The organism is Uliginosibacterium silvisoli, assembly GCF_036017035.1.
Classification (GTDB): Bacteria; Pseudomonadota; Gammaproteobacteria; order Burkholderiales; family Rhodocyclaceae; genus Viridibacterium; species Viridibacterium silvisoli.
The window spans coordinates 443501-558260 of the sequence record NZ_JAYXHS010000003.1 but is presented as its reverse complement, the minus strand read 5'-3'; the positions used below and the strand labels follow the sequence as shown (position 1 = coordinate 558260).

Sequence of the window (114760 nt, the reverse complement as noted above, 5' to 3'; positions counted from 1 at the left end):
GCAGCAGGGTCTTGAGCGTGCGCTGACGCGCTATCTGGCCTCGCAACCCGAGCAGGCATTCGAGCAGATCGAATCCGCGCTCGTGCATCTGGCGTTCCGCCGTAACAACAGCAACCAGGTACGCAGCGCACAGGCGCTGGGTGTCACGCGCAACGTGATGCGCACACTCCTCAAGCGACATGGTCTGCTTGAGGACGGCAATATCGAAGATGAGAGCGGGGCCGACAGGTTGCTCGCGACCACTTCCGGCGCATAAGCGACCCCACGCCTCTCGATGCTACTGCGCTTGCACGTGACATCGAGAGGCGCGTCTTACACGCGGCGGGAACGTCGCACGGTCAAGGCAGAAATTAGAAGGCCCAGACCGACGAGTGCGAGCGAAGAGGGTTCTGGCACTTCGGCGGTGACCGCATTGAAGGCGAAGTCGGCGTAGTAGTACGAGATGCTGGGGCCGAATGCGTAGCCGATGCCGGTGATGTCGTAGACCGGCGCGCTTGGAAAAAAGCGCTTACATACCGGTAAAGGCCGTACAAGCCAACGGCGTCTTTCGCATTGCGCGACGAAGCTGGGAGTCGTCTTCCCGGAGGCTCAGGCCGCCGCAAGCCTTGGCAGGTTGGCTAGTGCCTGGCTCTTCACGTAGAAAGGCAGCCCCTGCACTGATGCAGGAGCTGCCAACGGAAGTGGAAACGACTTATCGGTTAATCGTGCCGGCGGACGTGAGGTCTTTCGTCGCGGAAGAGTTGCCAACCAGCACGGTGTAGCTACCTGCAGGGGTAACCCACGCGTTCGACGCCTTGTCCCACGCGCCAAGCGGATGGTTGCTGGCGGCCGGGTCGATCGTGACGGTTACGACTTGTTGTGCGCCCGGGTCGAGTTCGACTTTCGCAAAGCCGACGAGACGTTTCGGCGGTTGCGCCAAACGACCCGCATTGGCTGAACTGGGCATCTGCACGTAAACCTGGACCACCTCGGCGCCTTTCTTGCCACCCGTATTCGTCACCTTGACCGTGACGTCATACTTGCTGCCGTTTTGCGCGACCGACTGGTTGCTCAGGGCGAACGTCGTATAGGACAGGCCATAGCCGAACGGGAAAGCGACGCAGTCGTTTTGTCCATTCGTCACGGTACATCCGGCAGCAGGGACATAATTGGCGTCATACCAGCGATAGCCGATGTTCAGCCCTTCGCTGTAGCTGACCGTGGGCAGGCCCGCGACCATCGAGCCCGGGAACTGGCTTTCGGTGATGTAGTCCATGAAGCCCTTGCCGGCCCTTGGGAAAGTGACCGGGAGCTTGCCCGAGGGATTGACCTTGCCGAAGAGCAGGTCGGCGATGATGTTGCCGTCCTCCTGGCCCGGGAACCAGACTTCGAGAATCGAAGCCGGTCCATTGGCACCGATCAGGCTGTCGGGCACGGAGAAGCTGGCGTTGTCCTTCAGGACCAGCACCGTCCTGTCCTTGAGACTGGCATTGGCCGCCATGATGTTATCTATCATCGCCTGGGTACCGCTGCTACGAGCATTGACTTTCTTCGTCATGACGCCCGGGCCGCTGGCCGAATACCAGTCGAGTGTCATGCCGTCCTTTGGATGATAGAGCGGGTCGGAATCCCACCCTATGTTGGTCACCGCACAGGTCAGCACGAAGCCGCAAAAGGATTCCTGCGCCGAAGGAAAAGATGTCGTATAGCTGACTGTTCCCCGATCACCACCTTCCTCGGCGATCGTCCCCACCATGAAGATGATGGCCTTGTTGGCAGATTGGTTGATGTGGTTGGCTATCGCGTCGGCATAGGTCATCGGCACGCCATTGACCGAGGCCAGCGTGTTGCTGTCGTCCACCAGAATGAGCCGGACCTTGCTGGAGCCCACGCTGACGCCCAGCGCATTGGCAATGCCCGCAACTGGCGTGACGGTGTAGTTGGGTATGACATCGGAACTGCCGGCGGCAACCACCTTGCCGACGACAGCGCCGCCCATGACTGCTTGTTGGGCATAGGGCTGGGAGGACTTGCCGATGATCGTGACGTAGTCGGAGCTCCCCAGGGTCGAAGCCAGGGGCAGGAGGTTACCGCGGTTCTTCAGCAATACCGACGACTTGTTCCCGATGTCGCGGGCTTTTCCACCGCCTGCGACAAAGTTGATCGGAGTCTGCTTGATCGGGCGGTCCAGAATGCCCAGCTTGAACATCTGCGTGAAGCGGCGTTCAAGAGCCTGATTGATCAGTGCCCAGGTGATGCCACTGTTCGGATCGGCCAATGCGGCTTTCACTTTGTCTGGCGCCCAGAGGGCGGGGGCCGGCATCTCGTGGTCCATCCCCTTCGACAGTGCTTTGAGTGATCGGGTGGCCAGGAAGTCGGACTGGACGTAGCCGGTGAAGCCCCATTCGTCGCGCAGGATCTTGTTCTGCGTCTTGTCGTTTTCGCAGGCCTGCACACCATTCAGATAGTTGTAGGCGCACATGATCGAGCCGACCTTGGCATCCTTCACCGCCATTTCGAATGGCAACAGGTAAATTTCGCGCAGCGTCTGATCGTCGACGGTTGAGTAGGTCTTCTGGCGCATCGTCTCCTGCTCATTGGCGACGAAGTGCTTGGGCATGGCGATCAGGCCAGCCGCCTGGATGGCCTTGGACTCTTCGACGGCCATCGTGCCGGTGAGGAAAGGGTCTTCGCCAAAGTATTCGAAGTTACGGCCAAGGGTCGGAATCCGGGCCATGTTGACCCCCGGCGCCTCGAAGACGTCCAGCCCGAGATTGTTCATTTCGGTGGCGATGACGTCGCCATATTGCTTGGCAGTCGTCCGGTCGAAGGAGGCTGCCATGGCAATAGCGGAGGGAAGCGCCGTAGCCTGGGCAGAAGCCGCCGAGACCAGGGGCTGGGGATCACCGATCGGCGCGCAGTCGTTCTGCCCGACGCCCACTGGGCCGTTGGAGATGCGCAGGGTGCGAATCCCCAGTTCAGGGATGTCCTTCACATGGCGGCCGCCAAAACAGCTTGGCAGCTCGGGAACGACAGCATTGCCTGCTCCGGTGAGTTGATCGAGCTTTTGACTCTCCGTCATCGCCGCAATCAAAAGCTTGGCTCGATTTTTCGCGATCTCTTCTTTAGCCCCGTCGGTCGTTGCCGTGTTTTGCGCAGCAATGAGCTTCGGGTCAAACCAGGCAAGGCCGGTGTAGGGCGGTTCTACGGCGGGGCTCTCTCCGGTGCTACTTCCACCACCTCCGCCACCGCAAGCGACAAGACCAAATGAAAGTGCCACAGTGATCGCGGATGCGAGCGCCGTCCTACGGGAGTCATTTCTTTTTTTCATGTCAAACCATCCTTGGTTGGGCTCCCGGAAAACATCTCCAGGCCGTGCAGGACAGAGCGAGTGACTACAACCAACACTCAGCTTGTGTCCCGGCACGTGAATAGCGTGTGGAAATTGCGTGTAGCGAGTGCAGCGCTTCTGGCAGGGCAAGAAGGCTGTCGGTCCAGGCAATGAGATTTTTGGCTTCACCAATCGGGTGCGTCCAATGCCGTCTTCTGATGAACGCCATGCCGAGCGCTGATGGGGGTAAACACGGACAGATGCGCGTCAGTCAGCCTGAAGAGCATCCCGCCACCGTTGCGGCTAAACTTGTATGGTAGTTTTGCCTGTCATCGGAGGGCCTTGGCTTGGACATTCGCTCGCTCACCTATTTCATCGCCGTTGCAGAGGAGCAGAGCGTCGGGCGTGCGGCGGTGCGACTGCACATCACGCAGCCGGCGTTGACGCGCCAGATCCAGTTGCTGGAGGAAGATATCGGGCAGCAGCTCTTCAGGCGCACCACCTCTGGCGTGGAGATCACTGCGGCGGGCTCGGCCCTGTTGAATCACGCGCGCAATATCAAGATCGAGCTGGCACAAGCCAAGTTGGCGGCACGCCAGGCCGAGACACTCGCGTATCAGGAGTTGAACATCGGCGTTTATGGCTCGGCCATCTTCAGCATCGTGCCGCAGGTGCTCAAACGCTTCGCCGAGATTCATCCGCGGGTGAACTTCGTGTTGCACAACGCCCGCAAGGACCAGCAGGTGGAGTTGCTGCGCGAGGGCAAGATCCTCTTCGCCTTCGATCGCTTCCCACTGCAGGAGGCAGACCTGGCCTACGAGACGGTCTATCGGGAAACTTTGCAGGTGGCGCTACACAAGGACCACCCGCTGGCTGCACGCAGCGTCATCTACAAAGACGACCTCGAAGGCGAACCACAGATTGGCGCCAACTTTGACAGTGCCATGGCGGCTGGCCTGAACCAGGCGTATTGCTCGCAGGCCCACGCACGCCATCGCGCCGATGACATGCTGACCACGTTGGCGCTGGTCAGCAACGGTTTTGGCATTACCTTCGCACCACCCTCGATCAATGCACTGCAGATTCCCAATGTGGTGTTTCGTCCCTATGCGGACGGCCCGATGATCCCCTTCGACGTGCAGTGCATCTATCGGCATAGCGAGAGTTCGCCGCTGCTGCATGCGATGCTCGCCACGGTACGTGCGTTCTGCGCCGAGCAGCTGGCGAGCGCGGCCGCGGTTTCCGTGTGAGCGAATCGGCACAGGCGCGCACGCACCTGCCGTGGCGCGTGGTCCTCGGCTACGGCCTGGGAGACATGGCCAACAATTTCAGCTTCGCGCTGGGCCTGCTGTTCCTGCTGCACTACTACACCGACGTCGCCGGCATTCCTGCGGCTGCCGCGGGAACGCTGCTGGTCGTCGTACGCATCTATGACGCCTTCATGGATATCGCGGCAGGCCGCGTCATCGATCGTCATCGAGGCTTTGGCTACGAACGGCGGTGGGGTCGGCTGCGCCCATGGCTGCTGGTCGGCGCGCTGCCGGTGCTCGTGCTCAACGTGGCCGTGTTTTCGGTGCCTGCTGGCTGGAGCCCGACTGCGAAGCTCGTCTATGCCTACCTCAGCTACGGCCTGCTTGGCACTGCCTATGCATTCGTCAGCATTGCCTATGGCTCGCTGGCTGGTGTCATGACGCAGTCGCCACCAGCACGTGCGCGCCTGGGGGCGGTGCGTACATGGATGTCGAGCGTCACCTTCGCGCTGCTTGGTTTTGCCATAGCGGGCAGTCTGCGTAGTTTGCAAGGCGAGGCGCTGCAATCGCGACTGACGCTGCTGACTGTCGTGCTGGCCGGCGTCGGGCTGCTGCTCTATGCGTTGTGCTTCTTCAACACGAGTGAGGTGGTGCCGCGCAAGGCGGAGGCGCTACGCTGGCGCGACAGCCTGCCCGTGCTGCGCCAGAACCTGCCGCTGCAACGCCTGTGTCTGGTTACGCTGGCGGCTCTGGCGGCCAGTGGCTGTGGCAGCGCCAGCGGCATCTACTTCGCGCGCTACGTGTTGGGCAATGCGGGCCTGTTCTCGCCGATGATCCTGACCACCAGCCTCACTGGCATCGGTCTCGCCGTGCCTCTGGCGCCGCTGCTGGCCGCACGCCTGGGCAAAGTTCGCGCTTTCCAGCTCGGCATGCTGTTGGCGGCGCTAGGCCATGCCGTCCTGTGGTGGCTGCCGGCTGGACACTTCGGCGCCGTGCTGCTGTGCATGGCGATCGGCGCAGCCGGGGCCACGCTGGGCATGGTGCTGCTGTGGGCACTGGAGGCCGACACCGTGGAATACGGCGAATGGCGCAGTGGCCTGCGCCTGGAAGGCACCAACTACGCGCTGTTCCTGCTTACGCGCAAATGCGGGTTGGCACTGGGGGCCGCGTTGCCGGCCTTCATGATCGCCAGTAGCGGCTACGTGCCTAACCTCGCCACGCAGAGCGATATGGCGCGGCAGGCCATCGTGCTGGGCATGGCCCTGCTGCCAGCGCTGGGCTACGCCACAGCGGGCCTGCTGATGCTGCGCTATCCCTTGTCGGAGTCGCGCTACCTGGAAATGCTGGGTGAGCTTCGCCGGAGCCAGACTTGAACCGCCGTGCCCCGGATCGCCGGTACATGGAGGACGCCTCTGTGCCGACAACGGCTCGCTGAACTCCTGACGTCTTTCTTGGCCGCTGCAATCGGGGCACGTGGCCGTTTCTCTTGACGACCCTTTTCGCAAGACTTCAATCGTTGCCGCGTGGTTTCAATGTTCATGGAGACGGACCGTCGACGCATGCGGGTCATCACTGGCTTGACACGCGATAATTCGTACGTATGATTAAAACGATCGTTTGAATAAGGCGGCGGTTTCGCAACCGCGCCAGATTTCATCCTCAAGCCAGCCAGACCTCGTCGGAGACACAGTGTCAGCACCGCAAACTGAGCAGACCAATACGCCGGATACGGCGACGCGCATCCTCGATGCGTCGGAATGGCTGTTTGCCGAGCACGGTTTTGATGGCACTTCCATGCGCATGATCACCACGCGCGCCGCCGTCAATCTGGCTTCCGTGAACTATCACTTCGGCAGCAAGGAGGCACTGTTTCAGGCCGTCTTTCATCGGCGCTTGTCCGAGCTGAATCGTCAGCGGCTGGAGGCGATCAACCGCATGGAGGCTGAGTCCGGTGGGCCGCTCAAGCCCAGCCAGGTGCTCGACGGTTTCTTTGGCCCGGCGCTGGAAATGGCTGCGGATACCGAGCACGGCGGCCGCATCTTCATGCGCCTGCTCGGCCGCACCTACACAGAGCCGGCCGAGTTCATCCGTAATTTCATGGCTGTCGAGTACGCCGAGGTGGTCGGGCGTTACTCGGCGGCGCTCTATGCCGCGCTGCCGGACGTACCGAAGGCAGAAATCGCGTGGCGCCTGCATTTCATGATGGGAGCCGTCTCGTATGCCATTTCCGGCATCGATGCACTGGCGCTCGTCACCGGGCAGTTCGATGACGATCCTGCCCAGCTCAAGCCGCGTCTGACCGCCTTCCTGCTTGGCGGTCTGCGCGCACCCCTGCCGGAGAGCGCAAGCAGCAGCGCGCCGGCAGATGCAACAACAACGAGGAGACAAAAATGATCTGGATCATGATTCTGCTGCTGCCGGTGCTTGCACTGGCGCTGGCAGCCTGGCGGGCGCCACTCGTGGCGTGGATGGTGGCCGGCGTGGCGTGGCTGCTCGGCCTGAATGCATTGGGCGGCGTATCCAATACAGCGACCAGTACCGCGATCGTCGTGTGGCTGGCCGTGACGAGCCTGTTCGTGCTCAAGCCAGTACGTCGCGCCCTGATCAGCAAGCCGCTGTTCGGCGCTTACCGCAAGATCCTGCCGCCGATGTCGGATACCGAGCGCGTGGCGCTCGAAGCTGGCACGGTGTGGTGGGAAGGTCAGCTGTTCGGCGGCAAGCCGGACTGGAAAACCCTTTTGTCATACCCGAAGCCGAAGCTTTCGGCCGAGGAACAGTCCTTCCTCGATAACGAAGTCAATGAGCTGTGCCGTCTCGTCAGCGATTGGGATACGACCCACGTCTACAACGACCTGTCGCCTGAAGCCTGGCAGTACATCAAGGACAAGGGCTTCCTCGGCATGATCATTCCGAAGGAGTTCGGTGGCAAAGGCTTCTCCGCCTACATGCATTCGCAAGTGGTGATGAAGCTCTCGACACGCAGCTCGGCCAGCGCCGTGAGCGTGATGGTGCCGAATTCGCTCGGCCCGGCCGAATTGCTGCTCCACTACGGTACGGACGCACAGAAGGCGCACTACCTGCCGCGCCTTGCCAAGGGTCTTGAAGTGCCGGCCTTCGCGCTGACCAGTCCGCAAGCGGGCTCCGACGCAGCGGCGATCCCGGATTTCGGTGTCGTCTGCAAAGGCATGTACGAGGGTAAGGAAGTGCTCGGCATGCGTGTCACCTGGGACAAGCGCTACATCACGCTCGGCCCGATCTGCACGGTGCTGGGTCTCGCATTCCGCCTCTACGATCCGGACAAGTTGCTTGGTGCGACGGAAGACCTCGGCATCACCTGTGCGCTGGTGCCGAACACGCATCCCGGCGTGAATATCGGTCGCCGTCACTTCCCGCTCAACGCTGTCTTCCAGAACGGTCCGAACTGGGGCAAGGACGTGTTCATGCCGCTGGACTTCATCATCGGCGGCCCGGCGATGGCAGGGCAGGGCTGGCGTATGCTGATGGAATGTCTGGCCGCAGGTCGCTCGATCTCGCTGCCAGCATCCAACACCGGCATGATGAAACTCACCGCGCGTTCGGTCGGTGCCTATGCCCGCGTTCGCGCACAATTCAAGACGGCGATCGGCAAGTTCGAAGGTATCGAAGAGCCGCTGGCGCGCATCGGCGGCAATCTCTACATGGCCGACGCGGCACGCGTCATGACGGCAGGCTCGATCGATCTCGGCGAGAAGCCCTCGGTGGTCTCGGCTATCGTCAAGTTCCACGTCACCGAGCGCGGCCGCCAGGTCGTCAATGACGGCATGGACATCCTCGGCGGCAAGGGCATCTGCATGGGCCCGCAGAACTTCCTCGGCCGCGCCTACCAGCAGATTCCCGTCGGCATCACAGTCGAGGGCGCCAACATCCTGACGCGTTGCCTGATCATCTTCGGCCAAGGCGCCATCCGTTGCCATCCGTATGTGCTGAAGGAAATGCGTGCGGCGATGGACAGCGACACGGCGCGTGGCCTGAACGTTTTCGATGACGCGCTGTTCAGCCACATCGGTTTCTCGGTTTCGAACGCGGCACGCACCTTCCTGATGGGTATCACGGGTTCGCACTGGGTCGGCACGCCGGACGTGGCGTCAGAAACCCGTCGCTACTATCAACAGCTCACGCGCTTCTCCGCTGCGTTTGCCTTCATCGCCGACGTGTCGATGCTGACCATGGGGGGCGACCTCAAGCGCAAGGAGAAACTCTCGGCGCGACTCGGCGACATCCTGTCGTATCTCTATCTCTGCTCCGCCACGCTGAAGCGCTTCGAGGATGAAGGCCGTCAGGCTGCCGACGCGCCGCTGATGCACTGGGCGATGTGGGACGCCATGCACAAGACGCAGACGGCGCTCGAAGGCGTGATCTCCAACTTCCCGAACAAGCTGATTTCCATCTTCTTGCGTCGTCTGATCTTCCCGCTCGGTCGTCCGTATGTGGTGCCATCGGACAGCCTTGGCCACGAAGTCGCCAAGGTGCTCATCGAGCCTTCCGCTGCGCGCGATCGTCTGGTTGCAGGCGGCTATGTGCAGACTGGCGACGAAGAAGATCCGGTCGCCGTGCTGGAGCTGGCGCTCGATGCCACGATGAAGGCCGAGGCCATCGAAGCCAAGGTGCGGGCTGCGCAGAAGGCGAAGACGATCTCCGGTCGCGGCCAGGAAGCCCTGACGGCAGATGCGCTCGCCAAGGGCATCATCACCAGCGACGAGAAAGCCGCGCTGGAGCGTCGTGAGGCGCTGCGCCAGAAGGTCATCCGCGTCGATGATTTCCCGCAGGACTTCGGCATCGGTCAGACCGATGCGCATGTCCGTCCAAGCTCGGTGCTTGCCGCCGAAACGCGTGAGGCTGCCTGATGCTCATCCTGTTCGCTCAGCTACTGCTTGCAATGCTTCTGCTGACGGCGCTCTATCGGCGCGCGCTCGCATCGAGGCCCAAGCCACTGGATTCTCGCGTTCGCGGAGGAGAGTCCGCGTGACATTCAAACCCGTCTATATCGTCGATGGCGCGCGCACGCCTTTTCTCAAGGCGCGAAACGCACCCGGTCCGTTCGCCGCATCCGATCTGGCGACGGTTGCGGGCCGTGCCTTGCTCGCGCGTCAGCCGTTCTCTGCGGAACAGATCGACGAAGTCATTCTCGGCTGTGCATCGCCATCGCCGGACGAAGTGAACATCGGCCGTGTCGCAGCGCTGCGCATGGGTTGCGGCAACACGGTGCCGGGCTGGACGGTGATGCGAAATTGCGCGTCCGGCATGCAGGCGCTGGATTCGGCGATAGCCAATATCCAGTCGGGCCGCTCGAGCCTCGTGCTCGCCGGTGGTGTCGATGCGCTGTCGCGCGCACCGCTCTTGTTCTCCGATGCGATGGTGCGCTGGTTGTCCGGCTGGTATGCGGCGAAGACGTTTGGCCAGAAGCTGGCGGCGATCCGCAAGTTCAAGCTCGGCTACCTCGCGCCGGTCATCGGCATCGTCAAGGGCCTCACCGATCCGGTGGTGGGTTTGATGATGGGTCAGACGGCAGAGAACCTTGCGTGGCGTTTCAATATCAGCCGCGAAGAAATGGATGCCTTCTCGGTGCGCAGTCATCAGCGTGTGGCTGCAGCGCAGGACGCCGGCCACTTCGCGAAGGAGCTCGTGCCGCTGGTGGAAGAGAAAGGCGCCGTGCATGCGGCAGACGATGGTCTGCGGCGCGACTCCAGTCTGCCTAATCTCGCCAAGCTCAAACCTTTCTTCGATCGCAAGTACGGCAAGGTCACGCCAGGTAACAGCTCGCAGGTGACCGATGGTGCGACCTGGCTGGTGCTCGCTTCGGAAGAAGCGGTCAAGCAACATGGCCTGCAACCGATCGGTGTCATCAGCGACAGCCAGTGGGCGGGGCTCGCGCCCGAGCAGATGGGCCTCGGTCCGGTGCACGCGGCAACGCCGATATTGCAGCGTCATGGACTCGCGCTGAACGACCTGGATGCCTGGGAAATCAACGAGGCCTTCGCCGCGCAGGTGATGGGCTGTATCCGCGCCTGGGACGACGAAGCCTACTGCCGCGAACAACTCGGTCTCGAAGGCGTGATGGGCAAGCTCGACGAGAGCAAGCTGAACATCGACGGCGGCGCGATTGCGCAGGGCCACCCGGTCGGCGCAAGCGGCGCACGCATCGTGCTGCATCTTCTACACATCCTGCATCGCACCGGCGGCAAGAAAGGCATTGCCTCGATCTGCATCGGTGGCGGGCAGGGTGGTGCCATGCTGGTGGAGGCGCTATGAGCGCTACGACAATGAGTAACGTGCAACTCAAACACTGGCACATCCGCAGGGATGCCGACGGGATCGCATGGGTCAGCATCGACGTTGCAGACGCATCCACCAACACGCTTGGCAGCGCGGTGCTGATCGAATTCGGTCTGGTGCTTGATTCGCTGGAACGACTCCAGCCGAAGGGCATGGTCCTCATGTCAGGCAAGACGGCGGGCTACATCGCCGGCGCTGACCTCGAAGAGTACGCAAAGGTCGAGAGCGTCGAGGGCATCAAGGCCATCGTCGGCCGCAACTGGTCGCTGTTCAATCGTCTGGAAGCCGTGCCGTGGCCGACGCTGGCATTGATCCGCGGTCACTGCATGGGTGGCGGTCTCGAGATTTCGCTGGCCTGTCGCTACCGTATCGCGGTCGATGAGCCGGGCACGCGCATGGCGCTGCCCGAGGTGATGCTGGGCATCACGCCGGGTTGGGGTGGCATGCTGCGCCTGCCGCGCACGATAGGCCCGACCGCAGCGATGGACATGATGCTGACCGGCAAGCAGATCGACGCCAAGCGCGCGAAGAAGATGGGCCTGGTCGACGAGTGCGTGCCGCCACGCGTGATGGAGAACGCAGCGCGCATGCTGGTGCTGTCCGGTCAGCCACGCCATACGCCGGGCTTCGTGCAGGGTCTGCTCAACGGGCCGCTGAAATTCGTCGTGGCGAGCGGTGCGCGCAAGCAGGTAGCGAAGAAAGCGCGTCGCGACAACTATCCCGCACCGTACGCCATCATCGACACCTGGCAGCACTTCAATGGCAACTCGCTGGATGTGCCGCCAACGCATCCGGCTTCGCTCGAACATATCTTTGCACAGGGCACGGCACGTAACCTGGTGCGTGTGTTCTTCCTGCAGCAGCGCCTCAAGAGCCTTGGTAAAGGCGGCAGCTTTTCAGCGAAGCACGTACATGTCGTTGGCGCCGGTGTGATGGGCGGCGACATCGCTGCGTGGTGCGTCCTGCGCGGCCTCGTCGTGACTTTGCAGGACCAGAGCATCGAGCGCATTGCGCCGGCGATCAAGCGCGCGGCAGAGGGCTTCGGCAAGAAATATCGCGGTGACCGCAAGCAGGTGCGCTTTGCGATGGATCGTCTGATCGCCGACCCGCAAGGCAGTGGCGTAGCGCAGGCTGACGTCATCATCGAAGCCATCTTCGAGAACCTCGATGCCAAGCACGCGCTGTTCCGCGACCTCGAGGCGCGCGCCAAGCCCGGAGCAATTCTTGCGACCAACACGTCCAGCCTGAAACTGGAGGACATTGCGACCGTGCTGGCGAGACCCGAACGACTGGTCGGTATCCACTTCTTCAATCCGGTGGCGCAAATGCCACTCGTCGAGGTGGTGCAGGGCGAGCGCACGGACGCTGAGGTGCTGAGCCGTGCGATGGCTTTCGTGCATGGTCTCGACAAGTTGCCGCTGCCGGTGAAGAGCGCGCCGGGCTTCCTCGTCAACGCCGTGCTGGGCCCTTACCTGCTCGAAGCGATGCGCTGCGTGGATGCCGGCATGTCGCCGGAAACGATCGACGCCGCGATGCTTGCTTTCGGCATGCCGATGGGGCCGATCGAGCTGGCCGACACGGTCGGCCTCGACATTGCCATGGCCACCGGCAAGGCGCTGACGGGCGCCAGCGAGGTACCGCGTGCGCTGCAAGCGCTGGTCGATGCCGGCAAGCTCGGCCGCAAGACCGGCGAGGGTTTCTACGTATGGGCCGATGGTCGTCCGCGCAAGGACGGCGCGTCGGCGCCGGTTGTCGGCCTCGCCGAGCGCCTGCTCGAACCGCTCATCGCGGCAACGCGCCGTTGCGTTGATCTAGGGGTTGTGGCGGATGCGGAGCTTGCGGATGCGGGCGTAATCTTTGGTACCGGTTTCGCTCCCTGGACGGGCGGACCGATGAATCACTTCGCCCGCCGTGAAGGTCAATCATGAGCAAGAGAGGCAGGGCATTGCATGGCAAATAGTGTCAGCGGTCAAGGGCAGGATGTCGACGCAGACGGCGTGTGTCGCTTGCCGAATCACGAGCCAGTGTTGCGCGTGATTCCCATGCCAAAAGATCTGAACGCCTCTGGCGATGTCTTCGGCGGCTGGATCATGGCACATGTCGATCTGGCTGCGTCGATACCCGCCGTGCGCCGCGCCCGTGGTCGCGTCGTGACCGTTGCGGTTAACGCATTCGTTTTCAAGGAACCCGTCTTCAAGAGTGATCTCGTGAGCTTCTATGCGCACATCATTCGCGAAGGCACGACGTCGATGACTGTCGACGTCGAGGTGTATTCGGAGCGCGACCCGGCGGATCCGAAAGTGGTGAAAGTCACGGAGGCAACACTGACCTACGTGGCGATTGATGGACAAGGAAAAAAGCGGCCTCTGCCGCCAGTTTGAGACAGAAGTAACCCACCAAAGGAGAGCCAGAATGGCACAGGAAATGAAACCGAAAATGATTGTCCAGTCAGTGGTTACGGCCATTGCAATACTGGGTACCGGCTCGGTCGCCGCCTCGGGTTTCCAGTTGCTGGAACAAAACGCCAGCGGTCTGGGCAACGCCTACGCCGGCTCGGCGGCGGTCGCCGAGAATGCCAGCACGATCTACTACAACCCCGCTGGCATGACCAAGCTCAAGAAGGGCGGCTTGTCGCTAGGCGCGAACCTGATCCAGCCCAGTTACAAGTTCAAGAACGAAGGCTCGTCCAATGCCCCGGCTGCGACCGGCACTGACGGGGGCGACGCGGGCGGCCCGGCTATCTTGCCGAATACGTATGCCGCTGCAGCGGTGACCCAGGATCTCTATCTGGGGATCGGCATCGGTGCGCCGTTCGGCCTGAAGACAGAGTATTCGCCAGACTTCGCCGGGCGCTTCCAGTCGAGCAGTTTTGATATCGAGACGCTCAACGTCAATCCTTCGCTGGCCTATCGCATCACTGACAAGCTTTCGTTCGGTGTCGGCGCCAACTGGCAGAAGATGACTGCGGAATACAAGCGCAATGCGGCGGTGATCAATTCACTGACGCAGAACACGATGATCACGCTTGCTGCTGACAGCGAGGCATGGGGCTGGAATGCAGGTGCGCTGTTCGATGTCAGCTCGACGATGACGATGGGTCTTTCCTATCGCTCCAAGATCAAGCACAAGCTGACCGGCACGCTGACCTCCACCAGCCAGCTGGTCTCGCCAGACATCTCCGCCGACGCGTCGATCACCCTGCCGGATACCTGGGTCTACAGCATCAAGCAGCAACTCGGCGACAGCTGGGAGGTGCTCGGTGATATCTCGCGCACCGGTTGGTCGTCGATCAATACCGTGCCGATCTTCCGCACCAGCGGTGCAGCGGCGGGCTCGACCGCACAGACGCTGGACGCTCATTTCCGCAACACCTGGCGTGTCGCGCTCGGCGGCACGCAGAAGGTCAGCGATACCTGGAAGATGAAGTACGGCATGGCCTGGGACCAGTCGCCGGTGCGCAGCGCCGAAGAGCGTCTTGTGTCGCTGCCTGACAATGATCGCCTCTGGTTCACCGTGGGCACGCAATTGCAGGTCGACAAGGTTTCGACGGTGGATCTGGGCGCTGCCTACATCTACATCCGCGATGCGAACATCGACAACAACCAGAGCAGCGCCGGCCGTGGCCGCGTGACGGGTTCCTATACTGGAAACGTCTTCATTCTGGGTGCGCAGTACTCGCTGGCGTTTTGATCCTGGCACGGGACGGCGGTGGGCCGTCCCGTGCAGCAAGCTGTAATGCAGCAGGTGCAGCATCGGCGACGGGTGCATCCGTCCAGACTCTTTTCCGGGAATTCACGCAATGAGCTCAAATTTCCTCGTACGCAAAGTCGCTGTGCTCGGCGCCGGCGTCATGGGCGCGCAGATCGCCGCGCACTGCGCCAATGCCGAAGTGTCGGTACTTCTCTTCGATCTCACGGCGAAGGAGGGCGACCCGAATGGCATCGCCCGCAAGGCCATTGACGGTCTGAAGAAGATCGAGCCGTCGCCGTTGGCGACGCAGGACCGCGTGCAGTACATCGAGGCCGCCAACTATGACCAGCACATCGCGCGCCTTGCCGAATGCGACCTGATCATCGAGGCGATTGCCGAGAAGATGGAGTGGAAGCTCGATCTGTACGCGAAAGTCGCGCCCCACATCCGTCCGGATGCGATCTTCGCGACGAATACGTCGGGCCTGTCGATCAACAAGCTCGCCGAGGGCTGTCCGGCAGGCCTGCGGCCGCGTTTCTGTGGCGTGCACTTCTTCAATCCGCCACGCTACATGTCACTGGTGGAGTTGATTCCTTGTCATGGTACCGAGCCGGCCTTGCTCGACGACCTGGAGACATTTCTTACCACCACGCTCGGCAAGAGCGTGGTGCGTGCCCTCGATACCCCGAACTTCGTTGCGAACCGCGTAGGCGTGTTTTCCATTCTCGCCGTCATGCATCACACGCAGCGCTTCGGCCTGGGCTTCGATGAAGTCGACGCACTGACCGGACCCTTGATCGGGCGACCGAAGAGCGCGACCTACCGGACGGCAGACGTGGTCGGGCTGGATACGCTGGCACATGTCGTCAAGACCATGACCGACAACCTGCCGGATGATCCCTGGGCGCAGTACTACGCGACGCCGGACTGGCTGGCCGCGCTGATCGCCAAGGGCGCGTTGGGACAGAAGACCAGGGCCGGCATCTTCCGCAAGGACGGCAAGCAGATCAAGGTCATCGACCTGAAGCTGCAGGACTATCGCGACAGCGCAGGCGTCGTCGCCGATGAAGTCGCTGCGATTCTCAAGAACCGCAATCCTGCCGAACGCTTTGCCCAGTTGCGCGCAAGCGCGCACCCGCAGGCGCAATTCCTGTGGAGCATCTTCCGCGATGTCTTCCACTACGTGGCCGTGCATCTGGCGCACATCGCACACAATGCGCGCGACGTCGACTTCGCCATGCGCTGGGGCTTCGGCTGGTCGCAGGGCCCGTTTGAAACCTGGCAGGCGGCAGGCTGGAAGACGATTGCCGAGGCCGTGCGCGACGACATTCATGCTGGCAAGTCGATGAGCGATGCGCCGCTGCCGGCCTGGGTGTTCAACGTCGATGGCGTGCATGGCCCGCAGGGCTCATATGACGCAGTCAACGGTGCGCTGCGCGGTCGCTCCACGCTGCCGGTGTACGAGCGCCAGCTGTTTCCCGAGCGTGTGTTCGGCGAAATGGGGAGCGAGCTGGATGCGTCGGGCGAGGCGGGACGTACCTTGTGGGAAAACGACGAAGTACGCATGTGGACCCTCTACGACGACGATGGCAAGCATGTGCCGATACTGTCATTCAAGAGCAAGATGTGCGCAGTCGGGCCGGTCGTGCTCGACGGCATCATCGAGGCCGTTGGCCGCGCAGAGAAGGAGTATGCCGGCCTGGTGATCTGGCAACCGACGGCACCGTTCTCGGTTGGCGCGAACCTGAAACAGATCAAGCCGGTGCTTGAAGCCGGTGACTTTGTGGCGCTGGAAGGCATCGTTGCCAAATTCCAGCAGATGTCACAGACCATCAAGTATTCGCAGGTGCCGGTGATCGCCGCCGTGCAGGGCATGGCATTGGGCGGAGGCTGCGAGATCGTCATGCACTCGACGCGCGCCGTGTGCGCGCTGGAGAGCTACATCGGTCTCGTCGAAGTCGGTGTCGGCCTGATTCCGGCCGGTGGAGGCTGCAAGGAATTCGCCATCCGTACGGCCGAAATGGCGGCGCGCACGGCGACCAATGATCCGATGATCTGGCTGCAGAACATCTGGCAGAGCGTCGCCATGGGCAATGTCTCCAAGAGCGCGCGCAACGCCAAGGAGATGGGCTTGCTGCGTGACAGCGACATCGTCATCCAGAACGCGCACGAGTTGCTGCATGTCGCACGCAAGACAGCGCTGGGCATCGCCGAGGCCGGCTATCGCCCGCGCCTGCCACCGGCAGGTGTACCGGTCACCGGCCGCGCCGGTATCGCCACGCTGGAGATGATGCTGGTGAACATGCGCGAGGGCGGCATGATCTCCGCGCACGACTACAAGGTGTCGAAGGCTGTCGCGACCGCCATGTGCGGCGGTGACGTCGAGGCCGGCACGCTGGTGAGCGAGAAATGGTTGCTCGATATCGAGCGCTCGCTGTTCGTAGATCTGTTGCGCACGGAAGAGACGAAAGCGCGGTTGATACACATGCTGGAAACGGGCAAGGCGCTTCGCAACTAGACTCTTCCCACCTCACTGTCACGGAGTGACCAAATGAGCAAACAGATTCAAGACGCCTACATCGTCGCCGCAACCCGTACCCCCGTCGCCAAGCGCAAGGGTGCGTTCAAGAACGTGCGACCCGACGACATGCTGGCCCACGTGTTGCGCGCAGTGACGGCGAAAGTGTCGGGCCTCGATCTGCATGAGATCGGCGACGTGGTCGTCGGCTGTGCGATGCCCGAGGCGGAGCAAGGCATGAACGTGGCGCGCATCGGCCTGCTGCTGGCGGGCTTCCCCGACAGCGTGCCCGGCATCACCATCAATCGCTTCTGTTCGTCCGGCGTGAATGCCGTGGCCGATGCAGCGACGCGTATCCAGTTGGGCGAGGCAGACGTGATGATCGGCGCCGGCACCGAATCCATGACTGTCATGCCGCAGATGATGGGCAACAAGATCGCGATGAACCCGGCCGTGTTCGAGCATGAGGAGAATTTCGCCATCGCCTACGGCATGGGCCTGACCGCCGAGAAGGTGGCGCAGCAGTACAAGGTGTCGCGCGAGGATCAGGATGCCTTTGCGCAGGCTTCGCACCAGAAGGCTGCTGCGGCGATTGCAGGCGGTTTGTTCCGCGACGAGATCACGCCTTACCTGGTGCGTGAGCATCAGCCCGATTTCAAGAGCAGCACCGTGCGCATCGTCGAGAAGCTTGTCGAGAACGACGAGGGCGTACGCGCCGATAGTTCGCTGGAAGGGTTGGCCAAGCTACGGCCGATCTTTGCTGCGAAGGGCAGCGTGACGGCAGGTAACAGCTCGCAGATGTCGGACGGCGCAGCTGCCGTGCTGCTCATGAGCGAAGCGGCCCTGAAGCGTTACAACGTGACGCCCATCGCGAAGTACAGCGGCTTCTCCGTGGCGGGCGTGCCACCGGAGATCATGGGCATCGGCCCGATCGAAGCCATTCCTCGCGTTCTCAAGCGCGCAGGTGTGGCGCAGGCCGATGTGGGCTGGATCGAGCTGAATGAGGCCTTTGCCGCACAAGCGCTGGCGGTGATCCGTACGCTGGGTCTGGATGCGTCGAAGGTGAATCCGCAGGGTGGCGCGATTGCTCTCGGTCATCCGCTCGGTGCAACCGGCGCGATCCGCGTGGCAACGCTGATGGCGGCGATGCAGCGCGACCCCGGCCTGAAACACGGCATGGTAACCATGTGCATCGGTACCGGTATGGGCGCGGCGGGTTTGTTTACCCGCGTTTGAGCATGCCATAAGCCGGGCTGCGCGCACCTTCTGGCATGTTCTGGGAACTCGTAGGTCGGAAAAGCAAAGCGCCTTCCGACATCGGGCCTCTCAACGGGGCCGGCGGTGTGTGCGAGGCAGGCTGTCGGAAGGCGCTTTGCTTTTCCGACCTACGGGACCGCGGACAGCCTCTGGTGCCTCACTTCCGCCAGAAGCGGATTTTCTGCGCGGCGATGCCCAGCCATTCATGCAGGGCATACCAGCCTGTGTAGGCCGAGGAAATGCTTGGCCAGTAATCGAAGAAATCCTCCCCGCGTGTTCCGTCGTTCATGAAGCCCATCGGGGCGGGCGTGACCGTGAGGCCGGCGGCCTCGAACTCGCCCACCGCACGGCGCATGTGTGCCGCATGTGTGACCAGCGCAATGCGTGAGATGCCTGCCTGCTTCAGGATGGCGGCGGTATTGAGTGCATTCTGTTCGGTGTCGAGCGAGCGGGTCTCTGCCCATTTTGCTTCGATGTTGAAATCGACCCTCAAGGTCTCGGCCATCAGCACGCTCTCCGGGTGCAAGCCGGTCGGTGCGCCCCCGGACACCAGAATCGGCAAAGTCGTCTCGCGTGCCAGGCGGGCGCCATAGCGCACGCGCTCCAGCGTCAGTCGGTTGACTGTCGGCCCGCCATCGAACTCCTCGTTGGTGTGACGCTGCCCGCCGGCGAGGATGACAATGGCCTGCACCTCGGTGAGCTGCTTGGCCGAGATGGGCGGATAACTCTCCAAGGGCTCGGTCAGGAGGTTGGTGCCGAACGGACTGCTGAGGAACAGCCAGAGCAGCAGGCCGCTCCAGGCCAGAGTCTTGCCGGTGCGCGGTTTGAAGCGCAACAGAAGCAAACCGCTGGCCGTGATCAGGAACGGCAGGGCGGGCGGCGCCAGCATGAGCGAGATCCATTTTTTGGCAACGAAGGCGAGCGGGTAGGTCATGGGCTCTGCAAATCCTGTGCTTTCCGGGTGTTCGCGGGGCGTATATTGCCCTGCGGGGCCTCGCCTGCCGTCGCTGGGAGCGACTTTGAATCAGCGTCTGGTGCAAGTATTATCCCCGCAACTGCGCGGCAGGGGGCAATGTGAAGTCAGACCCTCGTCCGCAGACGAGGGCCCGCGGCCCGCAGGCATGCCACTCAAGGGCTGCCGACAAGGAGAAAGACATTGGAGTTGCGCACCGTACTGATCGTCCTGCTGGTCGTTCTGTGTATTTATATGGCATGGCTGGCGATTCGTTGGCGGCGTGCCGAGCATCGCGCCAGGTCTGCCGGCGTACGTGACGACAGGCATGCTCACGTTTTCCGTGACATAGATCGCTTTGGCGCTATCCCCGTTGGACAGAGTGCCGCAGAGGTCCATGCCTATCACGCTGATGACGGGCCGAGCGGTCAGACCGTCGATACCGACGAAGACGATTCTGTTGTGTCGCTCTCCACCCAGGCTGCTGAGCATCGCCCCGAGCCTGCCGTGGCAGAGCCCGCGCGCACGCCGCGCCCTGCCGAGCCTGACGCATCAGGTTTCGGTTTCGATGCCTTGCTCGAGGTGCGCCAGATGCGTCATCTCGTCGACGAGACGCGTGCGCAGAATGCACGTCTCAGTGACGACGTGGCGCGCCTGCGCGAAGAGCTGGCGGCCTTGCGTGCAGCCAGTCGCGTGGCGCCTGCTTACGCCGAGGCTGTATCCATGGTGCAGCGTGGCCTCGACGCACAGGCGATTGCCGAGCGTTGCGGCATTTCTGTGGCGGAGGCCGAACTGGTGCGTGCATTGAGCGACCAGCACGGTGCGCCCGCCGATGGGGCTGATGCCGAGGCAGAGGCGGACGAGAATTTCGAAGATGAGGATCAGGACTTGAACCATAACCACGGGAGGCGTCATGACTGAGCAGGTTAAGGCCGACCAGGCTCGCGAAGCGGCAGCCGAGGCGCGCCAGGTGCGGCGTCAGCTCATCGTCAAGGGAGGTATCGCCGCGATTGCCGTGGCCGGCCTCGTCGTCGCACTGGTCTTGCTCGAGGGCAATCACGAAGAAGAGCCCGCCCCGACAGCACGCACGGTGACGCCCACAGGCGTGACGGCGCCCGAAGCGCAGTCACCCAGCCTTGCCGAGGCGACGACGCAAGCCTTGCGCACATCGAAGGAGGCGGCCGAGCTGCAGTCTGTCGTGCTCGCCGAGCAGCAAGCCGTTGCCAGCGCTGTAGCCGCTGTGCCTGCGGTGCCTGAAGAGAGTGCCGAACCGCTTGGCATACCGCCATTGCAAGCGAGCGCCCCGATCTCGGCGGCTGGCACCAGTGCGCGTCGGCGCGAAGGCGGTGGGCGTCTGGTGCTCGAGCAGTCGCCGCCACGTGGCGCTCAAGTCGCTGCTGCCAGCAGCGCTGCGGCAGTCAAAGCCCCCGCACCGGTCGTGACACCCGCACCGGCGAAAGCGCCGACGGCAGCCGCCTCTGCCTCTGCTGCTGGGGATTTCTTCGTGCAGGTCGGCGTGTTCGCCAACCCGGGCAATGCCGAAGAACTGCGCGCCAGGCTCAAGGGCGCGGGCATTCCCACGCAGGTGGAAACCCGCGTGCAGGTCGGCCCGTTCAATACACGGCAAGAGGCTGTTGCCGCGCAGGCCAGGCTCAAGTCGTTGGGGATGGATGGCGGCATGGTCGTACCTGCCCGGCACTGATCGCCGACATCTCGCCGGGCGAGTCATTGATCCGCCCGGCATGCAATTCAAACCGCGTACTTGACGGCTCATCGCATCGCGCGTGATCGGCCACAGGCGCCTGCCTAAAGTTTCTCCTGTCATTTCAGACAAGGAGAAAATCATGAAGGTACAACTCGCAGCACTCTTGTGCGTGGCATCCCTGTCCGCGCACGCAGCCGACCTGTCCGTATCCCTGCAAGGCGTCAGCAGCCAGCAGGGCAAACTGATGGTCGCCCTCTACGCATCCGACGATGCCTACAAGAAGAAGGAGCCCTTGCAGGCGCGTGCCCTGCCTGCCAACGGTGGACGCGAACTGGTCTTCAAGGACCTCGCACCCGGCCGCTATGCCATTGCCGTTTTTCACGACGAGAACGGCAACGGCAAGCTGGATCGCGATGGTACGGGGCTACCGCTTGAGGCGTACGGCTTCTCGCGTAACCCGGGCACGCGTTATGGGCCTCCGGGGTTTGCCGATGCAGCCGTGTCGCTGGACAAGGAGAATCAGGCGCTGTCCATCTCGCTGGAGTAACAGGACGTTCAAGGAAGAAACAGGGAAGAAACAGGGAAGAAACAGCACACCGGTGGGTGTGCTGTTTCTATTTCTTCAAGGCTTGCGCCTTCGGTCCGGCGCAGTTGCCCGACATCGCATCACCATTCAAACGGTGAGCTTGATTCGGGAAAGGTCGGGCGGGCACAACGTCCGCTTTCCCGCGAAAGCGCGTAGAAGTTGTACCGGAAAGCCATTTCCGTGTCGTCGCGACAGGTGATCCCCCCATACAGGCGCGCATAGGTGGCGCGTGAGCCGCTGCCCGACCGGTAGCTGTCTTCCGACTTGAAGACCAGTTTCTCGTCTTGATCCTGAACACGCAGCGTGCCCGAGGAGGCATTCGTCGGAATCTCGTAGTCGATCAGGATATCCGGCCCTTGCGCGCCCACCTGCGTGACGATGATGAACACTGCGCGCTGCTCGGCAACAAGTTGCTCTTGCGTCAAGACGCGCAAGCTCGTCGTGCTCTGCAGCCGGGACCCCAGCGGCAGAGCCTTCCCCTCCAGCAATACCACCGCCGTATCGGGCGCCGGACTGCTGCGTGTCGGGCTTGCCAGTAGCACGCCGGAAAACCGTTGCACCAGCGCTTCGAACAGTTCCTGCGGGCTGCGCTTGCTGGCGTCACGCGCCTGCAGCGGCGCCGCGTGGAAGCCAAACATCGCCAAAGCCAGGAAGGCGGTCAGGATATTGCGGCCGCGCATGGCGAACGTCCTCCTAGTTTCATAGTGGGTGATTGGATTGGAGCCCAGCGTGAGGGCGGGGGAGTGAAGCGCAGGGAACCAAAAGCGCAGCTTGTGACCGTCCCTCTCGACGGAGTGGCTAGATTGCACCGACTATTTCTTCAAGTGACCACAGAATTGGGGTTGCCCTGGATTCTTCCTCTCTAGGCCTGTGGCAAACCATGCACCGGGGCCGCATATATACCAATCCTCCTCCCGCGAAATGGTCTTTGTTGTCACGGCATGACTGCTTTCATACGTTACCTCAGTGCGATATTCGCAAACGGGGAGCATGAGCGGAATTGGAATAACCGCCCAAATAATTGCTCCGCAGAGCACGTTACGCTTTTCGGCGACTATCGTTCCAAACTCCGGGTGGTCGATGCTCTCATATCGCTTCTGCGAGTTGGTGTCGTACGCGAGACTCCTCACGGTTTCTCTGCTTTCGCCGGTGACGGATATGCCAACACACCCACTTAATAGAAATACAACAAGGAATGGGAGGAGGTTTGTAGCCATTGCAATCTAACGTTTGACGTGAGGGGCCGCCGTAGCGGCGAAGCCGCGAAGGGAACCCACAAGCGCAGCTTGTGGGCGGTCTCTCTCGACGGAGTTGTTGGGCGTCATTGGGGCTCCGACCTGGTTCTGTAGTGGGTGCCTTCAGGTGCCCAGAACACCGCGCCAGAAGGAGTGATTTCGAGATGCGGTGTAAGGCCACGCGCTCTAAGCCCGTGCCGTAGCCCCTCTAACCCTTCCTCTGTTTCGATGATGTATCCCTCCGTAAGTACGTCACCGTAGTGCTTCTCCGTATTTGCTTGGGCTAGCGCCACTATGTCCTCAACGCTTTGGCCTAGAGACCAAATGTGTACGTCTTCGTCTTTGGCATGGGTCTTGACGCGCCAGTTCGTGCCGTTTGATGCGTAAAACTGCACGGTGTCGAATGACCTGTCCGAAGCGGCCTCCTCCGAATTTTCGGAATAACTACTTTGGATGGATAAAAAGAAGAGGACGAGAACTGATTTCATGATGCCCAACTTGTAGTAGACGGACCCGCTGGTCCGTCTACGGTTAATAGTGCGGACAGAGACTACCCGACTTGAATATTTGATTGGATTGAATCATATGCCGTAGCCGTCCGTCTACGGATGCCAATAGTGCAGACAGCTCAGCAGGGCTACGGCTTGAATATTCTGTTCGGTAACTTCTGTGGGGCTGCCAGCCGCGCCGGTCGTTCGGCTGAGCGTGATTGCACATACAGGCGTAACGGCTGCTTATGTAGCCAGGAAGTCTTGTAGGGTGCGCACCGCGCACGCGGAAACAGCCCCGGAGAAGGGGACTTTGGGGATTGGTGCGCAATGCGCACCCTACGAACCTGACCCAATAGCGTTCAGATCATCGCGACCCGAGTGGTTTCGGCGGCCGTGCTTTGGAAGCTCGTCGTCTCACCACAGGAACCACGACAAACCCAGCATTGCACTGGAACGCACCCAGCGGCCGTATTCGTCGTTGTTGCCGCCATGTCGTTGCATGACATTTCCCCACACCTGCAGGCGGTCGCCGATGTCGCGTTTGAACATGACGAATGCTTCGCCGCTGCTGTCGTCGAGATTGCGTTTGTAGCGTAGTGTCCAACCGGTCTTGGCATCGCTGCCGTTGACGAGTTGCAGGCCGAGGTAGTGCCTGCGCATCGGATCGCTGACTTGTATCAGGTTGGCGAGTTGTCCTTTGCCGGCGGGGTCGGTGCGTGTGGAGAGCGTTGCGACCGAGGTGGCGAGGGCGTCCGATTCGGTCTCGGTGAGGCCCGCAGCGTTGCGCCAGTATTCGGTGCTGAGTGTCCAGTTGATTTCGAAGGTGTAGGCGGCCCCGAGTACGGCGTTGAGGCCGTAGGGATGGGAGTCGCTGCGCTGCCATGTCTTGCCGTCTGACTGTAGCTGGAGGTAAGCCTGCGGGCGTTGCCAGGCGGCTTCACCGTAGAGGATGAGCGCGTCGCTGGCGGTCCATTGCGCCCAGCCTTGCCAGCCGAGGCTCTTGCCGGGTTCGGCAGAGACCAGTACGGCAGCGCTGGCTTCGCTGCCGATCCAGTCGGCCTTGATGGCGTCGCGACGGCGTGCACTGATGGCGCGTGCGTCGGGCTTGTGGCCAGGGCCGAGCTGGCTGATGAGGGAGAGGGACAGTGCGTCATCGACTTGCCAGCGTCCGCGCAGGAAGTCATGGCCGACGATTTCGCGCTTCGAGTTCTGCTTGTTGTTGTCGCGGAAGAACGGGTTGGAGGGATTCCAGAAAGCGGACGGGCCCCATAGCAGGACTTCGCGCCCGGCCTGCAGGCTGGCGCCTGCGACGGGACGCCAGCGCAGCCAGCCTTCGTTGAGCCAGGCTTCGCTGTGATGTGCGCCCTCCTGTGCGCTGGCGATGAAGCGCGGGCGCAGTGTGGTGGAGAGGGATTCGCCTGCCACATCAAGATCGGGTCGGAATTCCAGATTGGCGCTGTCGTCAGCGACCCTGGCCACGCGATTGAAGACGCTGCGTGACCATGTATCCGTCATGTTGCCGTAGAGCAGGAGTTCCGCGCGGCTTGACACTGACTGGAGGACGGAGGGGGACTCTGTTTGTTCCTGTGCTGACGCCATGGAGGCGGCCAGGATGCAGAGCAGCGCCACGCAGAGCCGCGCCGATTTGTGCGCACCGTTCTGGATCCCGGCCTTTGCCGGGATGACGAGGCATGGAGTAGGCGATGCTCTGCGAAGCAATGTGCGGCTCATGAGTTCAATTCGAACAACGAAGCGTCAGGCTTCTTCACGCGCACGTCGCGATAGTCCAGCGTGGTCACGTTGCTGGCGTCGAGCGCGTCGAGGATGACCATGCGGCTGACAAAGGGGATGCGCTGTCCGTCGTGTTCGATGGTGTTGCCGTAGTCGAAGGTAGCCGTCTTGAAGAGCTTGCCGGAGACCGTGTAGAACTCGGCCTTGACGCCGACTTTGCGCTTTTCCGATACCCAGTAGCGGATGCGGTCGTAGGTCACGTTCTTCTCTTTTGCACTGAGTTCGAACAGCACGCAGTTCTCGTTGCCGATCTGCTCATTGCCGACGGCCTTGGCGTTGTAGTCGGTGGTGTAGTTGGTGGCGGCGATGTCGCCGTTGGCGGCCTGACCGATGAGGCGCTGGCGCGGGCTGATCGGTACGGGCCGTTGCAGGCCGGGGCGCGAGAACCACATATTGCGACCGGCGATGATCACGCGCTGGCCCTTGATCTTCTCGGGTGCGGTGTAGTCGACGCGCGTGTTGCTGGTGGTGCCCGTGGCGGCTATGGCGTTCATGACCTGGCGCGTGTCGCCATCGCGGTCATGCGAATTGATTTCGATGACCCAGGCGATGCCGGGCAGGTCGCCGCCACGTGCGCGGTCTGCTTGCAGCAAGAGCGTTTCCGGCTCGGCGGCGGTGGCTTGCAGGCTGAGCATCGCAAGCAGTGTGAAAAGAAAGGCTTTCATTTTTATCTCCAGTGAATGGTGCGAACTGAGTCAGAACTGCCCGATGCCGCGCGCCATCAAGGCTGCGCACAACAGCAGTGGCACGACGAGGACGAGTTCGAGCGTGATGACGCGGCGTAGACGGCTGAGCGTCCTGTCCGTCACTACAGGTACGCGGTCTGCGCGCAGATCCTTGCGCCAGCCGAGAAAGGTGACTGTCGGGTAGATCGACAGCAGCCCGATGAGCAGGAAGAGCGTGAGCTTCACGAGGAAGGGCAGGCTGTGCAGGTAGTAGCTGCCGCCCTTCTCGAAGTACATGACGCGCAGCACGCCGATGACCAGCACGATTCCAGCGGCGATACCGAAGAGCATGTCGGTTGCATTCAGGCGGCGTGCGCTTTCTACCGTGAGCGGCAGGACGATCAATGCGCGTTCGACGATCAGCGCACCGATCAGCATGAAGGCGGCGAGGTGATGGATGAAGGCGCTGATCGCGGGCAGGTAGCTGGTCATGGCGTTTCTCCTCTGGATGGATGCAAGGGGTCAGACGTGGCCCAGCGCATCGACGATCTCGATGTGCGCGGCGCGGCGTGCGGGCCAGCAGGCAGCGATCATCGACACGAGGCTGAGTAGGGCGAGGGTGGCAGCCAGAGTCACGGGGAGGATGGCTATCGACAGCGGCACCGGGCTGCTCGATGACGGTGGGGTATAGGTAAATTGGCCCGCGGTGATGCCCATGCCGAGCGCGACGCTGATGACGATGCCGATCAGGCAGCCGAGTGCGCCGAGTGTTGCGCCTTCGACGGCGAAGATGCTGACGATGCCGCGCCGGCGCATGCCCAGGGCGCGCAGCGTACCGATCTCGCGCACACGTTCCATGACGCTCATCGACAAGGTATTCACGATACTCATGAGCACCACGATGAAGACGATGGAAAACAGGAACAGGAAGATCAGGTCAAACAGGTTCTTCACCTGACGGTAGAAGTTGGAGAGTTCGACCCAGGTCTTGATGTCCACATCGAAGCCGGCCGCCTTGAGTTGCGGCGCCAGCGTGGCGCGCACTGCATCGGCATCGGTGCCGTCCTTGAACAGCAGCACGATGCGGGTGGCGCCGTCGGTGTCGAGCAGGCGTTGCACATAGCTCAGCGGCAAGCGCAGCGACTTGTCGTTGGTGGCGGCAGTGCCCGTGTCCCATGCCTTGAGCATTTCCAGATCGAGCGCATTGGTCTGGCCTGCGAGCGTGCTGGTGAAGGTGACGAGGTCGCTACCGGGCTCTGCGCCAAGCATGGCCGCCAGCTTCTTGCTGACGAGGCCGGCGTTGGGTTTGGCGGCGTCGAGCTTGGGCAGGCCGATGCCGCGCCGCCACATGCGGTTGGCTGCATCCGGGTCTTCGCCTTCGGCAATGAAGATGGTCGACAGCTTGCCGTTGGAGACGAGGCCCGAGACCGACAGGCGCGGCGAGATCACGGCAATGTCGGTCTGCTGTTGCAGCACGTTGCCGAGCCGGGCAAGTTCGTCGCGGCTGAAGACGAAGCGCTCGGGCTTCAAGCTGCCTTCTTCGAAGAAGCCGCGCTTGGCAATGGTGAGATGGCCGAGCCCTTCGCCGTGCATGGCCGAGACGCGCAGGCCGTTGTAGACGTTGTGGATGTAGCCGGCGAAGAGATTGATCGCAGCAAAGCCGATGGCGATGGCCAATAGGGTCGCGAGGCTGCGGCGGCGGTTCTTCCAGAGATTCCGGAGGGCGAGGGTCAGGGCGATCATGACAGGGCTCCTTCAGCGTGGCGGGAGGCAATGGGGGAAAGCGCCGCAGTGGAATTGGGCGCAGTTTCGATCTGCCCGTCAGCGAGGCGGATCAGCTTGTCGACGGCGTCGATGAGGCGCGGGTCGTGCGTCGAGAACAGGAAGGTCACGCCTTGCTTCTCGTTGAGCTCGCGCATCAGGGCGATGACCTGGTGGCCCGTATTTGCATCGAGATTTGCAGTGGGCTCATCGGCGATCACGATCAGCGGATCAGTGACCAGCGCGCGGGCGATGGCGACGCGCTGGCGTTGACCGCCGGAGAGCTGGTCGGGGCGGTGGTGTGCGAAATCCGCGAGGCCGACTTCAGCCAGCCGTTGCTCGGCCGCCTTGCGCGCTGCGTTGCGTGCCGTGCCGCGAATGGTCAGCGGCAGCATGACGTTCTCAAGTGCTGACAGCACCGGGATCAGGTTGAAGCCCTGGAAGACGAAGCCGATGGTGCGATTGCGTAGCTCGGCGCGAGCGCCATCGCTTAGACCTGCGGTGTCCTGATCGCTGATGCGCACGCTGCCGCGGGTAGGCATGTCGATCAGGCCGATGAGGTTGAGCAGCGAACTCTTGCCGCTGCCCGAGGGGCCCCACAGCGCGATGAAGGCGCCGCGTTCGATGTCCAGGCTGACCCCCCGCAAGGCGGGCACGGCAATCCTGCCTAGCTGGTAGTCCTTGCTGACGGCCGTCAGCGAGATCAGGGGCTTTTGAGTGTTCGGGCTGCTTGCATTGCGCATGTCGCTCTCCAGGTGATGGTGCATGGAGGGCAGTGTCGTGATGGGGCAAGACCTGTCCCAGTGGCTTGCGATGAGCCGACAGGGCTGCGGGCTGAAGTGGATTTCTCCGCGATGAACCGCATGACGGGCGTCTGCGGGCCGCACATGCCATTCAGGCGCCGCCCGTGCGGTTCATCCCGCGGCTGTGTCGTTTCATCGCAGGTTCTTTGCTGCCGATGCGCGAACGGGGTGAAGCTTGCTGCCGTGTGGCCCGGCCTGATTGCTTGTGATGCAGCAAGGCCGGCTTTATCCTGATCTACCCTGACGTCCGCCTGATTGCACGGTGGGCCGTCGGCAACACGCCCTCATGAGCATGCGCATTTCGACGCCTTTCACCGCAGATTCCGAAAAAGCCTTCTGGTGGCCCAGCATGCGGCGCTTGCTGTTCGTGTTCGTCGGCAGCAGCATCATTGCCGCCTTGTTGTGGGCAACGAAGGGGCGCCCCTTTGTCCCGTGCTGGATCTTTTCCCAATGTGTGGGCATGTCGATCTGCTTTGTGTTTACGGCAGTCCATCATTTCTCGCCGCCGCGGTTCGGTCACGTTCCTGCCATCCTGCTGGGGGTGCTCCTTGGCTATCCCGTCGGGATTTTCATTGCCAAGCTGCTCGGGTCTGGTGCTGCTGCCGCCGAGGTAACAGGCGACGGCTATGCCCTGCTGCGCTATGCCGTGGCCGGCCTGATCTTTACCGCGGCTTTCAGCTACTTCTTTCATAGCCGCATGCGCATCGTCGAGCTTGAGCGCGCGCGCCAGGAGGCCGAGCTACGCGAGACCACGGGGCAGAAGACGGCATTGCTGGCGGAGCTTCGTCTTCTGCAGGCGCAGATCGAACCGCACTTCCTGTTCAACACGCTCGCCAACCTGCACAGCCTGATCGGGCGTGACGATGCGCTGGCAAAGCAGCTTCTCGAACAGCTCAATGATTACCTGCGCGCCAGTCTCGTGCACAGCCGTGCGCGGCAGGCGACGCTGGGTGACGAGATGGACATGCTGACGGCGTATTGCGCCATCCAGCGGCTGCGCATGGGCGAGCGCCTGCAGACGCGCATCGAGATTGACCCGGCCCTGCGCAGCGTGGCTTTCCCGCCCATGCTGCTGCAGCCGCTGGTCGAGAACGCCATGATCCACGGCATAGAGCCCAAGCTGGGGGCGGGTGAAGTGCAGATCCGTGTCACGCGCGAGGCGGGCATGCTGCACATCGTCGTGCAGGACGATGGTGTCGGCTTCGCCGCTTCGTCTGCGGGCGGGCAGGGCGTTGGCCTGTCCAATGTGCGCGAGCGACTGGCGGCGCTGTTTGGCGGGCAGGCCCGCATCGAGGTCAGGGAGAACGTGCCTGCGGGCGTCGTGGTGGCGCTATGGATACCGGGGGAGGGCTCGCAATGACTGGTCAGAAACTTCGCGCCCTGATTGCCGATGACGAGCCGCTGCTGGCAGCCGACCTGGCCACGCGTCTGGCCGTGCTGTGGCCGGAGCTCGAGGTGGCAGCCGTGGTGCATAACGGCCCGGCAGCCGTCGAGGCACTGGCGCGCCTCGCGCCCGATATCGCTTTCCTCGATATCCGCATGCCCGGCCTTTCCGGGCTGGAAGTTGCGCAGCAGACGCGCGTGCCGCACCTTGTTTTTGTCACGGCCTACGACCAGTACGCGCTGGCTGCATTCGAGTCGGCAGCGGCGGACTACCTGCTCAAGCCAGTGAGCGACACGCGCCTGGCGCAAACCATCGAGCGCCTGCGCCAGCGTGTCGAGACGACGCAGGCGCCAAGCGATGTCGGCCAGTTGCTGCAACAGCTGCTCGGCAAGCAGGCGGCGCAGATCAAATGGATTCGTGCCAGCGTCGGCAATGACACGCATCTGGTCGATGTGGATGAAGTCATCTACTTTCGCGCCGACGAGAAATACACCGTCGTGCAGACCGCGCAGCGCGACTACCTGATTCGTACGCCGCTGCGCGAGTTGCTGCCGCAGCTCGATGGTGCGCGTTTCTGGCAGGTGCATCGCAATACCATCGTCGCCACCAGCGCCATCTCCAGCGCGCGGCGCGAACTCAATGGCCGCGTCACCCTGAGCCTGCGCGGGCGCAGCGAGACCTTGAGCGTGAGCCGGGCTTTCGCCCATCTCTTCAAGCAGATGTAGTGCTGCCGGGCGCGCCGGGGGCGGATAGACACCCGGATAGACGCCCAAAATCCCCCTTTATTGCGGCTCGTGCGGCAAATCCTGCCTATAAAGTAAGACGCTATCAGGACCCGTCACGCATGGGGTTGCGTGCGGCTGGCCCGCTCGCTCCACGTCGTTGCGGGCTCTTACACGACCATTCGCATGGAGGCGAAGTCATGAAAATAGAAAGCCCGCGTTTTGGCAGTCTCGACGTAGATGCAGACAAGCTCATCGAATTTCCCGGCGGCCTGCCTGGCTTCGAGGATTGCAAGAAATTCACCTTGCTGGAAATGGGCGAGGGTGAATCGTCGGGCGTTGGCATCCTGCAGTCCGTCGATCGTCCTGAGATCGCCTTTTCCGTGGCGGAGCCGGACCAGTTCGGCCTGCATTACGAGTTCTCCCTGACGCAGGACGAGGAAGACCTTCTGCGCGTCTCGCGCATCGAAGACGTCGCCGTGTTCCTGATCTTGCGCCGCAGCGATGCGGGGGCCAGCGAGATTCCGGTGAAGGCCAACCTGATGGCGCCGCTGGTCATCAATGCGGCCCAGCGCATCGGCATACAGAAAGTGATTGCACGGGTCGGTTGCGACGTTACCTTGAAAGCGGCCTGACAGGCCCGCTCGCAACGAAAAGCCGCCCGCATCGAACATCGATGCGGGCGGCTTTTTCCGTTTCAGATGCAGGCAGAAGTCAGTTGGCGCCAAACACCGGTTTGCCGCTGGCAGCATCGACGATGCCACTCCAGTGTGCCTGCACGTCGCTCATTACACGCTCAGGCAGCGGCGCATAGCCTTGGGCCTGGGCCATGGCCGCGCCGTTGCGGTATGACCACAGGAAGAATTTCAGGGCCTCATTTGCGGCCGCGGCTTTCTCCTCTTTGCGGCGCATGACGATGAACGTGGCACCGGCGATGGGCCAGACATCCTGCCCGGCCTGGTCGGTCAGGATCTCGCCGAATGCCGATTGTTGCCAGGGCGCGTTGGCGGCGGCCTTGAGCGACTGCTCATTGGCCGAGACGAAGCTGCCGGCGCGGTTCTGCATCTGCACGGTGTCGAGCTTCTTCTGGCGTGCATAGGCATACTCCACGTAGCCGATTGCGCCCGGCAGGTTGCGCACGAAGGTCGCGACGCCCTCGTCGCCCTTGCCGTGCATGCCGGTCGGCCATTGCACGATGGTGCCGGTGCCGACCTTGTCGCGCCATTGCGGGTGCACTTTCGACAGATAGTTGGTAAACACGAACGAAGTACCGGCGCCGTCGCCACGATGCACGATGGCAATCGACATGTCTGGCAGCTTCACCGAGGGGTTGAGCGCGCGGATGGCCTTGTCATTCCACTGCGTGATCTTGCCCATGTAGATATCGCCCAGTACCACCCCACTGAGGCGCAGCTCGTCGGTCTTGATGCCCGGTAGATTGATGATGGGGACGGCACCGCCAACCATCGTCGGAAACTGCAGCAGACCATTCTTCTCGAGATCTGCCGTGCTGAGCGGAATGTCTGTCGTGCCGAAGTCGATGGACTTGCCGCTGACCTCCTTGATGCCGCCACCCGAACCGATGGATTGGTAATTGATGCGGTTGCCTGTGGCCTTGAGGTAGGCGTCAGACCATCGCTCGTAGACCGGCGCGGGCAAGGAAGCGCCCGCACCGGTCAGCTCGGCCGCTTGGACGATGCCCCCGAACATCATCGTGGCACTCAAGGCCAGCAGGGACCGTATGGAAAGACCGGATATGTTCATGAGTGACTCCGTTACTTGCTGGTGTTAACAGCGACGCCGGGATTACGTGAGGCCATCCGTTCCCAGTCGTGCGCCTGATCGATGAGGCGTGAGAACTCGCCCCCCTTTTCGAGGATGGTTTTCTTCAGCGCTGCGTCGAGAGGTTTCTCGACATCGAACTCGTCACGCGGCATCGCGCCGGTCTCGACGTCGCGCAGGACACGCTTGATCTCGGCTGCGGCGTGCGCCGGTGATTGCAGCAGCACCAGGCGCTTCATGCCATTTGTATTGTCGGGTGAGTGGCAGGACAGGCATTGCCCTTCACGCAGACCGATGGCGAACTCGCGGTAGCTGGCCGACAGCTTCTCCTTGTAAGGATTGTCCTTGCGGAAGACGCCATCAAAGAGCGTAGCCGCAGGTTGCGTACGCCCATTGCTGTCGGTCCACACCCACTTGCCGTCGAACTGTGGCGGGGTCGCCCGATCGGCCAGCGCCAACTCAGGGGTGTCGCCCTGGCGCGAAAACTGGGCGAAGCGGGCTTTCGTCGTCTGTGGATCTATCCAGAGCAGCATGGTGCGGGCGTTTTCATAGGTGCCCCACTTGTCGGCTTCGTGCCAGAAGGGGTAGGGGAATTCGCCGGGTTGCAGGCGGTTGCGGAAGCGCACATTGAGTGTCGCGAGCCACAGCTTCTCCTTTTCGTCGAAGCGCAGCTTGTACTTGCCGTCGAACATGAACAGCGGGACGTACATCCCCGTCAGCACGTCTGGTGCGAACTGCGTCAGCTTGGTGTCTTTCAGGGCCATGGCCGGGTCACGCTGACGACCCCACATGGTGATCGGGTTCAGCAGCTGACGGAATTTCGACTCACCGTAGAGTTTCTCGCGGCAACGATCGAAAGCGGCTTTATCGCCCGCATCCATCATCGGGCAGTCGGCCGCCAGTTGCGCGACTACCTCGCGGACCTGGGCGTCGACAATCGGCGCCATCTGCTGTTGAGCCACGGCGAGAAGGGGCGTGAGAGCCATTGCGGCGGTCATGCCGATCGTGCGGATCATGCGTGCGGGAGATGCCGGCAAGGCCGAGCGAGTGAGCTTGCGAGCGATCATCATGATGCGTTCCTGTATTGGTCATAAACCTGATCGAGAATGCCGCCGTCCTGAAAATGCGCCTTCTGGATGTTCTTCCAGGTACCGAAGAGATCTTCGATCCGGAACAGCTTTACCGGCGCAAACTGCTTGCTGTAGCGCGCGGCGACAGTGGGGTCCGAAGGGCGGTAGAAATTGCGTGCGGCAATGTCCTGCCCTTCCGGTGAATAGAGGTATTGCAGATAGGCCTCTGCTACTTTTCGCGTGCCATGTTTCTCCACCACCTTGTCGACGACTGCGACCGGAGGTTCAGCAAGAATGGAGATGGAGGGCACGATGATTTCGAATTGCCCCGGGTTCTCCGCAATCGCCTGGAAGGCCTCGTTCTCCCACGACACCATTACGTCGCCGAGCTTGTTCTTCACGAAAGTGTTGGTGGCGCCGCGTGCGGTGTATTCGAGAACGCGGTTGTTGGCGTACATGCGTTTCAAGAAGTTGCGTGCAGTGGCCTCGGTGGCACCCGGCTGCTTGAGCGCATAGCCGTATGCCGCCAGATGGCTCCAGCGCGCACCACCCGAACTCTTCGGGTTCGACATCACGATGTTGACTCCCCAGCGCACGAGGTCTGGCCAGTCCTTGATGCCCTTTGGATTGCCCGTGCGGACCAGGAAGACGATTGTTGACGTGTAGGGCGAAGAGTTGCCTTCGAGGCGACGCTGCCAGCCTTCGGGCAGCACGTTGGCATCGGCAATGCCATCGATGTCATGCGCTACCGATGCGCTGATGATGTCTGCCTCTTCGCCGTTCTTGACCTTGCTGGCTTGCGTACTGGAGTTGGCGTGAGTCGTCTTGATCGTCAGGACCTCGCCGGTCTTGCTTTTCCAGTACTTGGCAAAGGCCTGGTCATACTCTCCATACATCTGCTTCGTGGCTGTGTACGAGTAGTTGGTAAGGGTCGTATCGGCGAATGTGGGCGTGCTGCACAAGGCAAGCACGATCGGCAGCATGGCAGGCGATAGCAGAATGCGTGGCATGGCAAAACCTCGGCTGTGTTGCGAGATGCGTGAGCCGGTTGCATCTCTTGTTGATCGGACGTTCATTGCAAGCTCACCACCAGCGCGGCGTCGAGCTTGTGCCAGCGCATCGGGATCACGTAGGCCTTGACGTTCTTCGGCACCTGGATGGCTTGTGCCGTGCCTTGCACGATGATCGGCACGGAGATCATGAAGTCCGGGCCGAAGTAGAGGCGCGCATTGCCGGAGATGGTGTTGGCGACTTCACCGGCCAGGTCACAGATGTTGGCTTCGGACACATCCGTCTCGCCGACCTGCAGCAACAGCGCACGCAACAGCTCGCGCCTGGCCGTGACATACACACAACCCTGGCGCTCGCCGGAGATGCCGATGACGCCGGTATAGTCGTAGATCGGCAATGCCGTCGCGTCACCCAGATGCGGGCTGCCCAGCTCGATGGGACGCCCGGTCTGGCGGTCGAAGTACTGACGCACGATGTCGACGAAGACCCGCAGTTCCTGTTCATCCATTACTCATCTCCTCGCAGCAACTCGTCGATCGCATCGCACAGCTCGTCTTCGGAAAAGGGCTTGCACAGGAAGCCCAGCGCGCCCTCCTTGAGTGCCTGGATGGCCGTGGCCTTGTCGGCCAGTGCGGAGACGACGAGGATGCGTGTGTCGGCCTTGCGCTTCTTCAGTTCGCGGATGCATTCGAGCCCGTCCATGCGCGGCATCGTCAGGTCCATGGTCACGATGTCAGGCTCGTTCTCGCGGAACTGCTTGACGGCTTCCTCACCGTTGCCGGCCGTGGCGACAATGTCGATCTGGTGCTGGGCCAGCGAGCGCGCGATCTTGTTGCGAATGATGTTGGAGTCATCGACGATCATCATCTTGAGACGCATCAAGCGGCCTCCATGCTGGCTGGATCATTGAGGTCGATCCGCGGTGCAGCCAGCTTCGGCAGCTGCACGCGGAAGTGGCAATACTCGCCAGCGGTTGTTCCGATACGCACACGTCCTCCCATCTTCGTCACGAGGTCTTTCACTGCATCGAGGCCGACACCGCGGCCGGCATCTTCATCTGCTGTTTCGCGGGTGGATACGCCGGGCTCGAAGATCAGCGAAACGATCTTGCGATTGTCGGCAGCCTGCGCACTTGCGGCGTCCAGGCGGCCAGCGCGCAATGCTGCCGCGCGGACGTTATCCGGATTGATGCCGGCGCCGTCGTCGCGGAAGCTCAGCTCCACGTTGCCGTCACCCTGGTCGGAGACATACACGGAGATGCGGCCCGCTTCGGGCTTGCCACGCAGCTTGCGTTCGGCCGGTTTCTCGATGCCGTGCGTCACTGCATTGCGCACGAACTGATTGACGATAGTGTTGATCGCGTCGGACAGCTGCGTGCCCAGCGTTGCAATATCGAGGCCCTGGTAGCTCAGCTCGGTGCTCTTGCCATGACGCTCGGCGACCTGCTGCGAAAAACTGCGCCACTGACGCACGAAGGGCAGGGCGGCCAGCGCTGGCTCGTTCGCGGGGTTGGCGGGCTCGACGGAGACCACGCCGCGCACCTGTGCAATACGTGCAAGCGTTTCCTGGATGGCTGCGATCTGCGCGTAGAGCGATTTGACGCGCACGGTGACCGGCAACAGGTCTTCGTTGCTGATCGAACCCCGACTGCGCAGATCGTCGAGCACCGTTTCAAAAGAGTGCAGCGACTGGGCGAGTGCTTCCAGTTGCAGCGCGTTGGCGTCGCCCTTGATGCGGTGGACCACGCGGAAGATGTGTTCGATACGCTTGCTCCACGCTTCCCCGGAACTGGATTTCAACTCGCGATTGATGTCGTCGAGGCCCGTCACTGCGTTGCGCAGGAATTCCTGCAGTAGCGTGGGCTCTGCCTGCAGCAGATGCACCATCATGCCCATCTGGTCCTGCACCTTGCGTTCGCTTTCCTTCAGTTCGCGCTCGAGGCGCACACGGCGCGTGATGTCGTTGGCGGTGACGAGCAAGTGCGTGACCTTGCCCTGATCCGTTACGCGGTTGAAGCTGAACTGCAGGTAGCGCGTTTCGATGGCGCCATTGGGTTTCGGTGCGCTGATTTCCAGGCAATCCAGCGGGTTCAGGCTGGCCACCAGTTTTTCCTTCACATCGTGGCGCATCAGAAGTTCGATATATTCTTTTGTCGTATCGTAGGTCTTGTGCGTGACCATCGGTTCGATCAGTTCGAGGAAGTTCCTGCCACTCAGGTTCTGCGCGCCTAGTACGCGACCCAGCGCCTGCGAGGTCTGCGTGCCGATGACGAAATTCGCATCGAGCAGGAACAGGCCGTCCTGTGTGGTGCGCAGGATGTTCTCCGTTTCCTTCTGCGCCGATTCGACGGCACGGTCAGAGCGGCGCAACTGGCCGAGGAAGGAGTAGAGAATGAACACGAAGTTGATCAAGGCCAGCGAGATGCCCGCGATCTGGATGATCCGCAGATTGGTGGCGCGCGAGGCCGAGATCACTTCCATACGGCCGGTCAGCAGGTTCGAGATCGACAGCAGGTTCAGGTTGTCGGCAACCAGGATCTGCAGCACAGGGCCCAGGTCAGGTTTGCTGGATTTCTGATCGGCCAGGCGCTGCAGCTCGGTGTTGACCGGCGTCCAGAGTGTCTCGAGCTGCTTGAAGAACGCAGCTGCCTGAACGTCGTCTTCCGGACGAAGCTGGATCTTGACGCCGTTCTCCAGCGTCTTGCCATCGGAGTGGAACGCTTCGAGCGTCTCGTTAAAACGCTTCGCCGTGCCCAGCAACTCCTGCAGCTCGGAGAAGCTCGACTTGCCGCGACTGTCGATCGTGCCCTGTGTCGCATCTTCCTGCAGCAGCAATGCAGACTTGGTCATCTGCTGCACCAGCGTGCGCTGCTCGCCGGCGAGGTTCAATGACACAGCATCTGCTGCGATCTGGTTGGAGATCAGGAAGGTCATGCCGAGCACGCCCACGTCGAAGACGAGGAACAGTGCAATCAGCACAAGGATCTTGCGGTACTTGCCTAGCCCTAGTTTCATGTATCGATGCCCTCGTCGCAATTTCAGACTCGCAACGCATCGACTGCCGGACGAACTGCTCCGGGTGTTCTCTCTTACAACTGTTTATTTTTGTGTCTTCAAGATAGTTGAATACGGTGAGTAGCAACATGCCCTGAAGTTCGCAGTTCTTGCAAGCGTGTTGCCTACAATTCGAATGCTTATGGCATTTTGAATAAATTACAGTGAGCGGTTAACCCGCCGTGCCGACACGTGCCTCACGTGCATGCAAGGTTGGATTACTTCCCGTGAAGTGCGTCACGCTATTGCCGAAAACGCAGCAGATTCCGAGCAGGCTGCGAGATGGGCGAGAGATCTGCAGCGACGGACGGCCGTGGTTTTTTGGAACTCAGGGGATATACGATCTGCATGGATGCTGATGTATTTATCGTTTTAAATACATTGTCCGGATTTTCCTGTGTTACCTGCACTCCCGTGTTTGCGCACAATGCATATGGAATTTCTTGATGTGCTGTAGGTGTTGCGCTGTGGGCTGTCAGAGGTTGTCCTACACGGCGTATGCAGGCAGTGTCGATGCAGCCTCGTTCCGGTGGATGTCCTCATGGCCACAAAGCGGTAGACTCGCAGGCGCGGTTCCCGCCGTATTTCCCCTGTTTCAATCGATCCGGAGTCGAGCATGTCCAGACAGATCATCGCGACCGCCAGTGCGCCCGCCGCCATCGGCACCTATTCGCAAGCCGTGCGAGTCGGCGACACCGTGTATATGTCCGGCCAGATCGGGCTTGATCCGATCAGCATGACGCTCGCCGACAGTTTCGAGGCGCAGGCCGTGCAGGTCTTCGAAAACCTCAAGGCCGTCGCAGAGGCCGCTGGGGGCTCGCTTGCCGATGCCGTGAAGATCAATCTGTATCTCACCGATCTGGCCAACTTCGCCAAGCTCAACGAGGTCATGGCACGTTACTGCAGCGAGCCTTTCCCGGCCCGCGCAGCAGTGGGCGTGGCCTCATTGCCGCGCGGCGCGGTGGTCGAGGCCGATGCGGTGCTGGTGTTGGCGGGCAATGCCTAAGGCTCTCAAAGCCGCGCTGCTGTCCGGGCTGGTCTTTCCCGGCCTCGGCTACTTCGTGGTGAAACGCCCGTTGCGCGCGCTTGTGGTCATGGCGATTTCGGCTGTCTGCCTTGCGTACCTGATCGATCTGGCTGTGCAGCAGGCGAGTACCTTGATGGACAAGCTCATGTCCGGCGAGGTGGCGCCCGATGTGGCGTCCGTCCAGCAATTGCTCACGAATTCATCGGCCGCTTCGGATTCGACCTGGTCCACGATTGCCACGTTCGTGCTGCTCGCCTGCTGGCTGTTCAGCATCGTGGATGGATATAGAACGGGCAACAAGGAAGAGCCGGGCGCGCCCAGGGATGCTGCTGAATGAGCGGAGACGCAATGAATGCCGTTGATGTTTCCGTGCGCAAGGTGCGCGCAGATGAACTCCCGCAGCTCTTGCAGCTATATCGATACCTGAATCCGGACGATGTGGCTTTGCCGCCCATGGAGATTGTTGCTGGAACATGGCAGGCGATGCAGGCCCATCCTGGCATGCGTGTGTTGGCAGCATGTGCAGGCGATGAGCTGCTCGCAACGGCGACGCTGGTCATCGTTCCGAATCTCACGCGTGGAGCGCGGCCGTACGCCTTGATCGAGAATGTCGTGACGGCACCTGCGTGGCGCAAGCGCGGTATTGCTTCCCGATTGCTGCACGCGACTTGCGAAATGGCGTGGGCGGAGGATTGCTACAAGGTGATGCTCATGACGGGTCGCAAGGATGAGCCGACTTTGCGTTTTTATCGCAACGCCGGTTTTGTCGATGGAGACAAGACCGGCTTTATCGCGCGGCCGGCATAGCCGCGTGCGCGCCTTGCGGAAATAAGCTTTAATGCGCGGGCATGCCCGCCACCAGACCTTCATCTCCCGCTGTCACTGCAGACACATCTGCAGCCGCCTCGGCGCCGCCGAAACGCAGCGCGCTGGCCGGGCGTCTCGCCAAGCTGGGCATCCATCGCGATGCAGACATGCTCCTGCATCTACCGATGCGCTACGAGGACGAAACTCGCGTCACGCCGATTGCCGAGGCGATGGCCGGTGCACCGCTGCAGGTCCTGGGCGTGGTCGAGCATGCCGAGGTCGTCCTGCGGCCGCGCCGGCAACTCGTCGCACGTCTGCGTGACGATACCGATGTCATTACGCTGCGTTTCCTGAACTTCTATCCGGCCACGCTCAAGCAGCTCGAGGTCGGCGCGCGCGTGCGTGCTTTCGGCGAGTTGCGCAGTGGTTTCTGGGGCGAGGAGATGATTCATCCGCGCATCCAGAGCGTGGTCGAGGGCGAGGTGCTGCCTGCGGCGCTGACGCCGATCTATCCGGCCACCGCAGGTCTCGCGCAGAGTGCCTTGCGCAAGCTGGTGATGCGCGCACTTGATCGCCACAAGTTGAGCGATGCCGTGCCGGAAGCGATACGTCGTGCTGCGAAGATGCCGGGCTGGGAGCGCAGCCTGCGCTTCCTGCATCAGCCGCCGCCCGAGGCACATCTCGACGCGCTCGAAGAGCGCAGTCATCCCGCCTGGCGGCGCATCAAGTTCGACGAGTTGCTGGCGCAACAGATCTCGCTGCGCAAGGCCTATGCGGCGCGGCGCGCACACGCTGCTTATGAGCTGCAGGCGACGGGCGCATTGACGGCGCGCTTCATCGCGGCCCTGCCTTTCGCGCTGACCGGTGCGCAACGCCGTGCCGTCGATGAAGTCTCGCGCGACATCTCATTGGCACATCCGATGCAGCGCTTGTTGCAGGGCGATGTGGGAAGTGGCAAGACCATCGTGGCTGCGCTGGCGATGCTGCAGGCGGCCGAGAATGGCTACCAGTCCGCGCTGATGGCGCCGACTGAAATCCTCGCGGAACAGCACTACCGCAAGCTTGCCGGCTGGCTGGAGCCGTTGGGTGTGCAGGTCGCCTGGCTGTCGGGCTCGCAGAAGAAGAAAGAGCGCGAGGCGATGCGCGCGAAGCTGGAAAGTGGCGAGGCCTTGCTGGCAGTTGGTACGCATGCCTTGATCGAGGACAGCGTGGTCTTGTCGCGTCTTGGCCTCGCGGTAGTTGATGAGCAGCACCGCTTCGGCGTGCGCCAGCGCCTCGCCTTGCGCGAGAAGGTCGTCGGCGCATTGCCGCACATGCTGATGATGAGTGCGACGCCCATCCCGCGCACGCTGGCGATGAGTTACATGGCCGATCTGGATGTGTCCGTGCTCGACGAGTTGCCGCCGGGGCGTACGCCCATCGTTACCAAGCTGGTGTCGGACAAGCGTCGCGATGAGGTCATTGCGCGCGTGCGCGACGCCTGCCACGAAGGACGTCAGGCCTACTGGGTGTGCCCGCTGATCGAGGAGAGCGAAGCACTCCAGCTGCAAACCGCGCAGGACACCTTCGAGACGCTCAGAGCCGAGTTGCCGGAGCTGAAAGTGGGCCTTGTGCATGGCCGCCTCAAGCCCGCCGAGAAGGCCGAGGTGATGGATGCTTTCGTGCGCAATGACATCCAGTTGCTCGTTGCGACGACGGTGATCGAGGTCGGTGTGGATGTGCCGAACTCCAGCCTGATGGTGATCGAGCACGCCGAGCGTTTCGGCTTGGCGCAACTTCACCAGTTGCGTGGCCGGGTAGGGCGCGGCGCGGCGGCATCCAGTTGCGTGCTGATTTACGCGCAACCCTTGTCCGAGAATGGTCGCGAGCGCCTCAAGGCGATTTACGAAACAACCGATGGCTTCGAGATCGCGCGGCGCGACCTGCAATTGCGTGGCCCGGGCGAGTTCATCGGCGCACGCCAGAGTGGCGTGCCCATGCTGCGCTACGCCGACCTCGAGATGGATATCGATCTGGTCGAGCAGGCACGCCAGGCGGCGACGGAGATGCTGGAGAAATTTCCGGCAGAGGCCGAAGTGCTGCTGGAACGCTGGTTCGGTGGCCGCGCCGATCTACTCAAGGCTTGACCATCACTTCAAGGCCTCGTTGATCGCGCGCAGGCTGGCTTCTGGCACGCTCTTGCTGCAATAGAAAAAGCGCTGCTCGCCATGCACCAGATCGTCCAGCTTCTGCGCCCGCAATGCTTGCGCCTTGATCATTTCCTGCGCCTCGTCTTCCTGCACGATGACGAAGTCGATGCGTCGCGCCGCCAGCAGCTTGGCGAAGTGCAGATGGGGGGCGCTGAAACGGGCGATTTCGGCCTGGGCGGAGCCCAGCACGCCCTGCACGTAGTCGCTGTAGTAAAGGCCGCTCTGCACGCCCCAACGCAAGCCGCGATGGCTGGCCCAGTTGCTGAGAGAGGCGGGTTCGGGAAGTTTCTGGTCTTTGCGTTGAACAGCTACGTAGGGTGAGGATTCCGCAAATGGCAAGGAGAAAACCCCGAGGCGCAAGCGCTCGACGTTCTTGAGGCGGGCGACGGCACAAGCGGGCGACAGGTTCTGCTGGACCATCAGGAGCTGGCGCGCGACGGGGACTTCACGCAGCTCGAAAGCGACGCCGGATTTCTCCAGCACGGCTTGTGCGCGGGCCCCGATGCTGCCTTGCAGGGCTTTGCCATCGAAGCTGACGAAGGGCGGGCGTACGTCGAACAACATCAGCAACGCCGCTTGTTCTGCTGCGGCGGGGTGAGCTGTCGTCGTAATCGCCAGCAGGAGGATGCTCAGGCATCGGGTCAGGTGTCGGGACAAGTCGAGGTGCTCGTTCAGTGCAACTGGAATACGGCGAAGGCGCGGCATGCGCGGGTGGGTTCTATTCGAACACGACCTCGCCGTCCAGCATTTCGCGCGCCATCTGCATGACATCCGCCCAGTCGACATCATCCAGCGCCAGCCTGGCAGCCAGCTGCTTGTCCACGGCCGCAATGATGGCGACGTCGGCCTGCTCCATTTCGATGCCCAGGGTGATCTGCGAGGCGAGGTGGACCGTGCCGGCGTAGGGGCAGGCTGCGTCTACGAGCGGCGTGATGTACCAGCGCAGGGCGTTGCGGATCACTGCCGGGAAGTTCCAGCGCAGGGCCAGTTCGGCGCCAGCTTCGGCGTGATCGAGATCGAGCAGCCTGCGCTCGGTATTGGCCAGTTCAGTCACGCTCATGCCGTGATTGTTGTAGGCGATTTCGCGTGCCGCCGAGGGAAATGCCATGTCGATGACGAGTTGGCCAATGCGGTGCATCAGGCCTGCCGTGTAGGCGAACTCGCCATTGAGGCCAGCCATCTTGCCGAGATCGTGTGCCAGTGTTGCGGTGAACATGGAGTGGCGCCAGAAGCACTTGAGATTGATGCCTTCGACCTTGGTGAAGGCGGAGGTGACGCCCGAGGCGATCACCAGTGTGCGCAGGGCGTTGAGGCCGATCAGTGTGACGGCATCATCGATGGCGCCAACCTTGTGGCTGGCGCCGTAATAACTTGAGTTGGCGAGGCGCAGTACGCGCGCCGAGAGGGACTGATCCTGCTTGATGCTGGCTACCATGCCGCCAAGGTTTGCATCCTCGTCGCCAAGCGAGGCGATCAGCGCCTGCACGACGGTGGGAATACTGGGGAGCTGCGGCACGCTGCTGAAGAGTCTTTCCATCGGGGTCATTGCGCCGTTCCTTCACACCGCAGCATATGCGGCATGGGTCATGCAGGCTCGCTGCCATGCCTGCGCCATCTGGTTGATGTGGAGCTTCCTGTTCAGGCATTAACGGATTTGCAGGCACGCAACTTGAGCGACGAGATCTCCGCGGGCGGGCCCGAGTCATTTATGATGCGGCCTCGAATCAGTTGCTGCGATGTCCGAAATTCTCCCTGCCAACACCCTTGTCGAATGCCCGTCGTGGCGTGCTGCGCCGGTGGCGGCCAATCATCCCTTGCATGGCTGGCTTACCGACAGTGCCTCGTTGACGGCGCGCATCGCCGCGCGCTGCGATGCCCTGCGTGTGGTTCTCCTGTCACAAGGTGACGCCCGTCCGCATTGCGACGAGGCTGCCCTGCTGGGACTGCGTTCCGGCGAACAGGCCTGCTTGCGCGAGGTACTGTTGCTGGCTGACGAACGGCCCGTCGTCTATGCGCGTTCGCTGCTGAGGCATGACAGTCTGCGTGGTGCGTGGTTGATGTTCGGTGGCATTGGCTTGCGCCCGCTGGGTACGGCGCTGTTTGCCGATCCGTTGATCCGTCGCGGCCCCTTGTCTGCGCGCCGGCTTGATCGACGTGATACGCGCCATGCGCTGGTGCGGCAGCATGCTGGGCTCGTTTCGGATGAGGCGCTGTGGGCGCGTCGCTCCTGCTTCGTTCGCCATGAACAGCCCCTGGTCGTGTGCGAGGTCTTCCTGCCCGCCATCCTGGCCTTGCGGAAGTGAATGAGAGAGTTCGGTGAAGGAGTCCGCAAGATGACGCTCACGCCAGTACTGACCAGGCTCGATGCTTACGAGAGGCTCATGCGTCTCGACAAGCCCATCGGCATCCTGTTGTTACTGTGGCCGACGCTCTGGGGGTTGTGGGCGGCCAGCGGTGGCGTGCCGACTTTTCTGGTGGTGTGGATCTTCATCGTCGGTACGGTGCTGATGCGTTCGGCCGGTTGCGTCATCAACGACTGGGCCGATCGCGATTTCGATGGCGAGGTGGCGCGCACCAAGGGCCGCCCGCTGGTGACTGGCCTGGTCAAGCCGAAAGAGGCCTTGATCCTCGCTGCCGTGTTGGCCATCAGCGCCTTCCTGCTGATCCTGCCCCTGCACAGGATGGTATGGGCGATGTCGGTACCTGCAGTGCTGCTGGCGGCGAGTTATCCGTTTACCAAGCGCTTCCTGGCGATTCCGCAGGCCTACCTGGGCATCGCTTTCGGCTTCGGCATCCCGATGGCGTTCGCGGCCTTCGATTACAGCGTGCCGCCGATTGCCTGGCTGATGCTGCTTGCCAACGTCTTCTGGGCGGTGGCCTACGACACGGAGTACGCCATGGTCGATCGCGCCGACGACCTGCGCATCGGCATCCGCACCTCGGCCATCACCTTCGGCAAGTACGATGTGTTCGCCGTGATGCTTTGCTACGCGATCACGCTGGCCATCCTCGCCTGGGTCGGCGTGCTGCTCGGTCGCGGCGCGATCTATTACGCGGGGCTCGGCGTGGCAGCGGCGATAGCGGCTTATCACTACACGCTGATCCGCAACCGCGATCCACAGTTGTGCTTCAAGGCTTTCCTGCACAACAACTGGTTGGGCGGGGCGGTGTTCGTGGGCCTCGCGCTGGACTACTACCTGAAGGCGCGCTGAAGACATGGGCTCACATGCAGGCGTTGTTTTCGACCTGGATGAGACGCTGGTCAATCGCCGGGATTCGCTGACGCGGTACGCGATGTCGTTGTGGGCAGCGCAGCGGGGCAGGCAGCCACTCGATCAGCCTGCGTTCGTCACGCGCTTCCATGCGCTCGACAATGGCGGGCGTACGCCGCGCAAGGTCTTCTTCGAACGCTTCACGTCAGAGCTCTTGCCGCATGTCACGGCGGCCGATTTCGAAAATCACTTCTACGATGGCGCATGGGCCGAGCCGATTCTTTTCGATGATGTCGTGAGCGTGCTTGGCGAACTGCGCCTGCGCGACTATCGCATCGGCATCATCAGCAATGGCGGGCAGCGCGCGCAGAGCGCGAAAATCCTCAACTCGCCACTGCGGGATCTGGTCGACGACTTCCTGATTTCGGAAAGCTTCGGCGCGACGAAGCCCGATGCAGCGATTTTCAAGGCGATGGCCGAGCGGCTGGATCTGGATGTCGCGCGCACCTGGTTCGTTGGTGACGATCCCGTGGCTGACATCGTGGGCGGGTTGCGCGCGGGCTTCAAGGCGGTCTGGGTCGAGCGTCACACATCGTGGCCCGAGGCAGAACCGGCGGTCTACACAGCCCGTATCACTGCGCTTGGCGACCTGCGCAGCGTAATGGGGCTGGCCTGAACCTGGCGTGAGGCCGGCTGCCCGGGCAATACCCGGAGATGAGGGCAACACCCATCCTGCCGCGTCCCCGAATCCGCTAAACTGAGCCTCCCGTCTGCAGTACCGAAAGAACCCATGAACGCCATCGCCACGCCTCCCTTCAAAGCCCTCAATACCGCGCGCGAACTGCTACTGCTGCCCGGTGGCCTGAACGAGGCGGTGCTGAGCAAAGTGCTGGGCTCGATCATGAGTCATCAGGTCGACTACGCCGACCTGTACTTCCAGTACCAGCGTTCCGAGGGCTGGAGCCTGGAAGAGGGCATCGTCAAATCAGGCAGCTTCAGCATCGAGCAAGGCGTGGGCGTGCGCGCCATTGCCGGCGAGAAGACGGCGTTTGCCTATTCCGATGACCTGAGCCTCAAGGCCCTTACCGAAACCGCCAACACCACGCGTGCCATCGCTGCGGCTGGCAGCGCGCGCAAGGTGAAGGTGGCCGCTGCGAAGAAGAATCCGCTGGCGTTGTATGCCGACGCCGACCCGATTGCCGCATTGCCGGCGACCGAGAAGGTGCGCATGCTGGAGCGCCTCGAAGCGATGGCACGCGCGGAAGACCCGCGCATCATCCAGGTCATGGCCTATCTCGCAGCCACCTGGGAGGTGGTGCTGGTGGCGCGCTCCGATGGTCATCTCGCCGCTGACGTGCGCCCGCTGGTGCGCGTTTCGCTGTCTGTCGTCATGGAAGAAAACGGCCGCCGCGAGCAAGGCTCCTCTGGCGGCGGTGCGCGCATGGATTTCGCATACTTCACGGACGACGTGCTGCAAGGCTACGCCAAGCAGGCCGCGCATCAGGCACGCGTCAATCTCGGCGCCAAGGCCGCACCTGCCGGCACCATGACCGTCGTGCTTGGCAATGGCTGGCCCGGCATCCTGCTGCACGAAGCCATCGGCCACGGCCTCGAAGGTGACTTCAACCGCAAGGGCAGTTCGGCCTTCGCCGGCCTGATCGGCAAGCAGGTCGCTGCCAAGGGCGTCACCGTCGTCGATGACGGCACCATCAAGGATCGCCGTGGTTCGCTGACCATCGACGACGAAGGCAACCCGACCAATCGCACCACGTTGATCGAAGACGGCATCCTCGTCGGCTACATGCAGGACATGCTCAACGCGCGCCTGATGGGCGTCGCGCCGACGGGCAATGGCCGCCGCGAATCCTTCGCGCACCTGCCCATGCCGCGCATGACGAATACATTGATGCTCGGCGGCGACACACCGCCGGAAGAAATCATCGCCTCGGTGAAGAACGGTCTCTATGCCGTCAACTTCGGTGGTGGCCAGGTCGACATCACCAGCGGCAAGTTCGTCTTCTCCGCTGCCGAGGCCTACATCATCGAAAACGGCAAGATCGGCCAGGCCGTGAAGGGCGCAACGCTCATCGGCAACGGCCCGGATGCACTGACCAAGGTCAGCATGATCGGCAACGACATGAAGATGGATCCCGGCGTGGGCACTTGCGGCAAGGAAGGGCAGAGCGTGCCTGTGGGTGTCGGCCAGCCGACGCTGCGCATGGAAGGGCTCACGGTTGGCGGCACAGCCTAGAACGCGCCGCAAGCGGGCTGCGCGCACGCCTGGCTGCGTTGGCCCGCTCGCCGCGCTTGAGCATTGCTCTGCACGGACCGCCTTGCCGGCCGCGCGCTCGCTCCGCTTGCGCCACGTTCTAAGCGCCTGTTCTCGATCTCCTGATGTTCTCGCCCCAAAAAGCGGGCTCACAACACGCGCCTACAAGAGAGCGTGAACAGGCTTCAAGACGCCAGCGCGCTTGTCGCCCGCAGGTCATTTGGGAGCAGGCCACCAGCGGTGACCTCGTCCTCCGTTCCTCGTTCAATGCAGATGGTCTCGTCGCAAAGCTGGTAGTCTCTGCCAGCCCGAATGTGGCCTGAGTCTGGCCTCACGGTGGCTCGATGAAGATTTCACTTCCTTGAACAGGTGACCCATGAGCTTTGTTGTGCGACCACGTATCGCGGTCTGTTGTGCAGCGCTTGTCTTGGTACTCTCTGCCTGCGTCAGTTCGCCGACGCCCGAGAGTGAGGTCTGGGAGGTGACTCCCGGCGCCAGCTTTGCCAGCGACTACGGGCTCAATGCCAGCAACAGTGGCTACATCCAGATCACGCGTGACAGCGGCAACAGCGGTAGCGCATGCACCACCAGCGTGGTCGTCGGCAATCGTTCCGCAGCCAGATTGCGTCCGGCAGAGCGCGTGACCGTTCGTGTTGCTACGGGCGAATACAAGGTCACTGCGGAAATCGTGGGGATGTGTCCGGGCTTGATGTCCGAGCAGATGGTGCATGTCGCGCCTGGTGTGACCAAGCGTCTGCGGATCCGCTATGGCGAAGTGCCGGGCGCTTTCGGCATCGTGGCCGAGAACTGATCTTCGCCAGCCCGCGCGCATGACGGTCTCCCGTTGTGCGCGGCCCAACTCATGACGCTGGCGTCATGACTGTTTTGCGCCGATCAGCAACACATTTGCAAACGCGGTCCCCTCGCTCATGGGCAAGGGCCTCACCTTGAAACCCTGCGATTCGAGCAAGGCCGTCCACTCCGGTATCGACCGGCACCACAAGCGGCTCCAGCTGCGATAGCGCGCAAATACGACGAGCTTGTCCACCCAGTTGCTCCAGCGGAACCCCCTGCCAGCATTGGCGTCGCCGACCCGCAAGAGCAGGCGGCCGCCGGGGCGTAGCGCGGCGCAGGCGCGACGCAGCACGTCCTCCTGTGCGGCGTAGTCGATGTAGTGCAGCACGTCGAGCAGGACGATCACGTCGGCTTGTCCGAAATCCTCATGGCATATATTGCCCTGGCGGATGTCGGCCTGTCCGCCGAGCGCGTGCTGTGCGAGTTCGACGTCGCGCGGCAGGAGTTCGATGCCGCGCAGCTCGAGTTTGTAGGGCGGCGTGAAGGGCGCACTGCCTCGCGGGTCCTCCCACTTGCCTGCCGCGTATTGCTCGCTGGCATTGAGTAGCCATGCCGCCAGCAGGCCCTGACCGCAGCCGAGGTCGAGCACGCGCTCGCCGTCGCGGATCAGCCGGTTTTGCAGGATGCCCATGAAGACCGGGTCGCCGCGCAATTTGCCCTCGGCCCATTTCCAGGTCATGCGGCCCGCGCTGCGATAGCGCGCGGCGGCCTGTTGCGCGAGGAATGTGGTGAACGCCATCGTCATGAATCCTGCTCACGCCTTCGCGAAGAAAATTTCATGGCGCGATTATCCCGGTTCACGCAGTGGCACTGCTAGGCTGGGCTGCCATTTTTCATAGCTCCTTTGCGACGATGAACATCACCGAGATTCACCGCTTTGTGGCAATCGACGATTGGCTGGCCACCGCAGGGCAACCCAAGGAGCAGGGGCTGGCAGCCATTGCCGCAGCGGGCTTCGAGACGATCATCAACCTCGCGCTGCATGACGACCCGCGCTATTCGCTGGAGGATGAGCCGGGCCTCGTGGTGGCGCTCGGCATGCGCTACATCCACATTCCGGTGCAGTTCAAGGCACCGGGGTTGCCGGAACTGCAGGCTTTCTACGCCGCCATGGCAGCACACGCCGGGCGCAAGCTGTTCGTGCATTGCGCGTCGAACTATCGCGTGCCGGTTTTCCTCGCGCTGTATCGCATCCAGCGTCTCGGCTGGCTGCCGGATGAGGCCTTTGCACAGATGCGCGAGGTATGGGAGCCGGACGAGGTCTGGCTGGCTTTCATCGAGCAGGCGTTGCAGGCGACGCGGCAATAAAAAAGGACGCTGCCCGCGTCCTTTTTCCGGTGCCTGACTTCGCCGTCAGAGAATGTACTTCCCCAGTTCGTAGGCAATGGCCGAGATGGCAGCGCTGGCAGGAATCGTCAGCACCCAGGCCCACACGATACTGCCGGCGAGGCCCCAGCGCACGGCCGACATGCGATGTGCCGAGCCGACGCCGACGATGGCGCCGGTGATGGTGTGCGTCGTGGAGACCGGTACGCCGAGTGCGGAGGCGAAGAACAGAGTCATGGCGCCGCCGGTTTCTGCACAGAAACCGCCGACCGGCTTGAGCTTGGTGATGCCCTGGCCCATGGTCTTGACGATGCGCCAACCTCCAAACAGCGTGCCCAGGCTGATGGCCGCGTAACAGCAGATGACGACCCAGGACGGAACGTCTTCGCCCTGGCCGGTGACGCCAGCGGCAATCAGCAACAGCCAGATGATGCCGATCGTTTTCTGCGCATCATTGCCGCCGTGGCCAAGACTATAGGCGCCGGCGGAGACGAGTTGCAGACGCCGGAACCAGCGGTCGACCTTGCGCGGTGTGGCGCGACGAAAGATCCACGCGACCAGCACCATCATGGTCGAGCCCAGCAGCATGCCGAGTAGCGGAGAGAGCACGATGAACAGCACGGTCTTGCCGATACCCGAGCCGATCAGGGGGCCGACGCCTGCCTTGACGATGGTGGCGCCAACGATGCCGCCGATCAGCGCATGCGAGGAGCTGGAGGGGATACCGTAGAACCAGGTGATGAGGTTCCAGGCGACGGCACCGACCAGCGCACCGAAGATCACGTGCTGATCCACGACGCTGGGGTCGACGATGCCCTTGCCGATGGTGGCAGCCACATGGGTGCCGAAGACCCACAGTGCGATGAAGTTGAAGGTAGCTGCCCAGGCTACCGCGTGTTTCGGCTTGAGCACACCGGTCGACACGACGGTGGCAATCGAGTTGGCCGCGTCATGGAAACCGTTGAGGAAGTCGAAAAAAAGCGCGAGGCCGACGAGGCCAATGATGACCGCGAGGCTGATTTGCAGGTCCATTGCTTAGACGCTTTCCAGCACGATGCTTTCGACGTGCTTGGAAACGTCCTTGCAACAGTCCGTAATCTTTTCGAGAACCTGGTAGACGGAAGACAGGCGCATCACCTTCATGGCGTCAGTCTCCTTGCGGAACAGATTGGAGATGGCGGTGCGCATCACGCGGTCGCAATCGCCTTCGAGCTGTTCGATTTCGCGGCAAGTACGCATCATGTCTGGTGCGGACTTCATGTCGTCGAGCAGGGATACGACGTGCTTGACGCGCTCGCAACAGGACAGCGTCAGGTTGGCCATCTGGCGGGCGTCGGCAGAGTAGGTGTCGACGTTGTACAGGGTGACGGATTCGGCCACGTCCTGGATGGCATCGACGATGTCGTCCATGGCAGAGATCAGCTGATGGATCTCGTCACGGTCGAACGGCGTGATGAAAGTGCGATGCAGCAGCGCGAGGACTTCCTGGTTGATGCCGTCGGCGCGGACTTCGCGGGAGTCGATGGCCTGGATGTGCGCTTGCGGATCGCCTTCGCCTTCCATCAACAGTGCGAGCTCTTTTGCGGCGAACACCATCTGCTCGGCGTGAGCATTGAACAATTCAAAAAAACGGCCCTCGCGGGGCATCAGACGACCAAACATGGGGAAGTGCCAAGGTTACAAAATTGTTGCGATTGTAGTCGTCTACGGTCCTGCCGTGGCTGTCTCATCGCAAAGCCGCGCCAGTATTGCCTGTCAAGGCGTTCCATTTTTGCGTAGATGCCACACAACCGTGAAATCCAGCGGGGTCCAGCGGCTGGCCTTGACGCCGGCGGTCCGTAGCGCTCTGCCAATCCAGGTGTTGCAGGTATTGAACAAACTGTACTTGCCTCGCGCTTCATAGAACGCGTCATCGGTTCCGTAGTGGTAGCCGGCAATGGGCGTGGCGGCTCCATCCGCACCCAGGATCAGGGTCTGTCGAATGTAGAGGATCAGGGCTTGATACTGGCCACGCGTCAGCGGCAATGCGTAACGATTGCTCACAAAGTCGAGGCTCTCCAGTCGGGTGACGTGGATCAGCGACCGATGCCGACCTGACAAGGCAGCCAGTGCGCGGCTGACGGTGATGTCGGCAATCTCCCGTGTGTGGAGGTAGAACTCGCGATCTCCCCAGCCGATTGCGATGTAGCGCGTTGCGGGAAGCGGGGTGGGGATGTCACGCGCGGGAAAAATCTCGGTCCAGTCGAAGACATCCGATCTGATGGGGAGCACGAGATCGGCGTGTACGCCATTGGAGATGACGTAGGCTGCTATGCGCTCTTCCTGCTCCGCGTCAGCTTTCAGGTCGTTCGCCGGAAACATCAGCATGGCGCAGGCTACGCCGAAATACCCGAGCAGCATCAGAAGTGGCGTGAAAAGGACCAAGGCGATGATTCGATAGGCGTTCTTCACGCGGACTCTTCCGTCACTTGAAGGAAAACGATTGAAGATCAGCTCCGCATGCCGACAGAGTCTGCCAAGGAGAGACCGAGGCACATTCCCGGCGCGGATTTGGAGCCTAACGCTGCAAGTCAGCTCGGATGCTGCGTAGCAGCTGCATTACCCTCCTGTCCGCAAGGAATGATGAGACGAACTGCCAGAGCAGACCTAGTCCGAATAGGCCGGCGAAAGCGTCGAATACGTAATGCTTCGAGCTCTCGTCCGGATGTGCGAGATCGAATGCGAGCCAGCCCAGAAACCCCAGAGGCAGGAGAGCATTGCCAAGTGCATAGGAAGTGTTCGGGACCAGCTGGCCGTTGTCCCGGTCAACCCATCCCATCAATGTCTGCCAGTCATCTTCTTTTCTGAGTACCGCAGTGACGTGCATGCCATCTTCGACGCGTGGGTGGTCGAGGATCGTCACGCCGAATTGCCGTCCGCTCAGTGCTTCGAAGCTGAATAGTGTGTGTTTTGGCGTGCCTTCGCTGCCATGACATCGGTGAAGATCGAAAACCCTGTCGAATGCGAGCGTGACAATGTGGAAGCGTGATTGCATGTTGTTGTAAGTCGAAGTGCGCAAACGTTTCGCAAGCCCGGGCCACGTTGACCCGAGCCCGAATATCTTACCTTCGGCTACAGATGCCATGCGCCCGCAATTGCTGGCCCGAAGCAAACACGGCACCATCGCCCATTTGCTGCTTCCATCCCTGCCTGCCATGAACAACTGGACCGACGGCTACGTCACCGAGCTTCCCTATAGCGTCAATCACTTTCCGGAGATGGCGCCGGCGCATCTCAACCTGGCTTTGCTGCAACTAGGCCTTGCGTCGCCGGCCATCACGCAGGAGTTCAACTACCTCGAGCTTGGCTTTGGACAGGGGCTCGGCCTCAACATGCTGGCAGCGACGCATCCGCAAGGGCGCTTCTTCGGCAACGACTTCATGGCGGCGCATGTGCGTGCTGCGCAGAATCTTGCGACGCAGGCGGGGCTGGACAACCTGCAGCTGTTTGAGGACAGCTTCGCGCAGTTGCTGGAGCGCGATCTGCCGCCGATGGACTACATCGTGCTGCACGGTGTCTACACCTGGGTGAATGCGGAGAACCGCGCCATCATCGTTGCGTTGTTGCACAAGCTGCTCAAGCGCGGTGGCGTGGTTTACATCTCCTACAACTGTTTGCCAGGCTGGTCGGTGAAGGCGCCGCTGCAGCGCTTGATGAGCGAGTTTGCCGAGCGCAAAGCGACGGGCAGCGCGCTCGAACGCTTTCATACCGCGCGTGATTTCCTCGGCCTGGTCGATGCGGCCGATGCTGCGTTCTTCACGCGCAATCCGCCAGCACGTGCGATGCTGGCCGAGCTCGAGAAGGCCAGCGACGCGTATCTGTTGCATGAGTTCGCGCCGAAGGGCTGGACGCCGTTCTATCACACTGATGTCGCGCAGGACCTGGCCGCGGCAGACCTGATCTATGCCGGATCGGCCAAACTCTTCAGTAATTTTCCTGCCTACTCCCTGCCGCCAAAGATGCATGCGCTGATGGACGCTACGGCTGATGTCGGCCTGCGTGAAACGCTGCGCGACTTTGCCGTGCAGACGCCATTTCGCCGCGACATTTTCGTGCGCGATGCGCGTCCGCTGTACGACGAGGAAATCGATGCACATATGCGCGGTCTGCGGCTTGCGCTATTGCGTCCGCCGGCCAGCTGCAGCCTGCGTTGCCAGATTCCGGTCGGCGAGTTGCAGCTGGACGAGGAGACCTTCGGGCCCTTGTTGCAGAGCCTGGCTCAAGGACCGCAGGAGATACGTGCACTCATGCAGCTGCCTGTTTTTGCCGCAGCGGGCGAGGAGCGCTGTATCGACGCCCTCAACGTGCTGCTCTGTCTGGATTACGTCGGCATTGCAGCGGCACAGGAGGCGACCAGCATGGCGCGCGTGCATGCACTCAATCGCGCGCTGCTGGAGCGTCTGCGTAGTGGCGAACGCATTTCGGGTCTTGCGTCTGCCGCGCTGAGCACCGGCATCACGATTTCCTATCACGACCTGCTGTTCCTCTGTGCGCAGCAGGCTGGATGCGAGCGCGACGAAGATATCGCTGCATTTGCCCAGGCCATTCTCTCTGATGACGGAACGCAGGATGAGGGCGAGCTGGCTGCGCGACGTCGCGAAGCGAGCGATTTCCTGCGTTATGGCGCCGACTTTTACCGCGCGCTCGATTTGTTCTGATCTTGTGTGACGATTGCCCTGATGGGCCATCGGGTATCGGCACGATTCTGGCTTTGCCATGATGCATGAATGGTGGCCCGCACGATGGCCGCCGCATGACCCCAGGCGTGCAGGGGCCGTCTGGTTTCGGGGGAACGCATTACATGGAAAAGCTGTACCGTCTCGTCTTCAAGGGTGAGTTACTGACTGGCCACGACCCTGCGGAAATCCGTTCGCGTGCCAGCTTGCGTCTTGGCGCAAACACGCAACAGACCGAGCGTTTGTTCAGCGGGCAGAGCGTGATTCTCAAGCGTGGTCTGGCCATGGATGCCGCTGCGCGTTATGCCAAGGAATTGCGCCTGCTGGGCATGCGCATGCACGTCGAGCTGGATGTTACGACGCGGCCGGCAAAGCCCGCCCAGGGGACTGGATATCGCATCGTGTTCCAGGGGGAGCTCGTGCCGGGTTTCGTGGCCGAGGAGGTGGCGATTGCCGCGGCCGAGCGCTTGAATGCCAGCGTGCAGCAGATCGCGACGCTGTTCTCGGGGCGCAAGACGACGCTGAAGAAGGGGCTCGACCCCGAGCAGGCCCGGCGCTATGTGTCACGCCTGCGCAACATCGGCATGGTGGTCCGGGCGGAAGAAGAGTCGGCATCGATGGCGCCTGTCGTGCCACCCGTTGCGCCCGCCGTTCAGGTGCCGCCGCCAGCACCCATCGCGCAGCCGGTCGCGTATCTGGAAGAGCCCGAAGGGGCGGCCAGTCATGCGGTGACGCTGATTCACACCCCCCTGATGCAGGCCAGTGATCTGCTGCACACGGTAGATGTGCCGGTAGACATGGACTTCACGCAGACCATGGTGGATCACGAATTGATCGCCACCAATGCGCAGAACGCTTTGCCCGATCTCGAGAAAACGGAGTTGGCTGGCGAGGCCAGCTTGCAGGCCTACATGCGCGGCGAGCCCCTTCCTGTGGATGCGACGCCTGTGTACGTGCCTCCCCCGAGGATGCCTGTGCCACCCGCCGCCTCGGCGTCGACAGCCGGCGCGATCCCGGGCCAGGAGGATGCGGATGGCATTGTCGCGGCAGGTGCGGCTGCATCGAACCCGGCCCAGCCGCTACGCGTTTGCGCGGGCTGCGGCGCACGTCAGCAGCAGGGGCGCTACTGCATTCATTGCGGTTACGAGTTCGTGCGTGAGGCCAGGGGGGCTGTGACTGCCCCCGATCCGCAGGTCGGGACAGTGCGCGACGAGACGCCGGCGTTGACTGACGACACGCCCCCTCCGCGTCGTAACGGGGTGCTGTACGTCGTGCTCTTGCTGTTGGGCGTGGTCGTGCTTGGCTTCTGGTGGTTGAGGCAGTAAGCCTCCCTGCGCTGGGGTGAGGCCGACACCCGCGCCTCTCCCCGAACGCCCCTCGGCGAAAAATCTTCCTTGAGAGCCTTGACAGGACGCCTGTTGGCAACTAATTTACCAAAAGGTTAAATAAACAGGTTGCCGGATGTCTCCAGATCGCCTCAGTGCCACGTTTGCCGCGCTTGCCGACCCGACGCGTCGGGCGATCCTGGCGCGGCTGGCTTCGGGTGAGACGACGGTGTCGGAACTGGCGAAGCCTTTCGAAATGAGCCTGCCGGCCGTGACCAAGCATCTCAAGGTGCTGCAGCGTGCCGGGCTGATTTCGCAGGGGCGCCAGGCGCAATGGCGCCCGTGCCGGCTGGAGGCCCAGCCTTTGCAGGATGTATCGAACTGGGTCGAGCAGTACCGCCAGTTCTGGGAGCTGCGCCTCGACCGGCTCGAGGAGTACCTGCGTGAATTGCAGGCTACCGAGGCCTTGGCGGCGAAGGAGCAGGCTGCCCCGGTGGCCGAATTGCAGGCCAAACCGCAGGCCGATGTTGCGGCAGCCAGGCCGAAGCCCCGGAGCAGGAAAAAGTGAGCGCAGGAAAAGTCAGTGATCGCCTGCGGCATGAGCTCATGTCTGTCATCGAACACCGGTTTGATGCAGATGAGATGAAACTGCCTGATGAACAGGTGTAAGGCCGGGGTGTTCTGGCCTCGGCCCGGCGTGTGCGTGGCGGCGCAATCCAGACGATCAGCAGCATTGAGGCGGGAATGAATATGGGATCAGCACATATGAATCACGGGCAACTCCTGGGCCGTCACGCAGAGCAGGTCGCTGAGCTGCAAATGGCGCCGGTCGATGGCGAGCTGGTCCTGCGGCGCATCTTCGATGCCCCGCCGGAAATGGTGTTCAAGGCCTGGAGTGAGCCGACGCAGGTGGCGCGCTGGTTCGGCCCTTGCGAGTTGCGCATGACGGTGCGCGAGATGGATGTGCGACCGGGCGGCGCGCTGCGTATGGAAGGGCTGTGCGAAGCCGGTGCCAGTGTGCGTATCCAGGGTGAGTATCGCGAAGTCGAGGAGCCGGACTGGATTGTCTATGCAGATGCCTGTTTCCTCGGCGACACACTGATCTGCGAGACCCTCGCGACGGTGACCTTTCACGAGGTGGCGGGCGAGGAGGGGCGTGATGCCGACTGCCGCACCCGCGTGACGATTCACTGCGAGCCCGTGCTGGGTTTTGACGCCTTCGCGCAACGTCGTTGGGCAGAGGGCTGGCATGCCAGCCTGGAGCGCCTGGCGGCCCATCTGGCGACGCCTTCGTGTGGTGTTGCTGCTGAACTCGATGCAGGCGCTTGCTGCGTTTGAGCACGCGTTCAATCCAACCACAGGAGAGAAGACATGAGTTACGTCGATGGATTCGTATTGCCGCTGCCAAAGAAGAACCTCGCTGCCTATCGCCGCATCGCCAAGAAAGCGGGAGCGATCTGGATGGAGCATGGTGCGCTGTCTTACGTGGAATGCGTGGGCGACGACACGCCGTCCGGAAAGCTCACCTCGTTTCCACAGAGTGTGAAGCTCAAGGAGGACGAGATAGTGGTGTTCTCGTGGATCGTCTACAAATCGCGCAAGCATCGCGACAGCGTGAACAAGAAAGTCATGTCTGATCCGCGACTGGCCGAGATGATGGATCCGAAGAATCACCCCTTCGATGGCAAGCGCATGATCTTCGGTGGTTTCAAGAAATTGCTGGAATTCTGATTTCAAAAAGCACGCTTAGCAGAGAGAGAAAATGACGTCACAAGACAAAAGCACCGTACAGGGCGAAGCACTGGTTATCACACGCGTCTTCGACGCCCCGCGCGAGCGGGTCTTCCAGGCATTCGCCGAGGCCGAACGCCTTGCACAGTGGTGGGGGCCGGTGGGCTGTACGATCGAAGTGAAGAAGCTGGAGTTCCGCCCCGGCGGAACCTTCCACTACTGCATGAAATGGCCGATGGGCGATATGTGGGGGCGCTTCGTCTATCGCGAGATCGTCGCGCCGGAACGCATCGTCTTCATCAATTCCTTTTCCGACCCGCAGGGCGAGATCACACGTGCGCCGTTCCCGGGCCTCGATAACTGGCCGCTGGAAGTGCTCAATACCATCACGCTCGAAGAGAAGGATGGCAAGACCACGCTGACGCTCAGTGGCGGGCCGATCAACGCGACGGCAGAAGAGGTGGTGCTGTATCAGGCTGGCTTCGACAGCATGCGTCAGGGCTTTGGTGGCACGTGGGACAAACTCGCTACCTATTTGTCCCAGAGTGCTTAGGAGTGCGTAGAAAGAGGGCTGCGCACACATCTGGCCTCTTGCTACGCACTCCTCACGGCCTGTGGGAAATGCCAAATCGCTTTCAGGAGACGGGTATGAACTACATCGCCGAGTGGCTGGACGGCTATCGCCGCTTCTGGGAGCTGCGCATGGAGCGCATCGAGGAGTATCTGCGCAAGCTGCAGGAGAAGGATCGCGAAGTGCTGGATACGAGATCGAAGAGCGCGGTGAAGAACACAGGCAAGGTTGATCGTGATGACAGCAAGCATTAATCCAGTTCAGGAGTTGCGCATCACGCGCTTTTTCGATGCGCCGCGTGAGTTGGTGTTTGAGGTGTGGTCAAAGGCCGAGCATCAGGTGCACTGGATGGGGCCGACGGATTTCACGGTGCCTTCATGCGAAATAGATTTCCGTGTCGGTGGGCGCTACCGCACCTGCATCGTCGAGCCGACAGGTGTGGAGTACTGGATACGTGGCGAGTATCGCGAGATTGTCGCGCCGGCACGGCTTGTCTTCACCTTCGCATGGGAAGAGGAAGGCGAGCGCGGCATGGAGACGCTCGTCACGCTGCAGTTCTTCGACGAAGGCGACGGGACGCGTAGCAGGACACGCATGGAGTTCCTGCAGACGCCGTTCCAGTCCCTTGCCGAGCGCGATGGCCACGACACCGGCTGGACGCAGTGCTTCGAACGCCTGCGTGCCTACGTGGCAACACAGAGCCTTGGCGAGCGGGCCCGCGAGGGCGTCTGAGCCATTTGCGCGGCCAAGTGGATTTCACGGAGAGAGAAAAATGCAGATCAGATTGGCGAGCATCAGCGTGAGCGATCAGGAGCGGGCGCTGCAGTTCTACACCGACGTGCTGGGCTTTACGAAAAAGCATGACATTCAGATGGGCACATTCCGCTGGCTCACCGTAGAGGCGCCTGAGGGCGCTGCGGGTGTCGAGCTGGTGCTGGAGCCGATGGCTTTCCCGCCCGCACAGGTCTATCAGAGCGCATTGTTTGATGCAGGCATCCCGGCGACGGCCTTCATGACACACGACATCCATGCCGAGTACCGCCGCCTCAAGGAAAGTGGTGTCACCTTTCGCGGCGAACCACAAAGCATGGGCCCCATTACCGCAGTGCTGTTCGAAGATGGCTGCGGCAACCTCATCAACCTTGTTCAGCCCGCGGGCTGAGTGGAGGGCATCATGATCGAAACACCGCACATCACCGACAGTCAGGCGCAGCGTGTTGCCTGTATTCCCTTGACCGTGTCGCGCACGGAAATCCAGCACGTCATGGGGCCGGCCATCAGCGAGGTCTACGGCACGCTCGCTGCACAGGGCATCGCGCCGAGCGGCCCGTGGTTCACTTTCCACAAGCAGCGGCCCACGGACGTGTTCGACTTCGAGGCCTGTGTTCCTGTCGCCGCGCCAGTGGCTGCCAGCGGACGCGTCAAGCCGGGCGAACTCGCCGCGCGCGCAAGAGTTGCACGCACGGTGTACCACGGCGGGTACGAGGGCCTGGGTGGCGCCTGGGGCGAATTCATCCAGTGGGTTGAAGCGAATGGCCACAAGCCCGCGCAGGACCTGTGGGAGTGCTACGTCGTCGGGCCTGAGTCGAGCCAGGATCCCGCCAACTGGCGCACCGAGCTGAACCTGCCCTTGCTGGACGCCTGAGCACCGTCAGGCTCGCACAGGCAAGGAGAGGCCATGAATGCAAGAGTAGAGAGCCAGGTGACGGCGGTCGAGGCCGACGTGGTCATCACGCGTAGCCTGAAGGCGCCGCGCGCGCTGGTGTTCAAGCTGTGGACTGATCCGCAGCACTTGCCCATGTGGTGGGGCCCCCAGGGGTTCAACTGCCAGACATGCCATATGGATGTCCGCGTCGGTGGTGCATTTCACCTCGACATGCTGGGGCCGGACGGCGTGGTCCATCCCTGCGACGGCATCTATCGCGAAATCGTCGAGCCCGAGCGCATCGTCTATGACGGTCTGGCCGAAGAGGGGCATCCCTGTGGGGCTGGCCTGCCGCCTCACGGGCGCGTCACGATCAGCTTCACAGAACTCGATGGCGTCACCACGGTCAGGATCCACGCCAAGCTCAGGTCGGTAGCCGATCGCGAGGCGGCCATGGAGCAGGGCTTTGGTGCTGGTTGGTCGCAAACGCTGGAGCGGCTGGAAGCTTACGTCTCCAGCAAATACTGAAAATAAAGGGAGTTCGCAATGGCATGGTTGAAAGTAGGTGTTTTCGTTCTCATCGCTGCGATGGCGCTCGTCTTCGTGCTGGCGATGACCAAGCCGGACACCTTCCGCGTGCAACGCACGGTGCGTATCCAGGCTGCGCATGACAAGGTTTTCTCGTTCATCAACGACTTTCACAACTGGGGCGCGTGGTCGCCCTACGAGAAGCTCGATCCGGCCATGCAGCGCATCTTCAGCGGAGCACCGAGTGGCGTGGGGGCTGTTTACGAATGGAGTAGCGCGGGCAAGGCAGGTGCCGGCCGCATGGAAATCACCGAGCCTGCCGTTGCCACCCGCATCGGCATCAAGCTGGATTTTTTCAAGCCCTTCGAGGCGCACAACACGGCGGAATTCCTGGTGGTTCCGCAAGGCGACGCGACCGAGGTGACCTGGGCGATGTTTGGTCCGGCGCCATTTCTCTCCAAGGTCATGCAGGTCTTCTTCAACCTCGACAACATGATCGGTCGCGATTTCGAGGTGGGCTTGCAGAACCTCAAGTCTGTCGCCGAGAAATGAAGCGTTCATCACAGGAGCCCATCGTGAAATACAAGGGAAGCTGTCACTGCGGCAAGGTCGCCTTTGAAGTGGAAGGCGAGATCCAGCAAGCCGTGGCTTGCAACTGTTCGATCTGTCAGCGCAAGGGCTCCTTGCTGTGGTTCGTGCCACGCGACAGCTTCAGGCTGCTGACGCCCGAGCAGGACGCAAGTACCTACCTGTTCAACAAGCACGTCATCGCGCATCGTTTCTGTGCGACCTGCGGCATTCATCCCTACGGCGAGGGCACGGACCCGAAGGGCAACAAGATGGCTGCGGTGAATATCCGTTGCCTGGAAGAGATCGATCTGGATGCGGTGCCGGTGCATCAGTTCGATGGAAGGTCCATGTAGCAACGACGCCCTCACTCGTCCCTGGCGGGGCCTCCTCTCCCAGGCGTGGCAGCGGGGATTGCAACGTGTGGCCAGCTTTCCGGGCCGTGCCGGGTGAGGCAGCGTGAATCAAGGCCCGACACCACCCAACAAGATCAGGAAGAACCATGAACACCAGCAATACATCCGACCGCGAAATCAGCATCACCCGGGAGCTGGCTTTTCCACGCGAGTTGGTCTTTCGTGCCTGGACGGAACAGAAGCACATCGATGCGTGGTGGGGCCCGACCGGGTTCCGCAACGAGACGTACGAGATGAGCGTTGCGCCCGGCGGTGTCTGGCGCTTCATGATGCACGGGCCGGACGGCAAGGACTGGCCGAACAAGATCGTCTACATCGAGGTGAAGAAGCCGGAGCGGCTCGTGTACACGCACGGCGGCGATGACGGCACGGAAGACATCAGCTTCCATGTGACGGTCGATTTCGAAGACGTCGGAGGTAAGACGCGCCTCACCATGAAAATGTTGTTCGCATCCGTCGAGGCGTGCGAAAAGGTCAAGACCTACGGGGCCATCGAAGGCAACCGCCAGACGATGGATCGCCTCGAACAGCATCTGGCCGATATGGGCTGATGCGCAAGCCCCTTTGATCAACGTAGTGGAAGGAGAACGTGATGCTGATTCAACCGTATCTGAATTTCGATGGCCGTTGCGAAGAAGCGGTCAATTTCTACGTCAAGGCGATAGGCGCGAAGCAGGAGTTCCTGATGCGCGTCGGCGAGTCACCCGAGCCGTCACCGCCCGGCATGACAGTGCCGCCCGAGAAAATCATGCACGCGTCCTTCCGCATCGGCGACAGCGTGATCATGGCGTCCGACTGTTACTGCGCAGGTCAGCCGAAATTCCAGGGCGTCACCTTGTCGATCAGCGTCAAGGATGAGGCAGAAGCTGACCGCGTGTTCAACGCATTGGCCGAGGGCGGCAAGGTGCAGATGCCACTCTCCAAGACCTTCTTCTCGCCACGCTTCGGCATGGTTGAGGACAAGTTCGGTCTGGGCTGGATGGTGATCATTCCGGTGCCGATGTGATCGTGATGTGACGACACGTATCCATCCACCAACAGGAGAGCGCATCAATGTCGCGAACGATCACCATCAGCCTGCCCGTCGCCGATCTGGAAGCGTCACAGGCTTTCTACAGCGCCCTGGGTTTCGTCAACGATCCACAGTGCTCGGGCGATGGTGGAGCGCTCATGAGATGTAGCGAGACCATCAGCGTCATGCTTCTGTCTCATGAAAAGTGGCGCACGTTTACCACGCGCCCGATTCCGCCGAAGACGTCCAGCGAGGTCGGGCTCAATATCTCGTGCGAGTCGCGCGAGGAGGTCGATGCAATGAACAAGGTGGCGCTGGAAGGCGGAGGCATCGCCGACATCAATCCCGTCCAGGATCTTGGCTTCATGTACGGCCGAGACTTCGCGGATCTCGATGGTCACATCTGGGGCGCTTTCTGGATGGACACGTCGGCAACGCCGCCTGCATAGCAACAAGCCGTTGGTGCCTCACATGCGAAGCGTCGCAGGATTGCCTGCGGCGCTTCGCCAATCAGGAGAGTGGTTTTCATGACAAGCAGACAGCGCTGGTTGGCGCTAATGGTTTTGTGCCTCGGTGAATTGATGATCGTGCTCGACACGACCATCGTGAACGTGGCCCTGCCGTCGATCCGTACGGATCTTGGTTTTACCGAGACGTCGCTGGTGTGGGTGGTGAATGCCTACATGCTGACCTTTGGCGGTTTCCTGCTATTGGGTGGCAGGCTGGGTGATCTTTATGGGCATCGCAAGTTGTTCCTGTCCGGCCTCGTGTTCTTCACAGCAGCTTCGCTGGTGTGCGGACTGGCCAACTCCCAGGTGCTGCTGATCGCAGCGCGTGCGGCGCAGGGCCTGGGCGGTGCGGTGGTGTCGGCAGTGGCCTTGTCGCTGATCATGAATCTGTTTACCGAACCAGCCGAGCGTGCCAAGGCGATGGGTGTCTATGGCTTTGTCTGCGCCGGGGGCGGCAGCGTCGGTGTATTGCTGGGTGGCCTGCTCACGAGCACGCTGAGCTGGCACTGGATCTTTCTCGTCAATCTGCCGATTGGCGCTGCCGTCTATGCGCTGTGTGTGGCGCTGCTACCCAACGCACCGGGTCAGGCGAAAGGCGAACGGCTCGATGTTGGCGGCGCGATCACGGTGACGATTTCGCTGATGCTTGCCGTGTATGGCATCGTCAATGGCAATGAAGCGGGCTGGACTTCGACGCAGACACTCTCTTTGCTGGGCGCAGCGGCAGCCTTGTTTGCCGTGTTCATCGCCATCGAGGCGCGCGTGCAACATCCGCTGATGCCACTCGGCCTGTTCCGTCTGCGCAATGTGTCGGTGGCGAATGTGGTGGGCATCCTGTGGGCGGCGGCGATGTTTGCGTGGTTCTTCATCTCGGCGCTCTACATGCAGCTGGTGCTCGGCTACACACCGATGCAGGTCGGCCTCGGCTTCCTGCCGTCCAACCTCATCATGGCTGGTTGCTCGCTTGGCATATCGGCCTGGCTGGTGATGCGCTTCGGCTTGCGTCTGCCGCTGGCCGTCGGCTTGTTGATGGCAGCTGCAGGCTTGTTCCTGTTTGCGCACGCGCCGGTGGGAGGCAGCTTCATGATTCACGTATTGCCCGGCATGTTGTTGTCCGGATTCGGTGCAGGTATCGCCTTGAACCCGGTCTTGCTGGCGGCGATGAGCGATGTCGAGCCGAGCGAGTCGGGGCTGGCCTCGGGTGTCGTCAACACCGGTTTCATGATGGGCGGCGCGCTCGGTCTGGCCGTGCTGGCCAGTCTCGCCGCTGCACGCACGACTGCCTTGCAAGCAGGCGGTGCCAGCACGCTGGAAGCGCTAAACGGGGGCTACCAGGCAGCCTTCCTCGTTGGCGGTATTTTTGCGGCACTCGCAGCGCTGCTGGGCGGTCTGATGATCCGCACACGCACACCGGCTGCACACGAAATCTCTACAGATCCGATAGGAGAGACACCATGAAGTTCATGATCATCGTAAAGGCCAGCAAGGACTCGGAAGCCGGTGTCATGCCCAGCGAGGCGCTGCTGACTGCCATGGGTCAGTACAACGAAGAGCTGGTGAAAGCCGGCGTGATGGAGGCAGGCGAGGGCCTGCACCCCAGCTCCAGGGGCGCGCGCGTGCGCTTTGCCAATGGCACGCACATCGTGACCGAAGGCCCTTTCGCCGAAACGGAGCAGCTCATCGCCGGCTTCTGGATGTGGAACCTCAAGTCGAAGGAAGAGGCCATCGAGTGGGTCAAGCGCTGTCCCAACCCCATGCCCGGCACGGAAGCTGAAATCGAGATCCGGCAGGTGTTCGAGGCGGATGACTTCGGCGCGGAGTTCACACCTGAATTGCGCGAGCGGGAAGAGCGCTTGCGTGCAGAAATCGAGTCACGCAAGGCATAGTGCTACCGGCGGGGTACGAGCGCAGCGCTGGCCCCGCCCTTTCAATGTCCCTTCGACGTCCTCTCAATGCCCTCCAGGCATGCGCATTGCTGCCGACCATTTGCCCTCCCGCTTGTAGCAGGCAGATTGCGGATGCGTTGGTGGAAGGCATCGGCCAGTGCAAACAGGCGTGGCCGCGGGTCTGGAATCTTGCTGGCGGCGTTTCTCGTCCTGAGCGCCGGTGAGCATCCAGGGGCACCGTCGTCTCGCCTGGCACGCTCTCGTCCGTTGCGACGCGGAGCTCCGAAAGTAGCAGACTGAGCGATCCTTTCGGCGACGCTTACCTTTCTACCATCGCTGTCGGTCACAGCTTCGACTTCTCCTCGTCCATCCCGACTGACTTCGTCAGTTTCTACCGCGTCAGCAATTGCGCTGTACCCACACACCCAGGCATCCGCGGATGTCTTTTCTCTTGCGCCACATACAGGCAATGCCATGGAAATATTCCATCGCCTGCCGCGTCTGCCATTGCTGCATCTTCATTGAATCCGCAAAGAAATATTTCCGCTCGAGCTTCCTTGGTCACGCTGCTTGCTGACATAGGGCATGGGCCGCTTTTTATCGATCCATATGCAAGGGCCAAGCGCATCACAGACATGTAGTCGCCGACTTGAGCCTGGTACACAAAATCTTTGAGGAGCTCGTCATGAAATCCACTAACGCCGTGACCTTGCTGGTTCAGGACCACAAGGAAGTGAAAGCACTGTTTGAAAAATTCGAAGGCCTTTCCGATCGTTCCAAGGCGAGCAAGAAGAAGCTGGCCGATCAGATCTGTGAGGCCCTGACCCTGCACACGCAGATCGAAGAGGAAATCTTCTACCCGGCGGTGCGTGCGGCCATCAAGGACGGCGACATGATGGACGAAGCCATCGTCGAGCACGCCAGTGCCAAGGATCTGATCGCGCAGATCCAGGAGATGGATCCGGGCGAGGACCTCTACGACGCGAAGGTGAAGGTGCTGTCAGAACTGATCGAGCATCACGTCAAGGAAGAGGAAGAAGAGATGTTCCCCAAGGTGAAGAAGACCAGCCTTGATCTGGTCTCACTGGGTGAGCAGATGGAAGCGCGCAAGCATCCCGCCGTCGTTTGATTCCGGTTCTCCGATGCTCGTGGCCCTCGCTTGCACACGCGGTGCAAGGCGAGGGCTTGGCATTGCTGCCGTCTTGCCGTTGGTTCACTTTCCTCTGAGGTCGTCATGCCGAACAAAAAGAAACAGCCTGCGTCGATTGCAGGTGCAGGATCCATACTGAGTACAGTCTCTGGCCCATCGGCTGCGCCGCCGGACACGCTGGGCGGCAAAGACGCAATCCAGGACAGGCTGCTGGAGAAAACGGTGGCGAGCCAGGCGCTTGCCGCCGCCATCCCGAACAACCCGACCAAGGCGGGCGAATACGGCGAGGCCGCGCGCGCACCACAGCCAGGTGCGACCGCCCAGCCCGCGAGTAATGCGGCAGGCGGCAGTACCTCGACCGAGATTCTCGACTCTCCCAAGGTGGGCAACGGTCAGCCCGCGCCAGGCGTCAATGCGACCATCGGTTCGCTCGATCGTGTGCGTGCCGATGCCAGCGGACAGGTGCTGACAACCAATCAGGGCGTGCCGATTGCCGACAATCAGAATTCGCTGAAAGTCGGCTTGCGTGGCCCGACTGCCATGGAGGACTTCATCCTCCGCGAAAAGCTCACGCACTTCGATCACGAGCGCATCCCGGAGCGCGTCGTGCATGCGCGTGGCTCCGCTGCACATGGCTATTTCGAGGCGTACGAAGCCTTGACCGACGTGACACGTGCCGCGCCTTTCGCCGAAGCGGGAAAGCGCACGCCGGTGTTTGTGCGCTTCTCTACGGTCGCCGGGGAGCGCGGCTCATCGGACACGGTGCGCGACGCACGTGGCTTTGCCGTCAAGTTCTACACGGAGGAGGGCAACTGGGATCTGGTCGGCAACAATATCCCGGTGTTCTTCATCCAGGATGCGATGAAATTCCCGGACCTGGTGCACGCGGTCAAGCCCGAGCCACATCACGGCATGCCGCAAGCGGCTAGCGCGCACGACACTTTCTGGGACTTCGTGTCGCTGATGCCGGAGTCCACCCACATGCTGCTGTGGGCCATGTCGGACCGCGGTATTCCACGTAGCTATCGCACCATGCAGGGCTTTGGCGTGCACACCTTCCGCCTCGTCAATGCGGCGGGCGAGTCCGTGTTCTGCAAGTTCCACTGGACACCGCTGGCCGGCACGCACTCACTGGTGTGGGACGAAGCCGCGAAAATATCCGGCGCAGATGCCGATTTCCACAGGCGCGATCTGTGGGAGGCCATCGAAGGCGGCAGCTTTCCGGAATACGAATTGGGCCTGCAGATTTTTACCGAGACGGACGCTGATGCATTCGACTTCGATGTGCTCGATGCCACCAAGTTGGTGCCCGAAGAACTGGTGCCGCTCAGGCCCGTCGGCAAGCTGGTGTTGAATCGCAATCCGGATAACTTTTTCGCCGAAACGGAGCAGGTCGCCTTCTGCACGGCGCACATAGTGCCGGGCATCGACTTCAGCAACGACCCTCTGCTGCAAGGGCGCATCCACTCCTACCTGGATACGCAGATCAGCCGTCTCGGTGGCGCGAATTTCCACGAGATTCCGATCAATTCGTCCATCAGCTCCGTCAGCAATAACCAGCGTGACGGCATGCATCGGCAAACCATCAATCGTGGTCGTGTGAACTACGAGCCCAACTCGCTGGGCGGTGGTTGCCCTTTCCAGGCGGGAGCCAAAGGCTTCACGAGTTTTCCGCAGCCGATTGCGGAAGACAAGGTGCGTGGCAAGCCGGAACTGTTCGCCGATCACTACTCGCAAGCGCGACTGTTCTGGGAGAGCCAGACACCCGCCGAGAAGCAGCACATCGCAGCTGCCTTCCGCTTCGAGCTGACGCGCGTGCAGACCGTGGCGATTCGTCAGCGCGTGGTCTCGATGCTTGCCAACGTGAACCCCGTGCTGGCCGAAGCCGTGGCAGCAGGTCTGGGGATTGAGGTGCCCGAGCCCATGCCTTTGGCATCCTCGCTGCCGATTCCCGAGTACGCCCCTTCACCCGCGCTGTCCTTGCTGCATCGCCCCGGCGAGACCGGCATCAAGACGCGCAAGGTCGCGATATTGGTCGCACCGGGCGTCGATGGCGATGCCGTGCGTGCCATTCATGCCGACCTGCTCGCCGAAGGCGCGGTGCCGCGTCTGGTGGGTAGCATGCTCGGCGGCGTCGCAGCTGCAGACGGCAGTACGCTGGACGTGGAAATCACACTCGAAGCCGGGCCTGCCGTGCTGTATGACGCAATCATCATCCCGAATGGCGAAGCGGCGCTGCCTGCGTGGTTGCGCGACGCCCACGTGCTGGACTTCCTGCGCCAGCAATACCGCCACTGCAAACCGATCCTGCTGCTGGGCGAGGCCGTGTCACTACTTGCCAAAGCAGGGGTGCCGGAGGCTCTGCCAGACGGTTCGCCTGATCCGTCCCTGATCACGGCAGAGGCCGGCGAGTACACCGAGGCGCTGGCGGCATTCAAGACGGCATTGGCGGGTCATCGCTCGTTTGCGCGGGAGTCGGATCCGCCGGTGGTGTAGGGGCAGAAAAGCTGACGTGAGTCTTGATGACGGACACGCGTGCGTGTCCGTCGTTTCCGCGCTGAAGCTACGGGGTTCCCGCTTTGCGAAGATATTGGCGTGCTGCTACCGCGACTGCAGCCGCTTCAACTCCGGCACGCACGAGCCGCAATTGGTGCCGCACTTGAGACGCGCCTGGACTTGCTCCATCGACTCACCGGCCTTGAGCGCGGCGCTGATCTCGTTCTCCGACACGTCGAAACAACTGCAGATGATCTTGCCGCGCGCCGTGACACCCGTGGGGGCTTCGGCCAGCGGTGCCAGCAGCCATTGCCGCGCCTGCGTGGCGGTGCCGCCATTGACCATCATGTCCTGCAGCCAGCCCGCGCCCTTGATCTCTCCTGTCAGGCGCACGGCGGCGAGCTTGTTATTATCGATACGGGCACGCTTGGCAATGTCGCGGCGCTTGTCCTGATAGCTGAGGCATTGGGTATCGTCTGCGAGCGACAGGGCGACATCCAGCGCGTGTTGCTGGTCGGCAGAGAGCGCTTCTGTCTGTGCCTTGAGCACCACGACCGGCGTTTCACGGCCGATCATCGTCAGCGCTGCCTGCGGCATGTCTGCTGTTTGTTTGCGCAGTTCTTCGAGCACTTCCAATGCGTTCGTGCCTGCTTCCACACGGCGCATGGCGACGAGGGGCCTGGAGTCGCCCGGTACGTACTTGGAAATCTGTACGGCGCTGTGCTTGAGCTCGGGCTGCTTCGAATACGGATCAAAACTCTTGAGGGTCAGCGCGTTCGTGCCGAGGCCGCCGAGCGCGTTGCTGCCCCAGTGCATTGGCAGGAAAGCCTGCCCAGGGCGCACGGTTTCGCTGGCGAGCGCCTTCACGACGATCTCGCCGCGACGGCTTTTCACGCGCACCAGCTCTCCGTCCTTGAGGCCACGCCGATCGATGTCGGCCGCGTGCATGTGGATCATCGGCTCGGCTTCGTGCGCGTACAGGCGGGCGACGGTGCCGGTGCGGCTCATGCCGTGCCATTGGTCGCGCAAGCGGCCGGTGGTCATGCGGATCGGGTAACGCGCATCGGCCTTCTCGACCGTGTCCTTGTGCTCGGTGGCGACGAACTTCGCCCGACCAGAGGCTGTCGGGTAGATGCCGTCTTCATAAAGTCGGGCCTTGCCGCCGCTGGCGCCTTGCGGGAAGGGCCATTGCTGCGGCCCCTGCTGTTCGAGGGTGGCGTACGACAAGCCGGTGATGTCCAGATCGCGCCCGCGAGTGCTTTCCCGGTGTTCGTTCCATATATCTTCTTCGTTGGTGTACGGGAAAAGTGCCGATGTGTGGGTGTCGCCCAGCTCATTGCCCAGGCGGCGCGCGAAGTCGACTGCAGTGTCCCAGTCGTGGCGCGCTTCACCCGGCGCGGGAACGGCCTGGATCACGCGGCTGATGCGCCGCTCGGAGTTGGTGACCGTACCGGTCTTCTCGCCCCAGCTGGTCGCAGGTAACAAGAGGTCGGCGTAGCGCGCGGTCTCGGTGTTGCGATAGGCCTCCTGCACGACGACGAACTCGCAGGTTTCCAGCGCCTTGCGCACGAGGTTCTGGTCGGGCATGGACTGCGCAGGATTGGTACAGGAAATCCAGACGGCCTTGACCGTGCCGGCCGCCATTGCATCGAACAGTTCGATGGCGGTGAGGCCCGCTTGTTCGGGCACGCTGGGGATGCCCCAGAGCTTCGCGACTTCGGCACGATGCTCGGCGTTGTCCATGTCGCGGTGTCCGGAGAGCAAGGTGGCCATGCCGCCCACCTCACGACCGCCCATGGCATTTGGCTGACCAGTCAGCGAGAACGGGCCGGCGCCTGGCTTGCCGATCTGTGCGGTGGCGAGGTGCAGGTTGATGAGCGCTGCATTGTTATGCGTGCCATGCGTCGACTGGTTGAGGCCCATGCAGTACATCGACATGGTGGCCTTGCTGGCGTCACCGCCATGTGCGAACCATTCCGCTGCCGTCTCGATTTCCTTCTTCGTCAGCCCGCAGATTTCAGCGGCCATCGCTGGCGTGTACTCGCGCACCGTCCGGCGCAGCACATCGAAGCCCTCTGTGTGTGCGCCGATGTATTCGGGCTTGATCCACTCCTCCCACAGCATCACGTGCAGCATTGCGTTGTAGAGGGCGATGTCCGTGCCCGGCAGCAGGGCCAGGTGCAGGTCGGCCTGTTCGGCCGTGTCGGTACGGCGCGGATCGACGACGATCATCTTCATCGCCGGGTTCAATGCGCGGGCGTCTTCGATGCGACGGAACAGGATGGGATGTGCGAAAGCCGTATTGCTGCCGGCGAGGAACAGGCAGTCCGTATGCTTGAGGTCGTCGTAGCAGCCCGGTGGCGAATCCGCGCCCAGGGTCTGCTTGTAGCCTGTCGCGGCACTGCTCATGCACAGCCGCGAGTTGGTGTCGATGTTGTTGGTGCCGATCAGGCCTTTGGCGAGCTTGTTGAAGACGTAGTAGTCCTCGGTCAGCAATTGTCCGGATACGTAGAACGCAACCGCATTCGGCCCGTGCTCGCGGATTACCGTGGCGAACTTGTCGGCCGCGTGGCGAAGCGCCGTGTCCCAGTCGGTGCGCGCACGTGGCGCCTCGCGTGATGGGCGCAACTCGGGGTAGAGCGCGCGCACGACCTGCGAGTCAGGCGTCGCGGTGAGATGCAGGGTGCTGCCCTTGGTGCACAGGCGGCCGAAGTTGGCCGGGTGGTCTGGATCGCCGCGTACACCAGTGATTTGCTGACCATCGTGCTCGATGATGACGCCGCAACCGACGCCGCAGTAACAGCAGGTGGACTTTGTTTCGAGTGGAGATGCGGGACTTGCTGGCTGATTCATGAACGGTATTCGATGCGTGATGAAGGCGCAGTGCCACAAAGCGTTCACTGCATTGTTGCAGTGTAGCAATTGCGTGGCACATGGCAATTGGCGTGGCCGCTGCGCCGCGCACAAATCATCGATCGCAAGGGTAAAGCGGGGTCCGTCTCAGGCTGCGGCGACGCGCATGCCCAGTTCCAGGGGCAGGGGAGGGTGAGCTTACTGTGGCCCACCGACTTGCGGCGGCGTGGTGTTCGGCACCCAGTCCCACCACTCGTGCTGGCCCTCGGCCGTGTCCTCGCGTGTGCGATAGATGCTCCACGTGACGAGAAAGTCGGGATTCATGATGTCCACGCCGCTGGCTGCGTGCTGGAAGTGCCCGCGCGGGGCCTTGTACCAGGCGTCAAGATTGGGCGGGAGGATGAATTCGGCGGCCTTCGCGTCGGGATCGCTGTGACGCAGGCTGACCGTGATGCCCATTTCCTGGTCGACTTTGGCAACCTGGCCAGCGAACTGCGACTGCTTGAGCAGGTCGCCATTGGCGTCGTAGTAGGACAGGCCGATGAGGCAGGTCTTGCGGAGGAGGTCTTCGAGTTGCATGGGGTGGTTCGTCATTCCCGCCTGAGCGGGAATGACCACAGAGGCATCAGTGAGTCAGGGGCACCACGCCGACTTGCGGCATATGAGCGAGCCCGATGTCGCGGGCGTGTTCTTCGAAGCCTTTGTTCTTCCAGAAGAACGCACCAGGCATGGTGGTTGGAATCACCAGCACGTAGAAAAGTGCGCGGCCGATCACGCTGGTGGCCAGCAGTGTCGCGCCGACCAACACCCAGGCGGCCAGCGTGAGGGCACCGAAGTGTCCGCCACCGATCATGCTGACCAGCAAGGCAATTGCCAGCCCCAGGTTCAGCCCGAGCAAGACATTGCGCAGCATGAAGGTTTTGCCGAAGGTCGTCGTCTGGATGTAGTACGACGCGCCGCCTTCGTGCTCGGCGTTGCTCATCGCACGGGCGTGGAAGAAGTGGCCTGCGCCCTCCAGGGCCATACCCAGGGTCAGCAGTACGGCACTCATCACCAGCACGATTTCGTAGTGCTGGCCGGCGAGGATCAGCGTCGGCACGATGATCGCGGCCGACACCAGCGAGCCCAGCGACAGCGCACTGCCGGCAAAGTTGGTGCCGACCTGCCAGTGATTCCAGAACGGACGCGCCTTGATGCGGTAGCAGCGATTCATGTAGTACAGGCCGACGGCACTGGCGGGAGTCGCGATGTAACCAAAGATCGTCGCCATGCGCGCGGCGAATCCGGCCGGGATGATGCTGGCGATATCCACACCGGTGATGCTGGTGAAGACGCTCTGGAAGACGCTATTGGTCGGCAGGCTGAAGGCGATATGCATGCTCAGGGTCGCCATGAAGATCGCCACGCCCAGACCTTCGCGGCACACAGGCGAATGGCGCAGGTTGTTGAAGCCGCGATAGAAGCGCAGCGGCTTGCCCAGGTGCATTGTCGACATGAACAGACCGAAGGCCACCAGCATGAACGCGAGGATGCCGAGCGGCGCATAGAGCGCCGATGCACGGAAATTCACGAAGCCTTCGATACCCAGCTGTGCGCCGATGAAGGGAATGGCGAAGGCGCCAGCAGCGGCTTGTGCCGAGAGGGTGAACAGCACCAGCGGGTTTTCGCGCGAAGACAGGCGTTTGAGGTTCCAGTGCGCAGCCTTGCCACGCTTCTGGTCGATCATCGGGCGGTAGCGGCCCTTCTCGTCCTTGTGATACTTCAGCGGCATCGAGTCGGTGCGCTTCATCTCGTCCGGCAGCTCGCGGATCTGCTGGAAGCGGATGTTGGGGTGCGTGATTTCCGGCGCCGGGAAGCCGGGGATCTCCACACGCGCCTGTTCGCGGTTGCCCGGGATGTTCTCGATGACACCGAAGTCCAGCGCGTTGCCGACGCAGGCCGATACGCAGGCGGGCTTGAGACCCACTTCGAGACGGTCGACGCACATATTGCACTTCGACACCTGGCCCTTGATCGGGTCGAGTTGCGGTGCGTTGTACGGGCACACCCAGGTGCAGTAGCCGCAGCCGAAGCAGGTTTCGGGGTCTTGCAGCACAGCGCCGTATTCGACGTGCTTGGTGTAAGCGCGCGTCGGGCAGCCTTTCAGACACACAGGGTCATCGCAATGGTTGCAGGCCATCGAGATGTTCATGCGCTTGTAGTCGGGGAAGCTGCCGCCTTCGACGTAGCCGACCGAGCGGAAGGCGAGGTGCGGCGGGTTGTTGTTCTTCTCACTGCAGGCGGCTTCACAGGCGTGACAGCCGATGCAGTTGTCGGCCGTGAAGAAGAAGCCGTGCTGCTTGTTGCGGTTGGGATTGGTGCCGACCGCCGGGTTCTCGTTGATGAACATCGAGCGGCCGACGGGCAGCACGCCTTCGGTGTGCTCGATCAGGTCGATCTTCTGGCCGTAGCGGTTGGCGGGTGCGTGGGTCTTGTCCTGCAGGAAGGCGTAGGGCTGCTCTTCAGTGCGGATCTCCCAGATCTTGCGCTCGGCACTGCTCTTCTTTTTCGAGCCACAACCGCCGCTGCCGCATTCCGGCTTGCCACAGCCGCCGCCGGTGTGCGGGGTGTCCTGAGCCGTCTTTTCCAGTGTCTGAATATTCTGCATTTTCGTGTTCCTCTGGCTCAGAAGGTGCGGCGTTCCAGGTTCAGACGCGCGGCTTCCTTCTGGTCAATCTTCTCGATGCGTGCCGCGTTCTGCTTGAATGCGGGTTGACGTGAGTAGGGGTCGAGCAGACCCAGCGTCAGGCGATTGACGCAGTCGTGGAAGTGGAAGGGAATGAACAGCATGTCGCGGCCCACGCGCTGTGTGAGCTGTACCATGACGACGGCATCTCCGCGACGGCTCACCACACGCACATAGCTCTGGTGCTCGACGCCCAGCGCTTCGGCGGCGTCCGGGTTCATCTCCATGTACGGCGTCGGGCTGAACTTGTTGCAGTTGCCGATCTTGCCGGTACGCGTACGCGTGTGGAAATGCTCGACGACGCGACCGGAATTCAGCCAGAAAGGGTATTCGGCGTCCGGGCATTCGTTGTTGTTCACGAAGCGCACGGGGATCAGCAGTGCGCGGCCATCGGGCCACTGGAACTTGCCGTCGGTGTAGAGACGGCGGTTGCCGATGAAGTCCTGACGTTCCTGCAAATCGAAAGGCCTGGCTTCGCCGACCTTCTCTTCGTCAGCCTTGGCCTGGGCTTCCGAGTAGGGCCACTGGATGCCGCGCGCTGCCTCGATGCGGTCGTAGGTCATGCCGGAAATATCCAGCGTGCGGCCTTCGCCAACGGAGAGCTCGCGCATCTCGTTGAAGGCACCTTCAGGTGTTTCAGGGAAGTGGATCTGGTTGCGATCCTGGAAGCGCTTGGCCATCTCCTTGATGATCCAGAAGTCAGGCTTCGAATCGGCGTAAGGCTTGAGTGCATTGCGCGTGAGGTTCACGCGGCGCTCGGTGTTGGTGTGACAGCCTTCCTTCTCGGCCCACACCGCGGCAGGGAAGTAGACGTGTGAGTACTTGTTGGTCTCGACGTCTTCATACACGTCCTGCACGACGAGGAATTCGAGGTTCTCCATCGCCTTGCGGATGCGCGGTTGATTGGGCATCGAGGTCATCGGGTTCGTCGCGATCAGCCACAGACCCTTGATCTCGCCGGTTTCAATGGCGGGGAAGATGTCTGTTTGCGACAGGCCGCGCTTGGGCGGGAAGAAGCTCTCGTCGATGCCCCAGTAGTCGGCGATCTTCTTGCGATCCTTTTCCTTCTCCAGCAGGCGATAGCCGGGCAGGCCGGAGCACGACGACCACTCGCGCGTGCCCATGGCATTGCACTGGCCCGTGATCGATAGACTGGTGCCACCGGGCTTACCGATGTTGCCGGTGATGAGGTTGAGGTTGTTGATGTTCACCACGCCGTCCGAGCCGTGTGTGCTCTGGTTGATGCCCATGGTCCAGATGCTCATTGCAGCTGGCGCCTTGGCGTAGAGGCGCGCAACGGTGCGGATCAGGTCTTCGCTGATGCCACAGACGTGTTGGGCAGTCTTCGGATCGTAATCGGCGACCAGGGCGCGCAGCTCTTCGATGCCATTGGTATGGGCGGCGATGTAATCCTTGTCCTCGAGGCCTTCCTTGAGGATCACGTGCATCATCGCGTTGATCAGCACGGTGTCGGTGCCCGGCGTCAGCGGCAGGTGGATGTCGGCGAATTGCGCCAGCATGGTCACGCGTGGGTCGACCACGATCAGCGGGAATTTGCGCTTCTCCAGCGCTTCCTTGAGGCGCCAGTAGATGATGGGATGCTGCTCCGGCAGGTTGGAGCCGAAGGCCATCAGGCAATGCGTGTGTTCGAAGTCTTCATAAGCGCCGGGCGGGCCGTCGGAGCCGAACGAACGCTTGTAACCGGACACGGCCGAGGCCATGCACAGCGTCGTATTGCCATCGTAATTGTTGGTGCCGATCTGGCCGCGCACGAGCTTGCCGAGCGAGTAGAACTCTTCGGTCAGCAACTGGCCGGTGGAGACGACGGCGAATGAGTCGCGGCCGTACTTGTCCTGGATTTCCTTGATCTTGGCGGCGGTCTTGTCCATCGCCATGTCCCAACTCGTGGGCGCGAAGGGCATGTGCGCCTTCTCGCGCATCAGCGGCACCTTGCCGCGGCCGGGGGATTCGAACAGCTCGTGTTCCAGCAGGCCCTTGATGCACAGCTTGCCGCGGTTGACGTCGGCACCGGCGTGGCCGCGGCTGGTGATCAGGCGCCCCGTGTCATCCAGGCCGATCTCGATGGCACAGCCCGTCGAGCAGTAGTTGCAGGTGGTGTACTTCCACTCGGCAACGGCCTTGACGGGAATGGAGATGGGTTTGCGATTTTTTCGACCGAATAGCATGGCTTAGCGTCCTGCGTAATTCGACAGATTGAGGGCAGCAACGCCGGGCGGCACGCAAGCAGAAGCTGCGCGGCACACAGGGTGTTGCGGCTCATGATCTCTGGTGGGGGTAAGGCGGGTGGAACAGCGTTCGCGCGTATGCATTCTGAATCGTCCTCAAGTGCCGTTGCGGCAGCCTGGGGAGGGGCGCGAACGGCGTCATGCAGTGATCTGCTTGTTTGAGCGCGTGCTCATCACCATGTCGGACGCCGTTGCCACGACTGGTTTGTTGGGGGCTTTAAAGCAAAATACATGCCTTGCGGATTGATGCGCTCATCTTGTTGATTATTATTGATATTTTATTGAGCGCGCCCCGGATTCGTGTCCCGCTTTGGTGCGGGGGCGGATAGGGGTTGTCCCACATTGATGCATCGCAAGTGGTGGGGCCCTTCAAACTGATAGTTTTGTGCAATGCACGCCATGCGTGCTCTCTGCCGGAATTTGGGACAGAATTGAGCCATCGTTTTCAGACGTCACAGGAGCATGAGATGGACATTGACATTGGCATCAAGAAAGCGGATCGGGCAAAGATTGCGACAGGCCTTTCGCATTTGCTGGCAGATACCTACACGCTTTATCTGAAGACCCACTATTTTCACTGGAACGTGACGGGGCCAATGTTCAACACCCTGCACCTCATGTTCGAGACGCAGTACACCGAACTGGCCCTCGCGGTAGATCTGGTGGCCGAACGCATTCGCGCACTGGGGCATTTCGCGCCCGGCTCGTACTCGGAGTACGCCAAGCTGTCGTCGATCAAGGAGGCCGACGGCGTGCCGAAGGCCGAAGAGATGATCAGGCAGCTTGTCGAAGGCCACGAGGCCGTGGTGCGCACGGCACGTTCGATCTTCCCGGCCACGGAGAAGGCGACTGACGAGGCCAGCGCCGATCTGCTGACACAGCGCATCCAGTTGCACGAGAAGACGGCGTGGATGCTGCGTAGCCTGCTCGAGGCCTGATGCTCAGGCCGCAAAAGAAAAACCCGGCCGTGGCCGGGTTTTTTATTGCTTGTTGCGGGGTGATCAGAAAGAGGTGACGTCGCTCTTGCTGATATCGCAATAGGCGGTGTTCCAGAACTCCCCGTTATTGACTTGGGCTTCGCCTGGCTGGACGCCGATGGCCTGGACGCAGACTTTCGGATTGCCGACCGAGTAACCCTTGATGCGCATATTGCGCACCGTGGCCTTGTCGCCGTAGTTGCTGTTCAGCCGCAGCACATAGCCAGCCGTGCCATCGGGTTTGGTGACGGGGCCGTTCATGGTCACGCCATTGGCCACGAAGTAGCGAGGACCGCCGTTGCTCGAGCAGTTGCCGCAGGATGCCCACAGACGCTGGACGCGCTGATACGTCTGGAAGTTGCTCAGGTTGATCGTGCTGCCCTTGCCGTTGTGCTGGAAGATCTTGTCGTCGGCCAGCGTTGCCGAGCCGCCGATGACCTTCATGACCTTGCCGCTGCCGCCGTGCATGGTGGCGGCATCTTCACAAACACCATCCCAGACCACGTTTTCCAGCGTGCAGTTGCCCTGGCAGTGGATGCCGTCAGCACCGCCGCCAGCCTTGATATGCACGTTCTTCAGCACAGCGCCATCGGCGAGGTTGAAGACGGCTTGCTGGCTTTCCGACTGACCGTCGCAGGAGGTGCCGACCGTGATGCCGCCACAGTCAACCGTGCCCGAGATCGCGCCGGGCTTGCAGGCTGCGTTCGAGGAGCTGGAGCTGCTGGAGCTCTTGGAAGACGATGAGCTCGAAGGTGTCGATGAGGACGACGAGGAGCTCTTTGACGATGATGACGAAGAGGAAGGGGCGGATGAGGATGAGCTGGTCGCGCTTGCAACCGAGCATTCATTCACTCCACCGGCAATCTTGCTGCCGAAGGTCGCTTCGCTGCAGATGAAGCTCCCGGAGAGAACCTTGTAGATGAATTGGTCGGCTCGGCCGAATGCAACGTTGGTGTTGGCTGCAACGGAGCAGCTGGCGCCTTCCTTGCAGATGGTGACCCAGCCCTTGGGCCGGTTGGCCGCTTCCGCGCCCTGGCTCAGGCATACGAGGGCGAGCGCCCCCAGAAGGGAATGCTTGAAATTCATGACTGTCTCCTAATTGGTTTGAAATCGCTTCGGCCGTCTGTGCGGCGCTTGCTGCCCTTCGTGTGAGGGCCTTGCAAGTATGGACGGAGCCTGAACCAAATCAAGCCCATTTGGGGAGTGAATTAAAAACGTGGCGCCAGAAATGAAAAACCCGGCCGGAGCCGGGTTCGTGAGTCGCATCGCGCTGTGATCAGAAAGAGGTCACGTCGGTTTTCGAAATATCGCAGTAGGCCGTGTTCCAGAACTCGCCCTGATTGACCTGTTTGGCGCCGGCGTTTTCTTCTGCCTTGGTAATGCCCGTGGCTTGAACGCAGACCTTCGGATTGCCGAGCGAGTAGCCCTTGATGCGCATGCTGCGCACGGTGGCTTTATCGCCATAGTTGCTGTTCAGGCGCAGCACGTAGCCAGCGGTGGTGCCATCCGATTTGACGACGGGACCGTTGATGGTCACGTTGTTGGCGATCAGATAGCGAGGGCCGGTGTTGCTTTCGCAATTGCCGCAGGAAGCCCACAGGCGCTGGATGCGATCAAACGTCTGGAAGTTGCTGATATTGATCGTGCCACCCTTGCCATTGTGCTGGAACACCTTGTCATCGGCCTTGGTGGCCGAACCGCCGACGATCTTCATGACCTTGCCGGTGCCGCCAGTCATCGTTGCCGCGTCTTCGCAGATGCCATCCCAGACTACGTTTTCCATCGTGCAATTGCCCGCGCAATGGATGCCGTCTGCACCGCCGCCGGCCTTGATATGTACGTTCTTCAGCACAGCGCCTTCGGCCAGGGTGAATACCGGCTGCTGGCTTTCCGACTGGCCGTCGCAGGCTGTGCCGACGGTGATGCCGCCACAATCAACCGTGCCCGTTATGGTGCCTGGCTTGCAGGCTGCGGTCGTCGCGGAGCTGCTGCTCGACGATGACTTGCTGGACGAACTGGAGCTGGCGACGCTGGAAGAGCTGGATGACTTGCTCGAGGAGCTGGACGAGGTCGCGGTGGATGAGCTCGACGAAGTGCTCGTCGTGCCGGCGTACGAGCACCAGGTCGAATTGCTTGGTGCGCTCGGGAAGTTGGAGAGCGTACAGGCGACGCTGCTGGTGAAGGTGCCATAGCCGAATACGCCGGCCTTGCCCATGGCTACCTGGCGCGTACCGCTGAACGTACAGGTGGCACCGGTCTGGACGCACTTGGTGTAGCCAGAAGGCGCATCCGATGCAGCGAAGGACGTGGTGGACAGGCCGACAAGCGCCAGCGCACCGAGCAGGTGGGTGAGTTTCATGTGTTTTGTCTCCGAGTTTTCTTATGAACTGCTGTAGCCGTCAGCGAGGCTGATCGGTGTGCCTGATCTTGCGCAAGCGGGGACTAGTATGAATTGCGAACTAATGGAAAGGAAGAACGTTTTTCACGTTGCCTCCAAATTTCACATTGATGCTGTGCGCAAAAAAACAGGCCGGAGGGCGGATGGCCGCCCTCTCGGCCAGGCGTGCCTAGGCGAGCGTGAGCGTCGCGCCGCCCGGTACTTCGACGATGCGCTGGGGCGTGCTGCTGGCGCGCGAGTCGATGCGGATCCATACCGGAGCAGCGGAAGGGTTGTGTACGCGGTCGCAGGCTGCCGTGTATTGCAGGCGTTCGACGGCAGCAAGGTAGTCGACGATCTCGATGTTGGTGGCGAACCACACGTCCTGGTTGCCGCGCGTCATCGCCGCGAGTTCTTCGATGATGTGCCAGTTGCCTTCGTTGTCGAAGTCGATGCTATGGCCCCAGACGCTGAGCAGGTCGAGGTATTGCGACTTGCTGCGCTCGAGAAAACTGGCGGCGCGACTGATCAGGTCTTCTCTGTGATGGCAGGTCGGGTGCCAGGTCATGAGTTCGTCCGGCAGAAGCAGGCCGCAGGTCGAGATGGTGGTGCGCGCGTAGGCGATGCCCAGCTCCGGCAGCAGGCGGTGGAGCGTCGGTGTGTGCTGGCCGTTGGGATAGGCGAAGCCGCGCACGGCGTAGCCGACGATGTCTTCCAGCCGACGCCTGTCGTCAACAATCTGGCGCACCATCATCTCGCGAGGGCAGCGCGTGAGGGTAGGGTGGGTCAGCGAGTGGGCAGCCACTTCATGACCGGCATACAACGCGGCCACCTCGGATTGCGCGATGCGCTGGTCGCGACCGAACTTGTCGCCATTGAGGTTGAAGGTGCCTTTCAAGCCGGCGCGATTGAGGATGTCGACAAGGCGGCGATCAGGCGTCTTGCCATCGTCATAGCTGAAGGTGAGCGCCTTGTGACGGCCACCGGGAAAGCAGTAGTAGATGTGTTCCATGCCGATGCTTCGAGAGAGGCGGGGAGTGCAGCGCCTGTGCTTGGAATAGCCACGCTGTCAGCGGGGCCTTGTCATTGTGCCATGCGCGCATAATCCGCGATGGAGCCGACGCACAGTGTGCGGCAAGTCGGCGAGCCGGGCTTGATTCTGTTTGCGAATGATGCGCAGCCGTGGCCTTGCAATCGCGTCTGGAGGAAATCCTTGAGTTCTGTCAATTCACAACCCGGCGCTGCCCCCGACGCCTTGCCCGGCGCGCTTTCAAAGCTGCGCTGGAGCGCGCAGCCTGTCCTGCATATTCGCCAGTGGGCACCGACGTTGTGGACCCTGCGTGTGGCCAGGCCCGAGGGCTTCACGTTTACGCCGGGCCACTATGCAAAGCTGGGGCTGCCCGTCGGTGACGAAGCGGCGGTGTGGCGGGCGTACTCCATCGTCTCGGCGCCTGCCGAGAACTTCCTCGAGTTCCTCATTACATGGGTGCCCGACGGCGCCATGTCCATGCAGCTGGAAAAGCTGGAGGTGGGCGACGCCTTGATGGTGCAGAGTGCTGCGATGGGCTTCTTCGTTGCCTCGCAGCTGGGAGGTGGCGTGGCACACGGCGACAGCCTGTGGATGTTGTCGACGGGCTCGGGTCTCGGCCCGTATGTCTCCATGCTGCGTGAAGGCAGTCTGGCGACGCAGTATCGCAAGCTCATCGTGGTGCATTCGGCGCGTACGCAGGCGGAGCTGGCTTATGCCGATGAGTTCCGCGAGCTGGCCGCGCGCCATACCTCGGTCGAGTATGTGCCCATCGTCACGCGCGAGGCGGGTCATAGCGCGTTGTCCGGGCGCATTCCACTCTTGATAGACAGCGGCACGCTGGCTGCGCATGTCGGCGAACAATTCGACGCGAGTACGGCGCGGGTGATGGTGTGCGGCAATCCGGATTTCACCGGCGACATGCGTCGCCTGCTCACGGCGCGCAACTTCCAGCCCTGTCGCCGGGGGCTCGTTGGCAGCATGCTGTTCGAGAATTACTGGTGATGCAGAGCAGGTCGGGCGTGGAAGGTGCAATGAGCGCAACGCATCCGGCGCAAAGCGTTGCGCTTTATATGATGCCCTACGATGCCTGGGTGGCGTCGCAATTGCCCATGCACTTCAAGCCGTCGAGGTAGGCGCGGAAGGTCTGCTCGGCGAGCTGCACGAGGTCGAAGCGCTCCGGCGCCATCAGCCAATGGAAGCAGGTGCCGTCGAAAATTGCGAAAGTGCCGAATGCTGCAGTGTGTGGATCGACCGTTGCGGGCAACTGGCCGGCGTCGATGGCCGCCTGGAAATCCGCGGCTGACTTGCTCAGGCATTGCTCGCGCGCTTCGACCAGATGCAGGCGCACAGCCTCGGTCTCGAGCACGTATTCGCACTTGAGCAGGATGATGCTCATCAAGGCGCGCGCGTCGTCTTCTGTGGCAATGCGCTGGATGATGGTCATCGTGCGGTGAAAGATGCGCGCCAGCGGATCGTTGGCGAACTTCTGGTCGATTTCTTCGAGGGTTGTATCGATGGGGAGCGACGCGCGCTCCCACAGTGCGGCGAGCAAATCGGCCTTGTTCTCGAAATGCCAATACACGGCGCCGCGGGTCAGCCCTGCGGCGGTGGCGACTTCATGTAGCGAAGTGTGGGATACGCCGCGTTCGCAGAACACGCTTTGCGCTGCGTCGAGCAGTTGGCAACGGGTGGCGAGGGCTTCTTCCTTGGTCTTGCGGGCCATGATGCTGGGTTGGTTCTCCATGTCCGGGGGGTGACAACGCGAGTCGGCGCATTGTCACGATCTCCGGAATTTCGTCAATGAGAAAAATTCTAGCGAATTCTTGACATACATACAAGGATGTATGTTTAATGTTGCATAGCACATAGATTCGCGGCGCGACCATTTCAAGCGAGGTGGGCTTGATCCTGGTCAACACACGGCGCCGCATTCTGGGGTTTCAGCCGGATTGAGTCGGGCGCTCCGGAGCCGCAGGGTTCCGGAGCGCCCGGCAAGCATCAGCAGCGCCTGGGTCGACAGGCTTTCAGCAGATTTTTGTGTGGCCGGATTGTTTTTTGGGAGTGATGAATAATGCGTAAGGACTTCAAATCAAGCGCCGCGGCAGCGTTGTCTCTGGCGATAGTGGCAGCAGCCCTGGCGGCATGCTCGAAGGGCGAACAGGCCGGTGGAGGCATGCACAACATGCCGCCACCCCAGGTCAGCGTGGTGGTGGTGAAGCCGCAGAGCGTGCCCGTCACGTTCGAATACACGGGGCAGACGCTTGGCTCCCGCGAAGTTGAGGTGCGCGCCCGCGTAGGCGGCATCATCGAAAAGCGCCTGTACGCCGAGGGCGGACCGGTGGCCGCCGGACAGGTGCTGTTCGAGCTTGATCCCAAGCCTCTCCAGGCGCAGGTAGCTGCGGCGGAAGCCGATGTCGCAACTGCAGAGGCTCGCGCTGCACAGGCAACGCGTGAGTCTGCGCGTCTCAAGCCGCTGTTGGCCGAGAAGGCGGTGAGCCAGCAGGAGTACGACAACGCAGTCTCGAATGCACAGATCGGCGAAGCCGGTCTTCTGTCGTCCAAGGCGCGTCTGCAGGAGCTGCGCCTCAATCTTGGCTACACCAAGGTCGTAGCGCCGGTGTCCGGCATGTCGGGTCGTGCGCTGAAGTCTGAAGGCAGCCTGGTGTCGACCGCCGACAGCCTGCTCACGACGCTGGTGCAACTCGACCCGCTGTATGTGAGCTTCGGCCCGTCCGAAAACGAGCAGAACGCGATCGAGCGTGATGTGGCCAATGGCTCGCTGGTGCTGCCCAAGATCAGCAATATCGATGTCGAGATCCGTGGTGCCGATGGTTCGGTGCTGGCCAAGGGCGGGCGCGTGAACTTTACGGACAGCCACGTCAGCAGCGCTACCGGTACGGTCGAGCGCCGCGCTGAATTGCCCAACCCGGGCAATCGCCTCAAGGCTGGTCAGTTCGTGCGCGTGGCCCTGCATGGCGCGGTGCGTCCGAATGCCATCGTCGTGCCGCAGGGTGCGGTGCTGGAAGGCCCGCAGAGCAAGATCGTGATGACGGTCGCCAAGGACAAGGATGGCAAGGATGTCGTGGCGCCGCGCCCGGTTGAAGTAGGCGAGTGGACCACGCTGGAAGGCGTGGGTGGCAAGCCTGCAACGAAGGTGTGGGTCATCACCAAGGGGCTGGCAGCTGGCGACCAGGTGATCCTGGACAACTTCGTCAAGCTGCGCCCGGGTGCGCCTGTTGTGCCTGTCTCGCCTGAAGCAGCAGCTGCGGCGCAATCCGCACCGGCTGCACCTGCTGAACACAAATAAGAAAGCGCGAGGCTACCCCGAATGTTTTCACGCTTCTTCATAGACCGTCCGATTTTCGCGATGGTCATATCCATCTTCATTGCGCTCGCCGGGCTGGCGGCGATCCGTGTATTGCCGATCGCGCAATACCCGGAAATCGCGCCGCCCACCGTGCAGATCACCGCCATCTACCCGGGTGCTTCCGCGGAAGTGCTGGAGCAGACTGTCGCCGCGCCTATCGAAAGCCAGGTCAACGGCGTCGAGCACATGATGTATCTGAACTCGACCTCGGCGTCGAACGGCATGGTGACCATCACCGTGACCTTCGATATCGGTACCGACATCGATCAGGCTGCGCTCAACGTCAACAACCGCGTCAAGCAGGTCGAAAGCCGCTTGCCGCAGGAAGTACGTCGTCAGGGCGTGACCGTGCAGAAGGGCTCGTCGAGCTTCCTGCAGGTGATCGCGTTCTACTCGCCTGACAGCCGCTTCGACAATCTGTACATCAGTAACTATGTGACGCTGAACGTGCTCGATCGCATCAAGCGCGTGCCGGGCACGACCAATGTGCAGATCTTCGGCGCCAAGGACTATGCAATGCGCATCTGGCTGAAGCCGGATCGCATGGCGCAGCTCGGCGTGACCGTGGGCGAGATTGCCGCAGCCGTCAATGCGCAGAATGCGCAGTTCGCACCGGGCAAGATCGGCCAGATGCCGGCTGCCGAAGGGCAGGAGCTGGTCTATACGGTGACGACGCAAGGGCGCCTGCCGGATGCCAAGGCCTTCGAGGAAATCATCGTTCGGTCGACCGGTGTCGGCAACAAGCTGCGTCTGAAAGACGTGGCACGTGTCGAACTCGGCGCCAAGGACAATGACTTCGTCGGCCGCATCAATGGCAAGCCTGCAACCCTGCTGGGTATCTTCCTGCAGCCGGGCGCGAACGCGCTGGGCGTGGCGGAAGAGGTCAATGCAACGATGGCCGAGCTCGCCGAGAAGTTTCCGGAAGGGCTGACCAACAAGGTTGCATACGACACCACGCGCTTCGTGAAGGTATCGATCCACGAAGTGGTGAAGACCCTGACGGAAGCCATGATCCTGGTGTTCATCGTCGTGTTCCTGTTCCTGCAGAACTGGCGTGCGACCTTGATTCCGGTCATCGCTGTTCCCGTGTCCCTGCTGGGTACCTTCGCCGGCATGGTCATGCTCGGTTACTCGATCAATACGCTGACCCTGTTCGGCATGGTGCTGGCCATCGGTATCGTGGTTGACGATGCAATCGTGGTGCTCGAGAACGTCGAACGTCTGATGCATGAAGAGCACCTCGGTGCGCGGCATGCTGCCATCAAGGCCATGCAGGAAGTGACCGGCCCGGTGATCGCCATCGTGCTGGTGCTGGTGTCGGTGTTCGTGCCGATCGCCTTCCTCGGTGGTCTGACGGGTGAGTTGTTCCGCCAGTTCGCGGTGACGATTGCAATCGCCGTGAGTATCTCGGGTCTGGTGGCGCTGACGCTGACGCCAGCACTGTGCGTGCTCATCCTCAAGAGCGAGCACAAGGCGACGAACTTCTTCTTCCGTGGTTTCAACAGGTTCTTTGATCGCCTGACACATCGCTACACCGGCGTGGTCGGCTGGCTGTCGCGCCGTGCCTTGCTGGGCGTGCTGTTGTTCCTCGGCATGATCGCCATTACCGGTCAGCTGTGGCGCGGTACGCCGGGCGCGCTGGTGCCAGATGAGGATCAGGGCTGGTTCATCTCGGCCGTGTTCTTGCCGGATGGTGCTTCGCTGCAACGCACTGACAAGATCGTGCAGCAGGTCACCGAGATCATCAAATCGAACCCTGCGAATGAAGACGTCATTGCCTTCACCGGTTTCGACTTCCTCGGCGGCAGCTACAAGAACTCGGCGGCAACGCTGTTCGTGACGCAGAAGCCGTGGGACGAGCGCAAGATGGTTTCGCAGGCGCTGGTGGGCGAGGTCTACGGCAAGACGGCAGGCATTCGCGATGCGCTTGTGCTGGCGTTCAATCCGCCGGCGATCTTCGGTCTCGGTCAGGCCGGTGGCTTCGAGTTCTACATCCAGAACCGCGGCGACAGTGGTCCGAAACGTACGGCTGAAGTCGTGCAGGCTTTCATGGCGGCTGCATCGCAAAACAAGGAGCTGGCTTACGTGCAGACCCTGTGGCGTGCGTCCTCACCGCAGCTCTTCGTGGATGTGGATCGCGAACGTGCGGCAGCCCTGGGGGTCTCGCTCGACGAGGCGTTCAACACGCTGTCGGCAACCATGGGTACGTACTACGTGAATGACTTCAACAAGTACGGCCGTACCTGGCAGGTGTTGATGTCGGCGGATACGAAGTACCGCATGAAGCCGGAAGACATTGGCAACATTTACGTCAAGTCGAACTCGGGGAAGATGCTGCCGATGTCGTCCTTCACGACAGTCAAGTACAGCTCCGGCCCGGATACGCTGGATCGCTTCAACAATCTGCCTGCCGTGAAGATGCTGGGCTCCGGCGCGCCGGGCATCAGCTCGGGCCAGGCGATTGCCGCGGTCGAGAAGCTGGCCGCAGAAGTGTTGCCGCCTGACTTCTCGCTCGACTGGAGCGGTGCCTCGTACCAGGAGAAGCGTGCCTCGGGCGCGTCTGGCCTGGCACTGGGCATGGCGGTGGTGATGGTGTTCCTGATCCTCGCTGCACAGTATGAGAAGTGGTCGCTGCCGTTCTCCGTGCTGCTGGCGGTGCCCTTCGGCATCTTCGGTGCTCTGGCGGGCGTGGCGTTGCACAACCTGTTCTTCGGCTGGTTGTCAGGAGGCATGGCGCCGCCGCTGGCCAATGATGTGTACTTCCAGATCGGTCTTGTGACGCTGATCGGTCTGGCGGCGAAGAACGCGATCCTGATCGTGGAGTTCGCGGTGCTGAAGAAGCACGAAGGCATGTCGACGCTGGATGCGGCGATGGAGGCAGCGCGTCTGCGCTTCCGTCCGATTGTCATGACCTCGCTGGCCTTCATTCTGGGGGTTGTGCCACTGGCATTCTCGTCTGGCGCAGGTGCAGGTGCGCGCCAGTCGGTCGGTACGGGTGTGATGTTCGGCATGATGGCGGCGACCTTCCTGGCCATCTTCTTCGTGCCGCTGTTCTTCAGGCTGCTGAATGGCAACAAGCAAGAGAAGCTTGCTGCGCCAGCTGATCTGGATGTGGAGAAACATGATGCGTGATGAATTGAAAATCATCGATTCAAAGACCCTTCGCAGCACGGCCTTGAGCCTGATCGCTGCGGCCGTGCTGACGGCTTGCGTCAGCACGCCGGTGGCCGAAAAGCCGGTGCTCGATCTGCCGCAGGCTACGAGCGGCCCGGTCGCCGAAGATCTCGGCCGCTGGTGGTTGCGTTACAACGATCCGGCGCTGACCGCCTTGATCGAGCGGGCGCTGACCTACAACACCGATCTCAAGGTGACCGAAGCGCGCGTGGCCGAATCGGCGGCGCTGCTGTCGGTAGCGCGCAGTGACCTGTATCCGTCGCTGGACGCAGGGTTCAACGCCAGTCGTAGCAAGGCCACCGAGGCGGGGGTCATTCCACGACCGGCCGGCACCTACACGTCCAACAACTATCAGGCGGGTATCACGATTGCCTATGAGCTGGATCTGTGGGGACGCGTGCGCAATGCCAACAAGGCGGCGATGGCGAACCTGATCGCCAGCCGTGAGGCGATGGCGGGTTTCCGCTCTTCGCTGGCAGCGCAGGTGGCGCGTGGTTACTTCACTCTGCTGGCAACAGACCGCAAGCTGGAGCTGACGCGTCAGACGCTGGCAACGCGTGAAGACGCTTTCCAGCTGGCGCAGAAGCGCCTGGCGGGCGGCACGGCCAATAACCTCGTGGTCCAGCAGGCTCAGAGCGAGCGCGACGCCATCGCGGCGTCACTGCCACGCCTGATCGCCGCGCAGGCGCAGAGCGAACGTGCGCTGGCCCTGCTGGCTGGCGACTCGCCGCGCGCCATCGTCGAGAACCGCATTACACGCAGCAAGGCGGAGGTTCTTCCGCCCGCGCCGAACGTGCCGGAAGGTTTGCCGTCCGACATGCTGGCGCGTCGTCCCGACATCCGTGAAGCAGAAGCCAATCTGGCGGCGACGCAAGCGCGGGTCGGTCAGGCGCGTGCGATGTATTTCCCGCAGATCATCCTGACCGGTAGCGGTGGGCAGGAGAGTGCGTCCTTGTCCGATCTGTTCTCCGGGCCGGCACTCGTCTGGCGCCTTGCCGCATCCATCACCCAGCCGATCTTCGGTCTGGCGCAGATCGACGCGGGTGTGAAGGCCGCCGAGGCGCGTGAGGAAGCTGCCAAGGCGCTCTACGTGAAGTCCGTGCAGACGGCGTTCACAGAGGTCTATGACGCGATCGGCAATATGCGTGCGGCAAGCGACACGCTGGTGGCGCAGGAGCGCCGCAGTGGAGCATTACGTACCTCGCTGCGTGTCGCCCAGCTGCGCTATGACGCTGGCGTTTCCGGCTATCTGGAGCTGCTCGACGCAGAACGCAACCTTTATTCGGTGGACGCTGACCGGATCGATGCGCAGGCCTTCCGGCTGAACGCGAGTGTCGATTTGTTCCGTGCCCTCGGTGGCGGTTGGGAAACGGCTCAGATCACCGAGCAGGCCAGCGCCGGAACGAAGGGTGGCAAGTAAGGGCGGTCGGACTGCCTGACGGAACGACCTGCCTGGCAGTTCAAGTCTTACCGGCCCCTGCCGTAAAGGCTGATGTAGCGCCCGGTTGTGCTATCGCGCAACCGGGCGTTTTGTTTTTTTCCGCCATGTAGCTGGAGCAGGGATGTCGATCAAACAGAAAATCTGGGGCCTCGTAGCAATTGCATTGCTGACCTGCGTGATTCTCGTGGGCTTGGGGGTGACCGGCCTGACGCGCTTGCATACCGGCATGACGGCGATCACCGTCGATGCCTTACCCGATCTGCAACTATCTTCCGAAGTCCGCACGCTCTACCTGAACATGCACGCGATTGCCTACGGCCGCGCGCTCAGCACGGACGAGGCCGAAGGCAAGAAAATCGACGCCGAGCTGCAGCAGTTCAGCGAAAAAATCATCGGCCATATCCAGACCCTGCGTACGCACACGACAGCGCCTGACGAAGTGAAGCTGCTCGACGAGGCCACTGCGGCCATCACGGTCTACCTGAGCGACATGCAGCGCGTCGGCAATCTCGCCAACATGGGCGAGAGCAAGATGGCGCTGGAGATCATGAACGGCAAGCTCAAGACCTCCCACGAGCAGGCTTCAGCCGCGTTCGAGAAGCTTGGTCAGATCAACACGGAGAAGGTGGCGCGCGTCTCCAAGGATGCGGATGGCGTATTCGCAGCCAGCCTGAGCTTTTCCATCGTCGCAGCCGTCATTGCGCTTGGCGTCTTCGCGGTGATCGGTTACTTCCTCGCGCGCTCCATCGTGGCGCCCATGGCGGCCATGCAGAAGGCCATCACGACGACGGCAGAGAGTCTCGATTTCACGCATCCAGTTCCAGTGGGAACGCACGATGAAATCGGCCTCACCGTCCTGGCTTACAACGGACTCATCAAGCGCCTGCGTGACAGCTTTGGTCAGGTGCAGGGCGCGGCGCAACAACTGGCGGGGGCCGTTGGTGCGGTCGATAGCAGCTCGCGCGAGATCGCCGAAAATTCACGCACGCAAAGCGATGCTACGGCCAGCATGGCGGCCGCCATCGAACAGCTGACGGTGAGCATTTCGGTCATCGTCGAGCGTGCGCTCGATGCCAGCACGCATACCCAGAATTCACAGAAGAGCGCGGATCGCGGCACCGAGGTCATCATGAACACGGTGGGTGGCATCCAGAGCATCGCCGAGTCGGTGCAGGTTGCTTCCGAACGCATCGTTGCCTTGCGCAGCGACAGCGAGAGCATCTCTTCGGTCGCCAACATGATCAAGGAGATCGCCGATCAGACCAACTTGCTGGCCCTCAATGCGGCCATCGAAGCGGCGCGTGCAGGTGAGCAGGGGCGTGGTTTTGCCGTGGTGGCCGATGAGGTGCGCAAGCTGGCCGAGCGTACGACCCTGGCCACCAGCGACATTTCAACGCTGATCCTGAAGATCCAGGACGCAGCACGCAATGCGGTCGACAGCATGTCGTCCTCTGTCGACGCCGTTGAGCGTGGTGTCGAGAATGCGCGCGAAGCAGGGTCTGCCATCCGCGAGATCCAGAGTGGCGCAGGCATGCTGGTTGAATTGGTGGATGAGATGACGGATGCCATGCGCGAGCAGTCCTCGGCAAGCACCATCATTGCGCGGCAGATCGAACAGATCGCACAAATGACTGAACGCAATTCCAGCGCCGCACAGGGCGTCGCCAGCTCCGTCGAGAATATTTCCGGTATGGGTCGCGGTATCTCGCAAACGCTGGCAGCGTATCGCGTCTAGACGCGCCGGGCGCTGTCGCCAGTCAGCGCTTGTTGGTCCGCACTGCCTTGGAGGACGTCTTGCGCACGCTTGCTCGCAGGGCCGCGGCAAAAGCACTGCGCGCCCAGGGCAGCATGAGCTGCGCTGAATCCATCGCTTCATCCGGCGCGCGGAAGTAGCTCAGGCTCACGCGCCGGTTTCCCTTTGCGACGTAACTGAATGCTTCGAGCCCCTCGGCTTCGAACAGCGCCCGATTCTGCTCATCCACCTTCAGATAAAGCACATCGTCAGCGAGCAGCGCAAACATGATGTCTTCGGCATAGATGCCCGCGCCACCGAACATGCGCTTGATCTGTATCGCTCCCAGCGGGGCAAACAGCTCGCGCAGATGATCGGCAAACTCGTCGTGCATGTCCGTGGGGCCAGCTACGCGCTCAGGCCCGCCCGCGCCAGAACGGGAATTTCACTTCAGGCGGCCGCCGGTCGATGATGTCGGCCAGTGCTTTGCCCGAGCCGCAGGCCAGTGTCCAGCCCAGCGTGCCATGGCCCGTGTTGTAGTACAGGTTGGGCAAGCGCGCACGGCCGATGATGGGCACATTGCTCGGCGTGGCAGGGCGCAGGCCGGCCCAGTATTCAGGCTTGCCGAGTTCAACCGCGCCGGGGAACAGCTCTTCCACCCAGTCGAGCAGCGCCTGACAGCGCGTGGGATCGAGTTCCAGGTTGAAACCATTGAGATCGGCCATGCCGGCAATGCGCAGCTGGTCGCCCATGCGCGCGCAGACCATGCGGCGCGACTCGTCGGTGATGCTGACGGTTGGCGCACGCGCGGCGTTGCGTATGGCGACAGTCGCGGAATAACCCTTCACCGGGTAGATGGGCAGGCGTTCACCGACTCGCCGTGCCAGTGACTTGCTGAAGCTGCCGGCGCAGATGACATAGGCATCGCCGGATATGGCGCCGCGACGGCCGTGGTCGTCGACGAGGTGCAGTGAGGTGACGCGACCGTCTTCGAACATCAGGCGCTCTATGTCCGCGCCATAGTGGAAGTTGACGCCGGCGCGCTGCGCTGCCTCGGCGAGTTGCAGGGTGAACAGGTGAGCGTCGCCGCTTTCGTCATCGCGCCCGAGCATGGCGCCTGTGAGGCGAGGCAGGGCGTTGCTCAGGGACGGGTCGTAATCCACGCATTGCTCAGGCGTCAGGATGTCGGCATTTACGCCCAGCTCGCGCAGGATGCGCGCCTGGCGTTGCCCTCGCTGCAACTCGTCCTTGCTGAAGTAGAGGTGCAGCACACCGCGCTGCAGTTGCTTGTACTCGACATGCGTTTCGTCGCGCAGCTTGCGTAGCAGTTGCCCGCTATAGGCCGCCAGTCGGCCGATGGCCAGCGTGTTGCGATAAGTGCGACCGGGCACGCATTCGCGCAGGAACTCCATGCCCCAGCGCCAGCGCGCCGGCTCTGCAGGCAGGCGGAACAGCAGGGGCGCGTCGCGTCGCCCGAGCCAGCGCAGGATGTTCATGGGCGTCTGTGGATTGGCCCAAGGCTCGGGATGGCTGATCGAAACCTGGCCGCCATTGGCGAAGCTGGTTTCCATGGCGGCGGCTTCGCGCCGCTCGACGACTGTTACTTGATGGCCGGCCTGTCGCAGGTACCAGGCCGTGCTCACTCCGGTCAGGCCGGCGCCAATGATCACAATATGCATGCTGGGATGGCAGGAAAGCTCGTCGGAATCAAATCGGGAATCGGGAGTCGCGAATCGGGGTACGGCAGACAGGCAAGCGCTGCTGCACGACAGTCATGAAGCGTGCGAGAGAGTGCCGATTGGAATGCATTCGGTGGCGGGAGTTTCCCTGAAACTGTCAAATCTTACAAACAATTGAGAGGCAAACGAGATCTGGGTCACGGATGTGCAAAAAAACCGGGCCCGGGGCTTGCTCCAAGGATTTTCCGAAGCTGTCACGAAAGCGGGCGATAATTCCGCCTATCCATGAAACGAACCAGGCAGGATGAACTCATGAGTCGCGTAACCCTTACCCAGTTCCTCATTGAACAGCAGCGTAATCAGAAGATGATTCCGGCAGACCTGCGTCTGCTTATCGAAGTGGTCGCACGCGCAGTCAAGACCATCAGCGTGCATGTCGGCAAGGGCGCAGTGGCCGGCTTGCTCGGCAATGCAGGCACCGACAATGTGCAAGGCGAGGCGCAGAAGAAGCTCGATGTAGTCGCCAATGAAGTGTTGCTGCACGCCAACGAATGGGGTGGTCACCTCGCAGCGATGGCGTCTGAAGAGCTCGACGATCCTTCCTATATTCCGAAGACTTATCCGAAGGGCGAATACCTGCTGGTGTTCGATCCGCTCGATGGCTCGTCGAACATCGACGTCAACATCTCGGTCGGGACGATCTTCTCCGTGCTGCGTTGTCCGGCGAACATGGAGCCAACCGAGGAGGCTTTCCTGCAGACCGGCCGGCGTCAGGTGGCAGCGGGCTACGCTGTCTATGGACCGTCGACGATGCTGGTCCTGACCGTGGGCACCGGCACGCATGGCTTCACGCTCGACCGCGAATTCGGATCCTGGGTGCTGACGCACGGCGATATCCGTATTCCCGAAGACACCAAGGAGTTTGCGATCAACGCTTCGCGCTCGCGCTTCTGGGAGCCGCCAGTGCAGCGCTATATCGCCGAGCTGCAACAGGGGGCCGATGGCCCGCGTGGCCAGGACTTCAACATGCGTTGGGTTGCGTCCATGGTGGCCGATGTGCATCGCATCCTGGCGCGTGGTGGCATCTTCCTCTACCCGCTCGATGAGAAGAATCGCCCGCGTGGCGGTCATCTGCGTTTGCTGTACGAAGCTAATCCGATGGCAATGGTCGTGGAGCAGGCTGGCGGCGCGGCGTCCACCGGGCGCGAACCGGTCCTCGATCTGGTGCCGCAAGGCTTGCATCAGCGCGTGCCGGTGATTCTGGGTTCGCGCCACGAGGTAGAGCGCGTGGTGGCGTATCACGCGGAGTAAATGTCTCTGCGCACGAAGTACGCACTGAGCATCCTGTCGCTGCTTCTGCTCGGCTATCCGTTGCATGCGGCCGAGCTATGGCGATTCGAGGCTCCGCCCGAAGCTCGCGAACGTCTATTGCCCTGGCTGCCGCCGCTGGCAGGTGAAGCCGCGGCCGATGCGGATGGTGCTGCGCTCGAGAAGCTGGGGCTCGTGCGTCGTTTGCGCGAACGCATCCCCGAACTCCTGGCGACTGAGGGCTACTTCTCGCCGCAGCTTGAAATCGACGCTGCGGCTGACCCTGTGCTGGTGAAACTCCAGCCAGGGCCGCGCGCCAAGGTCGTGTCCGTCGACGTGTCGTTTGCGGGGCAACTGGGCGACGCGCTCGAGGCCAAGCAGGCAGATGCCTTGCGCAAGGCGTGGACTTTGCCGGTCGGCGCCGCCTTCCGGCAGAGCGACTGGGATACCGCCAAGACAGTCCTGCAGCTCGCCGTAGCAAAGCGTGATTTTCCTGGCGCGCGGATCGTCGAAAGCCTCGCGGATGTCGATCCGCAAACCGCCGAGGTACGTCTTTCTGTCGTCGTCGACAGCGGCCCGATTTTCTATTTCGGCCCGCTGGAGATCACGGGGCTGTCGCAATACAAACCGGAACTGCTGGATCGCTATCGGCACTTCAATCCGGGCGACAAGTACAGCCAGGAAACGCTCCTGCAGTTTCAGTCTGCTCTGCAGGGCACGCCGTATTTCTCCGCCGTTGAGGTGAGTATCGACACCGATCCGGCGCGTGCTGCGGCGGCGCCCGTACGCGTCGTAGTGGTGGAGGCCAAGCCGCAGCGCATGGGTGTAGGCGCAGGCTACAGCAGCAATACGGGCTTCCGCGGCGAGTTCAGTTACAGCGAGGCGAACCTGTTCGATCGGGCCTGGCAACTCACCAGCGGCGTGCGGCTCGAAACTTTGAGCCAGGCGGCGTTTGCAGACATCTTCCTGCCACCGACCAAAGAGGATCATCGCTATGGCATAGGCGCGATTGTGGAGCGCAGCGATATCGAGAATCTGGCGATCAACCGGCAGGCTGTCGGGCTGACGAGAATCCATGAACACGGACGTATCGAAACCCGTGTGGGCTTGTCTTTCCAGCACGAAGGGCGGCAGGCTGATGGTTCGACGCGCAACGTCAACCAGGCGCTGGCGCTGACCGGGGGGTGGACCTATCGTCGCGTCGACAATCCGCTTGATCCACGCTCGGGCTACATCCTGAATCTGCAGCTGGGTGGTGCTTCCGAAGCGTTGCTTTCGGACGCCAATTTCCTTCGCAGCTACGAACGCCTGGTGACGTATTTCTCCTTGACGCCGCGCAACGTACTGTCTGCCCGTATCGAGGCTGGCTACACAGCTGCCAAGACCCGCTCAACCGTGCCGGAAGACTTTCTGTTCCGCACCGGTGGCGCGCAGACTGTTCGTGGCTACCGCTATTTGTCGCTGGGTGAGCAGGAGGCCAATGCCATCGTTGGCGGCCGTTACATGCTGGTTGGCTCGGTCGAGCATACCCACTGGCTTGACGACAAATGGGGCGTGGCAACTTTTGTGGATGCCGGTAATGCCAGTGATCGCCTGGACACTCTTCGCCCTGCAGTCGGCCTGGGCCTCGGCGCACGCTGGCGCAGTCCTGCCGGGCCGTTGGCTGCCGACCTGGCATGGGGTGTAGAGCAGCACCGCTTGCGCCTTCACATCTCCATCGCAATCGCCTTCTGAGGCGCTCTGCCAGACGGAGCGTATTTGCTGAAATCGGCGAATTCGTAAGGCGTCGCCGATGTCCCGGACGGAGGCCAGCGCAGCGCGCGCGCCAGAAAAAGAAAAGGGGCCGTCTGTTGAAGGACGGCCCCAAGGAGGACATTGGAGACAGACAATGCTGCTACAACACAATGTTTGCTGACCCAGCCTCATGCTTGAATCCTCAAGCACGCAGCGAACCTGCAAACGCTTTGTCCGTCACGCCTGAGCGACAGGTTGATCACGTCCTGTGTTCTGGCCGACGGCGAAAACCGGACTGCAAAAAACGCAAGGGATGGCACTGATCTGCAACGGCCACCGGGACACTTACAGGCTTTGAGACATTCACTTCTTTGTCATGAATGCAACCATAGTCAACCCTGCCTGACATACGCAAGTAGGAGGTAAGACCAATTGCGCCAGGCTGATATTTATGGTTTCGTGCAAAATTTCACGAATTTTGGTGTTTTTTGCGAACGAAGGGGGCGTCGCAAGAAGCGAAGAGCAGGTCGGAGTTCGTCGAAAACCTGCGCCCATGCTGGGTTTCAGGACCCTGAAGACCGCTCCGCCACCATTGCTCGGAATTCGCAATGCGTCCGACGGGCGCGCTGAAGCTCACTGGAATCAGGCTTGAGGGCATTGCGGACAAAGGTAGAGGTGGCGTCCGTTCGTCTGACATTTGAGTCTGTGCTCACCTCATCCCGGCACTCCCCGGCGCAGCCATGCCGCAGCGCCCGGACGAGATAAATTCCGCAGGACTTGTTCGCGTCTGCGAAAATCGGTGGTTCGGGGCTGATTTACGCGGCTCCCGCGTCACTGCTTCACTGGACGGCGAGCTTTCCCAGGTTTCTTCAATAGTTTCGAGCAGGCATGAATAATCAGGAGCTGGATTTCGGGCGTCGCTTTGGTGGCGTAGCGCGTATGCATGGTGGTGCCGGGCTGTCGGCTTTCACCGCGGCACGCGTTTGTGTGGTGGGTGTGGGTGGTGTTGGCTCATGGGCCGCTGAGGCGCTGGCGCGGAGTGCAATCGGCACGCTCACCTTGATTGACCCTGATTCGATCGCCGAATCCAATACCAACAGGCAATTGCACGCGCTTGGAGATGCCTACGGTCAGGCCAAGGTCGATGCCATGCGTAGCCGGATCCTGGCCATCAATCCCCTGTGCAAGTTAAGTGTGGTTGAAGATCATCTGAGCCCCGAAAACATGGCGACCCTCTTTGCAGGCCATGACATCGTGCTGGATGCTGTCGACGACGTGCCGATGAAGATTGCCATGGCGGTCTATTGCCAGGACAACAAATTGCCGCTCGTGGTGTGCGGAGGGGCGGGCGGCAAGAGCGATCCGGCGAGTATTCGCATCAGCGATCTTTCGCGTACCGAGCAGGATCCCATGCTGGCCAAGGTGCGTTCGCGCCTGCGTAAGGAGTATGGATCGATCCGCGGTTTTCCACGCGATCCGCGGCGCAAGTTCGGCATCGAAGCGGTCTATTCCGTCGAGCCTTTGCAGCAGCCTGTATTGTGCGAAGCCGATGGCACGGCACCACAGCGCTTGTCCTGTGCTGGCTACGGTTCGGACGTTTGCGTGACGGCGAGTTTCGGGTTCTTCGCAGCGTCACGCGTGCTGGCTCAATTGCGCGAGCGGGCAAGTCCGCCGATGACTTCGCAGCCCCTGGTTGCGACTGGAGAGGTCTGACATGGGGCGTCTGACATGAGCCGCGCAATCGTCCTGTTTGCGCATGGGGCGCGTGATCCTGAGTGGGCGAGGCCGATGCAGCGCCTTGCCGAGTCGGTGCGTGCGGCTGAGCCGGGCGTGCCTGTATTTACGGCGTTCCTCGAGTTCATGACGCCCGATCTGCCGGGGGCCGCCGAACAAGCCGTGCAGGCCGGAGCGACCGAACTGATCGTGGTGCCGGTGTTTCTGGCGCAGGGCGGGCATGTACGACGCGATGTGCCCGTCATGCTCGCGCGCATCCGCGAACGGCATGCGGGTGTGCGCATCGAGTTGCGTGATGCGCTGGGCGAGTCTCAGGCGGTAATCGATGCCATGGCGAAGGTGGTTCTGGGCAAGGCCTGATGTGCCGGGTGGTCTATAGTGAATCGAGAGCTGCGGAACGCGTTGCGTGGCGCAGCACCTCGTTCTTCAGGGAGATACTCCATGATCACCACAGATGTATTTACGGATCGCCTCGAACTGCATGCCTATGGCCGCCTGACGCTGGATGAATGTCGCGAGTTCGAGTTGTTATCCGACTACCGTATCCAGTTCAACGGGCCGCTTGATCTGCTGCTGGATCTGCGCGAGCTTGAGTCCTGCTCGCTTGATGCCTTGATCGAGCAGGTCCGTTATGGTCGTCAGCACGCGCATGACTTCAGCCGCATCGCTATCGTCAGTGATAGCTCGATGGTGACCTGGGCTGCCATGTGTTCACAGTTTTTTGTCGATGCCGATGTGCGCGTGTTCGATGACGAAGGCATGGCGCGTGAATGGCTCGGTGTCACGGGAAGTGCGATTGGCGATGCGAGCGTAGATTCGTTCGATCAACAGATCGCGCACTGATCGCGAAGTGTTGCGGGACTGCAGGCTGTAGCGCTTCAGCTCAGGTCGAGCAGCAGGAAAGATACGTCGTCATGTGCGCTCTGGCCTTGCAGGTGTGTGCCGAGCGCCTTGGTCAGGACTTCCAGCGCGGGCGCGGTGCTGGCTTGGCGTATGGCGCCCAGCACGCCGGCATAACCGAATTCCGTGTCATCCGGCGCGGTTGCCTCGAGCACTCCGTCCGAGCACAACAGCAAGCGCCCGGTTTCGTTCCATGACAAGTGTTCTGCAATGCAGTCTTCCTTGCTCAGATCGATAATGCCGAGCGGGAGATGCGAGGAGGTGAAGCGCGCCAGCAATTCGCCGTGTGCGTCCACATGCAGCACATCTGGGACGCCTCCGAGCCAGAGCTCCGCGGAGCGCGAGTCATCGTTGATACACGCCAGCGCAGCAGAGACAAAACGGCCTGCGGGTAGCAGCGCGCGCAGCGACTCATTGATGGCGAATACCATCTCGTCGAGTGGCGTGTCGTCATCGACAGCCTGGTAAAAGTAATTCACGACTGACAGGCCGCTCATTGCGGCGGCAAGCCCGTGACCCGTGGCGTCCGCGAGCAGGGCATAGAGCTTGCCCGAGGGGGAGCGTGCGGCAAGCACGATATCGCCGGAGAAGCGTGCCGTAGGCAACACGAGTAGCTGGGCGCCCCGCGTGTCGACATCGCCACGATTGATATGGCGCTCCATGATCTCCTTGGCAAGTTCCGCTTCGGATTCCGCCTCTTCGTGATACTGCCGCAAGCGATGGGCGTCGTCCGCCAGTTGCTGTTCGAATTGTTTGCGCGAGCTGATATCGCGGACGACGCCAATGAACAGACGTCGCTCCAGGGCGGGTAGTTCGCTGATCGACAATTCCATCGCGAAGCGGCGTCCCGCCGGTGTGCAAGCGATCACTTCCGCAACGCGGCCTATCAGTTTGCCGGCGCCACTCTCGATGCAGCGCGCCAGCTCCAGCGCGAAAGCAGGGCGCTCGTCGTCCGCAACCAGGGAAGCGAAATGGCGACCCTTGAGTTCATTCGCGCCGACGGCAAAGATCTGGTTGGCAGCTCGGTTCAGGTTGACGATGGAGCCGCTAATATCGAAGGTCACGATGCCGTCGATGACTGCGTCGGAAACCGTGACTTCACGCTTGATCGCGTCTTCACGTGCGCGCTGGAAATTGAGGGCGCGCGCCATGTTGCGCATCTTGGCCGCAAACACCTGGTATGACAAAGGCTTGGTCAGGTAGTCGTCGGCGCCGCTTTCGAGCCCGCGCACGACATCCTGTTCGGCATCCATGGCCGAGACGACGAAGATCGGTACCCATTGCTGGGCATGTTGGGTGCGAATGCGCCGGATCGCTTCGAAGCCATCCATGACCGGCATCATCAAATCCATCAACACCATGTCTGGCGCGGCAGATTCGAACAGCTCGACAGCCTCTTGTCCGTTCTCTGCCATGACGATCTCGAACCCGAGGCGTCCCAGGTAAGCGCGCAGCAGTGTGCGGTTCGCCTGCGTATCGTCTGCAACCAGAACTTTGAAGGGTTTGTTGATCACGCTGTTTTTATCCCGAAGTGTGGGTTGTGATTCTGCGCCGAGGTCTCTTGGCTCGCACCAGCCAAAGCGTTAATGATTGTGGCCGTTGAGCGGGAAATAACCTGAAATCCGCAAAATTTGTGAAACCTGTTAGTTTCGTCGAGCGGCTGGCATCAGTACTTCGACATGATTGCCTTTGCCAAGATAAGTGACGCGCGTGAAAGCCAGCTTGCGCGCGAGAACGATGCCACGGCCGTTAGGGGCAAAAGCCCGCTCGGGAGCGACTTCGAGGAAGGACTGCCAGTCGAAACCCTCGCCATCGTCGCTGATGGTGACCTTCCAGCCTTCAACGCAAGCCTGGAGATGCAGCCGCACGCGCTTGTGCTGGTTTTCAGGCAAGGCAAGACGACGCTCGACTTCCTCCGCCCAGGACTCTTCATACTTGAGGCGGGACTTGCCTGCAAAGTCGATTCCCAGATTGCCGTGCTCGACGCCATTCACCAGCAATTCGGCGAGACCTACCACGGCGGTTTCCGGCTCGGCCGCAACCTGGGCCACAAGACCCGCTACCGCTTGAGCTTCCTCGAGTGTCCGCACCATGAACTGCGCTTCGCTGGCCAGGCTCAACGCCAGCACGTTGTGCGACATGCGCTGTGTCAGGTCATCCCATCGCGTCAGGTCTTCCAGCGCTGCATTGATGATGGACAGCAGCGTGGTGCGTTCGTACGGCTTTATGAGGTAGTAGTACGCGCCCGCAGCGAGCCCTTCGGCAACCTGCTCGGACGCTGCGGCAGCCGTCTGCATGATGACAGGCAGATGCTCCATGCGCGGGTCAGCCTTGATCCTGCGCAGCAGATCGATGCCACTCATGCCAGGCATCATGCGATCGAGAATGACGGCGTTATACGCAGATGGGCGCTCGTCGAGCAGCCGCCACGCCGCCTCGCCGCTGTCGGCCAGGGAAAGGGAAAAAGGTTCGTCCTCGAGAAACTCGCTGATGATTTCGAGGTTGATCGGTTCGTCGTCGACGACGAGCAGCGAAGCTGTCATTGTTCGGTCTCTTGGTGATCGCTGCTGTGTGGAGATCCATCGGTATCGGCGGCATGGACAACAGGCTGCTCGCGTCTATCCTCGCTGTCGGTGATTTGCGCGTCACGCGGGGCGCGCCGATCGACGAGCAGGCGCACGATGAACTCGGCACCGTTGCCCTCGCGGTTGCGCGCGAACACCTGCCCGCTGTGCGCGGCAACGATCTCGCGGCAGATCGCCAGTCCGAGGCCGGTGCCGCCAACGACTTGTTGAAGGCTGCTTTGCACGAACTTTTCGAAAATGCTTTCCAGCTCTGCCTCGGGGATGCCCTGGCCTTCGTCAGCCACGCTGATCTCCACGCCCGGCGAGTGACCACCTTTATGTGGCAGATCGCAACTGCGCAGTGTGAGCACGATCCGTCCATGTTCCGGTGAGAACTTGATGGCATTCGATAGCAGATTGCGCAGCACCTGACCGATCTTTGCGGCATCGACCATGATGCGCGGCAGCCCCGGTTCAATGGTGGTCGTGAGTTGCAGATGGCGTGCCGTCACCCATGCTTCGAACTCATGCGTGCTTTCGAGTACCGTGTTCTCGATACGCGTTGGGCGAATGTCCAGCGTGGCGCGGCCAGCCTCGAGTTTGGCGAGGTCGAGCAAGTCGTTGAGCATGCTCAGCAGGCGATCGCCACTGACGCGGATGCGATTGAAATACTCGAGGAGCTTCTCGCGGTCGAGGCGGTCGATACGCGACTCGCCGAGCTGCGCGAAGCTCAGGATGGCATGCAATGGCGTGCGCAACTCATGCGACATATTGGCGAGGAAGGCTGATTTTGTTTCATTGGCGCGCTCGGCTACCTCCTTGGCATGAACCAAGTCGATGGTCTGCGCGCGCACCAGTTCAGTGAGTTGTCCGTGGTGTTCGCGCAGGCCGGCCTCTGCTTCGCGTAGCCGCGTGATATCCGTATTCACGCCTACCAATACAGGGCGCCCGTCTGCATCGGTGCACAGAGCCTTGCGGATCAAGGTGTAGCGCTTTTCGCCATTGCGATGGGTGAGCAGGAACTCGCCTTCGATGGCCTCCGATGAGTCATTCGCGAACAGGTTCTCTTCCGATTCTTCGATAAGGTGCGCCACGTCTTCGCTGACAAAGTCCGCCGAGCGTTTGCCGAGGATGTCTTCCATGCGCGCGCCGACCGATTCGGAGTGCGCGCGATTGGTCATGACATAGCGAAACTGACGGTCCTTGACGAATAGCGGATGCGGTACGGCATCAAATACGTCTTGCAGGAACTTGCGCAGGCGAGATTGCTGTTCGGCCTGGTGGCGCAAATCCTTCTCCGCTTCGCGCAGCACGGTGACATTCGATGAGGTGCCGAGCAGGACCGGATTGCCGGCCGGATCCGTGATGCGCACCTTGCGGATGATGGTGTTGCGCTGCATGTTGCCGGAGTTGAGGAAATACTCCTTTTCGTGGATTTCCTCGCTGCCCGTCGATAGCAGGTAACGCTCGGCGGCTTCGACCTCGTCAGCTTCGTCCGGCGAATAGTCGGCCGAGCGCTTGCCTATCATCTCTTCCTTGGTGGTCTTGTTGACGCGCGCGTGTGCCTGATTGGTCAGGATGTAGCGATGGTTGGCGTCCTTGATGTACGTGGGGCTGGGCAGCCAATCAAAAATTTTCTCGAAGTACTCGCGCAAGGCGGTCTGTTGCTGCGCCTGACGTTGCAGTTCGGTGAGGTCCTCGTAGGTGCCGAGCACGATGGGCTCCCCGTTGAGGCCGTCGCACAGTACGCGGGTGATGCGCAGGTACAGCTCTTCGCCGTCGCTGGTGCGCAGCCATTCATGGGCTACCTGCGCTTCGCCCGTGGCGATCGCCATCTGATCCAGCTCTTCCATGCGCGATGCGAAGTCTTCGCTCTTGTGCCCTGGCGCCCTGTGCTCTACGGCATCGTCAGACGCGGCACTCCGCTTGTAGACGGCTTCCAGTGAGCTCATCAACTGGGTGGCATAACGCTCGTTGAGCATCACGACTTTCTGATCGGCTGTCTTCACCGCAACCGGGATCGGCATTGCATCCAGGATGCGCATCAACAAGGCTCGGTAGCGATCCTGTGCGCTGGCATGGGTGATCTCGTCACTGATGTCGGCCAGGCTGCCCGTGATCAACCAGGACCTGCCCGCCGCGTCGCTGGTGCCACGCACGCGTAGTCGTAGCCAGCGTGCGCTTTGCATGGCGTCACTGACCGGGAACTTCAGTTCGCGCGTCGCCGGCTTGCCCGCAGTCTCGATGGCGACGCGGAGCACTTCACGGCGCCATTGGCGCGGTAGCATGCGCAGCACCGCTGCGGGGGTGCGGGGGGCATTGGTGGCGTTTTTTCCGTCATGCTCCCAGCCGAGCAGTGCCAGGGCCTGACCTGAAAGGTAAAAGGTCCGGCGTCGCAGATCGTATTCCCAGATGCCATCCTCGGTCAGTTGCAAGGCGCGCTGCAAGCGCTCGTCGCTGGCCGTCAATGCTTGCCCGACCAGATTCGCAGCGGCGGTTGCCTCGCTGCTGCGACGACCGAAAAACAGGACCAGCCCCGCCATCAGGATGCCAAACAGGGCAATGCCACTGGCGCCGAGAATGGTTTGTGGCGAGGCGGGTGGCGCAGGCTGCGCGGTCACGACCAGCTGGGCGCGGGGACTGATGTTGTCGAAGTCGAAACGTATGTTGCTCGCATCGTCTGCTGCGAGGTTGGGCTGGCCCTTGCCCAGTGTGGGGCCATTGGGCAGCCGGATGGCAACCTTCACCCATTCGGCATGCATGCCTTGCACAGTCTCGAGCCACTTGTCGAGATCGATGAGCGCTACGTGGGTAGCGCCGGAACGGCTGGCCTGGGCGATGGCCAGCAGGCGGATGTTGTTGCCGGTGAGAGGGCCCGCCAGGGTCAGGCGGCCGCTGCTGTTGGACATGCGGGCGGCACTTTCCGCGAGTTGCTCCAGCGCCGCCGTCATCGCATGGCCCGCTGTCGGGCTCGCATCTACCGCGTCGCCGGTGCGGAACAGTAGTGTTCGCACACGGCCGCCGTCATTGCTTACGCGCGCCAGTGCGAGCGCCTGCAGATCCTGGAAACCCGGGCTGAGACTCTTGGCGAGGCGTCGAAAGGTGGTGTCGTCGACGTCCTGCAAGGACGAGACGACATCCAGTGTGTGCAGCATCCGGTCAGCGAGTTGCAACTGATCCTGCATGTGGTCGAAGAGGGCGCGCGCATGTTCGGCGACGGCAGCTTCGTAGAGACGCTGCGGTACGGACTTCTGGTTCTGCCAGAACGCGACGGCCAGCGACAGGCTGAAGATCAGCATCAGCGCTGCCACGACCTGGATGCCGGTGTCACGCGCAGGTAGTCGGCTGGGGCTTGCCGGGGCTGGCTGCAAAGCGGTCAGGGCAGGCGCAACAGACACAGATTGTTTCCGGAAATGTGGGGCAGGCGCTGGATCGATACCCAATTCAGCATAACGGCGTATGGTCGCGCGTTCTTGAGAAGAGCGGTTACGGCCATGTGGGCACTTGTGGCGGCGCAGCACCAAGAAAAAGCCCCCGTCAGGAGGCCTGACGGGGGCTTGGTGAGGTTTGCAGTGCGCATGCCGGTCAGAGGCGGGCGGAGACCCATGCACCGACGGATGCCAGCGCTGCTGGCAGCGTGGCGGGGTTGGTGCCGCCTGCCTGTGCCATGTCCGGGCGACCACCGCCTTTGCCGCCGACTTGCTGGGCGACCATGTTGACCAGTTCGCCGGCTTTGACCTTGCCCGTCAGGTTGGCTGTGACGCCCGCGATCAAGGACACCTTGCCATCGGCGACAGCGGCCAGTACCACCGCTGCAGTGCCGAGTTTGTCGCGCAATTTGTCGACGGCTTCGCGCAGAGCGGGTACGTCGGCACCATCCAGCGTCGCGGCCAGTACCTTGATGCCATTGACATCGATGGCCTGCTCTGCCAGTGCGTCGCTCTGGCTGCTGGCGAGCTTGCCCTTGAGCGCGGCCAGTTCCTTCTCCAGCGCCTTGACGTGCTCCTGGGTTTGCGCGAGCTTGGCCGGAACGTCGGCCACCGGGGTCTTGAGCTGCGCCGCCACGCTTTCGAGCAGCGCTTCACGTTCGAGAATCAGGTTCATGGCGTTCTCGCCCGTGACGGCTTCGACGCGGCGCACGCCTGCCGCCACGCCGCCTTCCATGACGATCTTGAAGAAGCCGATGTCGCCCGTGCGGGAGACGTGCGTGCCGCCGCACAGTTCGCGCGAGGAGCCGATGTCCAGCACGCGAACGCTATCACCGTACTTTTCGCCGAACAGCATCATGGCGCCGGTCTGTTGTGCATCCTCGATGCCCATCACACGTGCCTGCGTAGCAGCATTCGTGAGGATTTCGCGGTTTACGATCTGTTCGACCTTGAGGATTTCCTCATCCGTCATCGGCGCGTTGTGGGCGAAGTCGAAGCGCGTCTTGTCGACATCGACCAGCGAGCCTTTCTGCTGCACGTGATTGCCCAGCACTTCGCGCAATGCCTTGTGCATCAGGTGGGTCGCCGAGTGATTGCGTGCCGTGGCAGCGCGCTGCACACCGCGCACGCGTGCGTCGATGGTGTCGCCGATGCGGATCTCGCCTTCGAGTACGCGGCCGAGATGGCCGAACACGTCGGCCTGGATCTTGAAGGTGTCATCTACCGTGAAGCCGGCCTTGCCATTGATCAGCACGCCGCAGTCGCCGCTCTGGCCGCCAGACTCGGCATAGAACGGCGTGTTGTCGAGCACGACCACCGCATCTTCACCGGCGCGGATGACTTCGACCGGGCTGCCATCGACGTAGAGGCCGGTGACCTTGGCGTCTTCCACCATGAGCTTCTCGTAGCCCTGGAAGGTGGTCGCCGTGCCCTTGTAGTCGAGGCCTTGTGCCATCTTGAACTTGCCCGCGGCGCGCGCCTGCTCGCGCTGGCGCGTCATCGCGGCATTGAAGCCGGCTTCGTCGACCGACAGGCCGCGCTCGCGCAACACGTCAGCGGTCAAATCCAGTGGGAAGCCGTAGGTGTCGTGCAGCTTGAAGGCCAGCTCGCCGTCGAGCACCTTGTCGGCGCCAAGGTCAACGAGCGCCGCTTCGAGGATTTCCATGCCGTTGGCAATGGTCTGGAAGAAGCGTTCTTCTTCCTGCTTGAGTACCTCGGTGATGCGACGTTGCTTGGCTTCCAGCTCGGGATAGGCCTTGCCCATCTCACGGGTCAGCGCGTCGACCAGCTTGTAGAAGAAGGGGGTGCGCGCACCCAGCTTGTAGCCATGGCGGATGGCGCGACGCGCGATACGGCGCAACACATAGCCGCGACCTTCGTTGGAAGGCACTACGCCATCGGCGACGGTGAAGGAGCAGGCACGGATGTGGTCGGCGATGGCCTTCAACGAAGGCGAATCCTTGTCCACATTGTCGCCACCTGCGGCTTCGACTTCGCGTCTTGCAGCCGCCATCAGGTTTACGAACAGATCGATGTCGTAGTTCGTCGGGACGTTCTGCAGCACGCGCGTCAGACGCTCAAGACCCATGCCGGTATCGACACTGGGCTTGGGCAGCAGGTCCATGACGTAGTTGCCGTTCTCGTCGACGCGACGATTGAACTGCATGAACACGTTGTTCCACACCTCGGTGTAGCGATCGCCATCTTCGTCGGGGCTGCCGGGTGGGCCACCGGCGACGTCCGGGCCGAAGTCGTAGAAGATTTCGGAGCAAGGGCCGCAAGGGCCCGTATCGCCCATCATCCAGAAATTGTCCGAGGCGTAGCGTGAGCCCTTGTTGTCGCCGATGCGGATCACGCGTTCTGCCGGCAGGCCGATCTGGTTCGTCCAGATGTCATAGGCCTCGTCGTCTTCCGCGTAAACGGTGGCCCACAGCTTGTCCTTGGGCAGCTTGAAGACTTCGGTGAGCAGCTCCCAGGCGTACTTGATCGCGTCCTGCTTGAAGTAGTCGCCGAAGCTGAAGTTGCCCAGCATCTCGAAGAAGGTGTGGTGGCGCGCCGTGTAGCCGACGTTTTCCAGATCGTTGTGCTTGCCGCCAGCGCGGATGCACTTCTGCGCCGTCGCAGCGCGCGTGTAGGGGCGCTTGTCGAAGCCGAGGAAGACGTCCTTGAACTGGTTCATCCCCGCGTTGGTAAACAGCAGGGTGGGATCGTCGCCGGGGACTACCGGACTGGATGCAACGATTTGGTGACCCTTGGACTCAAAGAAATTGAGGAAGGTCGAGCGGATTTCTGCGGCTTTCATGGGCAAATGCGGAACTGGCCGGATTTTTGGGAAGCCGCGATTTTAACCTGCCTGCGTCACCGGGCGCACGGTAAAGCGTTGATGGCGCTGTGGGTATGAGCGCCAGAGCGTGAGGAAAAGCAACAGACCGGAAATAAACCGATGCGTAACGCCGGGCGCAGAAATGCAAAAAGCAGAAGCGGGTCTGCTTCTGCTCTTGTCTGTAGCTTGCTCGTGCCGGCGGCGTACCGCGCGCGTTCGCTAAACGCTGCCGAGGATGCGCGAGCCCGGGCGGGTGCGTGATACACCATCCGGTCCATAGGTAGTGGGCTGGTCGGCATGTGCCATCAATACCGCGAGCGCCTGATGATTGTTCTTCAAGCGCTCGGTGATGATGCGGCCATTTTCCAGATTGATGTTGCGGGCCTGTTCGGCCACGGCGAGGTATTCGCCCCATGCGGGCGCGCCGACGTCGCCCAGCAGCTTCTGGATGCCTTCACGGTTGTGCTGCAGGCCGACCTGCGCGAACAGCGCCGTGCGTGCTGCGGACAACTGATCAAGCTGGCGGACGAGCTGGCCCTTGCGTTCGGAAAGTGCGAACAAGGGTTCCATATCGGTTTGTGTCAGTGTTTCGCGCTCCTGACCCAACACGGCGATGAAGTCGCGCATGAGGTCACGCTCAGCACCGAGCAGGGAGATCAGTCGCTGACGCGATGCCCCCTGGTCAATGCCACTCTGGGCACTGTTAACGCTGATTGCCACGCTTGCTTAGGCGGATTGCGGTTGAGCCGACAGCATCTGGCGGACGCTCTCGATCAGGCCGTCAGCGACCTTCTCGGGATTGACCTGGAAGCGGCCGTTGGAAATGGCCTGCTTGATTTCGTCGACCTTGGCGCCGTCCACGACAGGAGCTTGCGCGACCAACTGGTCCAGCTTGCCGGACAGCGCTACTTGCGTGCCGCCACCACTGGTCTGGACCGGGCTGGACGAGGGCTCTCGTGCTGCGCGGGTCTTGTTGTCGCCGGCAACCTGACCGGACGACTTGACTGAATTATCGATTTTCATTGCGTTTCCCTTTTACTCAAGGTGTTTGGCGGATCGGCTTTGTTACTCCGGAAGCCTTTGCCACATCGTAAAACATGGCAAATTTTTCCTGATGGTAAACCCGAGTCCAGCCGTCTCACCGGGTGTAACGGTCGAATTGAAGCAAACTTTAGCCCTTTTTTTAGAGCTTGGGCTGGCTTCCTGAGCGCGGCAGATTCTGTCTGTCGTACTGATCGTTTCTTCCCGGTTTGATTCCTACAACACAATCAGCGGCTATTCCCCTTGTATTCTTTAGGCCAATAGCGCTCTTGCGACCTTTTGCGGTGCCGTGACGCGACAAAGAGCGCTGTGAATACGGCAGGAAGTGCCGGGTTCTGTGGGTGGCGGCAAGGCCTGCCATGCCGGGATTGAACAGGGAAGTCATGAAACGAATTCTGTTGCTCTATACGGGTGGAACCATCGGTTGCGAAGGCCAGCCGCTGGCGCCGATGACGGCCGAGCGTTTTTCCTCGACGCTGGCCGGGCAGGGTCTGTTGCCTGGCGGCTGTGAGCTACGCGCCTTGCCGCAGCCGCTCGACAGCGCCGACATGCAGCCGACGGACTGGCTGGATATTGCGTCTGCCTTGCTTGCCGCCTGGTCGGATTTCGACGGGTTTGTCGTGCTGCACGGTACGGACACGCTGGCTTTCAGCGCCGCAGCCCTTTCATATTTGTTGCCTGGCCTCGACAAGCCGGTGGTGCTTACCGGTTCGCAGCACCCCTTACTTGCTGCGATGTCGGACGCGCCGCGCAACCTGGCCGACGCTATCGCCGTTGCCAGCACGCCGGGGTTGTACGAAGTCTGCGTGTGTTTCGCAGGGCAGATCTTGCGCGGCAATCGTTGTGTCAAACGCAGCGCCGCTGAGCTGGACGCATTTGCGTCGCCGAACTGGCCGTTGCTGGGTGCGGTGTCTGAAGGCGGCGTAGTGTTGAATGCCCAAGCCCTGCTGGCAGCTCATTCAGCGCCTTTCGATGCGGAAGATGCGGGCGCTGGTTTTGTCGCCATGCGAGAGGCCATGGCGCCGGTGTGGGGCGTGCATCTGCACCCGGGCTTTCCGAGCGGCCTGATGAACGCAGCGCTGGCGCTCCCCGACGCTCCGAGCGGCTGGGTGTTGGCCTGCTACGGCAGTGGCAATGCGCCACAACAGCCGGATTTCCTTGCCGCGCTGCAGGCGGCCCACGCACAAGGCGTAGTGCTGGTGGCCGTGACGCAGACCGGGCATGGCAGCGTCAGTCTCTCGTCTTATGTGACTGGCGCCGGGCTGAGCGCAGCAGGAGTGGTCGCCGGCCGGGACATGACCCTGCCGGCCGCGCTGGTGAAATTGCAGCTGTTGCTGGCACGTGGTTTCTCGCCCGCAGAAACTGCGGCGCGCATGCTGGAGCCGGTAGCGGGCGAGCTGAGCCCTGTCTAGCGATTCAAGAGCTTAACCGCGCGTCCTGGCGCGCGAAGCCGGCCGAGGTGTGCAGGAACAGCAGGCTGCCCACGTCGGAGGTCAGCTCGCCTTGTTGCGAACCGCGTGGAGCCATCTGGTATTCGCCGCTTCGCAGCAGGATGTCGCCAAGAAAGGCTTCGCCCTCCAGCGCAAAACACTCTTCATCCTGCACATGGGCCTCACGTGGCAAACGTGCACCCGGCTCGAGTCGCAACAGCAGTGAAGCGCTTTCGCCGTTGATCCAGAGCGGCTTGATGTGTGCGCCGTCGGCGATCGTCCGCCAGTCACCTTCGCTGCTGCGTACCGTGATCGGGCTGGCGCCACGGCCTGGCAGCCAGGCCGATACCAGCTCGCGCAGCATACGTGTGCCGTGGCCGATCGAAGTGCCGCGCAGAAAGATCAACGCGCCTTCTGCCGAACCAATGCTGGGGTGTTTGCTGCCGCTGGGGGCGAGGTGGTAGTCCTGCGGGCCGACTACCAGGTCGCCCGTCGACAGGCTGCCGCGCAGCACCACGCATTCTTCGTCGGCGAAGTGGCGGTGGCTTGGCAGGCTGGTGCCGGGAGCGAACTCGACGAGTGCCGTGCGCAAGAGACCGTCGTCGTGCAGAACACAGGCACGCGCGCCCTTGCCGAGACTTTGCCAGACCTGATCGCCTTGCCGCACCGTGTGACTGCCACGCTGGTTGGCTGCGCTGGCCGCAATGCGGCGTTGCAGGCGTGCGTGCAAATCCTGCTCGCGCCGTGCTGCAGGCAATGCAGGGCGCAGGCCATCGGCCAGCAGGCTTACGGCCAGTGCTGTGTCATCCATGGTGTCGTTATCCGGGCTGAGCGCCGTGTTGTGTGGATTCATGATGCCTCCGCTTCCGCGCCCAGCAGGGTGCGCAAGGTATTCAAGCCGCGCCGGATATGTGATTTCACCGTGCCCAAGGGCACGCCGGTGTGCGTCGCGATTTCGTCGTGCGTCAAGCCGCGGAAAAAGGCCAGTGCAATCAGCTGGCGTGGTTGTACTTCCAGTTGTTGCAAGGCCTGATGCAAGCGGTGGCCGCTTTGCACGGCATCCAGCAGATCTTCCGGGCCGATGGCCTGTTCGCTCCTGGCGTCGAGCAGGGCCGTTACGTCCTCGGTCGCCATCGCCGGGTCGCGTGCGCGCAAGGCATCGAGTGCCCGACTGCGTGCCATGGTGAGGATCCATGCAAGGGCAGTGCCGCGCGCCGGATCGAAGCGTGGCGCCTGCCGCCAGACTTGCCAGAACGTGTCTTCGACGACTTCTTCAGCAAGCTCTGCATTGCGTGTGATGCGTAGAACGAGGCCGTAAACGCGGCTCGTACAGGCTTGGTACAAGGCATTCAAAGCGGCTTGGTCCTGACGCGTGACGCCGGCAATCCATGCTTGTAACTGACTCTCCTGCACGGGCTGAGCCGCCAGCGGGGCGCGTACGAAGCCCGTTTCGGCTGGCGCGTCATGCGTGGTGTCGTGCAATTCATCGGCGGGTGTGTCGCAATAAAAGCCCGGCGACCTGTCTGGCGGCGCCGGGACATCTTCCTGCGAAGTGAAGCTGCGGCTCATGAATGCATCAGGCGGCACGCCTTTGTCTATGAAAGGGTTTGAATGCTCGGAGTATGAATACATTGTGTTTGTGTGCAGCGCCTCACGCAATCGCGGTTTGGCCGAGGCCGGCGTGCAGGCCCTCCCTCTCCAAGGTGCGATACATCTTCCCTACGTGATTTGTGCGCGCCCGGATGCAGCGCAATGCTGGCGTTTCGGCCCACAAGCTGCCGGCTGGCGGATGCGTCGAAAATTTCGGCGGCCAACTGTGTATTTTTTCCACAGCGTGCCGTGAGTTATCTCGTTACATGTAGATACTCGTGCAGTGAAGACTGACGTTGCCCTCTGGTAGTCTTCGCCCCCTCGCGATATTTGTGTGACAAAAAAGTATTGCCGGACCTGAAGGAAAGCTATTGCCGTGCATATTTCAGCTATTGCCATCGAGGCTTTTTCGCGGAATGCTACGCAGCAGCATTTCTACAAAGCAGCATTCAATTCATAAAATCAGATAGCAGGGGACAATTCAATGATGAGTATTCGGAGTGTGGGCCTGAATGTATGTGTCGCGGTCGGCTTGAGCATGTCGCTGGCCGCAACAAACCTGGCGGCAGCCGCCACAGCTGCAACGCCGGCAAAGAAGACAGCGGATAACGCGCTGCAACGCCTGAATGTGGCTGAACAACAGGAAATGCTGGCCGAGCGCCTGTCGCGCACCTGGGCGATGAAAGGCATTGCGTCGCTGCGTTCGCGCAGCAGCAGTCAGTTCGACGAAGATTCACGTCGTTACGTGAAGCAGCTGAAGTCGCTGCAGGCCGACGCCGATACGCCGCAGTTGAAGGAAAACTATGCCCAACTCGAACAGTTGTGGAGCAAGTACCTCGAGGCGGCCGAAGCCAGCGCGGTGCAGTTGCAGGTGCGCAGTGGTGATTCGCGCGGCGAGCTGGGGTCTGAATTGCCGCCGACTGCATTCGTAGGCAGCACTCAGGGTAACGCCCCCCGTCAGCCTGAAAAGCTCAACATGCCCGATACGGTGAAGGCTATCGCCGATCAGAGCGACAAGTTGGTAGCCACTGCAGCCAAGGGCTCGGACCTGTTGCGTCAGCGCATTGGCGCCGAGCCTTCGGAAGGGCTGCGCCTGGCTGGTCAGGCCCGTACGCTGTCGCAGCGCATGGCCAAGCTGTATTTCTTCAAGGCGCTTGGCGTGTCGGCACCTTCGCTGACGGCGGACATGAAGAAGACGCAGGAAGCCTATCTCGCCAGCATCAAGCGCGTACGCGAACTCAGTGAAGATCGGCCGAAGTCGTCCAGCGCGCTGTTCCTCGTCGACCAGCAATGGGTTTTCTTCAACGAAATCCTGCAGCGCAACGTCGAGCGTGAAGAGCGCGATCAGGTCTATCAGACCTTCGCCCGTACCAGCGACAGTCTGCTGAGCGGCCTGGACGATCTGTGCAAGACCTTCGAGCAGCCAGCGCCTGCGCCATAACGAGATCCGTTGTCCTGGCCCGGCTTGCGTGTGTCGCGCAAGACGGGCCGGCGACTGCATGACTTCCTGATCTGTTCTCTTCCCGACTCAGCGTTCCGTGCTGACGTCCACAATATCGCCCGTTCCGGCGATGCCGCTGATGATCTTGCCGTTGTCGAGTTTGACGCGGATCAGCGTTCCGCGCGCAGCACTGTTGAGTGCGCGACCACTATTGACGACCGAAAAGCCGCCTCCGCTGGCGACCACCTTGACGGTCTGCCCGGCCTGGATGCCGGCTTCGCCTTTCAGATAAGCGCCGCGCAACGGCTGCCCGGCTGATAGCGCCTGCTTCGTCATCTGGCCCAGTGCGTCACCAACCGCCACGACAATGTCGTCAGGGTAGGCAGTCAGCTCGCCCTGTTCAATCTGCATATCACTTGCAGACAGCTGCTGGCCGCTGGAGATCGGGCGCGCCATCTTCACGTAACTGCCTTCCACCTTCACGCGCGCGCTGACGTACAGCGAAGCGTTGCTGCCGCTCACGCAGCGCAGCCCCACCGTGACACGCCCCCAGGTTTTCTGCCCCTGCGGCAGGAAGGCTTGTGCCTGTATGCAGGGTTGCAGGATCTGTTGATGCTCGCCCGGAGGGGTAACGCTCAGGCTGACGGTGCCCGGTAGCTCCAGCGTGCGTTCCTGCAAGAACGCCGTGACTGTGTTGACGACGTCCTGCGAACTCATCGCGAGTGTGGGGAGGGGCGCGAACAGCGCACAGGAGAGCAGGGTGGCAAGAGACTTCTGCATGAGGGGTTTCGCAATTCGGCAAGGCGGGCTCCCGCGATTTCATCATGCCTGTCGACGATTCAGCGAAGGGAACAAAGCCATGAATGCGGGTCACTTCGCGGGCCCGCCTGCCCGTGCGCAAAACGCTGCCGGCAAGTGCATTCCGGCGCCGTTTCCGCGCAGCGGCAATGTTTGCCGGTGGGCTTGCGGCGACTGCCGGATAGGTAGCCGTTTTGCCGCTTTTTCGGCGCGACGATCAACAAAACAGGCCGTTACGATGCTGGCACGAAAGCTGCAAAGTGTCCGTCGGATACCAGGCGAGTTGCCGGGGTGAGGGAGGCGGAGATGAGCAAGAAGCAGAAACAGAGTCGGCAGCAACTGTCTTCCTCTGCAGCAGTCGCCAAATCACAAGCCGGCAAGAATGATGGAGAAGAGATCATGAGCAGACTCGATGACCTGATGGGCTTTCACAAGACAGCGATCGACCTGCGTTCGCAACGTCAGTCCGTGCTCGCATCCAATATCGCCAACGCCGATACGCCTAACTACAAGGCACGTGACATGAATTTCGGTGAGGCATTGCGCGGTGCCGTGCAAGGTCGTGCTGGTCAGCCTCTGGCGCTGGCAACGAGCGCCCCGCGTCATATCGCGATGAGCGGCATGGTCACCTCGGCGAATCTGCAATACCGCCCCGAGATGCAATCCAGCGTCGATGGCAATACGGTGGATATGGATACGGAGCGTGCGGCGATGGCCGAGAACTCCTTGCAGTATGAAGCCAGCCTGAGCTTCATCAACGGTCTGCTGAAGAGCATGCAGACCGCCGTCTCCGGTCAGAACGGCTGAGCGTAAGGGCTGGAGAGCGATCATGAGCATGTTTGACGTCTTCGGGATTGCAAGCTCTGCGATGCACGCGCAGTCCAAGCGCCTCAATACGACGGCCAGCAATCTCGCCAATGCCGAGAGCGTTGCCGGGCCGGACGGCAAGCCGTATCACGCCAAACAAGTGGTGTTCCAGGCTCAGCAGGTTGGCAGCAGCCCGTATGCAACCGGCGTACAGGTCACACAAGTAGTCGAGAGCGCTGCGCCGATGCGCATCGTGTATGACCCGAAGAACCCAGCCGCCGATGAAAAGGGCTACGTGACGATGCCCAACGTCGATGTGGTGGAAGAGATGACGAACATGATTTCGGCGTCACGTGCCTACCAGACCAATGTCGAGATGATGAACACCGCCAAAGCGCTTTTGCAGAAAACCCTGACGATAGGTCAGGGCTGATGATCCGCAAGGATCAGGGAAGAGGATGAACTCATGACAGTCAGCTCCACCACAGATACTTCGAAATCCACGTACCAGTCGTTGATCGCCAACACGGATACGTCGAAGACGAGTACGACCACGACCAGCAAGACCGAAGAGGCGCAAACGCGTTTTCTCAAGCTGCTGACGACGCAGTTGAAAAACCAGGATCCGATGAATCCGGTCGACAACGCGCAAACCACGTCGCAGCTTGCACAGATCAGTACGGTCGACGGGATCGAGCGCCTCAACTCCACGCTGCAAGGCCTGGTGGGCAGTCAGCGCAGCAGCGAAACGCTGCAGGCGGCTGCTTTGGTCGGGCGCGGCGTGCTGGTGGATGGCAACCAGCTGCAACTGGCCAGCAATAGCGAAGGTAGCTACGCCATCGGCGGCTTCACCCTCGGGGCTGACGCGGATACGGTGAAAATTTCCATCATGGATGCCAGTGGCGTCGAGGTGGCAAGCGAATCGCTGACCGATCAGGAAGCGGGTTCGCATGAGTTCGTCTGGGACGGCTCCACCACCAACGGCGCAGTTGCTGCGGACGGCAAGTACACGATCAAGATCACCGCAAGCAAGGGCAAGACGGCGGTCGATTCGTCGTCTCTCGAAATGGCCACGGTCGTCAGCGTTTCCAATGGTGACAACGGCGTCTCGCTCAATGCTGGCCGCTTCAGCAAGCTTTCTCTGTCCGATATCCGCCGCATCATCTAAGTCGGGAGCAACAACATGGCATTTCAACAAGGTCTTTCGGGTCTCAATGCTGCCGCCAAGGCGCTGGACGTCATCAGCAACAACGTCGCCAACGGCAGCACGGTGGGTTACAAACTCGCCGGCGCGCAATTCGGCGACGTCTTCGCTGCCGCGCTGAACGGTGCTGCTGCAGGTGTGCAGATCGGTATCGGTACCTCGATGAGCCAGGTCTCGCAGCAATTCACCCAGGGCAATATCACCCCGACCAACAACCCGCTCGACGTGGCAATCAATGGCGATGGTTTCTTCATCGTGCAGTCGCCCGACGCGACGGTGACCAACTACAGCCGCAATGGTCAGTTCGACATCGATGCCAATGGCTTCATCGTCAACGCATCGGGCTACAAGCTGATGGGCTTCCTGCCCGGTGGTGGTTCTACGACGGCCTCTGCGATTCAGCTCTCCGCCAGCAACAGCTCCCTGACCGGCGCGCCGGCGGCAACGACGGCAATGAACATCGGTATCAATCTGGATTCCCGCAATACGACGCCGACCCTCACGCCGTTTGATTACACCAACACCTCGACCTACAACTCCTCGACGGCATCGACTGCCTACGACAGCCTGGGCAATCCGCACGCTGTGACCATGTACTTCGTGCGCAGTGCCTCGGCACCCTCGCTGGCAGGCGCAAGCTCGCGCTGGGATGTGTATACCTCCATCGATAACGGCGCGCCGAGCGCGACTCCGGGCAACATGGAGTTCAGCAGCGCCGGCTCCTTGATCGGTACCTCTGCCGTCGGCACCTACACGTTCAACTCCAGCTTCC

At 61.7% G+C, this 114760-nt stretch carries 106 protein-coding genes (2 of these 106 cut by a window edge); 64 read left to right on the top strand and 42 right to left on the bottom strand.

The window, feature by feature from the left end; all coding sequences use genetic code 11:
- Window positions 1–256 carry the final stretch of a sigma-54 interaction domain-containing protein gene (locus tag VVD49_RS17240; RefSeq protein ID WP_327600448.1) on the top strand. Its footprint begins 857 nt before the window's first position, so the window shows 256 of its 1113 coding nt (coding positions 858–1113); its start codon lies off the left edge, out of view; the stop codon is at window positions 254–256.
- Window positions 257–312: 56 nt separating this feature from the next.
- On the opposite strand, the gene VVD49_RS21840 is transcribed toward VVD49_RS17240, so the two are convergent.
- Together VVD49_RS21840 and VVD49_RS17235 are read right to left on the bottom strand one after the other, a co-directional pair.
- On the bottom strand, window positions 313–396 hold the full coding sequence (locus tag VVD49_RS21840; RefSeq protein WP_416384913.1) for a PEP-CTERM sorting domain-containing protein: 84 nt from the start codon (window positions 394–396) through the stop codon (window positions 313–315).
- Between the two features lie 295 nt (window positions 397–691).
- Window positions 692–3310 carry a beta-glucosidase family protein gene (locus VVD49_RS17235; RefSeq protein WP_327600447.1) on the bottom strand — a complete coding sequence of 873 codons (2619 nt, stop codon included), beginning with the start codon at window positions 3308–3310 and terminating at the stop codon, window positions 692–694.
- Between the two features lie 347 nt (window positions 3311–3657).
- Between VVD49_RS17235 and VVD49_RS17230 the strand changes: the two genes are divergently transcribed.
- The 10 genes from VVD49_RS17230 (at window position 3658) to VVD49_RS17185 (ending at window position 18316) form a co-directional block, all read left to right on the top strand.
- Entirely contained in the window at window positions 3658–4560 is a 903-nt protein-coding gene (locus VVD49_RS17230; protein ID WP_327600446.1) for a LysR family transcriptional regulator, read from the top strand.
- Complete coding sequence (locus VVD49_RS17225; RefSeq protein ID WP_327600445.1) at window positions 4557–5933, top strand: glycoside-pentoside-hexuronide (GPH):cation symporter; 1377 nt, start codon at window positions 4557–4559, stop codon at window positions 5931–5933. The genes VVD49_RS17230 and VVD49_RS17225 overlap by 4 nt, the downstream gene beginning before the upstream one ends.
- A gap of 316 nt (window positions 5934–6249) precedes the next feature.
- Entirely contained in the window at window positions 6250–6954 is a 705-nt protein-coding gene (locus tag VVD49_RS17220; RefSeq protein WP_327600444.1) for a TetR/AcrR family transcriptional regulator, read from the top strand.
- Entirely contained in the window at window positions 6951–9443 is a 2493-nt protein-coding gene (locus VVD49_RS17215; protein ID WP_327600443.1) for an acyl-CoA dehydrogenase, read from the top strand. The genes VVD49_RS17220 and VVD49_RS17215 overlap by 4 nt, the downstream gene beginning before the upstream one ends.
- 118 nt (window positions 9444–9561) lie before the next feature.
- Window positions 9562–10848: an acetyl-CoA C-acetyltransferase gene (locus VVD49_RS17210; protein WP_327600442.1), complete on the top strand. Its 1287-nt coding sequence runs from the start codon at window positions 9562–9564 to the stop codon at window positions 10846–10848.
- Window positions 10845–12800, top strand: coding sequence for a 3-hydroxyacyl-CoA dehydrogenase NAD-binding domain-containing protein (locus VVD49_RS17205; RefSeq protein ID WP_327600441.1), 1956 nt, complete (start codon window positions 10845–10847; stop codon window positions 12798–12800). Before VVD49_RS17210 ends, VVD49_RS17205 begins: the two co-directional genes overlap by 4 nt.
- Window positions 12801–12821: 21 nt before the next feature.
- Window positions 12822–13253, top strand: a complete 432-nt coding sequence (locus tag VVD49_RS17200; protein WP_327600440.1) for an acyl-CoA thioesterase — start codon at window positions 12822–12824, stop codon at window positions 13251–13253.
- A gap of 31 nt (window positions 13254–13284) precedes the next feature.
- The gene (locus VVD49_RS17195) at window positions 13285–14562 is read left to right on the top strand and encodes an OmpP1/FadL family transporter (protein ID WP_327600439.1); all 1278 of its coding nucleotides are present in this window, start codon (window positions 13285–13287) and stop codon (window positions 14560–14562) included.
- Between the two features lie 109 nt (window positions 14563–14671).
- Window positions 14672–17080 carry a 3-hydroxyacyl-CoA dehydrogenase/enoyl-CoA hydratase family protein gene (locus tag VVD49_RS17190; RefSeq protein ID WP_327600438.1) on the top strand — a complete coding sequence of 803 codons (2409 nt, stop codon included), beginning with the start codon at window positions 14672–14674 and terminating at the stop codon, window positions 17078–17080.
- Window positions 17081–17113: 33 nt separating this feature from the next.
- Complete coding sequence (locus VVD49_RS17185; RefSeq protein WP_327600437.1) at window positions 17114–18316, top strand: acetyl-CoA C-acyltransferase; 1203 nt, start codon at window positions 17114–17116, stop codon at window positions 18314–18316.
- A gap of 178 nt (window positions 18317–18494) precedes the next feature.
- Here the strand turns inward: VVD49_RS17185 and VVD49_RS17180 are convergent, their stop codons facing one another.
- Window positions 18495–19271, bottom strand: coding sequence for a YdcF family protein (locus VVD49_RS17180; RefSeq protein WP_327600436.1), 777 nt, complete (start codon window positions 19269–19271; stop codon window positions 18495–18497).
- A 222-nt stretch (window positions 19272–19493) separates the two neighbouring features.
- On the opposite strand from VVD49_RS17180, the gene VVD49_RS17175 reads away from it, so the two are divergent.
- From VVD49_RS17175 to VVD49_RS17165, 3 genes are all read left to right on the top strand, one after another.
- On the top strand, window positions 19494–20210 hold the full coding sequence (locus VVD49_RS17175; RefSeq protein ID WP_327600435.1) for a DUF2802 domain-containing protein: 717 nt from the start codon (window positions 19494–19496) through the stop codon (window positions 20208–20210).
- The gene (locus VVD49_RS17170) at window positions 20203–20991 is read left to right on the top strand and encodes an SPOR domain-containing protein (protein WP_327600434.1); all 789 of its coding nucleotides are present in this window, start codon (window positions 20203–20205) and stop codon (window positions 20989–20991) included. Before VVD49_RS17175 ends, VVD49_RS17170 begins: the two co-directional genes overlap by 8 nt.
- A gap of 142 nt (window positions 20992–21133) precedes the next feature.
- Window positions 21134–21541, top strand: coding sequence for a DUF2141 domain-containing protein (locus VVD49_RS17165; protein WP_327600433.1), 408 nt, complete (start codon window positions 21134–21136; stop codon window positions 21539–21541).
- A 119-nt stretch (window positions 21542–21660) separates the two neighbouring features.
- Here the strand turns inward: VVD49_RS17165 and VVD49_RS17160 are convergent, their stop codons facing one another.
- From VVD49_RS17160 to VVD49_RS17135, 6 genes are all read right to left on the bottom strand, one after another.
- On the bottom strand, window positions 21661–22260 hold the full coding sequence (locus VVD49_RS17160; RefSeq protein WP_327600432.1) for a hypothetical protein: 600 nt from the start codon (window positions 22258–22260) through the stop codon (window positions 21661–21663).
- Window positions 22261–23720: 1460 nt separating this feature from the next.
- The gene (locus tag VVD49_RS17155) at window positions 23721–24821 is read right to left on the bottom strand and encodes a hypothetical protein (protein ID WP_327600431.1); all 1101 of its coding nucleotides are present in this window, start codon (window positions 24819–24821) and stop codon (window positions 23721–23723) included.
- A 212-nt stretch (window positions 24822–25033) separates the two neighbouring features.
- The gene (locus VVD49_RS17150; RefSeq protein WP_327600430.1) at window positions 25034–25762 is read right to left on the bottom strand and encodes an outer membrane lipoprotein-sorting protein; all 729 of its coding nucleotides are present in this window, start codon (window positions 25760–25762) and stop codon (window positions 25034–25036) included.
- 30 nt (window positions 25763–25792) lie between these two features.
- Window positions 25793–26254: a DUF2214 family protein gene (locus tag VVD49_RS17145; protein ID WP_327600429.1), complete on the bottom strand. Its 462-nt coding sequence runs from the start codon at window positions 26252–26254 to the stop codon at window positions 25793–25795.
- 30 nt (window positions 26255–26284) lie between these two features.
- Window positions 26285–27505 carry an ABC transporter permease gene (locus VVD49_RS17140; protein ID WP_327600428.1) on the bottom strand — a complete coding sequence of 407 codons (1221 nt, stop codon included), beginning with the start codon at window positions 27503–27505 and terminating at the stop codon, window positions 26285–26287.
- Entirely contained in the window at window positions 27502–28266 is a 765-nt protein-coding gene (locus VVD49_RS17135; protein ID WP_327600427.1) for an ABC transporter ATP-binding protein, read from the bottom strand. The genes VVD49_RS17140 and VVD49_RS17135 overlap by 4 nt, the downstream gene beginning before the upstream one ends.
- A 346-nt stretch (window positions 28267–28612) precedes the next feature.
- Between VVD49_RS17135 and VVD49_RS17130 the strand changes: the two genes are divergently transcribed.
- The 3 genes from VVD49_RS17130 to fliW all read left to right on the top strand — a co-directional run bounded on the left by VVD49_RS17130 (window position 28613) and on the right by fliW (window position 31067).
- Window positions 28613–29686 carry a sensor histidine kinase gene (locus VVD49_RS17130; protein WP_327600426.1) on the top strand — a complete coding sequence of 358 codons (1074 nt, stop codon included), beginning with the start codon at window positions 28613–28615 and terminating at the stop codon, window positions 29684–29686.
- Window positions 29683–30435 (top strand): LytR/AlgR family response regulator transcription factor, encoded by a 753-nt coding sequence (locus VVD49_RS17125; protein WP_327600425.1) that lies wholly within the window; start codon window positions 29683–29685, stop codon window positions 30433–30435. Before VVD49_RS17130 ends, VVD49_RS17125 begins: the two co-directional genes overlap by 4 nt.
- 197 nt (window positions 30436–30632) lie before the next feature.
- Window positions 30633–31067, top strand: a complete 435-nt coding sequence (gene fliW / locus VVD49_RS17120; protein ID WP_327600424.1) for a flagellar assembly protein FliW — start codon at window positions 30633–30635, stop codon at window positions 31065–31067.
- Window positions 31068–31146: 79 nt separating this feature from the next.
- On the opposite strand, the gene pstS is transcribed toward fliW, so the two are convergent.
- The 6 genes from pstS to VVD49_RS17090 all read right to left on the bottom strand — a co-directional run bounded on the left by pstS (window position 31147) and on the right by VVD49_RS17090 (window position 37309).
- Window positions 31147–32196, bottom strand: coding sequence for a phosphate ABC transporter substrate-binding protein PstS (gene pstS, locus VVD49_RS17115; protein ID WP_327600423.1), 1050 nt, complete (start codon window positions 32194–32196; stop codon window positions 31147–31149).
- Between the two features lie 11 nt (window positions 32197–32207).
- Window positions 32208–33284, bottom strand: coding sequence for a hypothetical protein (locus tag VVD49_RS17110; protein ID WP_327600422.1), 1077 nt, complete (start codon window positions 33282–33284; stop codon window positions 32208–32210).
- A complete protein-coding gene (locus VVD49_RS17105; protein WP_327600421.1) occupies window positions 33281–34294 on the bottom strand; it encodes a sulfate ABC transporter substrate-binding protein in 1014 nt (337 codons plus the stop codon). The genes VVD49_RS17110 and VVD49_RS17105 overlap by 4 nt, the downstream gene beginning before the upstream one ends.
- Window positions 34295–34356: 62 nt before the next feature.
- Entirely contained in the window at window positions 34357–34803 is a 447-nt protein-coding gene (locus VVD49_RS17100) for a chemotaxis protein CheX (protein WP_327600420.1), read from the bottom strand.
- Entirely contained in the window at window positions 34803–35174 is a 372-nt protein-coding gene (locus VVD49_RS17095) for a response regulator transcription factor (protein WP_327600419.1), read from the bottom strand. The genes VVD49_RS17100 and VVD49_RS17095 overlap by 1 nt, the downstream gene beginning before the upstream one ends.
- A complete protein-coding gene (locus VVD49_RS17090; RefSeq protein ID WP_327600418.1) occupies window positions 35174–37309 on the bottom strand; it encodes an ATP-binding protein in 2136 nt (711 codons plus the stop codon). The genes VVD49_RS17095 and VVD49_RS17090 overlap by 1 nt, the downstream gene beginning before the upstream one ends.
- Before the next feature lie 655 nt (window positions 37310–37964).
- Between VVD49_RS17090 and VVD49_RS17085 the strand changes: the two genes are divergently transcribed.
- Genes VVD49_RS17085 through recG form a run of 4 tightly spaced genes read left to right on the top strand, consistent with a single transcriptional unit; the run spans window position 37965 to window position 41308 of the window.
- Window positions 37965–38354 (top strand): Rid family detoxifying hydrolase, encoded by a 390-nt coding sequence (locus tag VVD49_RS17085; RefSeq protein WP_327600417.1) that lies wholly within the window; start codon window positions 37965–37967, stop codon window positions 38352–38354.
- Window positions 38347–38712, top strand: a complete 366-nt coding sequence (locus tag VVD49_RS17080) for a hypothetical protein (protein WP_327600416.1) — start codon at window positions 38347–38349, stop codon at window positions 38710–38712. Before VVD49_RS17085 ends, VVD49_RS17080 begins: the two co-directional genes overlap by 8 nt.
- The gene (locus VVD49_RS17075; RefSeq protein ID WP_327600415.1) at window positions 38709–39182 is read left to right on the top strand and encodes a GNAT family N-acetyltransferase; all 474 of its coding nucleotides are present in this window, start codon (window positions 38709–38711) and stop codon (window positions 39180–39182) included. The genes VVD49_RS17080 and VVD49_RS17075 overlap by 4 nt, the downstream gene beginning before the upstream one ends.
- Before the next feature lie 41 nt (window positions 39183–39223).
- Entirely contained in the window at window positions 39224–41308 is a 2085-nt protein-coding gene (recG, locus tag VVD49_RS17070) for an ATP-dependent DNA helicase RecG (protein ID WP_327600414.1), read from the top strand.
- 3 nt (window positions 41309–41311) lie between these two features.
- Here the strand turns inward: recG and VVD49_RS17065 are convergent, their stop codons facing one another.
- Window positions 41312–42028, bottom strand: coding sequence for a transporter substrate-binding domain-containing protein (locus tag VVD49_RS17065; protein WP_327600413.1), 717 nt, complete (start codon window positions 42026–42028; stop codon window positions 41312–41314).
- A gap of 61 nt (window positions 42029–42089) precedes the next feature.
- Window positions 42090–42917: an HDOD domain-containing protein gene (locus VVD49_RS17060; RefSeq protein ID WP_327600412.1), complete on the bottom strand. Its 828-nt coding sequence runs from the start codon at window positions 42915–42917 to the stop codon at window positions 42090–42092.
- 190 nt (window positions 42918–43107) lie between these two features.
- Here VVD49_RS17060 and VVD49_RS17055 point away from each other — a divergent pair, with 190 nt between their 5' ends.
- The 5 genes from VVD49_RS17055 (at window position 43108) to VVD49_RS17035 (ending at window position 47663) form a co-directional block, all read left to right on the top strand.
- Window positions 43108–43674, top strand: a complete 567-nt coding sequence (locus VVD49_RS17055; protein WP_327600411.1) for a chorismate--pyruvate lyase family protein — start codon at window positions 43108–43110, stop codon at window positions 43672–43674.
- 30 nt (window positions 43675–43704) lie between these two features.
- On the top strand, window positions 43705–44583 hold the full coding sequence (gene ubiA / locus VVD49_RS17050) for a 4-hydroxybenzoate octaprenyltransferase (RefSeq protein ID WP_327600410.1): 879 nt from the start codon (window positions 43705–43707) through the stop codon (window positions 44581–44583).
- Between the two features lie 4 nt (window positions 44584–44587).
- Window positions 44588–45259, top strand: coding sequence for an HAD family hydrolase (locus VVD49_RS17045; protein WP_327600409.1), 672 nt, complete (start codon window positions 44588–44590; stop codon window positions 45257–45259).
- A 114-nt stretch (window positions 45260–45373) separates the two neighbouring features.
- Window positions 45374–46834: a metalloprotease TldD gene (gene tldD / locus VVD49_RS17040; protein ID WP_327600408.1), complete on the top strand. Its 1461-nt coding sequence runs from the start codon at window positions 45374–45376 to the stop codon at window positions 46832–46834.
- A gap of 394 nt (window positions 46835–47228) precedes the next feature.
- Window positions 47229–47663: a hypothetical protein gene (locus VVD49_RS17035; protein WP_327600407.1), complete on the top strand. Its 435-nt coding sequence runs from the start codon at window positions 47229–47231 to the stop codon at window positions 47661–47663.
- 63 nt (window positions 47664–47726) lie between these two features.
- Here the strand turns inward: VVD49_RS17035 and VVD49_RS17030 are convergent, their stop codons facing one another.
- Window positions 47727–48446, bottom strand: a complete 720-nt coding sequence (locus VVD49_RS17030; RefSeq protein ID WP_327600406.1) for a class I SAM-dependent methyltransferase — start codon at window positions 48444–48446, stop codon at window positions 47727–47729.
- 65 nt (window positions 48447–48511) lie between these two features.
- Between VVD49_RS17030 and VVD49_RS17025 the strand changes: the two genes are divergently transcribed.
- Complete coding sequence (locus VVD49_RS17025) at window positions 48512–49015, top strand: protein tyrosine phosphatase family protein (protein WP_327600405.1); 504 nt, start codon at window positions 48512–48514, stop codon at window positions 49013–49015.
- A gap of 45 nt (window positions 49016–49060) precedes the next feature.
- On the opposite strand, the gene VVD49_RS17020 is transcribed toward VVD49_RS17025, so the two are convergent.
- The 4 genes from VVD49_RS17020 to VVD49_RS17005 form a co-directional block, all read right to left on the bottom strand.
- Window positions 49061–50065, bottom strand: a complete 1005-nt coding sequence (locus tag VVD49_RS17020) for an inorganic phosphate transporter (RefSeq protein ID WP_327600404.1) — start codon at window positions 50063–50065, stop codon at window positions 49061–49063.
- A gap of 3 nt (window positions 50066–50068) precedes the next feature.
- Entirely contained in the window at window positions 50069–50695 is a 627-nt protein-coding gene (locus tag VVD49_RS17015; RefSeq protein ID WP_327600403.1) for a DUF47 domain-containing protein, read from the bottom strand.
- A 93-nt stretch (window positions 50696–50788) separates the two neighbouring features.
- Window positions 50789–51484 carry a TIGR02117 family protein gene (locus tag VVD49_RS17010; RefSeq protein WP_327600402.1) on the bottom strand — a complete coding sequence of 232 codons (696 nt, stop codon included), beginning with the start codon at window positions 51482–51484 and terminating at the stop codon, window positions 50789–50791.
- Between the two features lie 106 nt (window positions 51485–51590).
- Window positions 51591–52157, bottom strand: a complete 567-nt coding sequence (locus VVD49_RS17005) for a hypothetical protein (RefSeq protein ID WP_327600401.1) — start codon at window positions 52155–52157, stop codon at window positions 51591–51593.
- On the opposite strand from VVD49_RS17005, the gene VVD49_RS17000 reads away from it, so the two are divergent.
- From VVD49_RS17000 to VVD49_RS16905, 20 genes are all read left to right on the top strand, one after another.
- Complete coding sequence (locus VVD49_RS17000; RefSeq protein ID WP_327600400.1) at window positions 52156–53730, top strand: class I SAM-dependent methyltransferase; 1575 nt, start codon at window positions 52156–52158, stop codon at window positions 53728–53730. The genes VVD49_RS17005 and VVD49_RS17000 overlap by 2 nt on opposite strands.
- A 143-nt stretch (window positions 53731–53873) precedes the next feature.
- Complete coding sequence (locus VVD49_RS16995; RefSeq protein ID WP_327600399.1) at window positions 53874–55073, top strand: hypothetical protein; 1200 nt, start codon at window positions 53874–53876, stop codon at window positions 55071–55073.
- A gap of 136 nt (window positions 55074–55209) precedes the next feature.
- Window positions 55210–55641, top strand: a complete 432-nt coding sequence (locus VVD49_RS16990; RefSeq protein WP_327600398.1) for an ArsR/SmtB family transcription factor — start codon at window positions 55210–55212, stop codon at window positions 55639–55641.
- A 176-nt stretch (window positions 55642–55817) separates the two neighbouring features.
- Entirely contained in the window at window positions 55818–56411 is a 594-nt protein-coding gene (locus VVD49_RS16985) for an SRPBCC family protein (RefSeq protein WP_327600397.1), read from the top strand.
- Window positions 56412–56444: 33 nt separating this feature from the next.
- Complete coding sequence (locus tag VVD49_RS16980; protein ID WP_327600396.1) at window positions 56445–56804, top strand: DUF1428 domain-containing protein; 360 nt, start codon at window positions 56445–56447, stop codon at window positions 56802–56804.
- 31 nt (window positions 56805–56835) lie between these two features.
- Complete coding sequence (locus tag VVD49_RS16975) at window positions 56836–57357, top strand: SRPBCC family protein (RefSeq protein WP_327600395.1); 522 nt, start codon at window positions 56836–56838, stop codon at window positions 57355–57357.
- Window positions 57358–57452: 95 nt separating this feature from the next.
- Window positions 57453–57629, top strand: a complete 177-nt coding sequence (locus tag VVD49_RS16970) for a hypothetical protein (RefSeq protein WP_327600394.1) — start codon at window positions 57453–57455, stop codon at window positions 57627–57629.
- Entirely contained in the window at window positions 57613–58107 is a 495-nt protein-coding gene (locus VVD49_RS16965) for an SRPBCC family protein (protein ID WP_327600393.1), read from the top strand. Before VVD49_RS16970 ends, VVD49_RS16965 begins: the two co-directional genes overlap by 17 nt.
- Window positions 58108–58147: 40 nt before the next feature.
- Complete coding sequence (locus VVD49_RS16960; protein WP_327600392.1) at window positions 58148–58537, top strand: VOC family protein; 390 nt, start codon at window positions 58148–58150, stop codon at window positions 58535–58537.
- A 12-nt stretch (window positions 58538–58549) separates the two neighbouring features.
- A complete protein-coding gene (locus VVD49_RS16955) occupies window positions 58550–59020 on the top strand; it encodes a GyrI-like domain-containing protein (protein WP_327600391.1) in 471 nt (156 codons plus the stop codon).
- A gap of 33 nt (window positions 59021–59053) precedes the next feature.
- Window positions 59054–59548 carry an SRPBCC domain-containing protein gene (locus VVD49_RS16950; RefSeq protein WP_327600390.1) on the top strand — a complete coding sequence of 165 codons (495 nt, stop codon included), beginning with the start codon at window positions 59054–59056 and terminating at the stop codon, window positions 59546–59548.
- Between the two features lie 18 nt (window positions 59549–59566).
- A complete protein-coding gene (locus VVD49_RS16945) occupies window positions 59567–60100 on the top strand; it encodes an SRPBCC family protein (protein ID WP_327600389.1) in 534 nt (177 codons plus the stop codon).
- 23 nt (window positions 60101–60123) lie between these two features.
- Complete coding sequence (locus VVD49_RS16940; protein WP_327600388.1) at window positions 60124–60471, top strand: GFA family protein; 348 nt, start codon at window positions 60124–60126, stop codon at window positions 60469–60471.
- 146 nt (window positions 60472–60617) lie between these two features.
- Entirely contained in the window at window positions 60618–61082 is a 465-nt protein-coding gene (locus tag VVD49_RS16935) for an SRPBCC family protein (protein WP_327600387.1), read from the top strand.
- A 41-nt stretch (window positions 61083–61123) separates the two neighbouring features.
- Window positions 61124–61537, top strand: a complete 414-nt coding sequence (locus VVD49_RS16930) for a VOC family protein (protein ID WP_327600386.1) — start codon at window positions 61124–61126, stop codon at window positions 61535–61537.
- A gap of 47 nt (window positions 61538–61584) precedes the next feature.
- Window positions 61585–61992 (top strand): VOC family protein, encoded by a 408-nt coding sequence (locus VVD49_RS16925; protein ID WP_327600385.1) that lies wholly within the window; start codon window positions 61585–61587, stop codon window positions 61990–61992.
- 78 nt (window positions 61993–62070) lie between these two features.
- Window positions 62071–63510, top strand: a complete 1440-nt coding sequence (locus VVD49_RS16920; RefSeq protein ID WP_327600384.1) for a DHA2 family efflux MFS transporter permease subunit — start codon at window positions 62071–62073, stop codon at window positions 63508–63510.
- Window positions 63507–63938, top strand: coding sequence for a YciI family protein (locus VVD49_RS16915; RefSeq protein WP_327600383.1), 432 nt, complete (start codon window positions 63507–63509; stop codon window positions 63936–63938). The genes VVD49_RS16920 and VVD49_RS16915 overlap by 4 nt, the downstream gene beginning before the upstream one ends.
- A gap of 685 nt (window positions 63939–64623) precedes the next feature.
- Complete coding sequence (locus VVD49_RS16910; protein ID WP_327600382.1) at window positions 64624–65067, top strand: hemerythrin domain-containing protein; 444 nt, start codon at window positions 64624–64626, stop codon at window positions 65065–65067.
- Between the two features lie 105 nt (window positions 65068–65172).
- Window positions 65173–67584 carry a catalase gene (locus VVD49_RS16905; protein WP_327600381.1) on the top strand — a complete coding sequence of 804 codons (2412 nt, stop codon included), beginning with the start codon at window positions 65173–65175 and terminating at the stop codon, window positions 67582–67584.
- 105 nt (window positions 67585–67689) lie between these two features.
- Here the strand turns inward: VVD49_RS16905 and VVD49_RS16900 are convergent, their stop codons facing one another.
- The 4 genes from VVD49_RS16900 to VVD49_RS16885 form a co-directional block, all read right to left on the bottom strand.
- Window positions 67690–70437 (bottom strand): nitrate reductase, encoded by a 2748-nt coding sequence (locus VVD49_RS16900; RefSeq protein ID WP_327600380.1) that lies wholly within the window; start codon window positions 70435–70437, stop codon window positions 67690–67692.
- A gap of 198 nt (window positions 70438–70635) precedes the next feature.
- The gene (locus VVD49_RS16895) at window positions 70636–71031 is read right to left on the bottom strand and encodes a hypothetical protein (protein ID WP_327600379.1); all 396 of its coding nucleotides are present in this window, start codon (window positions 71029–71031) and stop codon (window positions 70636–70638) included.
- A 31-nt stretch (window positions 71032–71062) separates the two neighbouring features.
- Window positions 71063–73084, bottom strand: a complete 2022-nt coding sequence (locus VVD49_RS16890) for a DmsC/YnfH family molybdoenzyme membrane anchor subunit (RefSeq protein WP_327600378.1) — start codon at window positions 73082–73084, stop codon at window positions 71063–71065.
- Window positions 73085–73101: 17 nt separating this feature from the next.
- A complete protein-coding gene (locus VVD49_RS16885) occupies window positions 73102–75348 on the bottom strand; it encodes a molybdopterin oxidoreductase family protein (protein WP_327600377.1) in 2247 nt (748 codons plus the stop codon).
- Between the two features lie 527 nt (window positions 75349–75875).
- Between VVD49_RS16885 and VVD49_RS16880 the strand changes: the two genes are divergently transcribed.
- On the top strand, window positions 75876–76346 hold the full coding sequence (locus tag VVD49_RS16880; protein WP_327600376.1) for a Dps family protein: 471 nt from the start codon (window positions 75876–75878) through the stop codon (window positions 76344–76346).
- 63 nt (window positions 76347–76409) lie between these two features.
- On the opposite strand, the gene VVD49_RS16875 is transcribed toward VVD49_RS16880, so the two are convergent.
- The 3 genes from VVD49_RS16875 to VVD49_RS16865 all read right to left on the bottom strand — a co-directional run bounded on the left by VVD49_RS16875 (window position 76410) and on the right by VVD49_RS16865 (window position 79774).
- Window positions 76410–77471 carry a pectate lyase gene (locus tag VVD49_RS16875; protein WP_327600375.1) on the bottom strand — a complete coding sequence of 354 codons (1062 nt, stop codon included), beginning with the start codon at window positions 77469–77471 and terminating at the stop codon, window positions 76410–76412.
- A gap of 190 nt (window positions 77472–77661) precedes the next feature.
- Window positions 77662–78744, bottom strand: a complete 1083-nt coding sequence (locus tag VVD49_RS16870) for a pectate lyase (protein ID WP_327600374.1) — start codon at window positions 78742–78744, stop codon at window positions 77662–77664.
- 208 nt (window positions 78745–78952) lie between these two features.
- Window positions 78953–79774, bottom strand: a complete 822-nt coding sequence (locus tag VVD49_RS16865) for a polysaccharide deacetylase family protein (protein WP_327600373.1) — start codon at window positions 79772–79774, stop codon at window positions 78953–78955.
- Between the two features lie 201 nt (window positions 79775–79975).
- Here VVD49_RS16865 and VVD49_RS16860 point away from each other — a divergent pair, with 201 nt between their 5' ends.
- Complete coding sequence (locus VVD49_RS16860; protein WP_327600372.1) at window positions 79976–80794, top strand: ferredoxin--NADP reductase; 819 nt, start codon at window positions 79976–79978, stop codon at window positions 80792–80794.
- A 76-nt stretch (window positions 80795–80870) separates the two neighbouring features.
- Here VVD49_RS16860 and VVD49_RS16855 read toward each other — a convergent pair whose 3' ends face one another.
- A complete protein-coding gene (locus VVD49_RS16855) occupies window positions 80871–81536 on the bottom strand; it encodes a TetR family transcriptional regulator (RefSeq protein WP_327600371.1) in 666 nt (221 codons plus the stop codon).
- 327 nt (window positions 81537–81863) lie between these two features.
- On the opposite strand from VVD49_RS16855, the gene VVD49_RS16850 reads away from it, so the two are divergent.
- The 4 genes from VVD49_RS16850 to VVD49_RS16835 all read left to right on the top strand — a co-directional run bounded on the left by VVD49_RS16850 (window position 81864) and on the right by VVD49_RS16835 (window position 89509).
- On the top strand, window positions 81864–83099 hold the full coding sequence (locus VVD49_RS16850) for an efflux RND transporter periplasmic adaptor subunit (RefSeq protein WP_327600370.1): 1236 nt from the start codon (window positions 81864–81866) through the stop codon (window positions 83097–83099).
- Window positions 83100–83120: 21 nt separating this feature from the next.
- Window positions 83121–86291, top strand: coding sequence for an efflux RND transporter permease subunit (locus VVD49_RS16845; RefSeq protein WP_327600369.1), 3171 nt, complete (start codon window positions 83121–83123; stop codon window positions 86289–86291).
- Entirely contained in the window at window positions 86281–87753 is a 1473-nt protein-coding gene (locus tag VVD49_RS16840; protein ID WP_327600368.1) for an efflux transporter outer membrane subunit, read from the top strand. The genes VVD49_RS16845 and VVD49_RS16840 overlap by 11 nt, the downstream gene beginning before the upstream one ends.
- Window positions 87754–87895: 142 nt before the next feature.
- Complete coding sequence (locus VVD49_RS16835; RefSeq protein WP_327600367.1) at window positions 87896–89509, top strand: methyl-accepting chemotaxis protein; 1614 nt, start codon at window positions 87896–87898, stop codon at window positions 89507–89509.
- Between the two features lie 22 nt (window positions 89510–89531).
- Here VVD49_RS16835 and VVD49_RS16830 read toward each other — a convergent pair whose 3' ends face one another.
- Window positions 89532–89900 (bottom strand): TfoX/Sxy family protein, encoded by a 369-nt coding sequence (locus VVD49_RS16830; RefSeq protein WP_327600366.1) that lies wholly within the window; start codon window positions 89898–89900, stop codon window positions 89532–89534.
- A 22-nt stretch (window positions 89901–89922) separates the two neighbouring features.
- Window positions 89923–91185 carry a D-amino acid dehydrogenase gene (locus VVD49_RS16825; protein WP_327600365.1) on the bottom strand — a complete coding sequence of 421 codons (1263 nt, stop codon included), beginning with the start codon at window positions 91183–91185 and terminating at the stop codon, window positions 89923–89925.
- A gap of 312 nt (window positions 91186–91497) precedes the next feature.
- On the opposite strand from VVD49_RS16825, the gene VVD49_RS16820 reads away from it, so the two are divergent.
- The 5 genes from VVD49_RS16820 (at window position 91498) to VVD49_RS16800 (ending at window position 96804) form a co-directional block, all read left to right on the top strand.
- A complete protein-coding gene (locus VVD49_RS16820; protein WP_327600364.1) occupies window positions 91498–92496 on the top strand; it encodes a class 1 fructose-bisphosphatase in 999 nt (332 codons plus the stop codon).
- On the top strand, window positions 92497–94227 hold the full coding sequence (locus tag VVD49_RS16815) for an autotransporter assembly complex protein TamA (protein ID WP_327600363.1): 1731 nt from the start codon (window positions 92497–92499) through the stop codon (window positions 94225–94227).
- A gap of 888 nt (window positions 94228–95115) precedes the next feature.
- Window positions 95116–95940, top strand: a complete 825-nt coding sequence (locus tag VVD49_RS16810; protein ID WP_327600362.1) for a tRNA threonylcarbamoyladenosine dehydratase — start codon at window positions 95116–95118, stop codon at window positions 95938–95940.
- 15 nt (window positions 95941–95955) lie between these two features.
- The gene (locus VVD49_RS16805; protein WP_327600361.1) at window positions 95956–96321 is read left to right on the top strand and encodes a sirohydrochlorin chelatase; all 366 of its coding nucleotides are present in this window, start codon (window positions 95956–95958) and stop codon (window positions 96319–96321) included.
- Between the two features lie 81 nt (window positions 96322–96402).
- Entirely contained in the window at window positions 96403–96804 is a 402-nt protein-coding gene (locus tag VVD49_RS16800) for a SpoIIAA family protein (protein ID WP_327600360.1), read from the top strand.
- A 35-nt stretch (window positions 96805–96839) separates the two neighbouring features.
- Here the strand turns inward: VVD49_RS16800 and VVD49_RS16795 are convergent, their stop codons facing one another.
- From VVD49_RS16795 to VVD49_RS16765, 7 genes are all read right to left on the bottom strand, one after another.
- Window positions 96840–98375 (bottom strand): SpoIIE family protein phosphatase, encoded by a 1536-nt coding sequence (locus tag VVD49_RS16795; protein ID WP_327600359.1) that lies wholly within the window; start codon window positions 98373–98375, stop codon window positions 96840–96842.
- Between the two features lie 129 nt (window positions 98376–98504).
- Window positions 98505–99404, bottom strand: a complete 900-nt coding sequence (locus tag VVD49_RS16790) for a response regulator (protein WP_327600358.1) — start codon at window positions 99402–99404, stop codon at window positions 98505–98507.
- The gene (locus tag VVD49_RS16785; RefSeq protein ID WP_327600357.1) at window positions 99401–102823 is read right to left on the bottom strand and encodes a PAS domain-containing protein; all 3423 of its coding nucleotides are present in this window, start codon (window positions 102821–102823) and stop codon (window positions 99401–99403) included. Before VVD49_RS16785 ends, VVD49_RS16790 begins: the two co-directional genes overlap by 4 nt.
- Window positions 102824–103010: 187 nt before the next feature.
- Window positions 103011–105656 carry an alanine--tRNA ligase gene (gene alaS / locus VVD49_RS16780; protein ID WP_327600356.1) on the bottom strand — a complete coding sequence of 882 codons (2646 nt, stop codon included), beginning with the start codon at window positions 105654–105656 and terminating at the stop codon, window positions 103011–103013.
- Window positions 105657–105896: 240 nt separating this feature from the next.
- Complete coding sequence (locus VVD49_RS16775) at window positions 105897–106397, bottom strand: flagella synthesis protein FlgN (RefSeq protein ID WP_327600355.1); 501 nt, start codon at window positions 106395–106397, stop codon at window positions 105897–105899.
- 6 nt (window positions 106398–106403) lie between these two features.
- The gene (gene flgM / locus VVD49_RS16770) at window positions 106404–106700 is read right to left on the bottom strand and encodes a flagellar biosynthesis anti-sigma factor FlgM (protein ID WP_327600354.1); all 297 of its coding nucleotides are present in this window, start codon (window positions 106698–106700) and stop codon (window positions 106404–106406) included.
- Between the two features lie 160 nt (window positions 106701–106860).
- The gene (locus VVD49_RS16765; protein WP_327600353.1) at window positions 106861–107103 is read right to left on the bottom strand and encodes a hypothetical protein; all 243 of its coding nucleotides are present in this window, start codon (window positions 107101–107103) and stop codon (window positions 106861–106863) included.
- Here VVD49_RS16765 and VVD49_RS16760 point away from each other — a divergent pair.
- Window positions 107102–108130, top strand: coding sequence for an asparaginase (locus tag VVD49_RS16760; RefSeq protein ID WP_327600352.1), 1029 nt, complete (start codon window positions 107102–107104; stop codon window positions 108128–108130). The genes VVD49_RS16765 and VVD49_RS16760 overlap by 2 nt on opposite strands.
- Window positions 108131–108134: 4 nt before the next feature.
- On the opposite strand, the gene VVD49_RS16755 is transcribed toward VVD49_RS16760, so the two are convergent.
- Window positions 108135–109001: a cupin domain-containing protein gene (locus VVD49_RS16755; protein WP_327600351.1), complete on the bottom strand. Its 867-nt coding sequence runs from the start codon at window positions 108999–109001 to the stop codon at window positions 108135–108137.
- Complete coding sequence (locus VVD49_RS16750) at window positions 108998–109717, bottom strand: sigma-70 family RNA polymerase sigma factor (protein WP_327600350.1); 720 nt, start codon at window positions 109715–109717, stop codon at window positions 108998–109000. The genes VVD49_RS16755 and VVD49_RS16750 overlap by 4 nt, the downstream gene beginning before the upstream one ends.
- Before the next feature lie 505 nt (window positions 109718–110222).
- On the opposite strand from VVD49_RS16750, the gene VVD49_RS16745 reads away from it, so the two are divergent.
- Window positions 110223–111179, top strand: coding sequence for a hypothetical protein (locus VVD49_RS16745; protein WP_327600349.1), 957 nt, complete (start codon window positions 110223–110225; stop codon window positions 111177–111179).
- A gap of 87 nt (window positions 111180–111266) precedes the next feature.
- On the opposite strand, the gene flgA is transcribed toward VVD49_RS16745, so the two are convergent.
- Entirely contained in the window at window positions 111267–111959 is a 693-nt protein-coding gene (gene flgA / locus VVD49_RS16740; protein ID WP_327600348.1) for a flagellar basal body P-ring formation chaperone FlgA, read from the bottom strand.
- Window positions 111960–112376: 417 nt separating this feature from the next.
- On the opposite strand from flgA, the gene flgB reads away from it, so the two are divergent.
- The 4 genes in view from flgB to flgE are tightly spaced (at most 33 nt apart) and all read left to right on the top strand, a layout consistent with a single transcriptional unit that may run on beyond the window.
- The gene (flgB, locus tag VVD49_RS16735) at window positions 112377–112784 is read left to right on the top strand and encodes a flagellar basal body rod protein FlgB (RefSeq protein ID WP_416384910.1); all 408 of its coding nucleotides are present in this window, start codon (window positions 112377–112379) and stop codon (window positions 112782–112784) included.
- Window positions 112785–112806: 22 nt separating this feature from the next.
- Window positions 112807–113217: a flagellar basal body rod protein FlgC gene (gene flgC, locus VVD49_RS16730; RefSeq protein ID WP_327600347.1), complete on the top strand. Its 411-nt coding sequence runs from the start codon at window positions 112807–112809 to the stop codon at window positions 113215–113217.
- Between the two features lie 33 nt (window positions 113218–113250).
- A complete protein-coding gene (locus VVD49_RS16725; protein ID WP_327600346.1) occupies window positions 113251–113952 on the top strand; it encodes a flagellar hook assembly protein FlgD in 702 nt (233 codons plus the stop codon).
- A 15-nt stretch (window positions 113953–113967) separates the two neighbouring features.
- Window positions 113968–114760 carry the 5' portion of a flagellar hook protein FlgE gene (flgE, locus tag VVD49_RS16720; protein ID WP_327600345.1) on the top strand. The gene runs 467 nt beyond the window's last position, so the window shows 793 of its 1260 coding nt (coding positions 1–793); the start codon lies at window positions 113968–113970; its stop codon lies beyond the right edge, outside the window.

Coding starts and splice junctions, on each gene's coding strand:
- VVD49_RS17235 (WP_327600447.1), bottom strand. CDS start 3,310: ATGAAAAAAAGAAATGACTCCCGTAGGACGGCGCTCGCATCCGCGATC.
- VVD49_RS17215 (WP_327600443.1), top strand. CDS start 6,951: ATGATCTGGATCATGATTCTGCTGCTGCCGGTGCTTGCACTGGCGCTG.
- VVD49_RS17205 (WP_327600441.1), top strand. CDS start 10,845: ATGAGCGCTACGACAATGAGTAACGTGCAACTCAAACACTGGCACATC.
- VVD49_RS17200 (WP_327600440.1), top strand. CDS start 12,822: ATGGCAAATAGTGTCAGCGGTCAAGGGCAGGATGTCGACGCAGACGGC.
- VVD49_RS17195 (WP_327600439.1), top strand. CDS start 13,285: ATGGCACAGGAAATGAAACCGAAAATGATTGTCCAGTCAGTGGTTACG.
- VVD49_RS17190 (WP_327600438.1), top strand. CDS start 14,672: ATGAGCTCAAATTTCCTCGTACGCAAAGTCGCTGTGCTCGGCGCCGGC.
- VVD49_RS17185 (WP_327600437.1), top strand. CDS start 17,114: ATGAGCAAACAGATTCAAGACGCCTACATCGTCGCCGCAACCCGTACC.
- VVD49_RS17180 (WP_327600436.1), bottom strand. CDS start 19,271: ATGACCTACCCGCTCGCCTTCGTTGCCAAAAAATGGATCTCGCTCATG.
- VVD49_RS17170 (WP_327600434.1), top strand. CDS start 20,203: ATGACTGAGCAGGTTAAGGCCGACCAGGCTCGCGAAGCGGCAGCCGAG.
- VVD49_RS17165 (WP_327600433.1), top strand. CDS start 21,134: ATGAAGGTACAACTCGCAGCACTCTTGTGCGTGGCATCCCTGTCCGCG.
- VVD49_RS17160 (WP_327600432.1), bottom strand. CDS start 22,260: ATGCGCGGCCGCAATATCCTGACCGCCTTCCTGGCTTTGGCGATGTTT.
- VVD49_RS17155 (WP_327600431.1), bottom strand. CDS start 24,821: ATGACGGATACATGGTCACGCAGCGTCTTCAATCGCGTGGCCAGGGTC.
- VVD49_RS17150 (WP_327600430.1), bottom strand. CDS start 25,762: ATGAAAGCCTTTCTTTTCACACTGCTTGCGATGCTCAGCCTGCAAGCC.
- VVD49_RS17145 (WP_327600429.1), bottom strand. CDS start 26,254: ATGACCAGCTACCTGCCCGCGATCAGCGCCTTCATCCATCACCTCGCC.
- VVD49_RS17140 (WP_327600428.1), bottom strand. CDS start 27,505: ATGATCGCCCTGACCCTCGCCCTCCGGAATCTCTGGAAGAACCGCCGC.
- VVD49_RS17135 (WP_327600427.1), bottom strand. CDS start 28,266: ATGCGCAATGCAAGCAGCCCGAACACTCAAAAGCCCCTGATCTCGCTG.
- VVD49_RS17130 (WP_327600426.1), top strand. CDS start 28,613: ATGAGCATGCGCATTTCGACGCCTTTCACCGCAGATTCCGAAAAAGCC.
- VVD49_RS17125 (WP_327600425.1), top strand. CDS start 29,683: ATGACTGGTCAGAAACTTCGCGCCCTGATTGCCGATGACGAGCCGCTG.
- fliW (WP_327600424.1), top strand. CDS start 30,633: ATGAAAATAGAAAGCCCGCGTTTTGGCAGTCTCGACGTAGATGCAGAC.
- pstS (WP_327600423.1), bottom strand. CDS start 32,196: ATGAACATATCCGGTCTTTCCATACGGTCCCTGCTGGCCTTGAGTGCC.
- VVD49_RS17110 (WP_327600422.1), bottom strand. CDS start 33,284: ATGATGATCGCTCGCAAGCTCACTCGCTCGGCCTTGCCGGCATCTCCC.
- VVD49_RS17105 (WP_327600421.1), bottom strand. CDS start 34,294: ATGCCACGCATTCTGCTATCGCCTGCCATGCTGCCGATCGTGCTTGCC.
- VVD49_RS17100 (WP_327600420.1), bottom strand. CDS start 34,803: ATGGATGAACAGGAACTGCGGGTCTTCGTCGACATCGTGCGTCAGTAC.
- VVD49_RS17095 (WP_327600419.1), bottom strand. CDS start 35,174: ATGCGTCTCAAGATGATGATCGTCGATGACTCCAACATCATTCGCAAC.
- VVD49_RS17090 (WP_327600418.1), bottom strand. CDS start 37,309: ATGAAACTAGGGCTAGGCAAGTACCGCAAGATCCTTGTGCTGATTGCA.
- VVD49_RS17085 (WP_327600417.1), top strand. CDS start 37,965: ATGTCCAGACAGATCATCGCGACCGCCAGTGCGCCCGCCGCCATCGGC.
- VVD49_RS17080 (WP_327600416.1), top strand. CDS start 38,347: ATGCCTAAGGCTCTCAAAGCCGCGCTGCTGTCCGGGCTGGTCTTTCCC.
- VVD49_RS17075 (WP_327600415.1), top strand. CDS start 38,709: ATGAGCGGAGACGCAATGAATGCCGTTGATGTTTCCGTGCGCAAGGTG.
- recG (WP_327600414.1), top strand. CDS start 39,224: ATGCCCGCCACCAGACCTTCATCTCCCGCTGTCACTGCAGACACATCT.
- VVD49_RS17060 (WP_327600412.1), bottom strand. CDS start 42,917: ATGACCCCGATGGAAAGACTCTTCAGCAGCGTGCCGCAGCTCCCCAGT.
- VVD49_RS17055 (WP_327600411.1), top strand. CDS start 43,108: ATGTCCGAAATTCTCCCTGCCAACACCCTTGTCGAATGCCCGTCGTGG.
- ubiA (WP_327600410.1), top strand. CDS start 43,705: ATGACGCTCACGCCAGTACTGACCAGGCTCGATGCTTACGAGAGGCTC.
- VVD49_RS17045 (WP_327600409.1), top strand. CDS start 44,588: ATGGGCTCACATGCAGGCGTTGTTTTCGACCTGGATGAGACGCTGGTC.
- tldD (WP_327600408.1), top strand. CDS start 45,374: ATGAACGCCATCGCCACGCCTCCCTTCAAAGCCCTCAATACCGCGCGC.
- VVD49_RS17035 (WP_327600407.1), top strand. CDS start 47,229: ATGAGCTTTGTTGTGCGACCACGTATCGCGGTCTGTTGTGCAGCGCTT.
- VVD49_RS17030 (WP_327600406.1), bottom strand. CDS start 48,446: ATGGCGTTCACCACATTCCTCGCGCAACAGGCCGCCGCGCGCTATCGC.
- VVD49_RS17020 (WP_327600404.1), bottom strand. CDS start 50,065: ATGGACCTGCAAATCAGCCTCGCGGTCATCATTGGCCTCGTCGGCCTC.
- VVD49_RS17015 (WP_327600403.1), bottom strand. CDS start 50,695: ATGTTTGGTCGTCTGATGCCCCGCGAGGGCCGTTTTTTTGAATTGTTC.
- VVD49_RS17000 (WP_327600400.1), top strand. CDS start 52,156: ATGCGCCCGCAATTGCTGGCCCGAAGCAAACACGGCACCATCGCCCAT.
- VVD49_RS17005 (WP_327600401.1), bottom strand. CDS start 52,157: ATGGCATCTGTAGCCGAAGGTAAGATATTCGGGCTCGGGTCAACGTGG.
- VVD49_RS16995 (WP_327600399.1), top strand. CDS start 53,874: ATGGAAAAGCTGTACCGTCTCGTCTTCAAGGGTGAGTTACTGACTGGC.
- VVD49_RS16990 (WP_327600398.1), top strand. CDS start 55,210: ATGTCTCCAGATCGCCTCAGTGCCACGTTTGCCGCGCTTGCCGACCCG.
- VVD49_RS16985 (WP_327600397.1), top strand. CDS start 55,818: ATGAATATGGGATCAGCACATATGAATCACGGGCAACTCCTGGGCCGT.
- VVD49_RS16980 (WP_327600396.1), top strand. CDS start 56,445: ATGAGTTACGTCGATGGATTCGTATTGCCGCTGCCAAAGAAGAACCTC.
- VVD49_RS16975 (WP_327600395.1), top strand. CDS start 56,836: ATGACGTCACAAGACAAAAGCACCGTACAGGGCGAAGCACTGGTTATC.
- VVD49_RS16970 (WP_327600394.1), top strand. CDS start 57,453: ATGAACTACATCGCCGAGTGGCTGGACGGCTATCGCCGCTTCTGGGAG.
- VVD49_RS16965 (WP_327600393.1), top strand. CDS start 57,613: ATGACAGCAAGCATTAATCCAGTTCAGGAGTTGCGCATCACGCGCTTT.
- VVD49_RS16960 (WP_327600392.1), top strand. CDS start 58,148: ATGCAGATCAGATTGGCGAGCATCAGCGTGAGCGATCAGGAGCGGGCG.
- VVD49_RS16955 (WP_327600391.1), top strand. CDS start 58,550: ATGATCGAAACACCGCACATCACCGACAGTCAGGCGCAGCGTGTTGCC.
- VVD49_RS16950 (WP_327600390.1), top strand. CDS start 59,054: ATGAATGCAAGAGTAGAGAGCCAGGTGACGGCGGTCGAGGCCGACGTG.
- VVD49_RS16945 (WP_327600389.1), top strand. CDS start 59,567: ATGGCATGGTTGAAAGTAGGTGTTTTCGTTCTCATCGCTGCGATGGCG.
- VVD49_RS16935 (WP_327600387.1), top strand. CDS start 60,618: ATGAACACCAGCAATACATCCGACCGCGAAATCAGCATCACCCGGGAG.
- VVD49_RS16930 (WP_327600386.1), top strand. CDS start 61,124: ATGCTGATTCAACCGTATCTGAATTTCGATGGCCGTTGCGAAGAAGCG.
- VVD49_RS16925 (WP_327600385.1), top strand. CDS start 61,585: ATGTCGCGAACGATCACCATCAGCCTGCCCGTCGCCGATCTGGAAGCG.
- VVD49_RS16920 (WP_327600384.1), top strand. CDS start 62,071: ATGACAAGCAGACAGCGCTGGTTGGCGCTAATGGTTTTGTGCCTCGGT.
- VVD49_RS16915 (WP_327600383.1), top strand. CDS start 63,507: ATGAAGTTCATGATCATCGTAAAGGCCAGCAAGGACTCGGAAGCCGGT.
- VVD49_RS16910 (WP_327600382.1), top strand. CDS start 64,624: ATGAAATCCACTAACGCCGTGACCTTGCTGGTTCAGGACCACAAGGAA.
- VVD49_RS16905 (WP_327600381.1), top strand. CDS start 65,173: ATGCCGAACAAAAAGAAACAGCCTGCGTCGATTGCAGGTGCAGGATCC.
- VVD49_RS16900 (WP_327600380.1), bottom strand. CDS start 70,437: ATGAATCAGCCAGCAAGTCCCGCATCTCCACTCGAAACAAAGTCCACC.
- VVD49_RS16895 (WP_327600379.1), bottom strand. CDS start 71,031: ATGACGAACCACCCCATGCAACTCGAAGACCTCCTCCGCAAGACCTGC.
- VVD49_RS16890 (WP_327600378.1), bottom strand. CDS start 73,084: ATGCAGAATATTCAGACACTGGAAAAGACGGCTCAGGACACCCCGCAC.
- VVD49_RS16885 (WP_327600377.1), bottom strand. CDS start 75,348: ATGCTATTCGGTCGAAAAAATCGCAAACCCATCTCCATTCCCGTCAAG.
- VVD49_RS16880 (WP_327600376.1), top strand. CDS start 75,876: ATGGACATTGACATTGGCATCAAGAAAGCGGATCGGGCAAAGATTGCG.
- VVD49_RS16875 (WP_327600375.1), bottom strand. CDS start 77,471: ATGAATTTCAAGCATTCCCTTCTGGGGGCGCTCGCCCTCGTATGCCTG.
- VVD49_RS16870 (WP_327600374.1), bottom strand. CDS start 78,744: ATGAAACTCACCCACCTGCTCGGTGCGCTGGCGCTTGTCGGCCTGTCC.
- VVD49_RS16865 (WP_327600373.1), bottom strand. CDS start 79,774: ATGGAACACATCTACTACTGCTTTCCCGGTGGCCGTCACAAGGCGCTC.
- VVD49_RS16855 (WP_327600371.1), bottom strand. CDS start 81,536: ATGGAGAACCAACCCAGCATCATGGCCCGCAAGACCAAGGAAGAAGCC.
- VVD49_RS16850 (WP_327600370.1), top strand. CDS start 81,864: ATGCGTAAGGACTTCAAATCAAGCGCCGCGGCAGCGTTGTCTCTGGCG.
- VVD49_RS16845 (WP_327600369.1), top strand. CDS start 83,121: ATGTTTTCACGCTTCTTCATAGACCGTCCGATTTTCGCGATGGTCATA.
- VVD49_RS16840 (WP_327600368.1), top strand. CDS start 86,281: ATGATGCGTGATGAATTGAAAATCATCGATTCAAAGACCCTTCGCAGC.
- VVD49_RS16835 (WP_327600367.1), top strand. CDS start 87,896: ATGTCGATCAAACAGAAAATCTGGGGCCTCGTAGCAATTGCATTGCTG.
- VVD49_RS16830 (WP_327600366.1), bottom strand. CDS start 89,900: ATGCACGACGAGTTTGCCGATCATCTGCGCGAGCTGTTTGCCCCGCTG.
- VVD49_RS16825 (WP_327600365.1), bottom strand. CDS start 91,185: ATGCATATTGTGATCATTGGCGCCGGCCTGACCGGAGTGAGCACGGCC.
- VVD49_RS16820 (WP_327600364.1), top strand. CDS start 91,498: ATGAGTCGCGTAACCCTTACCCAGTTCCTCATTGAACAGCAGCGTAAT.
- VVD49_RS16815 (WP_327600363.1), top strand. CDS start 92,497: ATGTCTCTGCGCACGAAGTACGCACTGAGCATCCTGTCGCTGCTTCTG.
- VVD49_RS16810 (WP_327600362.1), top strand. CDS start 95,116: ATGAATAATCAGGAGCTGGATTTCGGGCGTCGCTTTGGTGGCGTAGCG.
- VVD49_RS16805 (WP_327600361.1), top strand. CDS start 95,956: ATGAGCCGCGCAATCGTCCTGTTTGCGCATGGGGCGCGTGATCCTGAG.
- VVD49_RS16800 (WP_327600360.1), top strand. CDS start 96,403: ATGATCACCACAGATGTATTTACGGATCGCCTCGAACTGCATGCCTAT.
- VVD49_RS16790 (WP_327600358.1), bottom strand. CDS start 99,404: ATGACAGCTTCGCTGCTCGTCGTCGACGACGAACCGATCAACCTCGAA.
- alaS (WP_327600356.1), bottom strand. CDS start 105,656: ATGAAAGCCGCAGAAATCCGCTCGACCTTCCTCAATTTCTTTGAGTCC.
- flgM (WP_327600354.1), bottom strand. CDS start 106,700: ATGAAAATCGATAATTCAGTCAAGTCGTCCGGTCAGGTTGCCGGCGAC.
- VVD49_RS16760 (WP_327600352.1), top strand. CDS start 107,102: ATGAAACGAATTCTGTTGCTCTATACGGGTGGAACCATCGGTTGCGAA.
- VVD49_RS16765 (WP_327600353.1), bottom strand. CDS start 107,103: ATGACTTCCCTGTTCAATCCCGGCATGGCAGGCCTTGCCGCCACCCAC.
- VVD49_RS16755 (WP_327600351.1), bottom strand. CDS start 109,001: ATGAATCCACACAACACGGCGCTCAGCCCGGATAACGACACCATGGAT.
- VVD49_RS16750 (WP_327600350.1), bottom strand. CDS start 109,717: ATGAGCCGCAGCTTCACTTCGCAGGAAGATGTCCCGGCGCCGCCAGAC.
- VVD49_RS16745 (WP_327600349.1), top strand. CDS start 110,223: ATGATGAGTATTCGGAGTGTGGGCCTGAATGTATGTGTCGCGGTCGGC.
- flgA (WP_327600348.1), bottom strand. CDS start 111,959: ATGCAGAAGTCTCTTGCCACCCTGCTCTCCTGTGCGCTGTTCGCGCCC.
- flgB (WP_416384910.1), top strand. CDS start 112,377: ATGAGCAGACTCGATGACCTGATGGGCTTTCACAAGACAGCGATCGAC.
- flgC (WP_327600347.1), top strand. CDS start 112,807: ATGAGCATGTTTGACGTCTTCGGGATTGCAAGCTCTGCGATGCACGCG.
- VVD49_RS16725 (WP_327600346.1), top strand. CDS start 113,251: ATGACAGTCAGCTCCACCACAGATACTTCGAAATCCACGTACCAGTCG.